Source organism: Micromonospora sp. DT229, from assembly GCF_049844505.1.
GTDB lineage: Bacteria > Actinomycetota > Actinomycetes > Mycobacteriales > Micromonosporaceae > Micromonospora.
In genome coordinates this window covers 111336-224517 of the sequence record NZ_JBNCLD010000001.1, presented here as the reverse complement: position 1 = coordinate 224517, position 113182 = coordinate 111336, and the positions used below count along the sequence as shown (strand labels likewise).

At 70.8% G+C, this 113182-nt stretch carries 111 protein-coding genes, 1 pseudogene and 1 riboswitch (2 of these 113 only partly in view); of the genes and pseudogenes, 53 read left to right on the top strand and 59 right to left on the bottom strand.

What is annotated here, in order from left to right:
* On the top strand, positions 1 to 824 hold the 3' portion of the coding sequence (locus ACLQ2T_RS01110; protein ID WP_425764103.1) for a carbohydrate-binding domain-containing protein. Its footprint begins 508 nt before the window's first position; the window shows 824 of its 1332 coding nt (coding positions 509-1332); its start codon lies beyond the left edge, outside the window; it ends in the stop codon at positions 822 to 824.
* Positions 825 to 847: 23 nt separating this feature from the next.
* Here ACLQ2T_RS01110 and ACLQ2T_RS01105 read toward each other — a convergent pair whose 3' ends face one another.
* Positions 848 to 1633 carry a TetR family transcriptional regulator gene (locus ACLQ2T_RS01105; protein WP_425764102.1) on the bottom strand — a complete coding sequence of 262 codons (786 nt, stop codon included), beginning with the start codon at positions 1631 to 1633 and terminating at the stop codon, positions 848 to 850.
* Between the two features lie 104 nt (positions 1634 to 1737).
* Here ACLQ2T_RS01105 and ACLQ2T_RS01100 point away from each other — a divergent pair, with 104 nt between their 5' ends.
* From ACLQ2T_RS01100 to ACLQ2T_RS01085, 4 genes are all read left to right on the top strand, one after another.
* Positions 1738 to 2646 (top strand): ATP-binding cassette domain-containing protein, encoded by a 909-nt coding sequence (locus ACLQ2T_RS01100; RefSeq protein WP_425764101.1) that lies wholly within the window; start codon positions 1738 to 1740, stop codon positions 2644 to 2646.
* Complete coding sequence (locus ACLQ2T_RS01095; RefSeq protein WP_425764100.1) at positions 2643 to 4268, top strand: ABC transporter permease; 1626 nt, start codon at positions 2643 to 2645, stop codon at positions 4266 to 4268. The genes ACLQ2T_RS01100 and ACLQ2T_RS01095 overlap by 4 nt, the downstream gene beginning before the upstream one ends.
* 194 nt (positions 4269 to 4462) lie before the next feature.
* Positions 4463 to 6580, top strand: a complete 2118-nt coding sequence (locus tag ACLQ2T_RS01090; protein WP_425764099.1) for a BTAD domain-containing putative transcriptional regulator — start codon at positions 4463 to 4465, stop codon at positions 6578 to 6580.
* A gap of 140 nt (positions 6581 to 6720) precedes the next feature.
* Positions 6721 to 7236, top strand: coding sequence for a hypothetical protein (locus ACLQ2T_RS01085; protein ID WP_425764098.1), 516 nt, complete (start codon positions 6721 to 6723; stop codon positions 7234 to 7236).
* Between the two features lie 18 nt (positions 7237 to 7254).
* Here the strand turns inward: ACLQ2T_RS01085 and ACLQ2T_RS01080 are convergent, their stop codons facing one another.
* The 3 genes from ACLQ2T_RS01080 to ACLQ2T_RS01070 are packed head-to-tail and all read right to left on the bottom strand — an operon-like array spanning position 7255 to position 9660.
* Positions 7255 to 7986: an amino acid ABC transporter ATP-binding protein gene (locus ACLQ2T_RS01080; RefSeq protein WP_425764097.1), complete on the bottom strand. Its 732-nt coding sequence runs from the start codon at positions 7984 to 7986 to the stop codon at positions 7255 to 7257.
* Positions 7983 to 8765 (bottom strand): amino acid ABC transporter permease, encoded by a 783-nt coding sequence (locus ACLQ2T_RS01075; protein WP_425764096.1) that lies wholly within the window; start codon positions 8763 to 8765, stop codon positions 7983 to 7985. The genes ACLQ2T_RS01080 and ACLQ2T_RS01075 overlap by 4 nt, the downstream gene beginning before the upstream one ends.
* 34 nt (positions 8766 to 8799) lie before the next feature.
* The gene (locus ACLQ2T_RS01070; RefSeq protein WP_425764095.1) at positions 8800 to 9660 is read right to left on the bottom strand and encodes an ABC transporter substrate-binding protein; all 861 of its coding nucleotides are present in this window, start codon (positions 9658 to 9660) and stop codon (positions 8800 to 8802) included.
* 283 nt (positions 9661 to 9943) lie between these two features.
* A riboswitch (SAM riboswitch) is annotated at positions 9944 to 10055 on the bottom strand.
* 404 nt (positions 10056 to 10459) lie between these two features.
* On the opposite strand from ACLQ2T_RS01070, the gene ACLQ2T_RS01065 reads away from it, so the two are divergent.
* From ACLQ2T_RS01065 to ACLQ2T_RS01025, 9 genes are all read left to right on the top strand, one after another.
* Positions 10460 to 10762 (top strand): urease subunit gamma, encoded by a 303-nt coding sequence (locus ACLQ2T_RS01065; RefSeq protein ID WP_013734263.1) that lies wholly within the window; start codon positions 10460 to 10462, stop codon positions 10760 to 10762.
* Positions 10759 to 11088, top strand: a complete 330-nt coding sequence (locus ACLQ2T_RS01060) for an urease subunit beta (protein WP_425764094.1) — start codon at positions 10759 to 10761, stop codon at positions 11086 to 11088. Before ACLQ2T_RS01065 ends, ACLQ2T_RS01060 begins: the two co-directional genes overlap by 4 nt.
* Positions 11089 to 11164: 76 nt before the next feature.
* The gene (locus ACLQ2T_RS01055; RefSeq protein WP_425764093.1) at positions 11165 to 12868 is read left to right on the top strand and encodes an urease subunit alpha; all 1704 of its coding nucleotides are present in this window, start codon (positions 11165 to 11167) and stop codon (positions 12866 to 12868) included.
* Positions 12868 to 13569, top strand: coding sequence for an urease accessory protein UreF (locus ACLQ2T_RS01050; RefSeq protein WP_425764092.1), 702 nt, complete (start codon positions 12868 to 12870; stop codon positions 13567 to 13569). The genes ACLQ2T_RS01055 and ACLQ2T_RS01050 overlap by 1 nt, the downstream gene beginning before the upstream one ends.
* Complete coding sequence (ureG, locus tag ACLQ2T_RS01045) at positions 13559 to 14317, top strand: urease accessory protein UreG (protein ID WP_425764091.1); 759 nt, start codon at positions 13559 to 13561, stop codon at positions 14315 to 14317. Before ACLQ2T_RS01050 ends, ureG begins: the two co-directional genes overlap by 11 nt.
* Positions 14317 to 15114: an urease accessory protein UreD gene (locus tag ACLQ2T_RS01040; RefSeq protein ID WP_425764090.1), complete on the top strand. Its 798-nt coding sequence runs from the start codon at positions 14317 to 14319 to the stop codon at positions 15112 to 15114. Before ureG ends, ACLQ2T_RS01040 begins: the two co-directional genes overlap by 1 nt.
* A complete protein-coding gene (locus tag ACLQ2T_RS01035) occupies positions 15098 to 15460 on the top strand; it encodes a DUF6968 family protein (RefSeq protein WP_425764089.1) in 363 nt (120 codons plus the stop codon). The genes ACLQ2T_RS01040 and ACLQ2T_RS01035 overlap by 17 nt, the downstream gene beginning before the upstream one ends.
* 60 nt (positions 15461 to 15520) lie before the next feature.
* Positions 15521 to 16267, top strand: a complete 747-nt coding sequence (locus ACLQ2T_RS01030) for an SAM-dependent methyltransferase (RefSeq protein WP_425764088.1) — start codon at positions 15521 to 15523, stop codon at positions 16265 to 16267.
* An 87-nt stretch (positions 16268 to 16354) separates the two neighbouring features.
* Entirely contained in the window at positions 16355 to 17377 is a 1023-nt protein-coding gene (locus ACLQ2T_RS01025) for a serine hydrolase (RefSeq protein WP_425764087.1), read from the top strand.
* Positions 17378 to 17573: 196 nt separating this feature from the next.
* Here the strand turns inward: ACLQ2T_RS01025 and ACLQ2T_RS01020 are convergent, their stop codons facing one another.
* Positions 17574 to 18017, bottom strand: coding sequence for a MarR family winged helix-turn-helix transcriptional regulator (locus ACLQ2T_RS01020; protein ID WP_425764086.1), 444 nt, complete (start codon positions 18015 to 18017; stop codon positions 17574 to 17576).
* A 96-nt stretch (positions 18018 to 18113) separates the two neighbouring features.
* Between ACLQ2T_RS01020 and ACLQ2T_RS01015 the strand changes: the two genes are divergently transcribed.
* The 7 genes from ACLQ2T_RS01015 (at position 18114) to ACLQ2T_RS00985 (ending at position 26742) form a co-directional block, all read left to right on the top strand.
* On the top strand, positions 18114 to 19238 hold the full coding sequence (locus ACLQ2T_RS01015; protein ID WP_425764085.1) for a substrate-binding domain-containing protein: 1125 nt from the start codon (positions 18114 to 18116) through the stop codon (positions 19236 to 19238).
* Positions 19239 to 19714: 476 nt separating this feature from the next.
* Complete coding sequence (gene urtA, locus ACLQ2T_RS01010; protein WP_425764084.1) at positions 19715 to 20959, top strand: urea ABC transporter substrate-binding protein; 1245 nt, start codon at positions 19715 to 19717, stop codon at positions 20957 to 20959.
* Positions 20960 to 21069: 110 nt separating this feature from the next.
* Positions 21070 to 21957: an urea ABC transporter permease subunit UrtB gene (gene urtB, locus ACLQ2T_RS01005; protein WP_425764083.1), complete on the top strand. Its 888-nt coding sequence runs from the start codon at positions 21070 to 21072 to the stop codon at positions 21955 to 21957.
* Positions 21954 to 23117, top strand: a complete 1164-nt coding sequence (gene urtC / locus ACLQ2T_RS01000; protein WP_425764082.1) for an urea ABC transporter permease subunit UrtC — start codon at positions 21954 to 21956, stop codon at positions 23115 to 23117. Before urtB ends, urtC begins: the two co-directional genes overlap by 4 nt.
* Entirely contained in the window at positions 23114 to 23881 is a 768-nt protein-coding gene (gene urtD, locus ACLQ2T_RS00995) for an urea ABC transporter ATP-binding protein UrtD (protein ID WP_425764081.1), read from the top strand. The genes urtC and urtD overlap by 4 nt, the downstream gene beginning before the upstream one ends.
* The gene (urtE, locus tag ACLQ2T_RS00990; RefSeq protein ID WP_425764080.1) at positions 23881 to 24573 is read left to right on the top strand and encodes an urea ABC transporter ATP-binding subunit UrtE; all 693 of its coding nucleotides are present in this window, start codon (positions 23881 to 23883) and stop codon (positions 24571 to 24573) included. Before urtD ends, urtE begins: the two co-directional genes overlap by 1 nt.
* Positions 24574 to 24765: 192 nt before the next feature.
* Positions 24766 to 26742 carry a cellulase family glycosylhydrolase gene (locus tag ACLQ2T_RS00985; protein WP_425764079.1) on the top strand — a complete coding sequence of 659 codons (1977 nt, stop codon included), beginning with the start codon at positions 24766 to 24768 and terminating at the stop codon, positions 26740 to 26742.
* A 111-nt stretch (positions 26743 to 26853) separates the two neighbouring features.
* Here ACLQ2T_RS00985 and ACLQ2T_RS00980 read toward each other — a convergent pair whose 3' ends face one another.
* The 6 genes from ACLQ2T_RS00980 to ACLQ2T_RS00955 form a co-directional block, all read right to left on the bottom strand.
* On the bottom strand, positions 26854 to 27348 hold the full coding sequence (locus tag ACLQ2T_RS00980) for a Rieske (2Fe-2S) protein (protein ID WP_425764078.1): 495 nt from the start codon (positions 27346 to 27348) through the stop codon (positions 26854 to 26856).
* A gap of 16 nt (positions 27349 to 27364) precedes the next feature.
* The gene (locus ACLQ2T_RS00975) at positions 27365 to 27877 is read right to left on the bottom strand and encodes a DUF6529 family protein (protein ID WP_425764404.1); all 513 of its coding nucleotides are present in this window, start codon (positions 27875 to 27877) and stop codon (positions 27365 to 27367) included.
* Positions 27878 to 27993: 116 nt separating this feature from the next.
* Positions 27994 to 28767 carry a hypothetical protein gene (locus tag ACLQ2T_RS00970; protein ID WP_425764077.1) on the bottom strand — a complete coding sequence of 258 codons (774 nt, stop codon included), beginning with the start codon at positions 28765 to 28767 and terminating at the stop codon, positions 27994 to 27996.
* A 105-nt stretch (positions 28768 to 28872) separates the two neighbouring features.
* Positions 28873 to 29529 (bottom strand): STAS domain-containing protein, encoded by a 657-nt coding sequence (locus ACLQ2T_RS00965; RefSeq protein ID WP_425764076.1) that lies wholly within the window; start codon positions 29527 to 29529, stop codon positions 28873 to 28875.
* An 83-nt stretch (positions 29530 to 29612) separates the two neighbouring features.
* Positions 29613 to 29882 (bottom strand): GlsB/YeaQ/YmgE family stress response membrane protein, encoded by a 270-nt coding sequence (locus ACLQ2T_RS00960; RefSeq protein WP_425764075.1) that lies wholly within the window; start codon positions 29880 to 29882, stop codon positions 29613 to 29615.
* 37 nt (positions 29883 to 29919) lie between these two features.
* Positions 29920 to 30345 carry an STAS domain-containing protein gene (locus tag ACLQ2T_RS00955; RefSeq protein ID WP_425764074.1) on the bottom strand — a complete coding sequence of 142 codons (426 nt, stop codon included), beginning with the start codon at positions 30343 to 30345 and terminating at the stop codon, positions 29920 to 29922.
* Positions 30346 to 30498: 153 nt separating this feature from the next.
* Here ACLQ2T_RS00955 and ACLQ2T_RS00950 point away from each other — a divergent pair, with 153 nt between their 5' ends.
* The 5 genes from ACLQ2T_RS00950 (at position 30499) to htpG (ending at position 35562) form a co-directional block, all read left to right on the top strand.
* Positions 30499 to 31182, top strand: a complete 684-nt coding sequence (locus ACLQ2T_RS00950; protein ID WP_425764073.1) for a response regulator transcription factor — start codon at positions 30499 to 30501, stop codon at positions 31180 to 31182.
* Positions 31179 to 32534: a sensor histidine kinase gene (locus ACLQ2T_RS00945; protein WP_425764072.1), complete on the top strand. Its 1356-nt coding sequence runs from the start codon at positions 31179 to 31181 to the stop codon at positions 32532 to 32534. The genes ACLQ2T_RS00950 and ACLQ2T_RS00945 overlap by 4 nt, the downstream gene beginning before the upstream one ends.
* Positions 32531 to 33106, top strand: coding sequence for a GerMN domain-containing protein (locus ACLQ2T_RS00940; RefSeq protein ID WP_425764071.1), 576 nt, complete (start codon positions 32531 to 32533; stop codon positions 33104 to 33106). Before ACLQ2T_RS00945 ends, ACLQ2T_RS00940 begins: the two co-directional genes overlap by 4 nt.
* Before the next feature lie 137 nt (positions 33107 to 33243).
* The gene (locus tag ACLQ2T_RS00935; protein ID WP_425764070.1) at positions 33244 to 33510 is read left to right on the top strand and encodes a GlsB/YeaQ/YmgE family stress response membrane protein; all 267 of its coding nucleotides are present in this window, start codon (positions 33244 to 33246) and stop codon (positions 33508 to 33510) included.
* Between the two features lie 135 nt (positions 33511 to 33645).
* Positions 33646 to 35562 (top strand): molecular chaperone HtpG, encoded by a 1917-nt coding sequence (gene htpG / locus ACLQ2T_RS00930; protein ID WP_425764069.1) that lies wholly within the window; start codon positions 33646 to 33648, stop codon positions 35560 to 35562.
* 66 nt (positions 35563 to 35628) lie between these two features.
* Here htpG and ACLQ2T_RS00925 read toward each other — a convergent pair whose 3' ends face one another.
* A complete protein-coding gene (locus ACLQ2T_RS00925; RefSeq protein WP_425764068.1) occupies positions 35629 to 36249 on the bottom strand; it encodes a hypothetical protein in 621 nt (206 codons plus the stop codon).
* Between the two features lie 205 nt (positions 36250 to 36454).
* Here ACLQ2T_RS00925 and ACLQ2T_RS00920 point away from each other — a divergent pair, with 205 nt between their 5' ends.
* Positions 36455 to 37255, top strand: coding sequence for an SAM-dependent methyltransferase (locus ACLQ2T_RS00920; RefSeq protein WP_425764067.1), 801 nt, complete (start codon positions 36455 to 36457; stop codon positions 37253 to 37255).
* A gap of 16 nt (positions 37256 to 37271) precedes the next feature.
* On the opposite strand, the gene ACLQ2T_RS00915 is transcribed toward ACLQ2T_RS00920, so the two are convergent.
* From ACLQ2T_RS00915 to ACLQ2T_RS00905, 3 genes are all read right to left on the bottom strand, one after another.
* Positions 37272 to 38480, bottom strand: coding sequence for an MFS transporter (locus tag ACLQ2T_RS00915; protein WP_425764066.1), 1209 nt, complete (start codon positions 38478 to 38480; stop codon positions 37272 to 37274).
* Positions 38481 to 38555: 75 nt separating this feature from the next.
* The gene (locus ACLQ2T_RS00910) at positions 38556 to 39035 is read right to left on the bottom strand and encodes a hypothetical protein (RefSeq protein WP_425764065.1); all 480 of its coding nucleotides are present in this window, start codon (positions 39033 to 39035) and stop codon (positions 38556 to 38558) included.
* A gap of 155 nt (positions 39036 to 39190) precedes the next feature.
* The gene (locus ACLQ2T_RS00905) at positions 39191 to 39460 is read right to left on the bottom strand and encodes a hypothetical protein (RefSeq protein WP_425764064.1); all 270 of its coding nucleotides are present in this window, start codon (positions 39458 to 39460) and stop codon (positions 39191 to 39193) included.
* Positions 39461 to 39831: 371 nt separating this feature from the next.
* Here ACLQ2T_RS00905 and ACLQ2T_RS00900 point away from each other — a divergent pair, with 371 nt between their 5' ends.
* The 3 genes from ACLQ2T_RS00900 (at position 39832) to pdxY (ending at position 44238) form a co-directional block, all read left to right on the top strand.
* Positions 39832 to 42588 carry a M14 family metallopeptidase gene (locus tag ACLQ2T_RS00900; RefSeq protein ID WP_425764063.1) on the top strand — a complete coding sequence of 919 codons (2757 nt, stop codon included), beginning with the start codon at positions 39832 to 39834 and terminating at the stop codon, positions 42586 to 42588.
* A 25-nt stretch (positions 42589 to 42613) separates the two neighbouring features.
* The gene (locus ACLQ2T_RS00895; RefSeq protein WP_425764062.1) at positions 42614 to 43246 is read left to right on the top strand and encodes a hypothetical protein; all 633 of its coding nucleotides are present in this window, start codon (positions 42614 to 42616) and stop codon (positions 43244 to 43246) included.
* A gap of 140 nt (positions 43247 to 43386) precedes the next feature.
* On the top strand, positions 43387 to 44238 hold the full coding sequence (pdxY, locus tag ACLQ2T_RS00890) for a pyridoxal kinase PdxY (protein ID WP_425764061.1): 852 nt from the start codon (positions 43387 to 43389) through the stop codon (positions 44236 to 44238).
* Positions 44239 to 44381: 143 nt separating this feature from the next.
* On the opposite strand, the gene ACLQ2T_RS00885 is transcribed toward pdxY, so the two are convergent.
* The 7 genes from ACLQ2T_RS00885 to ACLQ2T_RS00855 form a co-directional block, all read right to left on the bottom strand.
* Positions 44382 to 46766: a VPS10 domain-containing protein gene (locus ACLQ2T_RS00885; protein WP_425764060.1), complete on the bottom strand. Its 2385-nt coding sequence runs from the start codon at positions 46764 to 46766 to the stop codon at positions 44382 to 44384.
* A 122-nt stretch (positions 46767 to 46888) separates the two neighbouring features.
* Positions 46889 to 47356 (bottom strand): hypothetical protein, encoded by a 468-nt coding sequence (locus tag ACLQ2T_RS00880; RefSeq protein ID WP_425764059.1) that lies wholly within the window; start codon positions 47354 to 47356, stop codon positions 46889 to 46891.
* Between the two features lie 17 nt (positions 47357 to 47373).
* Positions 47374 to 48249: a carbohydrate ABC transporter permease gene (locus ACLQ2T_RS00875; protein WP_425764058.1), complete on the bottom strand. Its 876-nt coding sequence runs from the start codon at positions 48247 to 48249 to the stop codon at positions 47374 to 47376.
* Positions 48246 to 49244 carry an ABC transporter ATP-binding protein gene (locus ACLQ2T_RS00870; protein WP_425764057.1) on the bottom strand — a complete coding sequence of 333 codons (999 nt, stop codon included), beginning with the start codon at positions 49242 to 49244 and terminating at the stop codon, positions 48246 to 48248. Before ACLQ2T_RS00870 ends, ACLQ2T_RS00875 begins: the two co-directional genes overlap by 4 nt.
* The gene (locus tag ACLQ2T_RS00865; protein WP_425764056.1) at positions 49241 to 50521 is read right to left on the bottom strand and encodes an ABC transporter substrate-binding protein; all 1281 of its coding nucleotides are present in this window, start codon (positions 50519 to 50521) and stop codon (positions 49241 to 49243) included. Before ACLQ2T_RS00865 ends, ACLQ2T_RS00870 begins: the two co-directional genes overlap by 4 nt.
* Positions 50518 to 51351 carry a carbohydrate ABC transporter permease gene (locus ACLQ2T_RS00860; protein ID WP_425764055.1) on the bottom strand — a complete coding sequence of 278 codons (834 nt, stop codon included), beginning with the start codon at positions 51349 to 51351 and terminating at the stop codon, positions 50518 to 50520. The genes ACLQ2T_RS00865 and ACLQ2T_RS00860 overlap by 4 nt, the downstream gene beginning before the upstream one ends.
* A gap of 112 nt (positions 51352 to 51463) precedes the next feature.
* Complete coding sequence (locus tag ACLQ2T_RS00855) at positions 51464 to 52708, bottom strand: PucR family transcriptional regulator (protein ID WP_425764054.1); 1245 nt, start codon at positions 52706 to 52708, stop codon at positions 51464 to 51466.
* A gap of 150 nt (positions 52709 to 52858) precedes the next feature.
* Between ACLQ2T_RS00855 and ACLQ2T_RS00850 the strand changes: the two genes are divergently transcribed.
* The 3 genes from ACLQ2T_RS00850 (at position 52859) to ACLQ2T_RS00840 (ending at position 54628) form a co-directional block, all read left to right on the top strand.
* A complete protein-coding gene (locus ACLQ2T_RS00850; protein WP_425764053.1) occupies positions 52859 to 53290 on the top strand; it encodes a helix-turn-helix transcriptional regulator in 432 nt (143 codons plus the stop codon).
* A 41-nt stretch (positions 53291 to 53331) separates the two neighbouring features.
* Positions 53332 to 53763 (top strand): VOC family protein, encoded by a 432-nt coding sequence (locus ACLQ2T_RS00845; protein ID WP_425764052.1) that lies wholly within the window; start codon positions 53332 to 53334, stop codon positions 53761 to 53763.
* A 127-nt stretch (positions 53764 to 53890) separates the two neighbouring features.
* Complete coding sequence (locus tag ACLQ2T_RS00840) at positions 53891 to 54628, top strand: maleylpyruvate isomerase family mycothiol-dependent enzyme (protein ID WP_425764051.1); 738 nt, start codon at positions 53891 to 53893, stop codon at positions 54626 to 54628.
* A 43-nt stretch (positions 54629 to 54671) separates the two neighbouring features.
* On the opposite strand, the gene ACLQ2T_RS00835 is transcribed toward ACLQ2T_RS00840, so the two are convergent.
* From ACLQ2T_RS00835 to ACLQ2T_RS00825, 3 genes are all read right to left on the bottom strand, one after another.
* On the bottom strand, positions 54672 to 55220 hold the full coding sequence (locus ACLQ2T_RS00835; RefSeq protein WP_425764050.1) for a carboxymuconolactone decarboxylase family protein: 549 nt from the start codon (positions 55218 to 55220) through the stop codon (positions 54672 to 54674).
* Between the two features lie 52 nt (positions 55221 to 55272).
* Complete coding sequence (locus ACLQ2T_RS00830; RefSeq protein ID WP_425764049.1) at positions 55273 to 55827, bottom strand: carboxymuconolactone decarboxylase family protein; 555 nt, start codon at positions 55825 to 55827, stop codon at positions 55273 to 55275.
* A 66-nt stretch (positions 55828 to 55893) separates the two neighbouring features.
* Positions 55894 to 56442, bottom strand: a complete 549-nt coding sequence (locus ACLQ2T_RS00825; RefSeq protein WP_425764403.1) for a carboxymuconolactone decarboxylase family protein — start codon at positions 56440 to 56442, stop codon at positions 55894 to 55896.
* A gap of 473 nt (positions 56443 to 56915) precedes the next feature.
* Here ACLQ2T_RS00825 and ACLQ2T_RS00820 point away from each other — a divergent pair, with 473 nt between their 5' ends.
* Positions 56916 to 59744 carry a BTAD domain-containing putative transcriptional regulator gene (locus ACLQ2T_RS00820; protein WP_425764048.1) on the top strand — a complete coding sequence of 943 codons (2829 nt, stop codon included), beginning with the start codon at positions 56916 to 56918 and terminating at the stop codon, positions 59742 to 59744.
* On the opposite strand, the gene ACLQ2T_RS00815 is transcribed toward ACLQ2T_RS00820, so the two are convergent.
* Positions 59741 to 60697, bottom strand: coding sequence for a LysR family transcriptional regulator (locus tag ACLQ2T_RS00815; RefSeq protein ID WP_425764047.1), 957 nt, complete (start codon positions 60695 to 60697; stop codon positions 59741 to 59743). The two genes, ACLQ2T_RS00820 and ACLQ2T_RS00815, sit on opposite strands and share 4 nt — an antisense overlap.
* 70 nt (positions 60698 to 60767) lie before the next feature.
* Here ACLQ2T_RS00815 and ACLQ2T_RS00810 point away from each other — a divergent pair, with 70 nt between their 5' ends.
* Positions 60768 to 61790 (top strand): YeiH family protein, encoded by a 1023-nt coding sequence (locus tag ACLQ2T_RS00810; RefSeq protein WP_425764046.1) that lies wholly within the window; start codon positions 60768 to 60770, stop codon positions 61788 to 61790.
* A 26-nt stretch (positions 61791 to 61816) separates the two neighbouring features.
* Here the strand turns inward: ACLQ2T_RS00810 and ACLQ2T_RS00805 are convergent, their stop codons facing one another.
* Positions 61817 to 62236 carry a DUF4259 domain-containing protein gene (locus tag ACLQ2T_RS00805; protein WP_425764045.1) on the bottom strand — a complete coding sequence of 140 codons (420 nt, stop codon included), beginning with the start codon at positions 62234 to 62236 and terminating at the stop codon, positions 61817 to 61819.
* Between the two features lie 114 nt (positions 62237 to 62350).
* Positions 62351 to 64302, bottom strand: a pseudogene (locus tag ACLQ2T_RS00800) (ABC transporter ATP-binding protein).
* A 222-nt stretch (positions 64303 to 64524) separates the two neighbouring features.
* On the opposite strand from ACLQ2T_RS00800, the gene ACLQ2T_RS00795 reads away from it, so the two are divergent.
* The 7 genes from ACLQ2T_RS00795 (at position 64525) to ACLQ2T_RS00765 (ending at position 70432) form a co-directional block, all read left to right on the top strand.
* On the top strand, positions 64525 to 64998 hold the full coding sequence (locus tag ACLQ2T_RS00795) for a hypothetical protein (protein WP_425764044.1): 474 nt from the start codon (positions 64525 to 64527) through the stop codon (positions 64996 to 64998).
* 144 nt (positions 64999 to 65142) lie between these two features.
* On the top strand, positions 65143 to 65793 hold the full coding sequence (locus tag ACLQ2T_RS00790) for a DUF4241 domain-containing protein (protein ID WP_425764043.1): 651 nt from the start codon (positions 65143 to 65145) through the stop codon (positions 65791 to 65793).
* 27 nt (positions 65794 to 65820) lie between these two features.
* Positions 65821 to 66237: a hypothetical protein gene (locus ACLQ2T_RS00785; protein WP_425764042.1), complete on the top strand. Its 417-nt coding sequence runs from the start codon at positions 65821 to 65823 to the stop codon at positions 66235 to 66237.
* Between the two features lie 117 nt (positions 66238 to 66354).
* Positions 66355 to 67932, top strand: a complete 1578-nt coding sequence (locus tag ACLQ2T_RS00780) for a phenylacetate--CoA ligase family protein (RefSeq protein ID WP_425764041.1) — start codon at positions 66355 to 66357, stop codon at positions 67930 to 67932.
* Positions 67933 to 67934: 2 nt separating this feature from the next.
* The gene (locus tag ACLQ2T_RS00775) at positions 67935 to 68375 is read left to right on the top strand and encodes a DUF4188 domain-containing protein (RefSeq protein WP_357531818.1); all 441 of its coding nucleotides are present in this window, start codon (positions 67935 to 67937) and stop codon (positions 68373 to 68375) included.
* Positions 68372 to 69463 carry a GNAT family N-acetyltransferase gene (locus ACLQ2T_RS00770; protein WP_425764040.1) on the top strand — a complete coding sequence of 364 codons (1092 nt, stop codon included), beginning with the start codon at positions 68372 to 68374 and terminating at the stop codon, positions 69461 to 69463. Before ACLQ2T_RS00775 ends, ACLQ2T_RS00770 begins: the two co-directional genes overlap by 4 nt.
* On the top strand, positions 69464 to 70432 hold the full coding sequence (locus tag ACLQ2T_RS00765; protein ID WP_425764039.1) for a nitroreductase: 969 nt from the start codon (positions 69464 to 69466) through the stop codon (positions 70430 to 70432). It begins immediately after the preceding gene.
* Between the two features lie 16 nt (positions 70433 to 70448).
* On the opposite strand, the gene ACLQ2T_RS00760 is transcribed toward ACLQ2T_RS00765, so the two are convergent.
* Together ACLQ2T_RS00760 and ACLQ2T_RS00755 are read right to left on the bottom strand one after the other, a co-directional pair.
* Positions 70449 to 70676, bottom strand: coding sequence for a hypothetical protein (locus ACLQ2T_RS00760; protein WP_425764038.1), 228 nt, complete (start codon positions 70674 to 70676; stop codon positions 70449 to 70451).
* A 127-nt stretch (positions 70677 to 70803) separates the two neighbouring features.
* The gene (locus ACLQ2T_RS00755; protein ID WP_425764037.1) at positions 70804 to 71607 is read right to left on the bottom strand and encodes a maleylpyruvate isomerase N-terminal domain-containing protein; all 804 of its coding nucleotides are present in this window, start codon (positions 71605 to 71607) and stop codon (positions 70804 to 70806) included.
* Positions 71608 to 71863: 256 nt separating this feature from the next.
* On the opposite strand from ACLQ2T_RS00755, the gene ACLQ2T_RS00750 reads away from it, so the two are divergent.
* A complete protein-coding gene (locus ACLQ2T_RS00750) occupies positions 71864 to 73120 on the top strand; it encodes a PP2C family protein-serine/threonine phosphatase (RefSeq protein ID WP_425764036.1) in 1257 nt (418 codons plus the stop codon).
* Here the strand turns inward: ACLQ2T_RS00750 and ACLQ2T_RS00745 are convergent, their stop codons facing one another.
* On the bottom strand, positions 73121 to 73486 hold the full coding sequence (locus ACLQ2T_RS00745; RefSeq protein WP_425764035.1) for an STAS domain-containing protein: 366 nt from the start codon (positions 73484 to 73486) through the stop codon (positions 73121 to 73123).
* A 194-nt stretch (positions 73487 to 73680) separates the two neighbouring features.
* Here ACLQ2T_RS00745 and ACLQ2T_RS00740 point away from each other — a divergent pair, with 194 nt between their 5' ends.
* On the top strand, positions 73681 to 74103 hold the full coding sequence (locus ACLQ2T_RS00740) for an ATP-binding protein (protein WP_425764034.1): 423 nt from the start codon (positions 73681 to 73683) through the stop codon (positions 74101 to 74103).
* A gap of 91 nt (positions 74104 to 74194) precedes the next feature.
* Here the strand turns inward: ACLQ2T_RS00740 and ACLQ2T_RS00735 are convergent, their stop codons facing one another.
* Positions 74195 to 75517: an ATP-binding protein gene (locus tag ACLQ2T_RS00735; RefSeq protein ID WP_425764033.1), complete on the bottom strand. Its 1323-nt coding sequence runs from the start codon at positions 75515 to 75517 to the stop codon at positions 74195 to 74197.
* 259 nt (positions 75518 to 75776) lie between these two features.
* On the bottom strand, positions 75777 to 78788 hold the full coding sequence (locus ACLQ2T_RS00730; protein WP_425764032.1) for a BTAD domain-containing putative transcriptional regulator: 3012 nt from the start codon (positions 78786 to 78788) through the stop codon (positions 75777 to 75779).
* A gap of 349 nt (positions 78789 to 79137) precedes the next feature.
* Between ACLQ2T_RS00730 and ACLQ2T_RS00725 the strand changes: the two genes are divergently transcribed.
* Positions 79138 to 79521 (top strand): nuclear transport factor 2 family protein, encoded by a 384-nt coding sequence (locus ACLQ2T_RS00725; RefSeq protein ID WP_425764031.1) that lies wholly within the window; start codon positions 79138 to 79140, stop codon positions 79519 to 79521.
* A 70-nt stretch (positions 79522 to 79591) separates the two neighbouring features.
* Here ACLQ2T_RS00725 and ACLQ2T_RS00720 read toward each other — a convergent pair whose 3' ends face one another.
* The 13 genes from ACLQ2T_RS00720 to ACLQ2T_RS00660 form a co-directional block, all read right to left on the bottom strand.
* Complete coding sequence (locus ACLQ2T_RS00720; RefSeq protein ID WP_425764030.1) at positions 79592 to 81613, bottom strand: flotillin family protein; 2022 nt, start codon at positions 81611 to 81613, stop codon at positions 79592 to 79594.
* A 161-nt stretch (positions 81614 to 81774) separates the two neighbouring features.
* A complete protein-coding gene (locus ACLQ2T_RS00715) occupies positions 81775 to 82407 on the bottom strand; it encodes a hypothetical protein (RefSeq protein WP_425764029.1) in 633 nt (210 codons plus the stop codon).
* A 113-nt stretch (positions 82408 to 82520) separates the two neighbouring features.
* On the bottom strand, positions 82521 to 83138 hold the full coding sequence (locus ACLQ2T_RS00710; protein ID WP_425764028.1) for a hypothetical protein: 618 nt from the start codon (positions 83136 to 83138) through the stop codon (positions 82521 to 82523).
* Entirely contained in the window at positions 83135 to 83641 is a 507-nt protein-coding gene (locus ACLQ2T_RS00705) for a SigE family RNA polymerase sigma factor (protein WP_425764027.1), read from the bottom strand. Before ACLQ2T_RS00705 ends, ACLQ2T_RS00710 begins: the two co-directional genes overlap by 4 nt.
* A 95-nt stretch (positions 83642 to 83736) precedes the next feature.
* Positions 83737 to 84291 carry a hypothetical protein gene (locus tag ACLQ2T_RS00700; protein WP_425764026.1) on the bottom strand — a complete coding sequence of 185 codons (555 nt, stop codon included), beginning with the start codon at positions 84289 to 84291 and terminating at the stop codon, positions 83737 to 83739.
* 18 nt (positions 84292 to 84309) lie between these two features.
* Positions 84310 to 84498 (bottom strand): hypothetical protein, encoded by a 189-nt coding sequence (locus tag ACLQ2T_RS00695; RefSeq protein ID WP_425764025.1) that lies wholly within the window; start codon positions 84496 to 84498, stop codon positions 84310 to 84312.
* 2 nt (positions 84499 to 84500) lie between these two features.
* Positions 84501 to 85055 (bottom strand): hypothetical protein, encoded by a 555-nt coding sequence (locus ACLQ2T_RS00690; RefSeq protein ID WP_425764024.1) that lies wholly within the window; start codon positions 85053 to 85055, stop codon positions 84501 to 84503.
* Entirely contained in the window at positions 85046 to 85564 is a 519-nt protein-coding gene (locus tag ACLQ2T_RS00685; protein ID WP_425764023.1) for a hypothetical protein, read from the bottom strand. The genes ACLQ2T_RS00690 and ACLQ2T_RS00685 overlap by 10 nt, the downstream gene beginning before the upstream one ends.
* Positions 85564 to 86277, bottom strand: coding sequence for a hypothetical protein (locus ACLQ2T_RS00680; protein WP_425764022.1), 714 nt, complete (start codon positions 86275 to 86277; stop codon positions 85564 to 85566). Before ACLQ2T_RS00680 ends, ACLQ2T_RS00685 begins: the two co-directional genes overlap by 1 nt.
* 307 nt (positions 86278 to 86584) lie before the next feature.
* Positions 86585 to 87142 carry a MauE/DoxX family redox-associated membrane protein gene (locus ACLQ2T_RS00675; protein WP_425764021.1) on the bottom strand — a complete coding sequence of 186 codons (558 nt, stop codon included), beginning with the start codon at positions 87140 to 87142 and terminating at the stop codon, positions 86585 to 86587.
* Positions 87143 to 87218: 76 nt separating this feature from the next.
* The gene (gene purD / locus ACLQ2T_RS00670) at positions 87219 to 88466 is read right to left on the bottom strand and encodes a phosphoribosylamine--glycine ligase (protein ID WP_425764020.1); all 1248 of its coding nucleotides are present in this window, start codon (positions 88464 to 88466) and stop codon (positions 87219 to 87221) included.
* A 139-nt stretch (positions 88467 to 88605) separates the two neighbouring features.
* The gene (locus ACLQ2T_RS00665; protein WP_425764019.1) at positions 88606 to 89526 is read right to left on the bottom strand and encodes a type IV toxin-antitoxin system AbiEi family antitoxin domain-containing protein; all 921 of its coding nucleotides are present in this window, start codon (positions 89524 to 89526) and stop codon (positions 88606 to 88608) included.
* 208 nt (positions 89527 to 89734) lie between these two features.
* Positions 89735 to 91024, bottom strand: coding sequence for an adenylosuccinate synthase (locus tag ACLQ2T_RS00660; protein ID WP_425764018.1), 1290 nt, complete (start codon positions 91022 to 91024; stop codon positions 89735 to 89737).
* 122 nt (positions 91025 to 91146) lie between these two features.
* Here ACLQ2T_RS00660 and ACLQ2T_RS00655 point away from each other — a divergent pair, with 122 nt between their 5' ends.
* Together ACLQ2T_RS00655 and ACLQ2T_RS00650 are read left to right on the top strand one after the other, a co-directional pair.
* Positions 91147 to 92148 (top strand): hypothetical protein, encoded by a 1002-nt coding sequence (locus ACLQ2T_RS00655; RefSeq protein WP_425764017.1) that lies wholly within the window; start codon positions 91147 to 91149, stop codon positions 92146 to 92148.
* Positions 92149 to 92423: 275 nt separating this feature from the next.
* Positions 92424 to 94505, top strand: coding sequence for a chromosome partitioning protein (locus ACLQ2T_RS00650; protein ID WP_425764402.1), 2082 nt, complete (start codon positions 92424 to 92426; stop codon positions 94503 to 94505).
* A gap of 128 nt (positions 94506 to 94633) precedes the next feature.
* Here the strand turns inward: ACLQ2T_RS00650 and ACLQ2T_RS00645 are convergent, their stop codons facing one another.
* Positions 94634 to 95062, bottom strand: a complete 429-nt coding sequence (locus ACLQ2T_RS00645) for a DUF3151 domain-containing protein (RefSeq protein ID WP_425764016.1) — start codon at positions 95060 to 95062, stop codon at positions 94634 to 94636.
* Positions 95063 to 95222: 160 nt separating this feature from the next.
* On the opposite strand from ACLQ2T_RS00645, the gene ACLQ2T_RS00640 reads away from it, so the two are divergent.
* Positions 95223 to 96470: an LOG family protein gene (locus ACLQ2T_RS00640; protein ID WP_425764015.1), complete on the top strand. Its 1248-nt coding sequence runs from the start codon at positions 95223 to 95225 to the stop codon at positions 96468 to 96470.
* A gap of 64 nt (positions 96471 to 96534) precedes the next feature.
* Here ACLQ2T_RS00640 and fbaA read toward each other — a convergent pair whose 3' ends face one another.
* Positions 96535 to 97560: a class II fructose-bisphosphate aldolase gene (fbaA, locus tag ACLQ2T_RS00635; protein ID WP_013730834.1), complete on the bottom strand. Its 1026-nt coding sequence runs from the start codon at positions 97558 to 97560 to the stop codon at positions 96535 to 96537.
* Positions 97561 to 97725: 165 nt separating this feature from the next.
* Positions 97726 to 98109, bottom strand: coding sequence for a phage holin family protein (locus ACLQ2T_RS00630; RefSeq protein ID WP_425764014.1), 384 nt, complete (start codon positions 98107 to 98109; stop codon positions 97726 to 97728).
* A gap of 162 nt (positions 98110 to 98271) precedes the next feature.
* Here ACLQ2T_RS00630 and ACLQ2T_RS00625 point away from each other — a divergent pair, with 162 nt between their 5' ends.
* The 4 genes from ACLQ2T_RS00625 to ACLQ2T_RS00610 all read left to right on the top strand — a co-directional run bounded on the left by ACLQ2T_RS00625 (position 98272) and on the right by ACLQ2T_RS00610 (position 103511).
* A complete protein-coding gene (locus tag ACLQ2T_RS00625) occupies positions 98272 to 98484 on the top strand; it encodes a hypothetical protein (RefSeq protein WP_425764013.1) in 213 nt (70 codons plus the stop codon).
* A 48-nt stretch (positions 98485 to 98532) separates the two neighbouring features.
* Positions 98533 to 99963, top strand: a complete 1431-nt coding sequence (locus tag ACLQ2T_RS00620; RefSeq protein WP_425764012.1) for a 3' terminal RNA ribose 2'-O-methyltransferase Hen1 — start codon at positions 98533 to 98535, stop codon at positions 99961 to 99963.
* The gene (locus tag ACLQ2T_RS00615) at positions 99956 to 102481 is read left to right on the top strand and encodes a polynucleotide kinase-phosphatase (RefSeq protein WP_425764011.1); all 2526 of its coding nucleotides are present in this window, start codon (positions 99956 to 99958) and stop codon (positions 102479 to 102481) included. The genes ACLQ2T_RS00620 and ACLQ2T_RS00615 overlap by 8 nt, the downstream gene beginning before the upstream one ends.
* Before the next feature lie 94 nt (positions 102482 to 102575).
* Positions 102576 to 103511, top strand: a complete 936-nt coding sequence (locus ACLQ2T_RS00610; protein WP_425764010.1) for a DUF368 domain-containing protein — start codon at positions 102576 to 102578, stop codon at positions 103509 to 103511.
* Positions 103512 to 103559: 48 nt separating this feature from the next.
* Here the strand turns inward: ACLQ2T_RS00610 and ACLQ2T_RS00605 are convergent, their stop codons facing one another.
* The 9 genes from ACLQ2T_RS00605 to ACLQ2T_RS00565 all read right to left on the bottom strand — a co-directional run bounded on the left by ACLQ2T_RS00605 (position 103560) and on the right by ACLQ2T_RS00565 (position 112273).
* The gene (locus tag ACLQ2T_RS00605) at positions 103560 to 103937 is read right to left on the bottom strand and encodes an ArsR/SmtB family transcription factor (protein WP_007454255.1); all 378 of its coding nucleotides are present in this window, start codon (positions 103935 to 103937) and stop codon (positions 103560 to 103562) included.
* Positions 103938 to 103994: 57 nt separating this feature from the next.
* Positions 103995 to 104525, bottom strand: coding sequence for an orotate phosphoribosyltransferase (locus ACLQ2T_RS00600; protein ID WP_327023401.1), 531 nt, complete (start codon positions 104523 to 104525; stop codon positions 103995 to 103997).
* Positions 104526 to 104684: 159 nt separating this feature from the next.
* Positions 104685 to 105509 carry an SDR family NAD(P)-dependent oxidoreductase gene (locus tag ACLQ2T_RS00595; RefSeq protein WP_425764009.1) on the bottom strand — a complete coding sequence of 275 codons (825 nt, stop codon included), beginning with the start codon at positions 105507 to 105509 and terminating at the stop codon, positions 104685 to 104687.
* Positions 105510 to 105517: 8 nt separating this feature from the next.
* Positions 105518 to 106165, bottom strand: a complete 648-nt coding sequence (locus tag ACLQ2T_RS00590; protein ID WP_425764008.1) for a hypothetical protein — start codon at positions 106163 to 106165, stop codon at positions 105518 to 105520.
* A 117-nt stretch (positions 106166 to 106282) separates the two neighbouring features.
* Entirely contained in the window at positions 106283 to 107152 is an 870-nt protein-coding gene (locus ACLQ2T_RS00585) for a hypothetical protein (RefSeq protein ID WP_425764007.1), read from the bottom strand.
* 144 nt (positions 107153 to 107296) lie between these two features.
* A complete protein-coding gene (locus ACLQ2T_RS00580; protein ID WP_425764401.1) occupies positions 107297 to 107866 on the bottom strand; it encodes a DUF4178 domain-containing protein in 570 nt (189 codons plus the stop codon).
* Between the two features lie 61 nt (positions 107867 to 107927).
* Positions 107928 to 108305 (bottom strand): hypothetical protein, encoded by a 378-nt coding sequence (locus tag ACLQ2T_RS00575; protein WP_425764006.1) that lies wholly within the window; start codon positions 108303 to 108305, stop codon positions 107928 to 107930.
* A 159-nt stretch (positions 108306 to 108464) separates the two neighbouring features.
* The gene (clpB, locus tag ACLQ2T_RS00570; RefSeq protein WP_425764005.1) at positions 108465 to 111056 is read right to left on the bottom strand and encodes an ATP-dependent chaperone ClpB; all 2592 of its coding nucleotides are present in this window, start codon (positions 111054 to 111056) and stop codon (positions 108465 to 108467) included.
* 98 nt (positions 111057 to 111154) lie between these two features.
* Entirely contained in the window at positions 111155 to 112273 is a 1119-nt protein-coding gene (locus ACLQ2T_RS00565; protein ID WP_425764004.1) for a hypothetical protein, read from the bottom strand.
* A 264-nt stretch (positions 112274 to 112537) separates the two neighbouring features.
* Here ACLQ2T_RS00565 and ACLQ2T_RS00560 point away from each other — a divergent pair, with 264 nt between their 5' ends.
* Entirely contained in the window at positions 112538 to 112966 is a 429-nt protein-coding gene (locus ACLQ2T_RS00560) for a hypothetical protein (protein ID WP_425764003.1), read from the top strand.
* Positions 112967 to 113080: 114 nt separating this feature from the next.
* On the opposite strand, the gene ACLQ2T_RS00555 is transcribed toward ACLQ2T_RS00560, so the two are convergent.
* On the bottom strand, positions 113081 to 113182 hold the end of the coding sequence (locus ACLQ2T_RS00555; protein ID WP_425764002.1) for a hypothetical protein. It continues 168 nt past the right edge of the window; only the last 102 of its 270 coding nucleotides appear in the window; its start codon lies beyond the right edge, outside the window; it ends in the stop codon at positions 113081 to 113083.

Below are 113182 nucleotides of genomic sequence, written 5' to 3'. Positions count from 1 at the left end.
TGAGCGCCGCGGACACCCGGTTCGCGCAACGGGTGAACTGGCTGCTGGCCCAGCGCCAGGCCCTCGACCTGCGATTCGTCACCCACTCCGGGGACGTGGTCAACTACGACACCCCGGATCACATCCAGTACGAGCGGGCGAGCGCGGCACTGCGTCCCCTGGAGCAGGCCGGGGTGCCGTACACCCTGGCCATCGGCAACCACGACGGCCAGATCTTCGGCCCGGACGGCAAGCCGCGCAGCCCGGCCGGGACCCTGCTGCGCGACACCGCGGTGTTCAACCGGTACTTCACCGCCGATCGCTTCGGTCAGGTGCAGGGCCGGTTCGAGGCGGGCAAGGTCGACAACATGTACGCCACCTACCAGGCCGGGGGAGTGCGCTGGCTGGTGCTGATCCTGGAGCCGTGGCCCCGGCGGGCCGCGGTCACCTGGGCGCAGGGTGTGGTGGCCGCCCATCCGCAGCACAACGTCATCGTGGTGACCCACCACTACCTGGAGAGCGACGCGACCATCGGGCAGGGGGCCGGGTCCGGTTCCACGAGCCCGCAGTACCTCTTCGACAACCTGGTGCGGCGCTACGCCAACATCCGGTTCGTCTTCTCCGGGCACACCGGCACGGCGGCGTCCCGGGTGGACACCGGCGTGAACGGCAACCGGGTCTACTCGTTCCTTCAGACCTTCCACTCCAGGTCGACCAACCCGGTCCGGCTGGTCGAGATCGACACGGCGGCGGACACCCTACGGACCTGGATCCACGCCCCGCACACCAACGAGAACTTCCCGGCGCACGACCGCAGGTACACCGGTCTGGGCCTGGTGCGCTGAGCCCGGCGACCTGTGTCGCAAAACTATCCCGATACTGTCTCGTTATTGTCCGGCGAATTGAGATGCCGGTAGAGGGTCGCCCGGGACACCCCGCAGGCGGCGGCGATCTCGTCGATGGAATGGGTGCCGGCGGCGTACATCCGCCGGGCCGTCAGCACCTGCTCCGGGCCCATCGACCGGGGTCTGCCCGGCCGCCGTCGCCCGACCCGCCCCCCGCCGACCGCCGAGTCGGTGTCGGTGTCGGTGTCGGTGTCCTCGGTGGTCGGCGGGTCGGCCAGCAGGCGGCGCACCCCGTCGAGCATGTCCGCGCGCAGCACCGGCTCCGGCACCTCCATCAGGAACACCACCGGGTCGCTGCACATCGCGATCGCCTGCACCGCCCGGACCCGGTCGCGTCGGCTCGGATCCGGGCCGGCGAGGATCTGGTTGGCCCGCATCGCGATGCCGACCAGCCGGTGGTAGGTGCTGCCCCGATCGACGAGCGCGAGGTCGTGCAGGAGCATGCCGAGCGGCCCACGATGCTTGAGCATGGTGTCCACCCAGCCCTCCAGCAGGGTCCACCGGGCCTGCCCGGCCGGCAGTGACCCGGCGGTGTCCACAAGCTTCTCCAGGTCCCCGACCATCGGTTCGGCCAGGGCGGCGAGCAGGTGTCCCTTGCTGGGGAAGTGATAGAGGATCGCGGCCTTGGTCAGCCCGAGTCGCTCGGCGATCTGGCGCAGCGAGGTGCGCTGGTAGCCGTGCGCGGTGAACAGCTCGAACGCGGCGCGCAGGATCCTCTCGCGGGTGCCGTCGGTCTGCGCCCAGGTCATGCCGTCGAGGGTAGCCGCCACTGACCAGCGGTCGGACAGACTCGCCTCGAAGGCTTACCATCGGTCAGTACAGTGCGTCGCACCGGTACGGCGGGAGGCCCCCCATGTCCGTGATCGCCATCGACAACCTGGTCAAGACCTTCGGCAGGGTACGCGCGCTCGACGGGCTGGACCTGCGGGTGGAACCGGGGGAGGTGCACGGCTTCCTCGGTCCCAACGGCTCCGGCAAGTCCACCACCATCCGGATCCTGCTCGGCCTGCTGCGCCGCGACTCCGGGCAGGTACGGATCCTCGGCGGTGACCCCTGGCGCGACGCGGTGGCCCTGCACCGGCGGCTGGCGTACGTGCCCGGGGATGTCAACCTCTGGCCCAACCTCTCCGGCGGAGAGGCCATCGACCTGTTCGGCGCCCTGCGCGGGGGACTCGACGAACGTCGCCGTGACGACCTGCTGCGCCGCTTCGAACTGGACCCCACGAAGAAGTGCCGCACCTACTCCAAGGGCAACCGGCAGAAGGTCGCCATCGTCGCCGCCTTTGCCTCCGACGTGGAGCTGTACGTCCTGGACGAACCCACCTCCGGGCTGGACCCGTTGATGGAGGCGGTGTTCCAGGAGGAGGTCCGCCAGCTGACCCGGGCCGGTGCCAGCGTCCTGCTCTCCAGTCACATCCTGGCCGAGGTCGAGGCGCTCTGCGACCGGGTCAGCATCATCCGGGAGGGGCGGATCGTGGAGTCCGGCACCCTCACCGAACTGCGCCATCTGGCCCGCACCACGGTCACCGTCGAGACGGTACGCCCGCTGACCGGGGTGACGGAACTGCCCGGGGTGCACGAGGTCCGCACGGTCGACGGCCGGGTCCGGCTGGAGGTCGAACCCGCACACCTCGACACCCTGCTGGCTCACCTGGTCCGCTTCCAGGTTCGGGCCCTGACCAGCACCCCGCCCACCCTGGAGGAACTGTTCCTGCGGCACTACGGCGACACCGTCACCACCTCCGACGGCGGTGCCCGATGAGCACCCTGACCGGCACCGGTCGGCTGGCCCGGCTAGCCGTCCGCCGCGACCGGGTCCGGCTGGGCATCTGGGTGCTCGGCACCCCCCTGATCGGGTACGCCCTGGCCGAGAGCGTCGCCGGGCTCTACCCCGATCAGCAGACCCGCCTCGGCTACGCCGAGACCGCGATCACCAGCGTGGTCGCCCGGGCCTTCAACGGCCCGATCGCCGGCACCGACCTGGGCGCCGTGGTGGTAGCCGAGTCGTACCTGACCCTGGCCCTGCTCGCCGCCCTGCTCAGCACCTTCGCCGTGATCCGGCACACCCGACAGAACGAGGAGACCGGGCGGGCGGAACTGCTCGGCGCCGCCCCGGTCGGCCGGTACGCCCTGCTCACCGCCGCCCTGGTCGTGGTGGTGGGGGCCAACGTGCTGGCCGCCGGGCTGCTGGCCCTGGCGCTGGCGGCCACCGGACTGCCGGTCGCCGGATCGGTGGCCGCCGCTGCGGTGGTCGGCGGGGTGGGCGCCGCCTTCACCGCTGTGGCCGCCGTCACCGCCCAGCTCACGGTCACCTCCCGGGGTGCCAACGCCCTCGCCGCCGCCACGGTCGGGGTCGCCTTCCTGCTGCGCGCCGCCGGTGACGTCCTCGGCGAGCGGGCCCCCGGGGCCACCCGCCTGGACAGCGCCTGGCCGGTCTGGCTGTCGCCGCTGGGCTGGGGCACCCAGATCCGGGCCTTCGGGGCGGAACGTTGGTGGGTGCTCGCCCTACCGGCCGCCCTACTCCTCGCCGGGACTGCCCTGGCCTACCTGCTGGCCGAGCGCCGGGACCTCGGCGCCGGTCTGGTGGCCGCGCGGCGGGGACCCGCCCGGGCCGCCGCCGGGCTGCTCAGTCCGGCCGGGTTGACCTGGCGGCTACACCGTGGAGTGTTGGTCGGCTGGGCGGTCGCGGTGGCGGTGCTGGGGCTGGCCATGGGGGTGGCCGGGCACGAGGTCGACACCATGATCGCGGAGAACCCGCAGGCGGCCGAGGTGATCGCCCAGCTCGGCGGCGGTGCCGAACTGGTCGACGCCTACCTGGCCGCGATGCTCGGGATCTTCGCGCTGACCATCGGCGCGTACGTGGTGCAGGCCCTGCTACGCACCCGCACCGACGAGTCCGCCGGCATCCTGGAGGCCCTGCTCGCCACGGCGGTCAGCCGCACCCGGTGGCTCGGCACCCAGGTCCTCGGCGCGGTCCTCGGCGCGGCGGTGCTGGTGCTGCTGGCCGGGCTCACCACCGGCCTCGGGTACGGCGTGGCCGCCGGTGATCCGGTCGGCTGGGCGGTCGAGTTGGCCGGGGCGGCGCTGCTGCGGCTGCCCGCCCTGCTGGTGGTCGCCGGGGTGGTGACCGCGCTGTTCGGCGCGCTGCCTCGCCTGTCGGTCGCGCTGAGCTGGGCGGCGCTGATCGCCTTCCTGCTGCTCGGCCAGCTCGGTTCGGTGCTCGACCTGCCGCAGGCCGCCCTCAACCTGTCGCCCTACACGCACGTGCCCTCCGTGCCCGCCGCCGACCCGACAGCCCTGCCGCTGCTCGCCCTCACCGCCGTGGCGGTGGTGCTGCTGGCCGTCGGACTGGCCGCCTTCCGCCACCGGGACACCCCGCGCTGAACGGTCCCACTCGATCCGGTCGCCGACCGCGCGTCGGCAAACCCGTGCGGTGAAGCTCATTAGACTCGGACAGGTGGGACGAGGACGCTCAGACCACGACCGTGAACGTGCCGATCGGCCAGCAGGGGGTAGCCGTCTGCGCCCGATGTGCTCGACCGTCTCACGTCCTGCCCACCGGCATGGGCGGTGTGGACATGCGTGACCTGCTCACCCCGATCGAGACGGCCGTCCACCAGGGACACCAGGACGAGGCCCTGCGCCGGTTGGCAGCCGTCCCGGCGGACCTGCCGCTACCGGCAGGGCTGGCCTGGCGGCTCGGTGTGCTGCTGCACCAGCAGGGTCGGTTCGACGCGGCCGACGCCTGCTATCGCCGCGTCGACCTCGACCTCGCCGACGAGCGCCCGTCGGCGCTGGCCGACCACGCCCAGGTCCTCGCCGGCTGGGCCGCGACCCGCTGGGCCCAGGGCGACCAGGCGCGTACCCGGCAGTTGGCGACGGACGCGATCCGGGTCGCCGAACGCAGCGGCGACGACGCGGCGGTGGCGGCGGCCTATCTGGCGCAGGCGTTGGCCGCGTTCGGCGACGGCGACCGCGCGGGAAACGAACACGCGTACGCCCAGGCCCTGGCGGCGGCCGAACGCGCCGGTGACTTCGGGCAGCAACTGCGGATCCGGTGCAATGTCGGGTCGCGGCTCGTCGAGGAGGGCCACTACCGGCCGGCCATCGAGGAACTCGACGAGGCGGTCCGGCTCGGCGAGTTGCTCGGGCAGCAGATGCTGCTCGCGTTGGCGCTGCACAACCGGGCGGAGGCGTGGCTGGGCCTGGGTGACCTGCATCGTGCCCGCAGCGACGCGGACAAGGCGCTGGCCCGGTGGCAGCGGGCCGGTTCGCCGCTGGCCGCCTTCGGGTTGACGTTGGCCGCCCGGGTGCACCGGGTGCGGGGGGCGACCCACCAGGCGGTGGCCGCTTATCGGGCGGCGCTGGCCATGGGGGAGCCGGACGGCAACGCGCAGGTGCTGGTGGAGGCGTGCGCGGGGCTCGCCCGGCTCAGCTACGCCGACGACCCGCAGACGGCGGCCCGCCACGCCGAGCGGGCCCTGTCGCTGCCCAGCTCCGCGGGCCCCACCGTCGCCGAGTTGGCCGCCGGCTGGGTCGCCCTCTGCTGCGGAGACCCGCACACCGCCCTGCGGTACGGCGAACAGGTCCGCGCCGAGGCCGGTCGCCGCCGGGACACGGCCGGCCTGGCCGAGGCCATGGAACTCGTCACCCTCGCCGCCCACCGCGCCAACCCCGAGGCGACCTCGCCCCGGACCGTACGCCGGCTGCTCGCCGACCTGGTCGAGGCGGCGGCGATCTGGGCCGAGCTCGGCAACGAGTTCGCGCTCGCCACCAACGCCCTGCTCCAGGCCCGGCTCACCGGTGACCTGGTCGCGGAGCAGATCGCGTACGAGCGGCTGCGCCGCATCGGCGTACAGGAAGGTGGCTGGCATGTCGCCGGACCGTTGGCGGCGATCGGGCCGGCACCGGTTCCCGAGGTGGAGGTGCAGATCCTGGGCCAGTTCGCGGTGCGGCTGGCCGGCGCGGCGGTGCCGGTCGGCAGCTGGCAGTCCCGCAAGGCGCGGGATCTGCTCCACCTGGTGGCCGCGCAACTCGGCCGACCGGTGGCCCGCGACGCCCTGGCCGCCGCGCTGTGGCCGCAGGCCCGCGCCGAGGTGGCGCTGCGCCGCCTGTCGGTGCTGATCTCGACCGTGCGGGGTGTGCTCGACCCGGGTCGGCGACATCCGGCGGACCGCTACCTGATCATCGATTCGGCGACCGTGCAGCTCAGTACGGCACATGTGGTGGTGGACGCGTTGCGCTTCCACGACGCGGCCCGAGCGGCCGTCGCGGCCGACACCGCGAGCCTGCCGCCGTCCGGCACCGCCGCCGACGACCGGTTGCTGAGCCAGCTGGAGACGGTGGTGGCCATGTACGCCGGCGATCTCTGTGCCGACGACGAGGTCGTCGGCGCGACGGTCCAGCGGCCCCGGGCGCTGCTGTCCGCGCTGCACCGCGAGGTGACCCACCGGCTGGCGAGACGGCATCTGCACCTGGACCGGGCCGACGCGGCGATCGGTTGGTACCTGCGGCTGGTCGGCGAGGACGGTTACGACGAGCCGGCCCACCTCGGGCTGATCGGCGCGTTGTCGGCCGCCGGGCGGCACGGTGAGGCCAACCGGCGCTATCAGGAGTACGTCGCGCGGATGGCCGAGATCGGTGTCCAACCTGCCGCGTCCGCGCTGCCGGAGCGGGCCCGCCTGAACAATTCCTGAACCGCCCCCGAAGACTGTCCATCAGACTGCTCACTGTCCAGAGACGGTCGCTGTGGACGCCGAGGTGGCGGGTGCCGTGACCGCGATGGCGCCGGCGGCAGACGGGGGCGGTCAGCGTGTTCAGGTCGAGGGAGAAGACGATGCTACGGATTCGAGGGCTGCTTGTCGTGCTCGCGGCCGGGCTCATGCTGACCGGCTGTGGTGGCGGGCCGGACGGTGCCGCCTCGGGCGGGGCCGACACGTCGGGCGCGACGACTCGGGCCGATGGTGGGGAGGCACCCGACCAGGGCAGCGGCGGGAAGAACACCGGGTCGGGTGACGGGGACCGCTGGTGCGACGCGGTGCAGTCGTTCACCGTCGCGATGGACCCGCTGTTCACCGAGAGCGCGGGCAAGGCCGAGGTGGCGCAGGCCCGTACCCAGCTGAAGGAGCTGAAGGCGGCAGCGCCGGCCGAGATCAAGTCCGACGTGGCGACGTTGAGCGAGTTCTACGCCGCCGCCATCGAGGCCTCGGGCAAGAGCATGCCCCAGGATCCCGCGGCGTACGCCCGCCTCGGTCAGACCCTGGAGGGGCTCAAGACGGCGATGCCGCCGGTGTCGGACTACACCATGAAGCGTTGCCCTGAGTTCGACGGGCAACTGCCGACCGGACAGTGACGACAGTCCCGGGTCTGCTCAGAGCACCTGGGAGAGGAAGCGGCGCAGGCGGGGATGCTGCGCCGCTTCGAAGATCGCGGCCGGTTCACCGGCCTCCAGCACCACCCCGGCGTCCATGAAGGCGACCGTGTCGGCGACCTCCCGGGCGAAACCCATCTCGTGGGTCACCACGACCATGGTCATGCCCTGCGCCGACAGGTCCGCCATCAACGCCAGGACACCCTTGACCAACTCCGGGTCCAGCGCCGAGGTGGCCTCGTCGAAGAGCATCACCTGCGGCTGCATGGCCAGGGCGCGGGCGATGGCGACCCGCTGTTGCTGCCCACCGGACAGGTGCGCCGGACGGGCGTCGGCCTTGGCGGCCAGCCCCACCCGGTCCAGGTGTTCGCGGGCCACCGCCGCCGCCTCGTCCTCGCCGAGTTTGCGGATCCGGCGCAGGGCCAGGGTGATGTTGCGCAGCACGCTCATGTGCGGGAACAGGTTGAACTGCTGGAAGACCATGCCCACCCGCTGGCGCAGGACATCCGGGTCGTCGCGCAGCACGCTGCGTCCGTCCAGCAGCACATCGCCGCGATCCGGTTCCAACAACCGGTTGACCGTACGCAGCAGGGTCGACTTGCCCGACCCGGAGGGGCCGATCACGCAGGCCGTCGCGCCCCGGGCCACGTCCAGGTCCACCCCGCGCAGCACCTGGTGACGCCCGAAGGCCAGGTGCACATCACGCAGGCTCAGACTGACCGAGTCGCTCATCGTTGGTTTCCTCCCGCCGCGCCGGGCAGCGCCAGGTCGAGGTCGTCGGGGTCCTCGTCGGCCGGGCCGGTGGCCGGCCTACCGTGCCGTAGCCGCCGGTCGATCCAGTTGACGAAGTGGGTCAGCGGCACCGTCAGCACCAGGTAGAAGAGCCCGGCCAGCAGCAACGCCGACTGGTTGCCGGTGTTGGCGGCGTAGTCCTGCCCGATCCGGAACAGTTCCCGCTGACTGGCCAGCAGCCCCAGGAAGTAGACCAGGCTGGAGTCCTTGATCAGGGCGATCAGCTGGTTCACCCAGGCCGGCAGGACCCGCCGGATGCCCTGCGGGATGATCACCCGGCGCATCGCCTCCCCCCAGGAGAAGCCCAACGCGCGGGCCGCCTCCAACTGGGTGGCCTCGACCGACTGGATGCCGGAGCGGAAGATCTCCCCGATGTACGCCGAGGCGATCAGCGACAGCGCCAGGATGCCCAGGGGGTACGGGTTGGGTCCCCACACCTGCATACCGAGCGGGGCCAGCCCGACCCCGATCAGCAGGATGGTCGCCGCCGCCGGCAGGCCACGGAACACGTCCGTGTAGACCCGGGCCGGCCAGCGCAGCCAGCGGGTCCGCGAGCTGCCCGCGACGGCCAGCAGGATGCCCAGCGCCGAGCCGAGCAGGGCGGCGGTGACCGCCAGGATCAGCGTGTTCGGCAACCCGACAGTGATCATCTCGGGTAGCGCCTCGCGCATGGACTCCCAGTCGAAGAACGTCTCCCACAGGGTGCGCAACGGATCCACGGTCAACCTCCGCCCTGCTAGCTGGTCGTACCGGTCAGGAAGCGGCCGAGGGGGCCACCGACGGGGCGGTCACGTTGCCGCTGCCCGGGGTGAAGTCGGCCGGGATGGCCCGACCCGGGTAGTACTGCGCGCTGAGCCGGGTCCAGGTGCCGTCGGCGATGACCTCGTCGAGGGCCTTGTTCAGCGCCTCGCGCAGCGCGTCGTTGCCCTTGGCGAAGGCGTACGCCGTCGGGGCCGGGCTGAGTTCCTTCGCCGCCACCGTGATCTTGCCGCCGCTGTCCGCGGCGGTCTTCTCACCGATCTCGGCCGGGGAGATCCAGGCATCCGCGGTGCCCGCCTTGAGCTGGTTGAGCGCGCCGTTGTAGTCGGGCACCCGTACCGGGTCCAGGCCCTTGGTGGTGGCGTAGTCGTCCTGGACGGTGCCCTGCACGACGACCACCCGCTTGCCGGGCAGCTCGTCGAAGCTGCTCAGGGTCGAACCGGCGGGCACGTTGAGGCCGAGGTAACCGAAGTCGTAGCCGTTGCCGAAGTCGACGGTCTTCTTCCGCGCCTCCGTGATGGTGATCGAGGAGCTGCCGACGTCGAACTTGCGGTTGTTGACCTGGGCCAGCAGGCCGGAGAAGTCGGTGCCGACGAACTCGACCCGCAGCCCCAGCTTGTCGGCGGCGGCGACCAGCAGGTCGTTGTCGAACCCGGTGAACTTGCCGTCCTTGAGGTACACGTTCGGCGGCGCGTCGGTGAGCGTGCCGGCCCGCAGCACTCCGGGCTGGAGCAGGTTGTACGGGTTGTCGGCCTCGCCGGCCGAGTCCGAGCCGCAGGCGGTGAGGGTGACGGCGGCGAGGACTGCGGCGGCGCCGACGGCGGCGGCCCGGGTCAGGGCAGGAAGGATTCGCACAGGTGTCTCCTGGATGAACGACGGCGGGCACGGACGTGCCGCACCGACGGTCCGTCGTACGACGGACCGTGGGGATGAACCGATGACAAGAGGGGGAGTGGGCTGGCCACCGTCCGCCCGAAGGCGCGGTGACCGGCGGCGACGCGGTCAGCTACACGCGGCGCTGCAGACCCGCATCATGTCGACGTGCCGACGCTGGGTCAGGTCCAGGCAGGTCGCCACGGGAGCGGATCGACTGCGGTACGACATGGGTCTCCCTCGAGGTCGTGATGACCTGGAAACCAGGCCACGCTTGCACCGGAGCCACTCCGATGCCTGGTCCTCACCCGGGGCACCCCTGCGCGGACGAGGGTTGCCGGCCAGCAAGCCGGGGCTTCACGCTGGCACTCATGACCTGCGGCTGAGGCTAGCAGCAGGTGACGGGTCAGCGTCCACCCGATATGACGGCCCTCACGCCCACGTCATTGCGGTGGTGCGGCAGGTAGCACCCGGTGACCCGGAGTCCGCCGGTGGGGCGAGGGCTGACGCGCGGGCTAGGGCCCGTCGACACGAGCAGCCGGAGGTCGCGATGTGGGCCGCCCATTGCCACCGTTCGCGTGATCCCTTACGGTCGGCTCAGCGGTGGGCGGTGCGGTCCGCATCCGAGAAGACACCGTCGGTGCCTCGCCATGAGGGCCGGGAGGGTGGCACTCCCGAGGCCCGCACACCTGGCGGGACCGGCGGGCGAGCCCCTGGACCGGGCAGCGGCGCGTCGAGGCGTCGAGCCCGCGGGGGCGCGGACACCCACCGGGAGCCACAGTTGTATCTCACTCCCCACGAGCAGGATCGTCTGCTCGTCCACGTGGCGGCGGATGTCGCCCGGCGCCGCCGCGAACGCGGCCTGCGCCTGAACTATCCCGAGGCCGTCGCGGTGATCACCGCCTTCCTGCTCGAAGGTGCCCGCGACGGGCGCTCCGTGGTTGACCTGATGTCCGCCGGTCGCACCGTGCTGACCCGCGAGGACGTGCAGGACGGCATCCCCGAGTTGCTGGGGGAGGTGCAGGTGGAGGCGACCTTCCCGGACGGCACCAAGTTGGTGACGGTGCACCACCCGATCCCGTGATTCCGGGGGAGATCCTGCCGGCGGCCGATCCGGTGGAGATCAACGTCGGGCGACCGGTGACCACCCTGCTGGTGGTCAACACCGGCGACCGGCCGGTGCAGGTCGGCTCGCACTACCACTTCGCCGAGGCCAACCCGGCGTTGGACTTCGACCGGGACATCGCCTGGGGGCAGCGGCTGGCCGTACCGGCCGGCACGTCGGTGCGCTTCGAGTCGGGGGTGAGCCGCAGTGTCGACCTGGTGCCGTTGGCCGGTGCTCGGATCGTGCCCGGCCTGCGGGGCGAGTGCGGCGGGGCACTGGACGCCGGGCCGGAGGCAGCGGCATGAGCGAGCGCAGCGAGCGAATCAGCAAGCTCAGTGCGGCCGTGCCTCATGGCGGCACGCAGCGAAGCGGAGAGCCGTCATGAGCATCGTCGAGCGAAACCGTTACGTCGCCCTGTACGGGCCGACCACGGGTGACCGGATCCGGTTGGCCGACACCAACCTGCTCATCGAGGTCGAGCACGACCACTGTGTCGGCGGCGACGAGGCGGTCTTCGGTGGCGGCAAGGTGATCCGCGAGTCGATGGGCCAGTCCCGGGCCACCCGGGCCGAGGGCGCCCTGGACACCGTCATCACCGGGGCGGTGGTGCTGGACCACTGGGGGGTGGTCAAGGCCGACGTGGGGCTGCGGGACGGGCGGATCGTGGCCCTGGGCCGGGCCGGCAACCCGGACACCATGGACGGGGTGCACCCGGATCTGGTGATCGGCCCGGCGACCGAGGTGATCGCCGGCAACGGTCGCATCCTGACCGCCGGGGCGGTGGACACCCATGTGCACTTCATCTGCCCGCAGATCGTCACCGAGGCCCTTGCCGGCGGGGTCACCACCCTGGTCGGCGGCGGCACCGGGCCGGCCGAGGGCACCCGGGCCACCACGGTCACCCCGAACGCCTGGCACCTGGCCCGGATGCACGAGGCCCTCGACACCTTCCCGGTGAACGTGCTGCTGCTCGGCAAGGGCAACACGGTCTCCACCGAGGCGCTGTGGGAGCAACTCCGGGCCGGGGCCGGCGGCTTCAAGCTGCACGAGGACTGGGGCACCACCCCGGCGGCGATCGACGCCTGCCTGCGGGTGGCCGACGCCTCCGGGGTGCAGGTCTCCATCCACACCGACACCCTCAACGAGGCCGGGTTCGTCGCGGACACCCTGCGGGCGATCGGCGGCCGGGCCATCCACTCGTACCACACCGAGGGAGCCGGAGGCGGACACGCACCGGACATCATCACGGTCGCCGGGGAACCCAACGTGCTGCCCTCGTCGACCAACCCGACCCGCCCGTACACCCGCAACACCCTCGCCGAGCACCTGGACATGCTGATGGTCTGCCACCATCTGAACCCGGCGGTGCCGGAGGACCTGGCCTTCGCCGAGAGCCGGATCAGGCCGTCCACCATGGCCGCCGAGGATCTGCTGCACGACCTCGGGGCGATCTCCATCATCGGCTCGGACTCCCAGGCCATGGGCCGGGTCGGGGAGGTCGTGCTGCGTACCTGGCAGAGCGCACACGTGATGAAGGCCCGGGTGGGGGCGCTGCCGGGTGACGGCGCCGCCGACAACCACCGGGCCCGGCGGTACGTGGCGAAATACACCATCTGCGCGGCCATGGCCAACGGCCTCGACCACGAGATCGGTTCGGTGGAGCCGGGCAAGCTCGCTGACCTGGTGCTCTGGGAGCCGGCCTTCTTCGGCGTACGCCCACACCTGGTCATCAAGGGCGGCATGATCGCGTACGCCCAGATGGGGGATGCGAACGCCTCGATCCCGACCCCCCAGCCGATGCTGCCCCGGCCGATGTTCGGCGCCTACGGCGGTGCGGCGGCGGCCACCAGCCTGGCGTTCGTCGCCCCGGCGGCGCTGGAGGCCGGGCTGCGTCTGGACGTGCGTCGGCGGGTGGTGCCGGTGGCCGATGTGCGCTCGCGCGGCAAGGCGGACCTGCCGCAGAACAACGCCCTGCCGCGCATCGAGGTCGACCCGGACACCTTCACCGTGCGCATCGACGGGGAGGTGGTCGAACCCGACCCGGTCACCGAACTGCCCATGGCCCAGCGGTACTTCCTGTTCTGATGGCCGTACCGACGATTGTGCTGCTGGTGGCCGACGGGCGGTTCCCGGCCGGTGCGCACGCCCACTCCTGCGGCCTGGAGGCGGCCGTGGCGGCCGGACGGGTGACCGACCTGACCACCCTGGGGGAGTACCTGCGCGGTCGGCTGGCCACCGCCGGACTGGTCGCGGCGGCCTTCGCGGCGGCGGCCCGGTCCGTGGCCGGTCCGCTGGGGTCGGACGGGGTCCACGGTCGACGGCTGGCGCTCGCCCGGCTCGACGCCGAACTGGACGCGCGTACCGCCTCTCCGGCACAGCGGGCGGTGTCCCGGCGGCAGGGCCGGGCCCTGCTGCGGGCCGGTCGGGAGATCTGGCCCGCCGCCGCCTTCGACGACCTGCCCGCCACCCCGGGTGGCCCGCACCAACCGCTCGTCCTCGGGCTGGTCGGGGCCGCCGCCGGCCTCGACCCGGCGCAGGTCGCCACGGTAGCCGTGCACGCGACGGTGACCGGGGCGGCCAGCGCCGCCGTACGCCTGCTGGGTCTCGACCCGTACCAGGTGCAGGCCCTGCTGGTGCGACTCGCCGAGGCCTGCGACACCACCGCTGCCCGCGCGGCGCTGGCCGCCGCCCAACCACCGTGGCGGCTGCCCGCCGCCGCGGCCCCACTTGCCGACATCCACGCCGAAGCTCATGCCACCTGGGAGGTGCGTCTCTTTGCGTCCTGACCTTGCCCACGACGAGTCCGTTCCCCACACCCACCCCGAACCGGGGGTGGATCCACACGCCCCGCTGCCCACGGAAGTGCGGGCGTTGCGGGTCGGCATCGGCGGCCCGGTCGGCTCCGGCAAGACCGCTCTGGTCGCCGCGCTGTGCCGGGCCTTCGCCGACGAACTGCGGCTGGCCGTGGTGACCAACGACATCTACACCACCGAGGACGCCGACTTCCTCAAGCGGGCCGGAGTGCTCGACCCGGCCCGGATCCGGGCGGTGGAGACCGGCTGCTGCCCGCACACCGCCATCCGCGACGACATCGGCGCGAACCTCGACGCGATCGACGAACTGGCCGAGGCGCTGGGCCCGCTGGACCTGGTGCTCGTCGAGAGCGGCGGGGACAACCTGACCGCCACCTTCAGCCGGGGCCTGGTCGACCGGCAGATCTTCGTGGTCGACGTGGCCGGCGGGGACAAGGTGCCGCGCAAGGGTGGGCCGGGGGTGACCGCCGCCGACCTCCTGGTGATCAACAAGACGGATCTGGCGCTGATGGTCGGCGCGGACCTGTCCGTGATGGACCGCGACGCCCGGGCCCGGCGGGGCACCCTGCCCACGGTGTTCCAGTCCATCACCGAGGACCCCCTGGCTTCCCGGGTAGCCGAGTGGATCCGGCACGAACTGGCCCACCACCGCGCCACCGGCCTCGATTCCGGATCCAGCGACGCCGGTACCCGGGCGGCGGTTCCCGCCGGCCAGGCCTGATGCGGGCCACCGCCCGGCTGGTGGCCCGTGCCGACCGGCACGGCCGCACCACCCTGGCCGAGCTGCGCGGCGAGAGCCCACTGCTGCTGCGCCAGGTCCCCGGACCGGGCGGTGGCGTCACGGTGTACGTCGTCGGCGGTGCGGCCGGTCCGCTCGCCGGCGACGACCTGCGGTTGGACGTCGAGGTCGGCCCGGGTGCGGTGGTACGCGTGCAGACGGTCGCCGCCTCCATAGCGCTGCCGGGCCGCCCCGGGGCGGTCTCCCGGATGCTGGTACGGGCCACCGTCGCGGCGGAGGCCGTCCTGCACTGGCTGCCGGAGCAACTGGTCGCCGCGGCCGGCTGCGCGCACATCGCCGACGCCCAGGTGGAGGTCGCCGAGGGCGGCACCCTGCACTGGCGGGACGAGTTGATCTGCGGCCGGCACCGCGAACAACCCGGTCACGCCGAGATCAACACCTGGGTCGACCTGGCGGGTCGGCCGCTGTTGCGCCAGTCGTTGACGGTCGGACCCCAGGCACCCGGCTGGGCCGGCCCGGCGGTCCTCGACGGTGCACCGGCCACCGGTTCGCTGCTGGTTCTCGACCCCACCCGACCCCCCGATCCACCGGCGGTACGGGGCACCCTGGCCCGGCTGCCGCTGGCCGGCGGACCGGCGACCCTGTGGACCGCGACGGCTCCCGACGCACACACCCTGCGGTCGTACCTCGGACCCGACGATCTTCCGGATAGCATCGCTGCTTCGATCGGGAGAGGTTCGTTCGGGGGAGAGGAGCAGGAGGTTGTCCGAACTGGATGAGGTCGTCGCCGAGCGGCGCATCGCGGTCACCGACCCGGATGGTGCCACCTCGGAGCTGGTGGTCCGCCTCGGGAAGCCGCATCCGGATCCGTCGTCGCGCAACGGTGACTGGTGCTGCCCGTTCCAGGTCGAGGGAGTGGGCGAGGATTCGGTGCAGACCGCGTTCGGAGTGGACTCCCTCCAGGCGCTGCTGCTGGCCGCGTACCGGGTCCGGCTGCTGCTGGCCGAACATGCCGAGCAGACCTCGGCCCGGCTGGACTGGCTGGGACAGCCGGACTTCGGCCTGCGTGTCGACCCGGGCCCGGCCGCGCCACCCGCCGGCTCGCCGGCCGCCGGCCTGGGTTGACCGGCCGGTCCCTGGTAATCCGGTTGGCCCCGATGGCGCGGGTGGTTAACGTGCCGGTGCATGGACCTGCCGCGACAGTTCGTCATCCGCGAGGGTGACCTGCGCATCCTCAACCCGTTCGACGCGGAGAAGCTGGCCACCCTGGGGCGGGCGCTGAAACTCGCCCCGGGCGCCACCATCCTCGACCTGTGCAGCGGCAAGGGTGAGTTGCTCTGCACCTGGGCCCGCGACCACGGGGTGGTCGGCACCGGCGTGGACATCAGCACCGCCTTCACCGTCGCAGCCCGGCAGCGGGCGGTCGAACTGGGGGTGGCGGATCAGGTCAGCTTCGTGCACGGGGACGCCGCCACGTACGACTGCGAGGAACCGGTCGACGTGGCGGCCTGTGTCGGGGCCACCTGGATCGGCAACGGTGTTCCCGGCACCCTGGAGATCCTGGCCCGGCGGCTGCGTCCGGGCGGCATAGCCCTGGTCGGTGAGCCGTACTGGCGCATCGAGCCACCCGACCAGGCGACCGTCGAGGGCTGCGACACCACCCACCGGGACGACTTCCACGACCTGCCCGGCCTGGTCGGTCTCTTCGGTGAGCAGGGCTGGGACCTGGTCGAGATGGTGCTGGCCGACCAGGACAGCTGGGATCGCTACGCGGCGGCACACTGGCTCAACCTGCGCCGCTGGCTGGACGACAACCCGGACGATCCGCTCGCCCCCGAGCTGCGACAGGAACTGACCGAGGACCCTCTGCGCCACGTGCGCTACCGCCGCGACCACCTGGGTTGGGGAGTCTTCGCCCTGATCCGCCGCTGACCGGGACTGCGCTGGATCAGGTGATATGGCACCGTGTGTCCGGTGCCGGCACCCGCCGGGTTGGAGCACTGGGCGAAGGAGTGGCGAATGGCTGAGCAGATGAGTCGTCGGGCCGCCATCGGGATCGGGGCGGCGACGGCGGCGTTGGTCGCAACGCCAGGCAGAGCCGTGGCGGCACCGGGCCCCGACGCGGGTCCGTCGATCGGCACCTTACCGGCGCCGAAGGTGATCCGGCGTGCGTACCGGAAGCAGAAGGCGCTGGCGGGGGGTTCGTGGCACACGCATGTCGCGATGGTCGGTGCCGCCGGTGGGCTGAGTGTCGTTGTGGACGACGATGCCGACCGGGTGACGCACGGCTACAGCGTGCAGAAGCTCGCCGTCGCGGTCGCCGTCATGGACAAGATCGACCGTGGCGAGCTGGCCCTCGGCCAGCGCCTGGACCTCACCGGAGACATCATCCTCGGCGGCAGCGGGATCTACTTCCTGCACACGGTCTGGGGCGACGAGATCACCGTGGCGAACTTCCTCACCGCGCTGCTGCTCGTCTCCGACAACACCGCCGTACGAATGTGTGGCCGGGTGGTGCCGGCCCTGGAGATCAACCAGATCCTCGCGGCCAAGGGCTTCACCCACACCCGGGTCGAGCCGGTGGCCAACCCGAACCGGTTCTTCCTCGGCGTGACCACCCCACGCGAGACCCACGATCTGCTGTGGCGGCTGGTCAACAAGACCCTGCTGTCCCCCCGGTCCAGCGACTTCCTGCTCGGGATCCTGCGCTGGATCAACGGCTACCACGACGGGATTCGCCGTGACATGTCCTCGGCCGAGCGCAGCCGGGTGGCCACCAAGTACGGCGCGGACTACGACTCGCGGGGTGCCGCCCGACACGAGGTAGGCGTCATGTTCGACCCCACCGGCGCACCCACCCTGACCTACGCCTTCTTCGCCGACTCCCTCGGCGACCTGGACAACTACGGCGGCACCCACCCGGCCGTACGCGCCCACGCGGTCCTCGGCCGCACCATGTTCGACGCCATCTCCCCGATCACCAACCGCACCGCACCCGCCCGCCACCGCGTCCCACGCTTCCACCCCAACAACGGCGGCTAACACCCCACTCGCCCTCGCCCTCGCCCTCGCCCCGCCCCTCGCCCCTGGCCCGTCGATCTTGCACTTTCTGTCGGGGCATAACGTCTCAAAAGCCGCGAATCAGCGACCAAAAGTGCAAGATCGGCGAGGCGAGACGAGACGAGACGAGCTGGGCCGGGTGGGGCCGGGTGGGGTGGGGCAGGGATGAGTGGGGTGGTTAGGCGGGGGTGGGGTGGTGGTGGGGGGTCAGGCGGGTGATCAGGGCGGTCAGGTGGGTGGCTAGGGTGATGTCGTCCACTGCGCTGAGGGCGGCCAGGTCGGCCTGGATCAGGGTGGAGAGGCGTTCGTGCTCGGCACGGCCACGGGCGGTCAGGTAGGCCCGGATGCGACGGCGGTCGATCGGGTCGACCCGGCGGAAGACCAGATTGCGGTCGACGAGTTGGTCGACCAGCTTGGTCAGGGTGCCCGGGGGCAGGGAGGCCTCCGCGGCCACCTCACTCATCGGATGGCCCAGCCCGTCGGCGAGCAGACCGAGCACCCGCCACGCCTCGATGCTGAGCCCTTCGTCGGCCAGCAGGGCACCGACCCGGCGGGAGAGTAGTCGTTCGGCGCGGGTGAGCAGGGGCAGCAGGTCGGCTGCGGAGCCGGGAAACTCTGACATGTCACTCCCGCCTTGCGGTTGCCGGTCATCGTACCGAGACGTCCCGCCCAATGGGGAGAACTGGTCACCGGGATCGGCGGCGGCCACGATGTGTTCATGTCCGGTCCGGCATCGGGGAACGGGAGTCCATCGGCGACGTCGAGTGTCGCCGCCGGGACGTCCTGGCTCACGGTCGACCGGGGTGTGGTCAGCATCGGGTTGGTGTATCCGATGCGGGGGCCCGCCGGGATGTTCGGCCCGAGTTGCGAGCTGTGCGCGCAACTCGCCGTCGAGGAGGTCAACAACCGGGGCGGGGTGCTCGGTCGCCAACTGCGGCTGATCCCGGTCGACGGCGGGGCGCCTCCGGCCGAGGTGGCCGCCGAGGTGGAGGCCCTGGTGTCGGTCGGGGCGGTGCAGGGGGTCACCGGTTGGCACATCTCCTCGGTCCGTCAGGCGGTGGCGCCACGGATCGCCCACCGGGTGCCGTACGTCTACACCGCCCTGTACGAGGGTGGTGAGCGTACCGAGGGGGTCTTCCTGACCAGCGAGACCCCGGATGCCCAGCTCCGGCCGGCGATGCGGGTGTTGGCCGACCTGGGGGTGCGGCGCTGGTTCGTGGTGGGCAACGACTACGTCTGGCCCCGCCGGACCACGCAGGCCGCCTACCGGTACGCCCGGGGCGGTGGCGGTCGGGTGGTCGGGCACCATTTTCTGCCGCTGGAGACCCACGACTACGCCGAGGTGCTGCGGCGGATCGAGCACAGTGACGCCGACGCGGTGCTGATGCTGCTGGTCGGGGCGGACGCGGTGCGGTTCAACCGGGCCTTCGCCCGCTCCGGGCTGGATCAGCGGTGTCTGCGGTTGAGCACCCTGATGGACGAGAACATGCTGCTGGCCAGTGGTGCGGCCAACACGGCGCGGCTGTTCAGCACGGCCGGCTTCTTCGCCGGCCTGGTCACTCCGGAGAATCTGGACTTCCACGGCGCCTTCGCCCGCCGGTTCGGGCTGGAGGCGCCCCCGTTGGGCAGTCTCGGTGAGTCCTGCTACGAGGGGGTCATGTTGCTGGCCGCCCTCATCGCCAAGGCCGGCACGTTGGACGTCCGGGCGGTGGAGGCATCCGCCGAGGTGGTGTCGTACGACGGGCCGCGCGGGGAGTTGCGGCTGCGTCGGCGGCATGTGCGTCAGCGCATCTACCTGGCCGAGGCCGACGGCCTGGATTTCACAGTCGTCGCCGAACTCTGATCCGACCGCAGGGCACCGATCCAAGGGCGTGATGCGACCGTGCCTTGACAGGCCCGGAGATCGGCCACATAAGATACTTCCTGCGTGAAGTATCCGGTGTGGAACCGGATCTCGCCCACCGTTGGACGACAGTCGCCAATGCACTGTCGCCGCCGGTCGATAATCGTATGCCGGTAGCCCTTGAGCCGATTTCTTTTCGGTGGGTACCGGCATTTTCTGCGTCCGCTGGATCTCTGTTACCTGACAGCGGAAACAGTCTATTGAGGATTGGGAAACATCCGCGCAACGAAACCGATCGAAGCTTTCCCTGCCCGATATCCGAATCGGCGCCCGGTCGGCGTCCACCCGCCCACCGGGCACCGCGATTGCTCCACCGGACCGCACCGCAGAACCGCAGCTCGACACCCTCGACCCGGGACCGGCGCTCGTTCCCGGGCAACTGACTCCACGCCTCAGGTGCGATGCAGGGAGATTTGATGACACTGTTGCAGGGACGACGCATCCTGGCGGGTGCCATGACCCTGGTCGCCGCGGCCACGCTGGCCGCGTGCGGCAGTAAAACGACCGACGAGAAGGTCTCCTCCGGCGTCACCGCCGACGTTTCCGGCGACACCGTCAAGGTGGGCCTGCTCAATTCCCTGTCCGGCACGATGGCCATCAGTGAGGTGACCGTCCGCGATTCGATCATGTTGGCGATCGAGGAGATCAACGCCGCCGGTGGGGTGCTCGGTAAGAAGATCCAACCGGTCGGTGAGGACGGTGCCTCGGACTGGCCGACCTTTGCCGAGAAGGCCGAGAAACTGATCCGCGAGGACCGGGTGGCGGCCGTGTTCGGTTGCTGGACCTCGGCCAGCCGCAAGGCCGTGAAGCCGGTGTTCGAGAAGAACAAGTCGCTGCTGTTCTACCCGGTGCAGTACGAGGGACTGGAGCAGTCGCCGTACATCTTCTACACCGGAGCGACGACCAACCAGCAGATCGTGCCCGGCCTGGAGTACCTCAAGGCGCAGGGCACCAAGTCGATCTACCTGGTCGGTTCGGACTACGTCTTCCCGCGTACCGCCAACAAGATCATCAAGGCGTACGCCGAGGCCAACGGCATGAGCGTGCTGGGGGAGGACTACGCCCCCCTGGGCTCCACCGAGTTCGGCACGATCACCAACAAGGTGAAGTCCTCCGGGGCGGACGCGGTCTTCAACACTCTCAACGGTGACAGCAATGTCGCCTTCTTCAAGGAGTACAAGTCCGCCGGGCTGACCGCGGCGAGTATGCCGGTGGTGTCGGTGTCGATCGCCGAGGAGGAGGTCAAGAGCATCGGCACCCAGTACCTGGAGGGCCAGCTGACCGCCTGGAACTACTACCAGACCACCCCGGGGGCGGCGAACGAGAAGTTCGTCGCCGCGTACAAGGCCAAGTACGGGGCGGACAAGCCGACCAGCGACCCGATGGAGGCCGCCTACGTCTCGGTCTACCTGTGGAAGGCGATGGTCGAGAAGGCCGGCACCTTCGAGGTGGAGCAGGTCCGCAAGGCCTCCGACGGCATCACCTTCGAGGCACCCGAGGGCCTGGTCACCGTGGACGGGGCCACCCAGCACATCGCCAAGACCGCCCGGGTGGGCAAGGTCGGCCCGGACGGCCTGATCACTGAGGTGTGGAACTCCGGCACGCCGATCACCCCGGACCCGTACCTCAAGAGCTACCCCTGGGCCGGCGGCCTGAGCTGACCGGTCCTGGTCCGGTCGGCCCACGACAGGCGCCGACCGGACCAACCCCACCCGGGCCGCCGGCAGGCCCGGCCCGGGTGGGCTCCCATCAGCAGTACGGAGTACCCACCGTGACAGTTCTCATCGGCCAACTCTTCACCGGCGTCAGCATCGGAGCGGTGCTGCTGCTCATCGCCCTTGGCCTGGCCCTCACCTTCGGCCAGATGGGGGTGATCAACATGGCGCACGGCGAGTTCATCATGGCCGGCGCGTACACCACCTATGTTCTGCAACAGGTCATCACGGCGGCCGGCTGGTCCCTGCTGATCGCCCTGCCGGTGGCCTTCGTGGTGGCCGGGGCGATGGGGGTGCTGCTGGAGTTCCTGCTGATCCGCCGCCTCTACGCCCGCCCGCTGGACACCCTGCTGGTCACCTGGGGTGTCTCACTGATCCTGCAACAGTTGGCCCGGGACGTCTTCGGCAGCCCCAACGTGCAGACCCGCGCTCCGCAGCTGCTCACCGGCAACATCGCCCTGCCCGGCGGGATCACGGTGGCCAACAACCGGCTGTTCATCCTGGCCCTGGCCGCCGCCGCGGTGGCCGCCCTGACCGTCGGGCTGCGGGTGACCCCGCTGGGCCGCCGGATCCGGGCCGTGGTGCAGAACCGCGACCTGGCCGCGGTCTCCGGCATCCCCACCGCCCGGGTGGACCGGATGACCTTCTTCATCGGCTCCGGCCTGGCCGGGGTCGCCGGGGTAGCGCTGACCCTGCTGGGTCCGATCGGTCCCACCATGGGCACCAACCTGATCATCGACGCCTTCCTGGTGGTCGTGGTCGGCGGGATCGGTCAGCTCAAGGGCACCGTGATCGTCGCCTTCGCCCTGGGCGTGCTCCAGGCCACCGGCGAGTACCTGACCACCCTCAGTGTCGCCAAGGTGATGGTCTTCGTCGCCATCGTCGCCTTCCTCCAGTGGCGGCCCCAGGGCATGTTCACCCTGCGAACCCGGAGCCTGGCATGACCACCGTCGCCCGTGATTCCCGTACCGTCGTCGACCCCACACCGCCACCGGCCAAGCCGGCGGCCGGTCCCTCCCGGCACCGCTTCCGGGCCGCCGCCGGTTTCGCCCTCGGTGCCGCGGTGCTGTTCGCCGTGGCACCGCTGGTGCTGTCGGACTTCCGGCTCTCCCTGCTGGCCAAGTATCTCTGCGTGGCCATGGTCGCGGTCGGGATCGGCCTGGCCTGGGGGCGTGGCGGAATGTTGGCCCTCGGCCAGGGGGTCTTCTTCGGCCTCGGTGGCTACGCGATGGCCATGCATCTCAAGCTCGCCGACGCGGGACCGGGCAACATGCCCGACTTCATGCTGTTGTACGGGCAACTCGACGAGTTGCCGCTGTGGTGGCGGCCCTTCGCCAGTCCCTGGTTCGCCCTGCCCGCCACGGTGCTGTTGCCGATGGCGGTGGCCTTCGTACTCGGTTCGCTGGTGTTCCGGCGTCGGGTCCGCGGCGCCTACTTCGCCATCCTCAGCCAGGCCCTCGCCGCCGCCATGGTGATCCTGCTGATCGGCCAGCAGGGCACCACCGGCGGCACCAACGGTCTCACCGACATCCAGGGCTTCTTCGGCTACGACCTGGACGACCCGGTCAACCAGCGGATGGTCTACTTCATCATCGCCGGCACCCTGCTGGCGCTGCTGGCCCTGGCCCGGCACCTGATGCAGTGCCGCTACGGCGAACTGCTGGTGGCCGTACGCGACGGCGAGGAACGGGTCCGTTTCCTCGGGTACGACCCGGCGGTGGTCAAGCTCGTCGCGTACGTGGTGGCCGCCGGCATGGCCGGGCTGGCCGGGGCGTTGTTCGTGCCCGCGGTCGGCATCATCTCCCCGGCCATGATCGGGATCGTCCCGTCGATCGAGTTCGTCATCGGGGTGGCCGTCGGTGGGCGGGCCACCCTGCTCGGACCGGTGCTCGGCGCGGTGGCGGTGGCCTGGGCCCGTACCGCCCTGTCGGAACGGTTTCCGGGCACCTGGACGTACCTTCAGGGGTTGCTGTTCGTGGTGGTGGTGGCGTTCCTGCCCGGCGGCCTGGCCTCGCTGATCGGCCTGCTCCGGCGGGACGAGGGCAAACGGCGGTTCGGCCGGCTGCGCCGGACCCGCCGCCCGGAAGGGCAGGTGTCGTCATGACCGAGCAACTGCACGGGCTCTACGTGCGAGACCTGCGGGTCAGCTTCGACGGCTTCACCGCGGTCGACGGGGTGAGCCTGGAGGTGGCGCCGGGGGACCTCCGGTTCCTGATCGGCCCCAACGGTGCCGGCAAGACCACCCTGGTCGACGCGGTGACCGGGCTGGTCAAGGCCACCGGCTCGGTACGCTTCGGCGACCGGGAACTGCTCGGCCGCCCGGTGCACCGGATCAGTCGCCTCGGGGTGGGGCGCACCTTCCAGACCTCGACGGTGTTCGAGGAACTGACCGTGTTGCAGAACCTGGACATCGCGGTGGGGGCCCGGCGTGGCTGGGCCACCCTGCTGCGCCGCCGACACGGCATCCCCGACGAGGTGGCCGAGGCCCTGGAGGTGATCGGCCTGGCCGGTCGGGCCGATCAGCTCGCCGGCACTTTGGCCCACGGCCAGAAGCAGTGGCTGGAGATCGGGATGCTGCTCGTGCAGGACGCCCGACTGCTGCTGCTCGACGAGCCGGTGGCCGGGATGAGCCACGAGGAACGCGACGCCACCGGAGTGCTGCTGGAGCGGGTCAGCCAGGACCGGACGGTGGTGGTGATCGAACATGACATGGACTTCCTGCGCCGGTTCGCCCGGACGGTCACCGTGCTGCACGCCGGGCGGGTGCTCAGTGAGGGCACGGTCGCCCAGGTGCAGGCCGACCCTCGGGTGCAGGAGGTCTATCTCGGCCACCCGGTCGAGGACGGCCCGACCCCTGTGGAGGCATGATGTTCAGTCTGCGTGGGGTGCACGCCGGCTACGGTCGCAGCCGGGTGCTGCACGGCGTCGACGTCAGCGTGCCCGACGACGGGGTGGCCACCGTGCTCGGTCACAACGGCGCCGGCAAGTCCACCCTGCTGCGGGTCGCCGCCGGACTGCTGCGCCCCAGCGCCGGGCGGGTCGAGTTCGACGGTGAGGACATCACCCGGCTCGCCCCCCACCAGCGGGTCGCCCGGGGTCTGGCGTACGTGCCGCAGGGCCAGCAGTGTTTCCCCCATCTGACGGCGGCGGAGAACCTGCGCCTGGTCGCCGACCGCCGTCGCGACGGTGCGACGGCCACCGCCGAGGTGCTGGACCTGTTCCCGGCGCTGCAACCGCTGCTGCGTCGCCGGGCCGGGTTGCTCTCCGGCGGGCAACGTCAACAACTGGCCATCGCCCGGGCGTTGATCACCCGACCCCGGTTGCTGATGCTCGACGAGCCCACCGAGGGCATCCAACCCTCCGTGGTGGCCGAGATCCAGGACCGGATCGTGGCGTTGATCGCGCAGACCGGGTTCAGTGTGCTGCTGGTCGAGCAGCACCTGGGGTTCGCGCTGAAGGTGGCCGACCGCTACCACGTGCTGGAGTCCGGCCGGGTCACCTCCGCGGGCGAGGGGGGCGGCGAGGCGGAGCACGATGTCCGGGCGGCGCTCGCCGTGTGACGGCTGATCGACTCCGTTTCGCCGCAATGGCGGTGTCCGGTCGGGGGTGTCACCGCCATCGCGCCGAAACGGCGGACATCCACTTCCGCTGCCGACCACGACCGCATAAGGTGTCCGTGGAAGCGCTCCCACGGTCTGTCGGGCAGGGCCGTTGTGTCGACGTTCCTCGTCACCCACCACAGAGGAAGTCGCATGTCCGCACGGAGAAAACTCCAGGCCCTCGCCACCACGGCCGTGGTGCTGCTGGGCCTGGCCGCCGCCACGCCCGCCGCCTCGGCGGCCCCCACGGCCGGCACCGCGAGCGCCGCCGCCCCGACCAACGACTGGCTGCGTACCGACGGCAACAAGATCGTCGATGAGGACGGCAACCAGGTCTGGCTGACCGGGGCCAACTGGTTCGGCTTCAACGCCACCGAACGGGTCTTCCACGGCCTGTGGTCGGCCAACATCGAGAACATCACCCGCCAGATGGCCCAGCGTGGCATCAACATCGTCCGGGTGCCCATCTCCACCCAGTTGCTGCTGGAGTGGAAGGCCGGCCAGGCGATCCGGCCGAACGTCAACACCTACGTCAACCCGGAGCTGGAGGGCATGAACAACCTCCAGGTCTTCGACTACTGGCTGCAACTGTGCGAGAAGTACGGCCTGAAGGTCATGCTCGACGTGCACAGCGCCGAGGCCGACAACTCCGGGCACACCTACCCGGTGTGGTGGAAGGGCACCATCACCTCGGAGCTGTTCTACCAGGGCTGGGAATGGGTGACGACCCGCTACCGCACCAACGACACCATCGTCGCGATGGACATCAAGAACGAGCCGCACGGCACCCCCAACGACCCGCAGCGGGCCAAGTGGGACTCCAGCACCGACCAGGACAACTTCAAGTACGCCTGCGAGACGGCCGGCAAGCGGATCCTGGCCATCAACCCGAACCTGCTGATCCTCTGCGAGGGCATCGAGGTCTACCCGCGTGACGGGGCCACCTGGAACTCGCCGAACACCAACCCGGACCGCAGCCCCAACTACTTCTACAACTGGTGGGGCGGCAACCTGCGCGGGGTCGCCGAGCACCCGGTCGACCTGGGTGCCCACCAGGACCAGCTGGTCTACTCCCCGCACGACTACGGACCGCTGGTGTTCGAGCAGCCCTGGTTCGCCGGTGACTTCGACCGGGAGTCGCTGACCAACGACGTGTGGCGGCCGAACTGGTTCTACATCCACGAGCAGAACATCGCCCCGCTGCTGATCGGGGAGTGGGGCGGGCGGCTGGGCCAGGACGCCCGGCAGGACCGCTGGATGGCCGCGCTGCGCGACCTGATGATCGACAACGGCATCCACCACACCTTCTGGTGCCTCAATCCCAACTCCGGTGACACCGGGGGTCTGCTGCTCGACGACTGGAACAGCTGGGACGAGACGAAGTACAACCAGATGCTCAAGCCGGCACTGTGGCAGCACAACGGCAAGTTCGTCGGCCTCGATCACCAGGTGCGCCTCGGTGGCGCCGGTTCCACCACCGGCATCAGCCTCGCCGAGCGGTACGCGGACGGTCCCGACCCGGCGGACACCACCGCGCCGACCGCGCCGGGCCAGCCCACGGCCACCGAGGTGACCGCCACCGCCGCCACGCTGAGCTGGGCCGCCTCCACCGACAACGTGGGCGTCACCTCGTACGAGGTGCTGCGGACCACCAGCGGCTCCGGTGGGGCCGGCGTGGTCACGGTCTCCGGCACCAGCTACCGCGCCACCAACCTGACCGCCTCGACCAGCTACACCTTCACGGTGCGGGCCCGGGACGCGGCCGGTAACGTCTCGGCGGCCTCGCCCCCGCTGACCCTGACCACACCGGCCGACAACGGCGGTGGTGGTGACCAGGGCTGCGCCGCGACCTACCGGGTGGTCAACTCCTGGCAGGGCGGCTATCAGGCGGAGGTGACCGTACGCAACCCCGGCACCACGGCGATCGGTGGCTGGACGGTCGGCTGGACCGCCCCGGCCGGCACCACCATCTCCTCGCTGTGGAACGGCCGGTTGACCACCTCCGGCACCTCGGTGACGGTGCGCAACGAGCCCTACAACGGCCAACTGGCCGCCTCGGCCAGCACCACCTTCGGGCTGACCGGCAGCGGATCGGACGTGCCGGGCGCACTCACCTGCGCGGCGTCCTGACCCGGTGAGCCGGGACCTCTGCCCCACCCGCCCCCGGGTGGGGCAGAGGCCGTCCGGAAACAGTGGTCCTCCCGGACGGCCCCGCGCGGCCCGGGCCTGGGTGGGCCGCGTCTAGGCCAGCCGGATGGCGTCACCGTCGACGGTGACGTTCGCGGCCGGCAGTGGTGCCCGGGCCGGTCCACTGCGTACGGAGCCGTCGGCGATGTCGAACACGCTGTTGTGACAGGCGCAGGTTATGACGCCGCCGTCGACCGAGGTGACCGTGCAGCCCTGGTGGGTGCAGGTGGCCGAGAAGGCCTTGATGTCGCCCTCGGTGGGCTGGGTGACCACCACCCCGGCCGAGGCGAAGATCGCACCCCCGCCGACCGGAATGTCGGCGAGGGTGGCCAACGCCGGTGGACCCGGGCTGTCGTCCGGGGCACCGGATCCGGAAGGGTCGGCGCTGCCTCCGGGAGCGGTGCTGCCGCCGGGTGCGGCGGCCGGTGGTGGTGCCGCCGCCGGCTGGCCGTACGTCGCGCAGCCGGTCAGTGCGGCCACTCCCGCCGCGCCGGTGCCGGCCAACAACGCCCGTCGCGACCGGCAACAGCCGGCCTGCTCGTGGTTCATCTCTGCCTTTCGAAGATCAGAACTGGATGCCGAAGGTGGTGAAGTACCACACCGACGAGGTCAGGAAGATGCCGATCAGGGCGACGAAGACCACCCCGCCGACCACCGGCAGCACCCAACCGGCCAGGCCGCGTTTGGGCAGGGTGAGCATCTTGGTGGCGAACGCACCGAAGAAGAAGCAACCCAGCAGGGAATGCATCAGCGTACGGGTGTCGTAGCCGTCGAAGCCGAGCGCGTACAGGCAGTGCACCGCGACCGGTACGGTCAGCAGGAAGGCGATCCGCCCCGACCAGCGGTGGGCGGCGCCGGCCCAGGACGGGGAGAACACGCCGAGCCGGCCCCACATGGACAACGCGGACAGCAGTTGGACCACCGCGAAGAACGCCGCACCGGTACCCAGCCACACCTTCACCGTCAGGGGTGAGGAGAAGCCGGCCACGTTGACCGCGATGCCGGTCGGGGTGTGGGTACGGCCGTAGACCCCCAGGGCCACCGCCACCCCCGCCCCGACCACCAACGGCACCACCATGGAGGGACGTCGTCGGGACTCGCTCGGCGGCGGGCCGAACTCGCGGATCACCTCGACGTCGGGCGCCGGCGGGCGACGGGGCACCGTACGCACATTGCCCTGACGGTGCTGGGACATCACGGCCCTCCGGGGATTACCGGCTCGGCGACGATGGTGACGTCGTTGACCACCGTGCTGAAGAAGGCCGGGTCCAGCGGCGGCGCCGGGATCGGCTTGCCGTTCCAGGTGACGATGCCGATCTGGGTACCGTCCGGCAGCATGATCCAGCCGCCGTCGATGCCGGCCTTGCGGACCTCCTCGGACGCGCGGTAGATCGCCGGGGCGGTGCCCCCGCCGGACTTGACGACCGGCTCGTCGGCCTTCTTGTCGTCCGGCCGGGCGGTGAACTTCCAGCGCCGGACGCCGACGATCATCTCGCCGCTGGCGCTGTCACCGCGGATGATGCCGGTCAGCTTGGCGTCCTTACCGGTCAACTCGATCTTGCCGTCGCGGACCGTGCCGGACAACCACAGCTCCATGCTCCGGCCGTCACACACGTACGCCTCGGCCTTGCCGCCCTTGACCGTGATGGCGATCGTGGCGCCGTTCTCCAGCTGGCCGATCCAGTTCTGCTCGACCGAGGGGGCCTCGGTGCCGTCCGGCGGCTCCTCCGACCCGTCGTCCGGCGGGACATCGGCCGGGCTGCTGTTGTCCGGGTCGGGTTGCTCCTCGTCCACCGGGGCCTCGTCATCGACGTCCACCTCGTCCTGCGGTGGCGCGGCGACAGCCGACGGGGCGCTGTCTGCGCTCGGTTGGGTGCGCGGCGGTGATGCCTGCGCACTCATCGTGAACAGCACGGCAGCCGTCACCGCCCCCGACAGGAGGGTGAGCAACGGGGTCAGGCGCTTCATGGGCCACTCCCTTCGCCATCAGGTACGGCAACGGAAGTGGATCGGTTCAACACCGGCCGGGAAAGGTTCGCACCGGTGACCGGGCGCCGTGGCCCGCCGGAGTGCTCAGACGGTGATCCGGGTGACCGGGCGGCGGGCGGGGGCTTTGCGGGGCCCGGCGGAGCGGGCCCGCACGGCCTCGGCCGGGGTCACGTCGACCCGTACGACCTCACCCGCGGCGGAATCCTGGGCGCGGAGTTGGGCCAGGGCCTCGTCCAGGCTGGCGAAGATCGGGAAGACCCCGTCGAGCTTCATCGTGTGCAGCACCGTACGGATGAAGCGGGACGGGGCGGCCAGGCAGAGGTGCTGGCTCCGCTCGCGTACCTCCCGGTGGGCGCGGACCAGCAGGCCCAGCCCGACCGAGTCGATGACCTGCACCCGGGCCAGATCCACCACGACCGTCCCGGCCAGGCCGACGGCCGCACGGAGCGCGGCACGCAGTTCCTCGGCGGCCTCGGCGCTCAGGGCGGCCGTGCCGGTGAGCACCGCCACCTCCGCACCGTTGCCGGCACCGGACTCATCGGTCCCGCCACCCGGTGGCAGGGTGCTGCACCGTGGGCAGCGGTGCGGACCGGTGGCGAACGGGGAGCCGCTCCAACCGTGATCGGAGACCAGGGTCCAGACGACCTCGGCATCGGGCAGCACGGCGGCCATGCCGGTGGTGGTGTCGCCGCACATGTCGCAGATCAGGGTCATCAGGTTGTCGTCCGGTACGACGGTCATCCTGTTTCCTCTCCGGTACTGGCGGTGCGAGGGGACGGGACAGGGATCTCGTGCCTTGGCGGTGGGATGGATCCGGTGCGCGCTCAGCGGGAGTCTGAGTGTTCCTTGCCGGCGGTGGCCAGCACGATCACCACGCCGGCCGTGGCCAGACCGGCCTGGCCGATCAGGCCCAGCACGGTGAGCCCACGGAACCCGAGGAGCCAGGCGCTGATGGCGCCGAGCAGCGCGGCGGCGGCCCCGATGGTCATGGTGAGCCAGATCGGGACGTTGGACCGGCCGGGAACGATGAATCGGCCGAGCACACCGGCGGTGAGGCCGACGGCGACGGCTACGACGATCCCGGGGATGTTCATGCTGCTCCTCGTCCTGGCAGTGGTGGGGTCCGCCGGCTCAGTTCCGCGCGGTGACGGCCGCCCGGCCGTACACCCTCGGATGGCCGGTGGCACCCCCGGCCGGGTCACCGGACGCGGCCCCAGGGTCGGCGGTCACGGCGGAGGCTGCCCCGTCGCCGGTGTGCACCGACAGGATCTGGTCCAGCCGGGCGGTCTGCAGGATGCGGGTGATGCGGGGGTTGGGATCGCGAATCGACAGCACCCCACCGGTGCGGACCAGTCGGCGGTGTACGTCGAGCAGCAACCCGATGCCGGCCGCGTCGATGTGTCGACAGCCGGAGAAGTCGACGATCACCTGCTGGGGTTGCAGGGCCAGCAGTCGGTCGAACACCGCGCCGGTCTCCGGCAGGCAGGCCAGGTCGAACTCGGTGATGGCCACCTCCACCAGCGGCACGGTGCACTCGGGGCGTCGTGGCGTGGTCACGTCGCTGCCCCCTCTCCGGCGCTCCCCAGGTTGGTCTCACCCTGCCCAGCGGGGTTGGCGGGCATTGCGCGGACGTATGACAGTTGCGTGACAAAACACCCTTGCGGCGGTGGTGGTTGGTCGGTCGGCGAGGGCTTGGGGATGATTCCCGGTATGACAGCGGTACTGGTGATCGAGGACGACGACCGCATCCGGCTGGCCCTGCTGCTCGCTTTAGAGGACGAGGGCTACCAGGCGCAGGGTGCGGCCACCGCCGAGGAGGGGCTGCGGGTGCAGCGCCGGACCCCGGCCGACTACGTCCTGGTCGACCTGATGCTGCCCGGAATCGACGGCTTCGAGTGCATCCGTCAGCTGCGGCGCGACGACGACGTGCCGATCGTGGTGGTCAGCGCCCGGGACGACACCCACGACATCGTCGCCGCCCTCGAGGCCGGCGCCGACGACTACGTGGTCAAACCGGTGGCGATCAAGGAGTTGACGGCCCGGCTGCGGGCCCTGCGGCGGCGGGCCCGCACGGTGAGCCCGGTGGAGGAGCCGGTGCCGGTGCTGGTCTTCGGTGAGCTGGAGGTCAGCCCCGAGGCCGGGGAGGTACGCCGGGCGGGTGAGCCGGTGGCGGTCACCCGCACCGAGTTCCGGCTGCTCTGCGAGCTGGCCGAGCACGCCGGGCGGGTGCTGTCCCGGCAGCAGCTGCTCAGCCGGGTCTGGGGGTACGACAGCGGGGACGAGCGGCTGGTCGACGTGCACGTCGGCCGACTGCGCCAGAAGATCGAAGCCGATCCGGCCAACCCCAAACACCTGGTCACCCTGCGCGGGCTCGGCTACAAGCTGCAACGATGAGACGTCTAGGACTGCGCGCCCGGGTCACCACGGCCTTCGCCGTCGGTGCCCTGCTGCTGTCGGCCTCGATGGCTCTGGTCTCCTACGAGCTGACCCGCCGTACCCTGCTCGATGAGCGGGAACGCGCTGTGCTGCGGGCGGCCTACTACGACGCCGCCGTGGTCCGGGCCGGACTCGACACCGACAACCCGGATGCCGGAGAGGCCCTGCGAACCCTGGACACCGGCACCAGCCGGCGGGCGGTGCTGCATCTCAACGGCGACTGGTACGGCCGGGCCGCCGACAACGGCCTGACCGCCGCGATCCCCGGGCGAATGCGGGAACTGGTCAGCGCGGGGGAGCCGGCCGTGCAGCGCATCCGCGTCGACGACCAGCCGGTTCTGCTGGTCGGGGTGCCGCTGTCGGAGTCGGCATCGTTCTACGAGATCGCCTCCCTGCGGGAGCTGGAGCAGACCTTCCAGGTCCTGGCGTTGGCGCTGACCGCCGTGGCGATCATGGTGGCCGGTTCTGGAGCGGCCCTGGGTTGGTACGCCACCCGGCACGGCCTGCGTCCCCTCACCGCGGTCGCCAACGCCGCCGAGCGGATCGCCGCCGGTGACTTCACCACCCGCCTGGCACCGGACACCGATCCGGACCTGAACCGGCTGTCGACCTCCTTCAACCGGATGGTCGACGAACTGGCCCAGCGCATCGACCGGGACCGGCGCTTCGCCGCCGACGTCAGCCACGAGCTGCGTTCCCCGTTGCAGACCCTGGCCGCGGCGGCCAGCGTGCTGTCCCGGCGTCGGGACAACCAGGACGAGCGGACCGCCACCGCGGCCCGGCTGGTGGCCGACGAGATCGACCGGTTCCAGCAACTGGTCAACGATCTGCTGGATCTGGCCCGCAGCGACCAGTCGGTGCACCGGCAGCCCGTGGACGTGGCCGAAGTCGCCCGCCAGGTCTGCCGGGACCGGGGCCTGCCGGAGACGATCGTGCAGGTGGCGGCGGACACCCCGGCGACCTGGCGGGTCGACCAGCGCCGGGTGGCGCAGGTGCTGACCAACCTGCTCGACAACGCCGAACGCCACGGCGCCGGTGCCGTGGGGGTGCAGTTGTCGCGGACGGGCGACACCGGCATCGTCGAGGTCGACGACGAGGGACCGGGGGTGCCGGTGGAGGACCGGGAAGCCATCTTCGACCGCTTCGTCCGGGGCCGGGCGGCCAACTACCGGGGCGACGGTGACGGCACCGGCCTGGGGCTGGCGCTGGTCGCCCAGCACGCCGCCGCCCACGGCGGCGGGGCCTCGGTCGGGGACCGCCCGGAGGGTGGCGCCCGGTTCCGGGTCACCCTGCCCGGGAGTGTGTCATGACCGGAAACCGGGCCGGAGTCGCCGTGGCGGCCGTGCTGCTAGCCCTGGTCGCCGCCTGCGGTGTGCCCGGTGAGGATCGGCCTCGTGTGGTGACCCCGCCCCCCGGCCCGCTGCCGCCCACCGCCACCGCCGCCCCGACCACGGCGGAGACCGGCGCGGTGACCGAGGTGCTCTACTTCTCCCGCGACGACCGGTTGGTGCCGGTGACCCGCCGCATCGACGAGGTGCCCGCGGTCGAGGTGCAGTTGCGGGACCTGCTGGCCGGGCCCACCCAGGCGGAGCGCGACGACGGCCTGACCAACGCGCTGACCGGCGCGTTGAGCAACGCCGAGGTGGAGCTCGTCGACCGGCAGGCCCGGGTCACGGTCACCGCCACGGTCGCCGAGACCGGGAGCACCCACGAGATGCTGGCCTACGGGCAGATCGTCTGTACGCTGACCGCCCGCGCCGACGTCGACACGGTGGTCTTCCTGCGTGACGGCGCCCCGTTGAGCGTCCCCCGGGGGGACCACTCACTGTCACCCGATCCCCTCACCGGCGCCGACTACGCGCTCCTGATCACCCCACGGTGAGGATTCCATGACGGGTTCACCGCGAGACCATGACGGTTGCGACACAAACGGACGGTGAGAGGTCTCCGGCGTTTGCCCTGCGGGCACGCTGGGGCACCACTCTCGCCAGAGGTAACCGTCGGGAAGGACAGGCTCTCGTGGAAATCACCGGCTTCTTCACCGCCATCATCATCGGTCTGATCATCGGTGCCCTCGGTCGACTCGTCGTGCCGGGACGGCAGCGCATCCCCATCCTGCTGACCCTGGCGATCGGTGTCGTCGCCGCGCTCCTCGGCACCCTCGTCGCCGGCCTGCTCGGCGTGGACGACACCCGCGGCATCGACTGGATCGAACTGTTCATCCAGATCGCCTTCGCCGCGGTCGGTGTCTCCGTGCTCGCCGGCACGTACGGCCGGGGTCGCTGACCCTTCGTCCACCGGCCCGTCCCCGGCTGTCCCGGGGGCGTGCCGGCGGGGTGGGCCGGTGCCGCACGCGGACAGCGACGACTCGTATCCTTTCCGCGAGCCGTCGTGGCTGACGAGCAGAGAAAGGAACAAGGTGTGAACGATCAGGCCGAGACGTTGGAGTTCCAGGCCGAGGCCCGTCAGCTGCTGCAGCTGATGGTCCACTCGATCTACTCGAACAAGGACGTGTTCCTCCGCGAACTGATCTCGAACGCCTCCGACGCGCTGGACAAGCTGCGCCTGGCGGCGTTGCGCGACAAGGACCTCGCCGTCGACACCGATGACCTGCACATCACCATCGAGGTCGACCGGGAGGCCCGCACCCTCACCGTGCGGGACAACGGCATCGGGATGACCCGCGAGGAGGTCGTCTCCGTCATCGGGACGATCGCCAAGTCCGGCACCGCCGAGCTGCTGCGCCAATTGCGCGAGGCCCAGGACGCGGGGGCCTCCCAGGAGCTGATCGGGCAGTTCGGGGTCGGCTTCTACGCGGCGTTCATGGTCGCCGACTCCGTCGAGCTGACCACCCGCCGGGCCGGCGAGAGCGGTGGTACCCGGTGGGAGTCCACCGGGGAGGGCACCTACACCATCGCCGCCCTCGACACCGCGCCGCAGGGTACGGCGGTGACCCTGCACCTCAAGCCGGCCGACGCCGAGGACAACCTGCACGACTACACCGCGGAGTGGACGATCCGGGAGATCGTCAAGCGGTACTCCGACTTCATCGCCCACCCGATCCGGATGGCCGTCGAGCGTCCGGGCACCGACGGGGCCGAGGCCACCACCGAGACGGTCACCCTGAACTCGATGAAGGCGCTGTGGGCGCGCCCTCGGGGTGAGGTGGAGCCGGCGGAATACCACGAGTTCTACAAGCACATCGGCCATGACTGGGCCGACCCGCTGGAAACCATCCACATGCGGGGTGAGGGCACCTTCGAGTACGAGGCGCTGCTGTTCATCCCGTCGCACGCGCCGATCGACCTGTTCTCCCCGCAGGGCCGCCGGGGTGTGCAGTTGTACGTCAAGCGCGTCTTCATCATGGACGACTGCGACGCCCTGATGCCCAACTACCTGCGCTTCGTCAAGGGTGTCGTGGACGCCCACGACCTGTCGCTGAACATCTCCCGGGAGATCCTCCAGCAGGACCGGCAGATCCGGGCCGTACGCCGTCGGCTGGTCAAGAAGGTCCTGGCCACCGTCAAGGACCTCAAGACCGGGCAGCCCGAGCGGTACCGCACCTTCTGGAGCGAGTTCGGTGCCGCCGTCAAGGAAGGGCTGATCGACGACACCGACAACCGGGACACCCTGCTGGAGATCCTGTCGGTGGCCTCCACCCAGGACCCGGCGGAGCTGACCGACCTGGCCGGCTACGTCAGCCGGATGAAGGAGGGTCAGAGCGACATCTACTACGCCACCGGCGAGAACCGGGCCACCATCGAGAACTCCCCGCACATGGAGGCCTTCCGGGCCAAGGGCTACGAGGTGCTGCTGCTCACCGACCCGGTCGACGAGGTCTGGGTGGAGCGGGTCGGCAGCTACGACGGCAAAACGCTGCGGTCGATCGCCAAGGGCGAGGTGGACCTGGACACCGAGCAGGAGCGCACCGAGGCCGAGGCGGAGCGGGAGCGCCAGCGCACCGAGTACGCCGACCTGCTCACCTGGATGGGCGGGGTGCTGGCCGATTCGGTCCGGGAGGTACGCCTGTCGTCGCGGTTGACCACCTCCCCGGCTTGCGTGGTCGGTGACGCCCACGACCTGACTCCGACGCTGGAGAAGATGTACCGGGCGATGGGTCAGGAGCTGCCGAAGGTCAAGCGGATCCTGGAGATCAACCCGGGTCACCCGCTGGTGACCGGGCTGCGCAAGGCGTACGAGCAGGATGGCGCCAACGACTCCCTGGCGGAGACCGCCGAGCTGCTGTACGGTACGGCGTTGCTGGCCGAGGGCGGTGACCTGACGGACCCGTCGCGGTTCGCCCGGATCCTCGCCGACCGCCTGGCCCGCACCCTGTAGCTGCTGGGAGGGTCCGATCCGGGGCCGGGTGGCCGGCGCCCCCCGGCCCCGGATCGGCGCCTCGGCTCAGCTCTCCACGAGCTGTTGTGCCTGGGTCTGCGTCTCGACGGGGTAAGGCGGGTCGGCGTCCAGGATGCGGTGGGCGATGCCGGTCCGCAGCGCGGCCACCCTGATGCCGCCGGTGCCGTCCGCCACGACGTGGTCGGGGTCGACCTCGGCCAGGGCGGCCAAGGCGATCGGGTAGATCTCCCGCACGGCGTCGGGTGGCGGGGACTGCAGCAATATCATCGCCTCCCCGGAGGCGCTCCGGCTGCGCAGCCGGGTGTCCCAGAGGTGGACGAAGTACGCGATGTCGGCGACCAGGACCAGGTCACCGAGCTGCCGAGCCTCGGCGGTGACCACGGCCAGCCAGCGCCAGGGCCGGTCGAAGCCGAGGTCGCCGGTCTCGTAGATCCGGCTGACGTTGCGCACCAGTTCTTCGATACCGGTGACGCCCCCGCCGGCCTGGACCACCGCCGCCGCGGCCGTACTCATCCGATCGTCGTCGCCGAGGCTGGCGAGGAAGGCCCGGACCACCTGCTGCGCGACCGCCAGGTCGCCCGGTGCCAGAGTGGGTGGTGGTGGCGGGTATGGCGGTAGCTCCGGTATTTGCTCCGGCACCTGCCTACGCCGTCTGAAGATGCCCATGGGTGACCACTCCGTCTCGTCTGCGGCCTGCCGCCCATTCGTGGTGGGAGCAGAGGTCGGTTTCAGGAAGTCTGACGGTGGGTGTCCACCCGGACACCCGCCGTTCTGCCGATTGTCGGTGGATCATCGGTTGCTCCGCAGTCGATCTGTGAGTGCTACCGTCCCACATGGACGAAGCCGTGCCAGCGCACATCGGAGAGCCCAGGTGACCGACGCATTCCCGCTCAGCGCCGCCATCCAGAGCGACATTCCACACTCCGCTCGACTGTGGAATTACCTGCTCGGCGGCAAGGACAACTTCGCCGCCGACCGGGAGGCCGCCCAGCAGGTACTGGCCTACATGCCGGAGCTGGTGCAGTCGGCCCGGTTCAACCGTGAGTTCCTCGGCCGGGCGGTGCGACACCTCGTCGGGGAGGCCGGCGTACGGCAGTTCCTCGACATCGGCACCGGCCTGCCCACCGCGAACAACACCCACGAGGTGGCCCAGTCGGTCGCCCCGGAAACGCGGGTCGTCTACGTCGACAACGACCCGATGGTGCTGGTGCACGCGCGTGCCCTGCTCACCAGCGACCCCCAGGGCGCGACCGACTACATCGACGCCGACGTGCGCCAGCCCGACCACATCCTCGCCGAGGCCCGGCGCACCCTGGACTTCACCCAGCCGGTGGCGGTCATGCTGCTCGGCATCCTGAACTTCGTGGTCGACGACGCCGAGGCCACCCGGATCGTGCGACGTCTGGTCGAGGCGTTGCCCGTCGGCGGGTACCTGGTCATCTCCCACCCCACCCGCGAGGTCAACCCCGAGGCGGTGGATCGGGCGATGGACTCGTGGCGGGCCGGCGGCGGTGCGGCGATGGCTGTGCGTACCCCGGCGGAGATCGCCGCCTTCGTCGACGGTCTGGAGATCCTCGAACCCGGCCTGGTCACCTGCTCCCAGTGGCGGCCGGACGGCAACGACACCACCCCCGTCTCCGAGTACGCCGTGGTCGCCCGCAAGACCAACTGAAGCCGGCCGCGCCGGCTCAGGCTCCGGTCGGTGCCGGCCGCGGTGACCGCGTGCCGGCCCGGCCGGATCGGGGCCGGTCGGGCCGGGAGAGCCGGCCGGTGGCCACGGCGGCGGTCAGGCAGACGGCGGCGGCCAGGACGAGTGGTGGCCGGGCGCCCAGCAGTACGGCGGCGGCACCGAGCGGCGTGGCCAGTGCGATCGGCCCGAACATGATCGTGTTGGCGGTCGCGGCGGCGCGGCCGAGCAGTTCGTCGGGGCTGTGCGTCTGAACCGCGGTGACGGCCGCGACGAGCGTCCAGGGCAGCCCGACACCGGCCACCACCGAGGCGGCGAGCACGGCCGGCCACCACGGTACGCAGCGACCCAGGCAGCTCGCCGCGAACAGGGCTGTGCCGACGACGGCCACGGTGGTCGGGTTGAACCGGGTGATCAGCCGGCCGACGACCAGCCCGCCGGCGACCGAGCCGGCACCCTGCGCGCTGAGCAGCACACCGAGGAAGGTCGCCGGTAGGCCCAGTTCGACGGTGACGATCTCGTACCCGGCGGCGGTGGTGAGGGCCTGCATGCCGATCGCGGTCGCGGCGAGGCCCACCGGAAGACGGATCGACGCCGAACCGAACAGGACGGCGAGACCGGCGCGGGCGGCACCACGTCGCCTCACGCTGGCCGACTCGGTCGGGGTCAGGCGTAACGCGGCGTACCCGACGGCCACCAGCAGCGGCAGGACGGCGGCGAGCAGCGCGACGAGGTGCCCGCCCCGCCAGGCGTACAGGCCGGCCCCGGCCAGCGGGGCGACGAGTTTGACCCCTTCCTGGGCGCTGGACCGCCAACCGTTGACGTGCCCGAGTTCGGCGGGGGAGAGCGCGGCCGGCAGGATGGCGCTCTCCCCGGCGTCGACGACGACGTACCCGACGCCGTACACCGCGCAGACGGTGAACAGCAGCCACAGCTGTGCAGGACCGTGCACCGCCAACAGGGTGGGCAGCACGGCGGCCAGGGTCAGGTTCGTAGCGATCAGCAGCCCTCGGCGGGGCAGCCGGTCGACCAGGGCGCCCAGCCACGGTCCGGCGAGGGTGGGGGCGTACACGCAGAGCCCGGCGAGCGCGGCGAGCCCGCTGGACCCGGTCAGGTCGAGAATCCAGATGCCGGCGACCAGGGCCATCGCGCTGCCGCCGAAGCCGGACAACACGGAGATGGTCACGAACAGGGCCGCGTTACGCCGCACCACGCCTCCCGATTGAGTCGACCTGACTCACAGCCTCGATCCTGAGTCGTATGGAGGCAAGACTGATTCGCCCTGTCAATCAAGCATTGACAGGGCGGCGTGCAGTTCGGCGGTGCTGATGCGGACCGGTCCGGGCAGGCCGTGGCCGGCGGCGGTGAGGTCGGCGGCGACGTGCCGGGCCAGATCGTGGAGGGCGCCCGGTTCGGCGTCCAGAGCGAGCAGGACGGTCTGCCGGGTCAGGTCGGCGCCGGGAAACCTGCCGTCCCACCGGCGGTCCGCCTCGATCCAGCGGTGCAGCCCGGTGAGCGTGGCGCGTAACCCGGCGACCTCGCCCGGCCAGCGGCGATCGGCCGCCACGCGGCGGGCCCGGCGGCCGGCGGCCAGCCGCTGACGCCGCTGCTCGGCAGCCTGGCGGCTACTCAGACCGAGCGCCCCGGCTACCTGGTGCCAGGTTGCTCCGGCCTGCCGGGCCTGGTCGATGAGATCCAGTTCGGCCTCGTCCAGGCGGTCGCGGGCCGCCGGTATCCCGGCGAGACGGTCCAGCGGGTCAGGCACCCGTCAACGTTACATTGACAAGCACCGGACCCCTGCACATGCCCTGTTCCCGACGCCGCGACAACCAGCCGCTGTCCGCGGCGCCGCTCCCGTCAGCGGCGCTGTCTGCGATGCGGCGCCGCCCCCGTGAGCGGCGCGTCCGGGGTCGAGGAGGCTCAGGCGGCGGCGGAGTCGCCGCGTGACTGCTCACCCTGCCAGCCCGGCAGCGTGAACGGTGCGGGGTAGGTGGTCCGCTGCTCGGTGGTCCGGGTCTGCTGCGTCGAGCCGCCGCCCTGTGCCAGGTTGAGCGCCCGCTGCGCCTGCTCCCAGGGTCGGCAGGGCCACTCCTGTCCGGCGCAGAGCAGGTGAGCGCAGCCGCCGTCCTCCGCCGGAGCGTGCGCCTCGGCGACGTCCAGGGCGAGCCGCCACAGCAGTGGATCTGTCACCTGCTCCGGGCGTTCATGGGTATGGCTGGGCCGATTGCCGGCATTGTCGGACACGGGTGGTCCCCCCTTGCACTCAAGCTTCCTTGCTCTTGCCTCTCCAGTGTGCACGCAGGTCAAACACTTGACCCTGGACGGTTGGCCGAGGTGGGGGTGATCACCCGCCCATACTTCGGGACGATTGACAGATGACCTTCAGCGAGTGAAAGTTGTCCGCGACCTGATCACTCCTGACCATCCGATGTGTGACGCTGCGTAGTCGGTGATGCGGGCAGCGTCTACATCGGATGCCTCGCCGCGCTGCCCGCACGGTCGAGCGCGGCCGAGGCGCATGCCTAACCCCCACCGCACACCGAGAAGGGGCTACGAGCCTCATGTCCGAATCCCGTACCAGTACCCGGTGGCGACGCCGGGTACCCCTGGCGGCCACGCTGGCGGCCGGCACCGCGGTGCTGCTGCTGGTCAACCCGGCGGCCGCCGTCGTGTCGCAGACCGCCACCACCCCGGTCAGCGAGGTCCCGGCGGACCTCGGCCGGTTGGCCGACGAGCAGGCCAACGTGGTCGAGGTGCTGCTGGCCGACAAGGACGAGTTGGACGCGCTGGTGGCCACCGGCGTCGACCTCGACCATCACGTCCACCAGAGCGAGGACGGCATCGTCGTCCACGCGGTGGTGACCGGCAACGAGGTGGCGACCCTGACCGCCGCCGGATTCACCTTCGGCGAGGTGCTGCACACCCCGGCCGACTCCGCAGCGCGGATCGCCGAGCGGGAGGCGACCATCGCCGCCCACCTGGCCGAGAACCAGGAGTTCATGGAGGGCGCCGGGTTTGCCGCTCGCGCCGCCGCCTCCGACGTCAAGATCATCCGTGCTGACTACTACACCAACGGCACCAGCCAGGTGCTGTCGGTGGAGGCGAAGTGGGCGCAGGGGCAGAACGCCAACAACGCCCTCACCGTCGCGCGGGACAGCGGGCCGGGCACCGAGATGGGCTCCGGCGGGACGCAGAACATCACCCGCTTCGTCGACGCCGGGGTCTACATGTACCACCGGGGCGCGTCGAACGTGACCAGCAAGCCGGAGTACGTGCAGATCACCAGCCCCACCGGTGACGTCGCCGTGGCCAAGGTCAAGGAGTGGCTGCCGATCTCCGGTGACGCCCCCGAGGGCCCGGGCTACCAGAAGGACTTCGTCAACAGCTACCTGACCCCGACGGAGCTGTACGACCGGATCCACACCCTGGCCGCGCAGTACCCGGCCATCTCCGAGATCGTCGAGCTGCCGCACAAGACCAACGGCTACCGGCGTAAGGCCCAGGCCGTACTCGGTGGCGGCAACGCCAACCGGGTCGGCATCGACTCGCTGGCCTGGGGCCACGAGGGTGGCAACGACATCTCGGTCGAACTGGTCGACCCCGCCGCCGCCGACTCGGCGCTGACGGTGACCGTCACCGGCAACGACGTGCGGGTCAGCCTGGCCACCGACGCCTCCGGCGCGGTCACCAGCACCGCCGCGCAGGTGGCCGCCGCGCTCAACGCGGAGGCGGGCACGCTGCTCAAGGCGTACACCTATCGGGGTAACGAGGGCGCCGGTGTGGTCGCGCCGGCCGCGCCGACCAAGCTGTCGGACGGCCTCTCCGCGCCGGAGTCGGTCTCCCGCGAGCCGCACTCCGTCTACGCCATCCGGATCGGCAAGCACCGCGACGGCTCCAAGCTCGGCGTCCTGGCCTACGCCCAGGAACACGCCCGGGAGTGGGTGCCGCCGCTGGTGACCATCGAGACCGCCGAGCGGCTGCTGCGCAACTACGAGAACGACGCGAACACCCGCGACCTGATCGACAACCTGGACATCTGGATCGCTCCGTCGGTCAACCCGGACGGCGGTCACTTCTCGTTCTACGACTTCGCCTCGCAGCGCAAGAGCATGACCAACCACTGCACGCCGGAGACGAACGGGGACTTCCTCGGCCGTACCTCCTGGGGTGTGGACAACAACCGCAACTACACCGAGTACAGCCTCTTCGACGGCTACTCGGGCGCCTCGCACGTCTGCACCAACGGCTCGTACGCCGGGCCGAGCGAGCTGTCCGAGCCGGAGAACAAGAACGTCGACTGGCTGGCCTCCCGGGGCAACATCAAGTTCTCGATGAACCTGCACTCCTCGGGCAACTACTTCATGTGGTCGCCGGGCTCGTACGCGACCCCGGGCCGGATCTCGGCGCCGCGGCCGACTCTGGCCGAGGAGTCGCTGTTCTGGGGTGCCTCGTCGCGGATCCTCACCGCCATCAAGCGGCACCGCAACCTGGCCGTCACCCCGGCGCGGACCGGTCCGATCGCCGACGTGCTCTACTCGGCGGCCGGCAACTCCGGTGACATGCTCTGGTACAAGTACGGCATCTACGCCTGGAACTTCGAGGTCGGCACGTCCTTCCAGCCGCCGTGGGCATCGGCCAAGGAAGAGACCATGGAGTTCTCCAACGGTCTGGTCGAGATGCTGCGGGTGGCCCGCGACTACGACACCGACACGGCGGCCCCGACCAGCACGATCACCGTCGAGCCGAGCGCCACGCCCGGCATGGTCGACGTCACCTTCGACACCAGCGAGCCGGCGGCGGTCTTCTACACCGTCGACGGCAGCCGGCCCACCTTGGAGTCGACCCTCTACGGCTCGGCCGGCGTCCGGGAGGGTGGGGAGACCCTGACCCTGCCGAACGGCACCACCGTGAACTGGTTCTCGGTGGACTCGAAGGGCAACGTCGAGAACGGCTACGTGCCCGACGGCACCGGCACCAACCACAACACGACGAAGGCCTGGGACCCGGAGGCGCTGCGGGTCACGGTGACCACCCAGGTGCGGTGTGTGGCCGGCAAGGCGTACGTCGCGGTGCAGGCGCACAACCACAACGACGCGGCCGTCAGCATCTCCCTGGAGAGCACCTACGGCACGAAGGCCGCCGTCAACGTCGCGCCGGGGGCGAGCACCTTCCAGCAGTTCAACACCCGGGCCGGCACGGTCTCGGCGGGCTCCGCCTCGGCGCACGCCACCGGTGCCCTCGGCGGCGAGACGGTGACGACCACGGTCACCGGGGAGTACGCGGCCGTCAACTGCGCCGACCCTCGGCCAGCCCAGTAACTGACAAGCGACGACGGAGAAGTTGATGAACACATGGAGCCGTAAGCGGCTGCTGGCCGCCGGTGCGTCCGGTGCCCTGCTGGCCGGGGTGGTGGCGGTGGGTTCGCCCGCCTTCGCCGAGCCGGGTGACGAGGCCGGGGTGGAGGTGACCGTCGAGATCGAGGAGATCCGGCAGCCGGGTGTGCTGGCGATGTCGGTCGCCGCCGACTCGGTGACCCTGACCGAGGACGGGTCGACGCTGCTGGTCCGCCAGTTCACCGGCAACCTGCCGACCGTGACGGTCACCGACACCCGTACGCCGGACGAGGTGCCCGAGGGTGCCGCGTGGGCGGTGCTGGGTAGCGCTACCGATTTCGTCGGTGACGCCGACCAGGACCCGATCGGTGCCGGGCACCTGGGCTGGAAGCCGAAGCTGATCGACGGTGGGGACACCGGTCTGGTCAGCGAGGGTGAAGAGGTCGTCACGGTGTTGGACGAGCCGACTCAGCCGGGTAACAACGTGGGTCTGGTGGACCAGGAACTGCTGGTCTCGACCTTCGACTCCGGTGCGGTGACCCCTGGCGAGTACACCGTCGACGCGGATCTGTTCCTGCGTACTCCGGCGGATGTCGCCGCGGGTGCGTACACCTCGACCCTGACCCTGTCCCTGTTCGAGTAGGAAACCGACGGTGAGGGCCGCCCGCCCTGGGCGGTCCTCACCCGGTACGGCGACACCCGCCCGCCTGCAGCGGCCGACATTCTGGCCGTTGCCGGCGGGCCCCGGCGCGGCCCGCAACCGGTGCCCGCCATGATGGGACCGTGAAAATCCTGTCCATCCAGTCCTCGGTCGCCTACGGCTACGTCGGCAACTCGGCCGCCGTGTTCCCGCTGCAACGGCTCGGGCACGAGGTCTGGCCGGTGCTGACGGTGCACTTCTCCAACCACACCGGGTACGGCGCGTGGCGTGGGCCGCTGTTGGCCCCGGCCGACGTCGCCGAGGTGATCGCCGGCATCGCCGACCGTGGTGTCCTGGGCGACGCCGACGCGGTCCTCTCCGGCTACCTGGGCGACCCGGCGATGGGGGCGGTGATCCTCGACGCGGTGACCCTGGTCAAGACCGCCAACCCGGACGCCGTCTACTGCTGCGACCCGGTGATGGGGGACGTCGGCCGGGGCATGTTCGTCCGGCCGGGCATCCCGGAGTACCTGCGCGACGTGGTGGTGCCCCGAGCCGACATCGTCACCCCGAACCACTTCGAGTTGGAGTTCCTCGCCGGTCGCCGGACCGACTCGGTGGAGGAACTGCTGGCAGCGGTCGACGTGGTCCGGGCGACCGGACCACGGCACGTCCTGGTGACCAGCGTGCTGCACAGTGCCGTACCGGAGGGGTCGCTGGAGGTGGTGGCGGTCTCCGACGAGGGCGCCTGGGCGGTGACCACCCCGCTGCTGCCGATCTATCCCAACGGCGGTGGTGACGTCACCGCCGCGCTGTACCTGGCGCATCTGCGGACCAGCGGCTCACCGGCCATCGCGCTGGAGCGGACCACCGCCTCGATCTTCGCCGTGCTGGAGGCGACTATGGCCGCCGGCACCCGGGAACTCCAGCTGATCGCCGCCCAGGAGGCGATCGCCCACCCGCCGAACCGGTTCCCGGCCCGCCGCCTGCGCTAGCGAGGCCGCCTGCTCAGGCCGGAGGCCACCGCCCCGCCGATGGGGAGGTGGCCTCCGGATTGTTCGAGCGGTCCGACCGCCACCGCCCCGACCAGCCGAATGGTGATCACCACGGCGAGCCGGTGCGGTGGCGGCCGATCAGGCTAGCGGCAGGAGTTCAGCACGCCCACCACGCCGACACCCGGGTTCTTCAGCGGCAGCTTGGTCGACGAGGCCGGGCAACGCGGCACGGTCACGTCGTAGATGCCGCGGCCGAAGGTGGCGGCGGTCAGCTGCCGGCTCGGCTCGTGGTAACGCAGGTACATCACCGGAGCCTGCGGCAGGTTCTTGCCGAGGTTGGCCCACTCGCCGCCGTTCCAGGCGGAGAGGAAGACACCGACGTCGGTGCCGACCACCAGCAGACCGTCGGCGGTCGGGACGATCGAGTTGACCGGAGCGTCGGGCAGGCCCTGCCCGATGTTGCTCCAGGTCTGCCCACCGTCGCGGGTCATCAGCACGTGCGCCCGGCTGCTGCCCGAACGGAAGCCGGAGAAGGTCGCGTACGCGATCTTGGCGTCCTTCGGGTTCACCGCGATCCGGGTGACCCAGGTGCCCGGCAGCTTGGCCTGGTCGACCTCGTTCCAGTTGGCGCCGAGGTCACGGGTCCACCAGACCTTGCCGTCGTCGGTGCCCACGTACAGGGTGTTGCTGTCGCTGGGGGCGACGGCGACAGTGGTGATCGTGCCCCACGGGTAGCCGGACGGGTCGTTCGGGCCACCGTTGGTCAGGTCAGGGCTGATCGGGGTCCAGGTACGACCGTTGTCCGTCGACCGGTTGAGGATGTTGCCGGCGTAGTACATGACGTTCGGGTCGTTCGGGTCGAACAGCAGCGGGGTCAGCCAGTTACGCCGCTGCGAGGTGGTCTGACCGGTACCGATGGTCTGCCGCGGGGTGCCACCGGCGTTCTCCGACCGGTAGCAGGAACCGTACTGGCTGCACCCGAAGACGATGTTCGAGTTCTCCGGGTGGATGATGGTCTGCAGACCGTCACCACAGCCGATGGCCTCCCACGGGCCGAGGCGGCCGTTGTAGCCGCGGTTGCAGCCGTTGTCCTGGGCGCCGGCGACCTTCAGGCTCGGGTCGGTCTCGGCCACGTCGACCGTGTAGAACTGGGTGTACCGCTCGTCGGTGGCCTTCACCCAGCCGCCCGCGCCGTTCTGCTCCGAGCGGTAGACGCCGCCGTCGTTGCCGAGGTAGACCCGGCCCGGCACCTTCGGGTCCCAGCGCATGACGTGCTGGTCGGCGTGCGGACCGCGCACCGAGGAGAAGCTCTGCGCGCCGTTGGTGGAGCGCATCAGGTTGACACCCATCAGGAACAGGTGGTCGGCGTCGGCCGGGTCGACCCAGATCTTGCCGAACCACCAGCTGAAGGTCGACTGCGAGGCCTGGTTCGCGTTGATCGGCATCTGCGTCCAGCTGTCACCGCCGTTGTCCGAGCGGTAGAACGCCCGGAACGGGCCGATGGCGGTGCCCACGTACGCGTAGAGGCGCTGCGGGTTGTTCGGCGCGACGGCCAGGCCCCAGCGGCCCTGGTCGGCGTCGGTGGGCAGGCCGTTGGTCATCCGCTGCCAGGTCTCACCGCCGTCGTTCGAGCGCCAGAGGCTGGAACCGGCGCCACCGTAGGTGCGCTGGTGCGGCTCCCGCAGGTGGTCCCACATCGCCGCGTACACCCGGTTGGGGTTGCTCGGGTCGATGATCACCTCGGTGGCGCCGGTGGTGTCGTTCAGCGGGGCGAGCACCCGACGCCAGTTGTCACCGCCGTCCTCGCTGAGGTAGACGCCGCGCTCACCGCCGGGGATGAACAGGTTGCCGCTGGCCGCCGCGAAGATCCGCTTCTCGTTGGTCGGGTCGATGGCGAGCCGGCCGATGGCGTGGCTGTCGGTCAGACCGACCCGCTCCCAGGAGCCCCCGCGGTCGGTGGAGCGGTAGATGCCGTCACCACCGAAGGTGATGGAACCACCGCCCGGCTGGGCCTCACCGGTGCCGGCGAACAGAATGCCGTCGCTGGTCATGGCCAGCGCACCGATGGGCTGGGACCAGTCGTCCGGCCAGGCCGGGGTGAAGGTGTCACCGGCGTCGCTGGACTTCCACACGCCACCGGAGGCGGCGGCGATGAACAGCTGGTCCGGCACCTGCGGGTCGATCACGAGGTCGGGAACCCGGCCACCGATGTTCAGCGGCCCGAAGAAGTCCCACTGCTGCTCACCGAGCTTGCGGTAGTTGTTCTTGGTGCGGACGGCGAGCTGCTTGGCCTGGCCCCGGGCGTTGGCGTACTTGGTGACCGACAGGTTGGTGCTGCCGTCACTCATCCGCTGGGCGGTCATCCACTCGTCCGGCATCTCCATCGGGCCGGTGGGCAGGTTGGTGGCCAGCGACGGTTCAGCAGCGGGGGGTGGGCTGGACGACGCGGCCAACGCGACCGTGGCGAGCAGCCCGACCACAGCTGTCGCCGCCAGTCCGCGATAGTGCCTCGCGAACGTAAGTTTCATGGGGGTCTCTCCTGATCCGGACACGAACGGTCCTTGCTGCGCACGCTAGATCGCCTGTCGGTGCACGTCACCGAGCATCTGTCGGGAGAACCCCCGGTCCGGTTAGGACATCTGTCGAGACGTCACCCGCCGCTGCGGAACTCGGGCAGACCGGCGTCCTCGGAATCGGGTCCCACCACGACCGTCAGGCTGGAGCCGTCGGCACACAGCGCCGAGGCACGCAGGTACATCCGTCGCGCCTGGGTCCGGGCCAACACCTCGGTCTCGAAGATCTCGTCCTCCACGCGCAGCACATCGATGTCCGTGCGTTGCTCGTAGTGTGCGCGAACGTCCAGTGGAGACATTCGGAGAGTGGCCTCCACGGTGGTCAGCACGCCCTGCTGCACGACGGCGGTGACCCGGGAACCCTCGGGCAGGGCCAGACCTGGCACCTCGGCCTCGACCTCCGGATCATCCATCGGCACCCGGTCACAACTGGGCAGATTCGCCAACAGGTCGCGTCCACCGCCGGTGGACGCCGCCGAGCCGTCACCACAGGCGGCCAGCAGGGGAAGGACGACGACGGTGGCGGCCAGTACCCGCAATCTCATCGCAGCAGGATGCCAGCTCATCGCAGCACCCGCCAGCGTCGTACGGCCAGCAGCAGCACGATGATGATCACGGCAGTGATCAGCATCAACAGGATGGTGACCAGGGAGCCGTACGCGAAACCGGAGAACTCGAAGACCTGGTCGAAGATGTACACCGGCAGGTACAGGGTGGCGTTGGCGGGCCGCCCGTCGGTGAGCACGTACGCCGGTACGAAGTTGACCTGGAGGGTGAGGATGATGTCCCGCACCGCCAGCAGCACCAGCACCGGGGCGAGCAGGGGCAGGGTGAGCCGGCGCAACTGTCCGAAGGGGCCGCAGCCCTCCAGGGTGGCCGCCTCGTACAGTCGGCCGTCGAGCAGCCGGCGGGCGGCGAGCACCACCACGAACCCCTCACCGATCGGAAAGGCCAACATCAACACCACCCCGACGCGGGCCGTGGTCGGGTCGGCCAGCCAGTTGTATCCCTGGTGACCGAAGAGCCCCAGAAGTTGGTTCAGCGGCCCGTACAGCGGGTTGAGCACCCACAGGAACAGCACCGCCAGGGCCACGTCGGGGATGACGGTGGGCAGGTAGACCGCGGTGCGGAACCAGCGGCCCCCCGGACGGGGGGCGGCGAGCAGCAGGCCGAGTCCCACCGCGGCGACGAACCGCACCGGTACGGCCAGCGCCACATGGAACAGGGAGGCTTCCAGACTATCGAGCAGGAACCGGTCGTCGAACATCCGGCGGATGTTGTCCAGCCCGATGAACTGGGGGTCCCGGGTCAGGCCGGTGTGGTCGGTGAAGGCGTACCCGAAATTGAGCAGCGCCGGCACCGCGACCAGCAGCGCCACCGCGATGGCGTACGGGGCGAGGAAGGCCCAGCCGGTCAGGGGTCGGCGGGGACGGGTCATCGCCGTCGGCCGGTGGTCGCGTCGAACCGGTGCAGCCGATCGGCGCGCAGCCGCACCTCGTCGCCGGGGGCCACGCCGGGGCGAGGGCCGGTGCGCACGATCAGCCGGGTGCCGTCCGGGCAGCGGGTCGACAGGTTGGCCTCGCTGCCCAGCGACTCCACCGCCTCGACCGTGGCGGTGATCGGTCCGGTGTCGTCGAGGGTCAGGTCCTCCGGCCGTACGCCGATGGTCAGGGTGTCCTCCCCGCCGAGCACCCCGCCGCCGGGTACCAGGTTCATCGGTGGACTGCCGAGGAACCCGGCGACGAAGGTGTCGGCGGGCTCGTCGTACACCTGCTGGGGTGGACCGACCTGGCGGATCCGCCCCTCGGCCAGCACCACCACCCGGTCGCCGAGGGTCATCGCCTCATGCTGGTCATGGGTGACATGGATGGTGGTGGTGCGCAGTTCCCGGTGCAGGGCCAGCAGGTCGGTGCGGGTGGCGAAGCGCAGCGGCCCGTCCAGGCTGGCCAGTGGTTCGTCCAGCAGGTAGACACTGGGGTCGCGCAGCAGCGCCCGGGCCAGGGCGACCCGCTGACGCTGGCCGCCGGACATCTGATCGGGGTAGCGGTCCAGCAGGTCACCGATGCCGAGCCGCTGCGCGGCGACCTCGGCCCGCTGGACCGCCTCGGCCCGGCGCACCTTGCGCACCCGCAGCCCGAAGATGAGGTTGTCCAGCACGCTCAGGTGCGGAAACAGCGCGTAGTCCTGGAAGACCATGGCCACCGCGCGCCGGGGCGGCGGGATGGTGGCCACGTCGGTGCCGTCGACCAGGATCCGGCCGCCGTCGGGCCGGTCCAGTCCGGCGATCAGTCGCAGGATCGTCGACTTGCCCGATCCGGAGGGGCCGACCAGGGTGATCAACTCCCCGGCCACCACCTCCAGGTCCACCCCGTCGACCGCCGGCTTTCCGCCGTACGAGCGGGTCAGGGCCTCCAGTCGGATGACGCCCTTCACTTGCCCACCGAGAACAGCGGACGGACCCGATCCTCCAGTTGACGCAGCCCCGCTTCGCGGTCGATCCGGCCGTAGAAGACCTCGGCCAGCAGGCTGTTGCCCTCCTTCTCCACCCGCGACCAGCTGCCGGTGCGGGGGGTGGCCCGCAGGTGCGGCGCCGCGTCGAGGTACACCTGCGAGGAGCGGGGCGGCTTGGCCGGGTCCAGGAAGACGGGGGAGTTGGCCACCTCCAGGCGGGACGGCACGGTACGGCCCGACTCGGCCAGGGTGTGCTGCCCGGCGTCGCCCATCGCGTACTCGATGAACCGCCAGGCCGGCCGGTGATCGGCCAGACCGGCACTCATGCAGTACGCGTCGCTGTGCAGGATGGACGCCGGCTTGCCGCCCGGGGCCACCGGCAGCGGCGCGACATCCCAGGTGAAGTCCGTGATGGTGCGCAGGGTGGGCACGGCCACCCGGCTGTTGAGGTACATGCCGAGGGTGCCGCGCAGGAACCGGGCCTCGCTGGACTCGCTCTGCTCCTCGGCGTCCGGCGGCACCACGCCGTGGCGCAGTTGCAGGTCGAGGAACCAGTCGACGGCCGCCCGGGAGGACGGGTTGTCGGTGAGGGTCAGTCGGTTGGGTCGCTCGGAGTCGTCGACCAGTTCACCCCCGTTGGACCAGACGAAGGGGGCCAGCCGGGGCAGCGAGGGGTCGACCCCGACGCCGTACCGGCCGTCCCGGGTCAGGGCCTTCGCCGCGGCCAGGAAGTCGTCCCAGGTCCAGTCCGCCTTCGGGGCGGGCACCCCGGCGGCGGTGAACAGGTCGGCGTTGTAGTAGACCACCAGGGAGGACAGGTTCTGCGGCAGGCAGGTCAGCTCCCGACCGTCGAACCGGAAGGCGTCCAGGGCCTGCGGACTGAAGTCGCTTTCCTTGATCGCCTCACTGGAGTCCAGGTAGGACTGCACCGGCTCGATCACCCCCTGCGCGGCGAACTGCCCGTACCGGCGGTAGTTGAGCAGGAACACGTCCGGCGGCTGGCCCCCGGCGAAGGAGGTGGTCAACCGCGCCATCAGCTCGTCCTGAGTGGCCACCGGCGACAGGGTGACCGGTACGTCGGGGTTGGCCGCGGTGAAGTCGGCGACCAGGGTCCGATAGCCGGCGATCTCCTCGGCGTCACCGAACAGCACGACGGTGATGCCGGAGTCGTCGGCCTTGTCGCCACCGGAGGAGCATCCGGTGACGACCAGCGCCATCGCCAGCAGGGTGGCGCAGGTGCGCCGCCAGAGGGAGGTCATCGTCTTCCTTTCGAGCGAAGCGCCGCCAGGGGATCGTCGGCCAGCAGGACCCGTTGGGCGAGCAGGAACATCAGGACGCACGGGGCGGTGGCGATCACGCTGCCGGCCATCAGCAGCGGCCAGTCCGTCGGGTTGAGCAACAGCAGGAACCGCAGCCCCAGGGGCCAGGTGTAACGGTCGCCGCTGGTCAGATAGAGCAGGGGATCGATGAAGTTGGACCAGTGGAAGGTGAAGGCGAGCACCGCCACCGCCAGGGTCGCCGGTTTGACCTGCGGCAGCGCCAGCCGCCGGAAGATGGTCAGCCAGCCGGCACCCTCCAGCCGGGCGGCCTGCAACTGGCTGTCCGGGATGCCGCCGAAGCTCCAGGCGTACAGCAGGATCAGAAAAGGACTGACGGCCAACGCCGCCGGGGCCAGCAGCGGCAGGTAGCTGTCGACCGCCCCGAAGAGGCGGAACACCTCGAACCGGGTGGCCCACACGGCGGTGACCGGCACCAGCAACACGATCAGCAGGGCCAGCAGGGCCCGGCGGCGCGCGGCCCCGGACAGCAGCCGCAGCCCGAAACCGGTAAGCGCGGCCACCAGCACGGTCAACGGTACGGCCATCGCCACCACCAACGCCGAGTTGGCCAGATACCGCGCCAGCGGCACCAGTTCCGGCAGCCGGGTGTACGCGGCCGTGGTGGGATCGGCCGGCCACAGTTCCAGGGTGCGCGGCGGCGGGGAACCGGCCGGCCGCAGCGACCCGACCACCATGAACCACAGTGGCGCTACGAAGATCACCGCGAAGATGGCGGGCACGACGAACCGCCCGAGCCAACGCCCGACCACCGCGCCACCCCCCTTTACTGCCCCTGGCCGAACCTAGAGATCAACTCACCGTCGGTCATCGGGCACCTGTCGGAGATCCCCGCGCCGGGATGCTACGTGTGTCGCAGGCACCTCACTCCTCGGGTCGGTGCTGCCCGGTCAACCGGGCCAGCTTGAGTCCCAGGTGCAGACACAGCCGCTCGTCGCCGTCCTTGAGGTCGGTGTCGGCCAGTTCCTCGATGCGTTGCAGTCGGTAGTAGAGGGTGGTGCGGTGCAGCCGCAACCGGGCGGCCGTGGCATGGGCGTTGCCGGCCTGGTCCAGGTACCACTCCAGGGTGGTCAGCAGGACCTGGCTGCCCGGGGTGGCCAGCAGCCGGGCCAGCCCGGGATGCACGTCGGCCACCGTGAGCTGCCGGTCGCTGAGTCGGGCCAGGGCCCGGTAGCTGCCCAGGGCGGACCAGAAGACCACCCGGCCCAGCGCGGGAAGTTGCGCACCGACCCGGGCCGCGTGCAGGGCCTCGACGTACGACTCGGCGGCGTCGGCCAACCGTGGTCGGATCTGCCCGACGCCGACCACCGTACGCTCCACCGAGCCGAGCGACCGGGTGACGTGCTGAAGGTCCTCGTCGAGTTGGCGGGCGGCGGTCTCCGGAGCGGGCCGCCCCGCGACCGGCTCGGCCGGCAGCAGCAGCACCCCGTGGTCGTGCCGGATCAGGTGCAGGGCCTCCCTGATCCCGGCGCGTCGGCGGGCGGCCACCAGGGCCTGCTCCAGGGCGATGCGGGCCAACTCGTCCGGCTGCCGGTGCGCGGGGGCGACCAGCCGGGCCACCAACGCCGTCCGGGGGCCGTCCGCGGCGATCATCCCCGCCTCCAGCAGGGCCCGGGCCGCCTGGTCGCGGGTCTCCGGGCTGTCAGCGAGCAGGGTACGGGCCGCCTCGGTCTCCCGTTGCGCGGCCAGTTCACCGAGCAGATTCTCCCGGTACAGGGCCAGGGAGAGTTCCTTGAGCAGGCCGGTGGCGGTCAGGTCGACGTCGGTCATGGTGCCGTCGGGATCGATGAACCAGACGTAGCCGAGCAGCAGTTCGTGGTGCCGCACCGGCACGCACAGCCGGGGCAACATGCCCAGGTCCGGCCGGGCCGGAGTGCGTATCGGCCCGCGTGCGTCGGCCAGCCCGAGGTCGCGTACCCAGGCGACGACCTCCGGGCTGCTCTGCCGGCGCAGGATCGAGGCCCGGCGGACCTCGTCGGTCAGCCCGTTCTGCTCGCTGTACACGACGACCCGTTGCCGACGGTCCTCGATCAGTGCGGGACGTCCGGCGTGGGCGGCGACGGCGTCGACGATGCGTTGCAGTTCGCCCCGCACCAGCCCCCCTCTCACGTTGTGGATCCCTGGCGGGCGGCAGAACCGCCCCGCGCACCGCCGCCATGATCAGAATCCTGTCTACACCCGGGATAGGCGTACGACCAGGCTGCTTCGTTACAGTTATGCGTATCATTCTCACGTTGACTGTCACATAGGCTTGCCGTGATGAGCCGACCGCCGAGCCGTGCTCCCGGTGACCTTCGGGTTCACCTGCGACGGGCACGCGACCACATGGACCGCCACTACACCGAGACGCTGGACCTCGCCGCCGTCGCGGCCGTCGCCGGCATCAGCAAATATCACTTCCATCGATTGTTCACCATCACGTACGGGCTCTCGCCGGCCGCGTACCTGTCGCAACGGCGCATCGAGCGGGCCCAGGACCTGTTGCGAGCCACCAACCTCACCGTGACCGAGGTCTGCTACGCGGTCGGCTTCGCCAGCCTCGGCTCGTTCAGCAGCCGGTTCCGGGAACTCGTCGGCGAGTCACCCCGCGAGTTCCAGCGCCGCTGGGCGCAGGCCGGCACCCCGCACATCCCGGGCTGTTTCGTGTTCATGTGGGGGTTCGCCGAGCGGCGCGGTGACGCCGCAAGCTAGGAGAAGCCGCCACGGCGCCGACGCGGCCTAGCCTGGCTCGCATGATTACGAACGTCTCGCTGACCACCGTTTTCGTCAAGGACATCGACGCCGCCAAGACCTTCTACACCGAGGTGCTCGGGTTCGTCGAGCGCACCGACATCACCATCGGCGACGGCTCCTACCGCTGGTGCACCGTCGGTCACCCCAGCCAGCCGGAGTTGGAGGTGCACCTGCAACTCCCCGGCCCGCCGCTGTCGCCGGAGGTGGCCGAGATGTTCACCCGGGCGCGGGACGAGGGCAGTCTGTTCGCCCTCGGACTGGCCGTCGACGACTGTCGCAAGACCTACGACGACCTACGGGCCGAGGGCGTGGAGTTCCTCCAGGAGCCGGCGGACCGCCCGTACGGGGTGGAGGCCGTGGCCCGCGACAACTCCGGCAACTGGCTGGTCCTGGTCGAGCACAAGGAGTTCAGCCCGGCCGACTTCGACTGACCGCACGTCGCGGTCCGCATCGCTCCTCGCCCGGCGATCCACCCGGTCGGGCGGGGGCGTTCCGCCGCGGGCCAGCACGGCACGCGGGCGGATGCGGACGAGCATCGTCATCGATACCCTGGTCGCCATGCGGGTGTTCGACATGCTCGTCGACGAGCGGCGGCGGGCAGCCGACCTTCTGGAGGGGCTGGCGGCCGAGCAACTCCGCCAGCCGAGCCTCTGCGCGGGCTGGAGGGTGCACGACGTGGCCGCCCACCTCACCACCTACCTGCGCTTCGGTCAACTGAAGATCTACGCCGCGATCGTCACCACCGGCGCCGACTTCGACCGGTTCAACCTCCTGCTGACCCGCCGGGCCGCCCGCCTGCCGATCGAGCGGATCGTGGCAACGCTGCGGCGGTACGCGACCTCCCGCACCACCATTCCGCGCTCCGGGTACGACCCCGTCCTGACCGACGTGCTGCTGCACGACCTGGACATCCGGGTGCCCCTGAACATCGCCCGGCACACCCCGGAGGAGCGGCTCCGGGTGGCCTTCCGGCACCTGACCGACCGGCCGTCGCCCGGGTACGCGATGGGTGACCGGTTGCATGGCCTGCGGTTGGAGGCGACCGACACCGGATGGGCGCACGGCAGTGGGCCCGTGGTCCGCGGCTCCGCCGAGGTCCTGCTGCTCGGCATCGGCGGTCGACCGTGGGCCTTCGACCACCTGGACGGCGACGGGTTGACCCTGCTGCGGTCACGGGTGCTGAACCGGACCCGGCCGGGCGTGGTCGGGCGCTTGATGGCACCGCTGCGGGTGCTGGCCAGTCCGCCACCGCCCGCCCGCCGCTCCCGGGAGGCCGGGGCGCCCGAACTGCCCTGAGTAGCGTCGTCGGCGCCCACCGCAGCGCGGTCGCCGGGTGCGCTCAGACCGTGTTGCGGTAGCCGACGCTGAGGACCCGCCGGGCTGTCTCCTCGTAGAACTTCGGATCGCTCGGGGCGAACGTGCCGAGGCCGTCGACATACCGGTTGACCATGCAGAAGGCCGCCGCGATGAGGACCGTGTCGTGGATCTCCTCATCGGTGGCACCCTCGGTGCGGGCCGTCTCGACCAGTTCAGGGGTGACCTGGCGGCCACCGCGCTGCACCGCCCCGGCGATGTGGAGCAGGGTACGCAGCTTGGCGCTGACCGGCGCGTTGTCCAGATCGGTGCGTACCTGCTCGACCAGGGGCATGCCCTCATCGAGCAGTGCGGCGGCGAACGCCGAGTGCGCCGCGCAGCAGTAGGTGCACTCGTTCAGGCCGGAGACGTACGCGGCGATCAACTCGCGGTCGGCGGTGGGCAGGCTGAGCGGCCCGCGCAACAGGGTCTCGGCCAGTTCCAACATCGGCTTGCCGGTCACCGGCCGGTACTTCAACGGGCCCCGGACCCCGGGGAACTCGTTCTCGTCCACGCCCAGGTCGATGTGTGCCATGACCTCACATTCCCATTCGGTCAACCGGTGAGATTCTGATGATCGACACGGGTCAGCGCTCCAGCACCGGCAGGTAGCCGCGGGTGGCCACCCGTCCGGCCGGACCCATGTACCACTCCTGGTCGTCAGGGACGAGCGTGCCGAGGCCGTCGACGTACCGGTTGAACATGCAGTACGCCGCAGCGATGAGGACGGTGTCGTGGATCTCCAGGTCGGTGGCGCCTTCGGTGCGGGCGGCCTCGACGAGTTCGGTGGTGACCTCGCGTCCGCTGACCTGCACGGCGGCGGCGATGCGCAGCAGGGCCCGCAGCTTCGCCGAGATCGGCGCGCTGTCGAGGTCGGCGTGCACCTGTTCGACCAGGGGCATGCCCTCGTCGAGTTGCACGGCGGCGAACGCCGAGTGCGCGCCCCGGCAGAACCGGCATTCGTTGCGGCCGGAGACGTACGCGGCGATCAGCTCGCGTTCCCCCGCGGAGAGCGGGTGCGGTCCGCGCAGCAACGCCTCGTTCAGCGCCAGCAGGGGGCGGCCGGTCTCCGGCCGGTAACGGATCAGGCCATGGATGCCCAGGTAGACCTGCTCATCCTGGCCGAGGTCGATATGCGCCATGTCTGGGGTGCTCCGAGTCTGCCGGTAGGCGGGCGGGTTCGGTCCAGCGGCGTCGGCAGGCCGTCCTCAGACGACCTGTCGGTAGCCGGTGCGGACGATTCGCTCGGAGGCCTGCACGTACCACTGCGGGTCGGCCGCCGGTACGGTGCCGAGGCCGTCGACGTACCGGTTGAACATGCAGAAGGCCGCCGCGATGAGGACGGTGTCGTGGATCTCCAGGTCGGTGGCGCCTTCGGTGCGGGCGGCCTCGACGAGTTCGGTGGTGACCTCGCGTCCGCTGACCTGCACGGCGGCGGCGATGCGCAGCAGGGCCCGCAGCTTCGCCGAGATCGGCGCGCTGTCCGGGTCGGCGCGCACCTGTTCGACCAGGGACATGCCCTCATCGAGCTGGGCCGCCGCATACGCCGAGTGTGCCGAGCAGCAATAGGTGCATTCGTTGCGACCGGAGACGTACGCGGCGATCAGCTCGCGTTCCCCCGCGGAGAGTGGGTGCGGTCCGCGCAGCAGCACCTCGACCAGCTCAAGCAACGGTTGGCCGGTCTCCGGTCGGAAGCGCAACGGGCCACGGATGCCGGGGAACTCGGCCTCGGGCACCCCTAGATCGATGTGAGCGATGAGTCACTCTCCTGGATCTCGAAGTCGGTCGTTCTCGCCGATGGCGATTGAATCTAGTGAATAGGTCGCGGCATCTCAAGGGTGCCCGGTGGGCTACCCGGCAGCCCCACGCGAGAGGGTCGGGCCGCGCGACCGCAGTCGCCGTCCAGGGTTCCTCAGCCGCCAGGCACAGCCCGACGCGCAGGGCCCCCGGTGCCCTGGACCGGGCCGTCGGTCATCCCGTTGCCGACGGGCCGGTCCAGGACGCCGGGGACCAACCCCCGCTGCCGGGTGGCCCCGGATCACCCGTCCGGCGGACCCTAGGCGTGGGTACCGCCTCGGGCCGGGACGGCGGGTGCGGCAAAACCCCTCGCAGGCCGGTCTCACCTGCTCGTCCGGTGCAGATGATCGCCTCGGCGGCGATGGTACGGTGACCGGCGTACAAGGCGCGCACAATCGACGTACAACTGGCCGGCCTCAGGCTGAGGTGAATGATGCCGCTCCGCTTCGACCTGCTCGGCCCGTTGTCGGTGGTCCGCGATGGTCGGACGGTCGATCTCGGCTCGATGAAGCAACGGCTGGTGTTGGCCTGTCTGCTGTTCCGGCCGTGCGAAGCGGTCTCCGCGGAGAGACTGGTAGCCGCCCTCTGGGGCGACCAGCCACCGGCCTCCGCCAACGCCAACATCCGCACCTACATCCGCGGGTTGCGGCGGGCCCTCCACGATGGAGCCGACGACGAGCCGCGGATCGTGACCACCCACGGTGGATACCTGCTACGAGTCGAACCGGACGAGCGCGACCTGGACCGCTTCGACGCTGCGGCCGCTCGGGGACGGGCAGCCCTGACCAACGGCGACCCCGAGCGCGCCGAGGCCGCGTTGGCCGCGGCATTGGCCCTGTGGCGCGGCCAGGCGCTGGCCGAGCTGCCGCTCGCCCCGCAGCTGTCCCGCTGGGTCGAGCAGTTGGCGGAGCGCCGGCTGCTGGCCGAGGAGGATCATGCCGAGGCGAAACTGGCCCTCGGTGCCCCTGCGGAGGCGATCCCCCGGTTGCGGGCCCTGCTCGACCGGTACCCGCTGCGGCAGCGCGCCTGGATGCACCTCATGTCAGCGCTCTACGCCAGCGGTGACGTGGCCGGCGCGCTGGCGGCCTTCCGGCAGGTCCGACGAGTACTGGCCGAGGAGACCGGGATGGATCCCGGACCCGAGCTGACCCGCCTGCACGACGACATCCTGCACCACCGGCGGCACCCGAACGGATGGTCGGTCACCGACGACCGCGGGGTCAGGGCCGTAGCCCGGGTCCGCCCGGCCCAACTGCCCTTCGGCCCACCCGGGTTCGTCGGCCGGGAACTCGAGCTGACCCGCCTCGACGCGGCCGTCGACGACCGGGCCGATGGGCCGACCACTGTGGTCATCTCCGCGATCTGCGGCATGGCCGGCATCGGCAAGTCCGCACTGGCGCTGCACTGGGCGCATCGGGTGGCCGACCGGTTCCCCGACGGACAACTCCATGTCAACCTACGCGGGTACGACGGTGGGGAAGTCGTCGCGCCCGCCGATGCCCTGCTCGGCTTCCTGGAGGCGCTCGGCGTACCACTGGCCCGGATACCGAGCAGTCTGGACGCGCGGATCGGCCTCTACCGCAGCCTGCTCGCCTCCCGCGAGATGCTCATCGTGCTCGACAACGCGCGCGACGCCGAGCAGGTGCGACCGCTGTTGCCCGGTACCGGCCGCAGCGTCGTCATCGTGACCAGTCGGGAGCAGTTGCACAGCCTGGTAACCGCCGAGGGCGCCCGACTGTTGGCCCTTGACGTACTGACCGCCACGGAGTCGACGCACCTGCTGCGCAGCCGGATCGGTGGGGATCGGCTGGACGTCGAACCGGACGCCGTAGCCGACATGATCGAGGCCTCCGGACGGCTGCCCCTCGCCCTGTCGATCGTGGCGGCCCGGGTGGCGACCCGACCCACCTTCACGCTGGAGGCGATCGCTGCGGAACTGCGTCCACCCGAGGCGCGGTTGGAGGTCCTGGCCGACGGCGACGTACGTCGGGTGTTCTCCTGGTCGTACCGGGCCCTGAGTCCCGTCGCCGCCCGCCTGTTCCGCCTGATCGGACTGCATCCGGGACCCGAGCTGACCAGTGCCGCCGCGGCCGCGTTGCTGGGCTGTCCCACACCGGCGGTCGGCCCGGTGCTCAAGGAACTGACCCGGCTGCACCTACTGACCGAGCACCTGATCGACCGATACGCCTGCCACGACCTGCTGCGCTCGTACGCCGCCGAGCTGACCCAGGGAGCCGACCAGAGCGCCGAGCGGCACGACGCCCGTCACCGCCTGTACGACCACTACCTGCACAGCGCCTATCCGGCAGCCCGGCTGGTCCAGCCGCAATGGACACCCATCACCCCCGTGCCGGCCCTGCCCGACGTCATCCACCTGCCGATGGCCGACCAGGACGCCGCCCTGGACTGGTTCTCCACCGAACGCGGTGTGCTCCTGCGGGTGATCCGGCAGGCCGCCACCACGGGCTTCGAGGCGTACGCCTGGCAGTTGGCCTGGGCGTTGACCACCTTCCTCGCGCCCCGTGGGCTCTGGCACGACCAGTTGGCGGCCCAGCAGACCGCCCTGGCGGCGGCGGAATGCCTCGGCGACCTGAACGCCCAGGCCACCGCCAGTCGATTGCTGGGCCGGGCCGCCGCGCGACTGGGCCAGCACGACACCGCCGGCGACCACCTTCAGCGGGCGATCAAGTTGTACGAGCGGCTCGACGACGAGGACGGACTGGCGCAGACCCTGCACAACTACACCGAGCACTGTTTCGTGCTCGGCCGGGTGGACGAGGCGCTGATCCATGGTCACGAGGCCCTGCGCCTGTACCGGCGGACCGGCAACCGGGCCGGGGAAGGTCGGGCCCTCAATGCGGTCGGGTACATCCACGCCGTTCGCGGTGACCACCTACAGGCGATCGTCGACTGCACGGCGGCGTTGAACCAGCAGCGGCTCATCGACGACCGCAACGGTCAGGCGGCGACGCTGGACAGCCTGGGTTTCGCCTACCAGGGACTCGGCGATCAAGCCCGCGCGGTGTCCTGCTACGAGCAGTCCGTCGAGCTGTTCCGCGCCTCCGCCGACCGCTATCACCAGGCGGAGACCCTCGTTCGGCTGGGCGAGGCCCAGGCCGCGATGGGCCAGGCCGAGGCTGCCGCGCACGCCTGGCGGCTGGCCGCTGCCATCTATGACGACCTGGGTGATCCCACTGTCGATGAGGCGCGCCGCAGACTCGCGGAACTCGGCCAGGCCGCTGCCGGCCGGAAGTCGACCTAGCTCCGACCCGGCGGGTTCCGGTTCTCGGTGATCCCTGTGGGCCGGGCCGGAGGCGTCGCGGGGGAGTTGTCGATCGCCTGGAGCAGCGCGGTGGCCGAGCCGGTGAGCCGCCGACCGCGCGGCCACACCGCGCGCAGGTCACGGCGCAGGGGCAGGTTCTCCACCGGCACGATCACCAGGTGGCCGGTGGCCAGTTCCGTCTCCACGGCGTGCCGGCTGAGTACTGCCGGCGCCGTACCGGTCATCGCCGCGCCCTTGACGGCGGCGTTCGACCCCAGGGACAGGTGCGGCGGGGCGGGGTCCAGGTCGCGCAGGGCCACCTCCAGAGTCTCCCGGGTGCCCGATCCCTGCTCCCTGACCACCAGCCGGGTACGCGCCAACTCCGTCCTACGCAGCGGGCGACGAAGGCGGGCCCAGCGGTGCTGCGGCGCCACGACGACGACCAGGTGATCGTGTCCGACGATCCGCTGATCCAGTCCCTCGGGCACGCTCGGTCCCTCGATGAACCCGATGTCGACGCTGTCGTCCGTGACCAGCATCCGGGCGACCTCCGTGGAGTTGACCACGGTCAGGCCCACCTGCACATCGGGTTCGCGCTGCGCGAGGCTGTGCAACCAGCGGGGGAGCAGGGCCTCGGCGACCGTCATGCTCGCCGCCACCCGCAGCCGCGCCGCCCGCGCGTGACGCATGGCGGTGAGGCTGTTGTGGAATTCGTCGGCGACGGTCAGCAGGCGCAGCGCCCAGGTGACCACGACCTGCCCGTCGTCGGTCAGCATCGAACCGCGCGGGGTGCGGGTCAGCAGCGGCAGCCGTACCTGCCGTTCCAGTGCGGCCAGGCGCTTGCTGGCCGACGGCTGGGACATGCCCATGGTGCGCGCGGCCCGGCCGACGCTGCCCAGCTCCGCCACCCGGGCCAGCAGGCGCAACGACACCAGGTCAGGAAGCACACTCATAGCCCCAGGCTATGACCTGCACCCCGATGGACGGCTACTGGAGGGGGCCAGATCACGTGAAGCTGTCCCTATGACGATCAAGGAGGCGACCAGCGTCGTTCCCGCCGCCGGCCGGGGAGGCGCCCGCCTGCTGCCGGGACTGCTCGTCGCCGCCGGTGCCGCCGCCGTCGGATATCTGGTGAATCACCGGTTCGGTGCCGCCAGCCCGCTGGTGGTGGCGATCGTGCTCGGTATCGTGCTGACCGCCTGCGGCGGCAACCGCCCGTGGTTGCAGCCCGGCCTGCGGTTCGCCGCCACCACCCTGCTGCGGATCGGCATCGTGCTGCTCGGCCTGCAACTGGTCCTGGCCGATGTCGTCGACCTGGGCGTCGGGCCGATACTCGTCGTGATGCTGGGGGTCGCCGCCAGCTTCCTCACCACCCGCTGGGCGGGCCGACGCCTCGGCCTCACCACCGACCGCTCGCTGCTGGTGGCGACCGGGGTAGCCATCTGCGGCGCCTCCGCCGTGGCCGCGATGAACCAGGTCGGTGACGGTGAGGAGGAGGATGTCGTCACCGCGGTCGCGGTCGTTACCGTGCTCGGCACGCTGTCCATGATCGCCCTGCCCGCCCTCGGTGTGCTGTTCGGCCTGGACGAGGTGCTGCTCGGCCTGTGGGTGGGGGCTAGCGTGCACGAGGTGGGCCAGGTCGTCGCGGTCGGCGGCGCGGTCGGCGCCACCGCCCTGTCGGCGGCCGTCGTCGTCAAGCTGTTCCGGGTGCTGCTGCTCGCCCCACTCGTCACCCTGGTGGCCCTGGGACGCCGATCCGGCACCAGTACCACCGACGGGGTACGCAGGCCTCCGCTGCTGCCGTGGTTCGTGGTCGGCTTCGTCGCGGCGGCGCTGCTGCGGACCACCGGCTGGCTGCCGACCGGCCTGGTCGACCTGGGATCGCTGGCCGGCACGGTGCTGCTGGCCGCCGCCATGTTCGCCCTGGGCGCCGCGGTCGACCTGCGCGCGGTGGCCCGGGGTGGCCGGCAGGCGATGACCGCCGGCACGGTCGGCACCCTCGTCCTGTCCGGCATCACCCTGGCGGGCCTGACCCTGACCACCTGAGGCCGGCTGGGCGGGTACGTACCCGGCTACCGGGCTGTCAGGACTCCGCGCAGGTCGTGGACGCTGTCGAAGGCCGGATTGCTGGGTCCTGCGGCGTCCTGCCACAGAAAGTGCCACTCCGAGTCGGCGGCCATGATCCGATCTAGGGCCCGCGCCGCGAGTGGGGCCAGGTCGTCGGGCAGATCGAGCCGACCACCGTCGAGCAGGAAATCCGGCGCGTACGAGGAGGTGATCGCCGGCCCGCCGGGCTGCTGTGCGGCCACGATCGCGGCTGCGGCGATCGCCGCGCAGGCGACATCGCCGTCGAGGTAGCCCTCCTCGTCGGCGGCCCGGCTCAGCGCCTCGCGGACCAGCATCGGGCGCTTGGCCATGTCGGCGTCGTTGACTTCACCACACCAGTCGGCGGCGGTGTCGTTGTCGAATGGCCCGCTGTCCCACGTCCCCATGCCATCTCCCAAGATCGGTTGTACGGCATTCTCACATCGACCACCGACAAGATTCCCCGAACAGGGCGGTGGCCGTCGTGCAGCGCGGAGGTGCACCCGGCCGGATGCGGTTCGTCAGGCGGAGGCGGTGGGCTGGCGGGGCAGTGACGGGGCAGTGGCGCGGTAGCCGGCGGACTGGAGGGTGAACAGTTCGGCGTACCGGCCGCCTGCGGTCATCAGCTGGTCGTGGGTGCCGGTCTCCACGAGACGGCCGTGGTGCATGACGTAGATGCAGTCGGCGTGCCGGACATTGGCCAGCCGGTGGGTGATCAGGATGGTGGTGCCGTGTCCCTGCCGGTCGCGGATGGCCTGGAACAGGGCGTCCTCGGCGCGGGGGTCGAGGGCGGATGAGGGTTCGTCCATGATGAGCAGGTCGGCGTCGCGTAGGAAACCCCGGGCGGCGGTGATGCGTTGCCACTGCCCGCCGGAGAGATCCTGGCCACCGGCGAAGGTGCGGTCGAGCAGGGTCTCGTAGCCGTACGGCAGATCGGTGATCATGTCGTGGGCGACCGCGCGGCCGGCGGCGGTCTCGATGCGGTCCTGTTCCGGGACGGTGGTGATGTCGCCGATGGCGATGTTCGTGGCGGCGGTGAAGGGCCACTTGTGGTACTCCTGGGTGACGACCGCGATCCGGGCTCGCAGGGCGTCGGTGTCCCAGTCGGCCGCCGGGCGGCCGTTGTAGCGGATGGTGCCCCGGTCGGGGTACGCAGGTTGGCGATCATGGTGGCCAGGGTCGACTTGCCGGAGCCGTTCTCACCGACGAAGGCCACCGTCTGCCCGGCCCGGATGCCCAGGCTGACCCGGTCGACGGCAGCGGTCTCCCGGTCGGGGTAGCACAGGCTGACCTCGTCCACCACGATCTCCCGCAGCCGGTCCGGCGCCGGTGCCTGCGGGGCGGTGGGCGGGGGCAGGTAGTCGGCGGCGCGGGTCATGAAGCCGGTGTAGTCCCGGAAGTGCTGCCCCTCGGTGTAGACCCGGTCGGTCTGGAAGGTGACCACGGACAGGGATCGCTGCGCGGACTGGATGGCGATCACGCAGGTCGCGGCGGCGGCCAGGGGGATCTGCCCGTCGATGAGCAGCAGACCGAGCAGGACGTACACCACGGCGGTCGCGATCCCGCCGATCATCGCCCCGACGGTGGTGGTCGTGGTCACCCGCCGGGCCAGGGCCAGTTGGATGTCGGTCTCGACCCCCATGACCCGGTCGTACTGGTCGAGCAGGAAACCCCGCAGGCCGTAGGAGCGCAGTTCGGGGGCCGAGTCACGCTCGGCCATCAGGCGGTGCAGCAGCCACATCCGTCGCCGCCGCACCGACCCGGCGGCGTAGGTCCGGTAGCGCAGATGCCCGGCCCGCAGCGAGGCCCACCCGTTCGGCACGGTGGCCATCAGCAGGGCCGGCAGCAGCAGGGGATGGATCACCACGACGGCGATCGCGACGGCGAGCACCCCGGCCAGACCGGCCAGCAGGTTCATCGACGCCTGCACCAGGTCGGTGGTGGAGGCCGAGCCTCGGGTGGCCCGTTCCATGTCGTCGGCGAAGGCGTCCGCGTCGAAGGCCTCCAGCCGCACCGCCGTGGTCATCTCGAACAGCCCTCGTTCGACCTCCCGGTCGACCTTGGGGGTGAGGCCGTTCTGCGCGTACCCCATCGCGGTCGCCATGCCCGCCCGCAGGACGGTCACCGCCGCCAGGGCGATCAGGGCCGGTAGCGCCGCGATCACCTTGTCGGCGGTCGGCCCCCCGGCGAACAGTTCCACGAGCACCCGTTGCGCCGCGAGCAGCCCGAAGGCCGACATCACCCCGGCGCCGACGGTGGTTACCGCCACGATCGAGGTACGCAGTCGGTCGGCCCGCCAGCTGACCACGATGGCGGCCCAGACCAGGCGGGGCAACTCGGAGAAGACCGCGAACAGGCTGGCCTGGGCCCGCGCCCGCACCCCGGTCTCCCACCACAGCTCCCGCAACTCCGGCAGTACGGAATCCTGCCGTGACGACTCCGGCCTGCGGACACCATGCTCTGTGGTGGACATGGAACTACCTCCCGGGGTCTGCGGCAGGTGACCGCTGCGGTGTCGTGCAGATCGGTTGTCGCGGCACTGGGTAGCAGTCCGCTCTCGCAGAGTAGTGTCCTGCTGTTTCGGCCAGCGCCATGCAACACCGTCCCGACACCGGATCTCCGGTCCGAGCCGGGTGGCACCGCTGCGGGCGGGTGAGCGGGCCGGGACAAAGCCTTGCGCGTACGGTGTGCCTCGGTGGCCGTCGTCTTCATCGCGCTTGTGCTGCTGTCGCTGGCGTGGCCGGCGGTGGCGGTTGGTGCCGCTGTGCTCGTGGTCCTTGCCGGGCTGGCCCTGAGGGCCGACCGGCGGGTGGGGAACGGGTGGACGCGGGCGGGATGGTTGCTGGCCGTCGGGGCGGCGTTGACGGGGCTCGCCGCCTATGGACATGGGTTGGCGACGACCACCTTCGGGTTGCTCACCGACGCCGACGACCGGTGCGCGCTGCGGCGAGTGGAGGGCTACGACCCCCGTCATGGAGCCCCGAGCGGGGGTACGCAGAGCATGTGGCCGCTGCACGACACCACCTGCGGTCCCGACCTGGTACCCGACTACGTCAACCCCCTGGTGGTGGGGTCGGCGATGCTGTTCCTGGTGCTCGCGGTGACCCTGACCTGCATGAAGGTCACCTTTCGTCAGGCCAGGTACCGGCGCGCAGGCTCGACGACATGAGGGGCGATCGGTGTGGCGAACTGGCCTCGACCGGGCGGCCTGGTCGCGGTCAGCGGAGGCCGACCTCGACATGGTGTGCCGCCAGTTCGCTCCGCCGGTCGTCGACTGACGTCCTGCCGGTTCTTGCCGGTGGGTCGTTCTGCCATGCTGCGCACCATGCCGTACGTGCCCGACCTCGATCTGCTGTTGACTCCCGGATATCGCGTGGAACGTGATGGGAGCGCGTACCAGGTACAGCCGTGCGAACTGGGATCAGTGGTGTTGCCGTCCGGCAAGGTGGTCGGCTGTGACCCGTTGGCGGCGCACACCACACCGTTTGTCGACGAGGTGACGCCGGGCCGCTATCCGCTGCGGGCGTGGGCGGCGATGGTCGACGGCGATCACGGCCAGGGGCATCGGCGGATCGCCGCGTTGCAGCTGGTGGTGGCCGACGAGCCGGTGTCGTCGTGGAGTATGGCGCTGCTCCCGGGGCAGGACGTCTCCGCCCTCGGCGACGACGACTTCTTCGGGTATCAGGTCGACGCGGGCACCGGGACGTTGGCCGACAAGGTGGCGATGGAGGCATTGGCCGGCTGGGATTTCGATCGGATCGAGGACGTGTTCATCCCGGCGCAGATTCCCGACGATCCGGTCGACGCCGTCATCGCCGCGGTGGTGGAGGAGCGGAGCGGGGCCAATGTGCACGTGGTCGGTTCCGGTTGGGGCGACGGCGTGTTCGCGACCTACGTGGGCCGCACCGCCGAAGGAGACATCGCCGGCTTCGTCACCGATTTCCGTGTCGTGCCGCTCGAATAGCCGGAGGACGGGTGCGAGGATCTTGGGGTGAACAGTGGGCCGGGATGGCTTATCGGCAGCTGGTCGGCGGTGGTCGAGCGTCCGGAGCTGGTCGACGCCGTCCTCGACCGGGACGACCCGTACGCGGGGGTGGCTCTGCTCGCCTTGACGCTGCACCATGAGGCATCCGAGGTGATCCTGCCGCGGGTCAAGCGAGGGCTGAGGTCCGCCAGCGCGCAGACCCGCGCCAACGCCTTGCAGTCGCTGGGCCATCACGCGCGCCTGCACGGCACGGTCGACGCCGAGTGCGTCCATCTGCTGCGGATAGCGTTGCGTGACCGGACGCTGCTGGGTGGGTGCACCCTTCGCGGGTACGCCGACAATGCCGCCAGCGACGTGGGGATGTTCGTACCCCGGGCCGCACTGCCCCGATGGCTACGCCGTCGGTTCGCCGGTCCGCGCTGACCGGGCCTGCCGGCCCACGGCACATCTCGTGGTCACCGTCGACTGAGTAGGGATGCTCAGTGCGGTCACCGTCTGCGGTCTCAGGTGTCGGCCCGTCGGCATCGCGAGGATCATGCCATGGCCGATCTGCCGCACCGACACATCGCTCTGCGTACCGCTGACTCGCCGTTGCCGGCTCTGGCCGCGCGTGGCCGGCAGGCCGTGCTGGCCCCCCTCGGCCGCACGGTCGCCGCGCTGAGTCGGCTCGTCAGCCGGCACCCCGCCGGATGGCGGTGGGTGGCGCGGCGGCACCACCCGGCCCTGGACAGTCTGGCCGCGGCGAACGCCCAGTCCGTCTGCGTACGGGCCGCCCGGCAGGTGCCTGCCTACCGGGCCTTCCTGCGCGCCCGCCCGGCCGGTGCCCGCCACCGGCTGACGGACTTCCCGGAGACTGAGAAGCTCGGCTACGTGGTGGCCCACGACGCGGCCGACCGCTGCTGGGACGGACGGTTGCCGACCCGTGGGGTGGTGGTCGACGAGTCGGCCGGTTCGTCCGGGCGGCCGTTCAACTGGCCCCGAGGGGACCGGGAGCTGCGGGCGGTGCACCGGGACATCGTCGGCTACACCAAGCTGGTCTTCCCGATGCGCCGACCGTTCGTGATCAACGCGTATTCGATGGGGGCCTGGGCGACCGGGACCACGACCGGTGCGGCGATGGCCCGGATCGCGGTGGTGAAGAACACCGGCCCGGACCTCGGGAAGATCGTCGACACGCTGCGCGAGTTCGGCCCCGACTTCGACTATCTGGTGACGGCGTACCCACCGTTTCTGAAGCATCTGCGCGACCGCCTGGACGCCGAGGAGTTTCCCTGGTCGCGGTACCGCATCTTCGCCAGTTGCGGCGGTGAGGGGATGACCGAGGCGCTGCGCGACTACCTGGAGCAGCGGTTCGCGCTGGTCCGGTCGGCGTACGGGGCCTCGGATCTGACCATCGGCATCGGCGCGGAGACCCGGTTCACGGTGTGGCTGCGGCGGCGGTTGCAGAACGACCGGGCGCTGCGGGCCGAGTTGCTCGGCGTCGACGAGCAGCGGCTGCCGATGGTGTTCCAGTACAACCCCTTCGCCACCTACCTGGAGACCAACGAGCATCGGGAGTTGATCTGCACGGTCACCACCGAGGTGCTGCAACCCCGGCTGCGGTACAACATCGGCGACGAGGCGCTGCTCGTGCCCTACCAGCGGATCGTCGAGCTGGCCCACCTCGACCCGGTACGCCGGGCCGAGTTCCGCACGGCCGTCTCCGCCGAGCGGATGACCCTGCCGGTGTTGCTGCTGTTCGGTCGGCGCGACTCCACGGTCTCCTACCTGGGGGCCAACCTCTACCCCCAGGACGTGGAGTACGGCCTCTACACCAGCAATCCGTACGCCGCCGAGATCAACCGCTTCTGCCTGACCCTGGTCGAGGACGCGGCCCTGGAGACCCGACCGGTCATCCACATCGAACTGCGCCGTGCCCTGACGGCCGCGCAACGCGAAGCCCTCGCCACCGCCTGCCGCACCGGGGTACGCCGACACCTCACCTCGGTATCCCGGGACTTCGCCCAGTCCCTGATGGAGGACCCGACCGCCGGGGACCTGCGGGTGGAACTGCACGAACCCGGCAGCGGCCCGTTCGCCGGCGAGCAGAAGATCAAGAACGTCTACCTGGTGAGGTGACCATGCGTACCCGTGACTTCTCCCGCGCCCCGGCGCAGGCCCGCGCCGGCGCGATGTTCATCGGCGCCACCCGCTACTCCAACCCCCTGGTCCTGCTGCGGCTGGCACCGGCCTGGATCCGGATGGTCCGGGACATGCGTCGGATGTCCGGCTACTGCTGGCACACCGTCTACTGGCAGTTCCCGCTGACCCTCGGCACGATCGCCTTCTTCACCGACCGGGAGGCGATGCTGCGCTTCGCCCGCACCCGCGAGCACCGCCGGTTGATGGTCTGGCTGACCGACGGCACCCGCAACGCGACCGCCGGCTTCATCCGGCTCTACACGGCTGCACCGGACGGATACTCCAACGGCACCTGGCGCGCCGAAGGCCCGCAGATGGGTCACATCGCCACCTTCACCCCCATCGGGGCGGAGACCACCGGGCCGGCGGTCCTCCGGTGACCGCGGCCACCCACCGGTTCGAGCGGGTACGCAGCCGCCGAACCCTGCGGGAGTTCCTCGCCCTCACCGACCGGCTGTACGCCGATGAGCCCCGGTACGTACCCACTCCACGGCAGCAGATCCGGCGGTGGTGGCGCGACGGGGTCCCCCTGTACGTGCTGCGTGATGCCACTGGCAGGGTGGTCGGCCGCACCACCCTGCACACCGATGCGGCCTTCGACACCAAACTCGGCCGCCGGTGCCAACTCTTCGGGCTCACCGAGTTCACCGAACCGGCCGCCCGGCCGCTGTTCGACGCGATCACCACGCACGCCGAACCCGACCGGGACCTGCTGTTCGGCCCGGTGGCGTTGCTACCCAACCAGGCCGGTGGGGTGATCACCTCCGGGTACGCCGAGCGGGGCTTCGTCGACAGCGCCTGGAACCCGCCGCACTACGTGACCGCCTACCAGGCGTACGGATTCCACCGCCGTTTCGAGGCCGACACCTGGATCTGCCCGGTGCCCCTACCTGCGCAACCGAAGCCACCGGTGCCCACCGAGCCGGACGGTGGACGCCTGGAACTGCACCGAGGTGACCTGCGGCGTCTCGACGACCAACTCGACCTGCTGCGCGAGATGCTCAACGCCTCCTTCGCCCAACTCGGCTACTACACCCCGATCTCCGAGCGCCAACTGCGACGGCAGACCGACGGGCTGGGATACCTGCTGGACGAATCGCTGCTGCTCTACCTGACCCGCGACGGCATCCCGGTGGCCTTCGTGCTCTGCGTACCGGACATCAGTGAGTTCCTGGTCGACGTCCGCGGCAACCTGCACGTGGTCAACCAACTGCGGCTGCTGACCTCCGGCCGCCGCCGCTACCGCCGGGAAGCAGTGCTGATCATCAAGGGGGTCCTCCCGCAGTACCAGGGGCGTGGCTACCAGCGGCTGCTCTCCACCCACCTGCACCACAACCTGCACGCCGCCGGCTACACCACCCTGCGCAGCACCTATGTCGAACGGGACAACGTGGCATCGGCCGCCCAGTACCGGCGGCTCGGCGGTCGTCCACTGCACGGCTACACCTTCTACGCCAAGGAGCGATAGGTGGACCTAGAAACGTTCCGCGCCCTCGAACCGCTGTGCTGGCGGGCCCCGAGCGCGCACAACACCCAACCCTGGCGGCTACGCTACGAGCCCGCAGGGATTCGGGTCGGATGGGATCCGGCCCGCGAACTGCCGGCCGGTGATCCCACCGGCCGCGACCTACGACTGTCCCTCGGCGCCTTCGTCGAGACCTGCCTGATCGTCGCGGCCGACGCAGACCTGCCCCTGAAGTACGTCGCCGATCCCGAGGACCAGTGGGTGGGTTGGCTACGACCGGCCGAGGGCCCCTACCCGACCCCCTTCCGCACCACCGACGTGTGGGAACGCCGTACCGACCGGGGTCGGTTCTCCGCCGGTCCGGACCCGGAGGCGCTCGCGGCGGTGGACCGGGAGGCCCGGCAGGCCGGCGGCGAGGTACGGGTGGTGCCGCAGGCCGACCGCCTGGGTGCCCTCCTGCGCACGGCCGACCAGCACCTGTACGCGGACCCGGCGATCACCGCCGAGCTGCGCCGTTGGCTTCGGCTCGATCCGACACATCCGAACTACCGCATCGACGGGCTGACCGACCGCTGTCTGGCCCTGTCCCGACCCGCTGCGGTAGGACTACGGGTGGGACTGGCCGCGTACCCCCTGCTGCGTCCGCTGGGTCTGCCCCGGCTGCTCGCCGCCGCCGACGATCCACTGGCCCGTGGTGGCACCGTGCTGGCCCTGATCGCCCCCGAGGGCCTGGACCAGGCCGGGCAGGTCGAGTTCGGCCGGCTACTCCTGCGCTGCTGGTTGACCCTGCACACCGCCGGGCTGGCAGCACACCCGTTGAGTCAGCTGATCGACGTCGCGGCCACCCGTACGGTCCTGGGCACCCTGCTGGAGGTGGCACCGGAGCGGCTGGTGCATGTAACCCGGGTAGGCCGACCCACCCGGCCCGCGCCCCGGTCGGCGCGCAGGATCCCCAGCGACGAACCCACCTGACCCGTCAGCGCGGGTGCTATCGACCCCGGTTGCGGGGATGCTGCTTGGCCGCCCGCTCGTTGCCGTGCTTGTAGTGGCCGGTGATGCGGGCCATCAACTCCTGAGGGTCGTCGTTGTCCACATCGGTCAGGAACCGGGCCGCAGCGGTACCACGCAGCACGACGGCCGGGCGGCCATGATGCCGCACTTCCACGTCGCCGTTCTTACGGGCGCGATAGGTGAACCCCTCAGGTGTGCCGGACACGGCGGCATCATCGCTGGCGGAGAGCCCCGTACGCCAGCTAGTTACGCCGCCGCCGGGGTCGTCGCGCTCCAGGGCAGGCGCGCGTCTCCGCCGGCGCGGCGGCCATCAGGCGTCGGGGAGGTCGTTGTCACCGGGACGGGTCCCAGGCGATGAGCTGATCGAAGATGCGGCGGTCGCCTTCGAGCTTCAGGGAATCCAGCGGTATGCGGCCGTAGAACATCAAGACGAGGTCACTGGCCGTGCCCTGGGCGGAGGCGTCGGCCGTGTCCGGGGCCTCGTCGGCAGCGGGATCGCCGAGGCGGGTGCCCCGTGCCCCTTCGTCGGACAGCCGGAGGCGCCAGGAGCACCCCTCGGTGGCGTGGTAATCGACGACGGCGGGCTGGTGTGGCCAGGCGACCGTCGTTGCGCAGAGGGTGAACTGGCAGTCGTCGAAACCGTCGAGGGCGACCTCGTCTGGTAGCGGCTGCGGGGCACCGACGGTGAGCTGGGCGTCGTACGTGTACACCGCGATCTCGGGGACCTGACGTCGCGCCCATGCGCCGGAGGTCTGTGGTGACGGCGAGTCGTCCCACCACGTCCAACAACCGCGATCCGGGCCAGCCTCGCGCAGCGTGCTCGTCAGCTGCTCGATGGACTCGGTCCACCAGGCCAGCAGCGCCTCGCGTTCCCGAGGCGCACCCGTGCCGTCGTCCCAAGCCGATCTTTCCGGAGGCGCGTCTGCAGGCCCGGCGGCGACGACGGCGGCTGATTTGCGGCGGGCCATGCCCACGTGTTGCACGAGCTCGCACAGCGTCCGCCCGGCAGAGGCATGTGGATCGCTGGTCAGAACCGGCACGTCGAGGCTGGGCGCTGCGGCGACCGCAGCGCGGAAGGCGGTCGACCGTTCGTCAATGAGTCGCAGATGATCAGAGAACGTCAGAATCTTCTGCACTCCGGCTTTCTACCAGTGCCCTCCGACAATCGGACAGCGATTTTCGCAGCCGACGCGGCGGGCGCCGTGGCACTGGCACGCCCGGGTCCCACCTGCCGTGATCTGCACCGTCACGATGAAGACGGCTCACCGAATTTGCGCATGCCAGTCGAGTGAGTTGCTTTCCTGACGTTGACGGGCCCGATCTCGGACCTCGCTGGTGCTGCCATGATCCTTGTGTGCGGCGATGACTGGTCGGGTCTCGTAGGCTCGGACAGTGGAGAGCAGTCGAGGGCGGGTCATGGCCGATGTGTTGGATGCGGCGGAGAACGCTTCGCCGGTCGAGGCGGTTGAGGCGGTCACCCGGGAACTCGGTGTGGCGTTAGGGGCACGTAGTGTCGGTTTCTTGATCGCGGACCTCAGTGGTCGGGCGCTGGTCCGGTTGGCTCATGTGCCGATCGGCGGCGCTGGTGAGGGACGCCGAGACGGTGACGAGGTCGCCACGATGCTGCCCTTCGACGGCGGCCCCGGCGAACAGGCGCTACGCAGCCAGACGGTGCAAGTCGTCGCCCAGCCCGACACATGGATGGTGTTGGCGCCGGTGACCGATCGCGGTGAGACGCTCGGCCTGCTGGAGATGATCCTGCCGGACGAGCCCGCTCCGCAGGTGCTGGACGAGATCGCCCGCACGGCACACCTGTTGGCGTACGTGGTGATCGCCAACCGGCGGTACACCGACCTCTTCGAGTGGGGGCAACGCACGACTCCGTTCACCCTGTCTGCGGAGATCCAGCGCCGCCTGCTGCCCGCCTCCTTCACGTGTGAGGCCAGTGCGTTCACCGTGTCCGGCTGGCTCGAACCTGCCGCGAGCATCGGTGGGGACACCTTCGACTACAGCCTCGCCCGCGATGTGTTGCACTTCAGCGTCACCGACGCGATGGGCCACGGAGTGGCCAGCGCCTTGACGGCCACCCTGGGCGTGGGCAGCCTGCGTAACAGTCGCCGCCGTGCGGCCGGTCTGGTGGAGCAGGCCGACACCGCGAATGCCGCCATAGCCCAACACACTGCCGTGCCCGGCAGTTACATCACCGCGCTGCTCGGCCGTCTCGACCTGCGCACCGGGGCGTGCGCGCTGCTCAACGCCGGCCACCTGCCGCCGATACTGGTGCGCGACGGGGACGTTCAGGCGCTTCCGTTACCGGGCAACTTCCCACTGGGAATGTTCGCCGAGGCCGATTACCGCGCCGGCGAGATCGCGATGCGACCTGGCGACCGTCTGGTGATGGTCACCGACGGCGTGCGGGAGCGCAACGCCGCCAGCCTGGATCTACCGACTCTGTTCCGGTCGATCGCCGGTCTGCACCCGCGCGAGGCCGTCCGGGCGTTGGCCGACGCCGTGCTCGAGGTCAGCGGACCGACCCTGGCCGATGACGCCACCCTGCTGATCCTCGACTGGCACGGTGGGCACGGCGAGGAACGGCGTACCAGCGCCGGCGCTGACCAGGCGCGTGCCAGCAATGTGCTGCCCGACTGACTACCGCCCGGCCGCGCCGTCCGTGGACGGGACATCCGCTTCAGCCGCACCCACAGTGTCGTACGTGTGGATCACCCGATCCACCGACGTGACCGTCAGGACGTTGCGCACGGCGGGCTGCACCGCGGCCAGGCACATCCGACCGTCGATGTCACGCAACGCCTTGAACATCACCACCAGCGCGCCCAATCCACTGGAGTCCATGAATCCCACCCCGGCCAGATCGACCACCACCTGCCGGTCACCGGCGTCAATCAACCGTTGCAGACCCTCGCGCAACTGCGGTGACGTCGCCATGTCCAGCTCGCCGTGCACCTCGACCACGGTGCAACCCCGGCCCGGCCGGACCGACAACTGCAGATCCACACCAACCTCCCCACGCCGATGACCCCCGACTCACCCTATGCGGCCGGCAGCCGAACCGCCGCCGGTAGCGCACGTCGAGCCGACACCCGGATCGTTTCACCGCACCAACCGGGGGTAGTGCTGATCGCCAGAGCACCGTGCCATTGTGAGGTGGCGATCCGGCGAGCCGCCCCGGCTCGGGAGGAGCAAGAACAATGCGGGTGACCATGACGTTGTCGCTCCCGCGGCAGCCTTCCTCGGTGACCCGCGCCCGCCATGTACTCACCACCCTGCTGAGCCTCACCGACGCCGACGAGGACACCCGGGGCCAGTTTGCCGTACTGATCAGCGAGGCATGCGCCAACGCGGTGATGCACGCCGATCCCGACAGCACCGTCGACCTCACCATCGTCATCGACGACCACACCTGCCTGCTTGAAGTCAGCAACCGCGGCAGCGTCCCCGACAGTGTCCGACTCGACACCGAACTCCCCGCCCCGCTCACCGTCGGTGGCCGTGGACTGCCCTTGATCGCCGCACTTGCCGACACCGCCGCCTTCGTCCCCGGACCCCCCGATCGCGTGCTGCTACGCATCACCAGACACCTCACCGAGGTACCGACAACACCGATCCGATGACCGGAGGCGCCACGCCGGCTCCTCGTGCAGGTCGCGGGGCGGGGAGCCGGGAGCACGCCGGAGGGTGTGCCGCCGCGGTCGGACCGCACGGTCAGACCCGGACGTCCAGAGCGCAGAGCTGGGCCGCGCGTACCAGGTGCAGGATCCGGAACCGGGACTGCCCGGCGGTGTACGTGGGGCGTACCAGGCCACGCAGCACCAGGGAGCGAACGGCCCGGCCGCTGTCGGGCAGGCTCTGGCCGGTCAGGGTCATCACCTCGGCCAGGTCGAAGGTCTCTCCCCGTACGCAGAGGGCGTCGAGCAGTTCGCGTTCGGCGGTGGGCAGGGTGGCCAGCCGGCGATCCAGGGCGTCGCGCAGGTTGATGCCGCCGTCGGGGCCGGCGAGGTGGTGCAGCAGTCCGGCCGGACCGTCGTGCAGGCACTGGTGCAGGGTCGCGATGTCGTAGACGACGAGCCAGGACGCGGCGGCGTGGATGGCCTGGGGTATCCCGTCCAGTTGCCGGCAGATGTCCGCGATCAACGCGGCCTCCCGGATGTCGGGGTTGACGTCGGGACGGAACCGGCGGGCGCGTTCCTTGAAGATCCGGACCGCGGGGACCTCCGCGTCGAATGATTCGCCTTCCTCGGGTACGGCCAGCGGATTGAGCAGGAAGTGTCGTTCGCCGGGTGCCCCGAGGGGGAATGCGGCGGTGACCAGGATCCGTAGGCCCGGACAGTCACGCAGCAACTGCCCGATGCGGTGGGCATGGGCGGCCTCGGTCACCCCGTCCAGCACCAGCAGCGGCGGCCGGTCGGCGACGATCTCCATGAATGCGGCTGTCTCGTCCGTCCCGTTCGCCGAGGGCGCCGTACCCCCGGTGCCGAGCAGTTGATCTGCGGTGGCGCGGACCAGGGTGGAGAGGCGGTCACCGCCGGTCGGGCCGGTGACGGAGCACCAGAGCACCGGGGTGCGCTCGGCGGTGTGCAACCGGGTAGCCACCTCAAGGGCCAGCCGGGTGCGGCCCACTCCGTCTATCCCGACGATGGTCACCAGCCGTTCGGCGCCGGTGCCGAGTTCGTCGACGATGACAGCGGTCTCGGCCTCCCGCCCGAGTTGTACGTCCACGGCCAGGGGTGGGGCCGGCGGGTCGGCCTCGTAGCCGGCCTTCACCGCCCAACTGGTCCGGCCTTCCCCGGCGGCGGACTCCAGATCGGCGCGGGCCCGTACTCCGAGTCGCAGGCCGTCGGCGATCAGCCGTACGGTGTCCTGCCGTGGTCGGCGGGCCCGGCCCTGTTCGAGGTCGCGGATCGCCCGGACGCTGACGGTGGACAGGTCCGCCAGTTCCCGCTGGGTCAGCCCGATGCGGGTGCGATGCCGGCGGACCAGCGACCCGAACAGCGGTACGTTATCGGCGATCGACACATCGATGCTCATCTGTCGTCCCACTCCCTATCACGATGTCATGGCGACGGGGGGTAGCGCGTCAGGAAGCGCCGCCCGGCGCCGATCTCGACACCGGGACAACCGTCGTCACAACCCATCGTCCCGATCTCACTATCGGCCGACCATCACGCCGCCAATCGACAGCGTCGTCGCAGTTCAGGGCGGACTCTCCAAGGTCGGCAGGCGGTTGGCGCGGGTGTGGGCGGCGGTGGCGCCGGGTCACCGCACAGCGCGGTGATAGCGGCGGAGGTCAGGAGGCGGCGAGCTCCTGCGCCAGCCGCTCCGCCTCCCGCAGTTCGGGGCGCATACCCCGGGCCCGGAAGGTCTCCGTGGCCTGCTCCAGCAGGCTGCCGGCCTCGACGAACTGACCATCGTGGAACGCCAGTCGGGCCAGGTCGAGGCGCACCACCGCCGCACCCCCGAGGTCGATGATCTTCTCGCGTACGGTCAGGGCCTGGGTGTAGGCCTCTCGGGCCTGGTCGTGGCGTCCGCTGGCCTCGTGGACCTCGCCGAGGTTGCGCAGCAGGTGGCCCTCGCCGATGATGTCGCGGCCCCGACGGACCAACTCCAGCACCTTCGACAGCACCTGTTCGGCCTGGGCGTGCTCACCACGGCACAGCAGCACCTGCCCCGCGCGGCGCAGGGCGTGCGCCTCTCCGTGGGCGTACCCGACGGAACGGAACACCGCCAGGGCCTCGTCGAGCTGCTCCTGGGCCCTGGCGGTGTGGCCGCGCCGCATCCACACGTACGCGCTCTGGGTCAGCACGGTGGCCCGTCCGATCACGTCCCCGACCTGATCGAAGTCCCGGGCCGCCTGCTCGTAGCGCACGAGCGCCCGGTCATCCTCCCCGCTCTGCCGGTCCAGCAGGGCGAGATCCCGACGGCACAGGGCCAGGCCGTGCAGATCCTGAAGTTCGTCGAAGATCTCCAGGGCGGCGTCGAGGGACTGCCGGGCCTGGTCCGGTTGCTGTCGGCTCAGGTGCATGGTGCCCAGCGAGGCGAGCACGGCCGCCGTACCCCGGCGGTTGCCGGCCTCCCGGACGGCCTCCAGGGCCCGTCGGTGGGTCCGTTCCCACTGGTCGAAGTAGCCGCGCGCCTCGAACAGGGTGACCAGGGTGGTCGCCAGGTTCCAGCAGAGTTCGTGCAGACCCATGCGGGCGGCCTGCTCGACGGCCAGGCAGAGGTTCGGCTGCTCGTTGTCCAGCCATTCGAGCGGCTCGGTCAGCAGGTTCTCGACGTAACCGGCCGGCGGATGCCAGCGCATGCCGTCACCGTGCAGCAGGGTGTAGGCGCCGCCGTAGATGCGGGCGTGGGCCTGCTCGGCGATCGACAGCCAGCCGCCGATCATCCGCTCGGTCGCGGCCAGCTGGACGGCCTCCCCGTCGTGCAGGGTGAGCTGTTCGCGGGCGAACAGGCGGATCACCTCGTGGAACCGGTAGCGGAACTCCCCGTTGCGCTCGATCGCGACCGCGTCCAGCATCTGCACGTCCACCAGGGGTTCCAGCAGGTCGGACGGGAACGGGCGGTCGTCGTCGAGCAGGGCGCCCGCGATCCACCCCGGCACCGTCGGCCCCTCCGCCAGGCTGAACAGCCGCAGCAGCCGCCGGTCGGGGCGGTGCAGGCCGTCGTGGGTCAGGGACAGGCTGGCCCGCATGGTCATCTCGCCGTGGGCCAGTTCGTCGAGCCGGTGCCGCTCGTTGGCCAGCCGGTGCACCATCGAGGCGAGATTCCAGTGCGGTCGGGCGGCCAGCCGCGCGGCCACGATCCGCAACGCCAGCGGAAGGCCGCCGACGGTGCGTACCAACGCAATGGCGGCCTCCGGTTCCTGGCTCACCCGATCGGCGCTGATCACCCGGCTCAACAGTTGCAGGGCCTGCGCCTGGTCGAGTACGTCCAGCTCGACCAGTTGGGCACCGGGCAGGGCGGTCAGCCGCGACCGACTGGTGACCAGGACCGCGCAGCTGTTGCTGCCGGGCAGCAGCGGCATGATCTGGGCCTCGTTGGCGGCATCGTCCAGGACGACGAGCATCCGGCGCGCGGCCAGCAGCGTCCGGTACATCTCGGCGCGCTCGTCGGTGGAGTCCGGGATCACCGGGCCGGGAATGCCGAGCGCCCGCAGGAACCGGCCGAGGGCGTCCTTCGCGCTGACCGTGTCGGCGCCGACCCCACGCAGGTCGCAGTAGAGCTGACCGCCGGGGAACCGCTGGGCACCGAGGCGGTGTGCCACATGGGTGGCCAGCGCGCTCTTGCCGATGCCGGGCTTACCGGCGATGACCACGAGCCCCAGTGACCGCTGCCCGTCGCCGCCGACCAGCGCGGCCTCGATCGTGCGCAGGATCGGCTCGTTGACGACGAAGTCCGCCGTGTCGGCGGGCAGTTGGTGCGGCTGCTCCTCGCCGTACGCCGACGGCGGCGCGGTGGGAACCTCGGGGACGCGCGGCGACGCCGTCACCGGGGCCGGCGAGGCCGGCAGGTGCAGGGTGGGGTCCCTGGTGAGGATGGCGGTCTCCAACTGGCGCAGCTCCTCACCCGGCTCCAGCCCCAGCTCGTCGTTGAGAAGTTGCCGGCCGGCACGGTAGACGTCGAGTGCCTCCGCCTGCCGGCCGGCGCGGTGCAGCGTCAGCATCAGTTGCCCGCGCAGCCGCTCGCGCAGCGGATGTTCGTGCAGCAGTTGGTTGATCTCGCCGACCAGTTCGTGGCTGCGCCCGAGGCTCAGTTCCAGCCCGAGGTACGTCTCGATCGCCGTCAACCGCTCCTCGTCCAGCCGCAGCCCACGGGTGCGCAGTGTGTCGCTGGGTACCCCGCTGAGACAGGGGCCCCGCCACAGTGCCACGGCGGCGCGCAGGGTCTCGGCCGCCTCGGCCAGCCTGCCCTCCTTGACCAGCACCCGCGAGGCCATCACCTGCCGGTTGAAGACCTGAAGGTCCACCGCGTCGTCGTCGGCCTGAAGCAGGTAGCCGGGGGCCCGGGAGACCACCGAGGCGTTGACCCCGGCTTCGGTGAAGCTCTTGCGCAGGCGGGACACGCAGATCTGGATCTGGGTGCGGGCGGTGTCCGGCGCCTCGTCCGGCCAGACGAGGTCGAGTAACCGGTCACTGTCGACGAGCCGACCTGCCTCCATGAGCAGGCAGGCGAGGATGATCTCCTGACGCCCCGGTGGGATCCGAACTGCCCGGGTCGGCCCTTCCACTTGTAGGGGACCGAGGATTCGGAAGACGATTCCAGCCTCGGCGACCGGGCTGGTGAGGGTCAGGTTGCGCATAGTACTCCCGGGCCGACACGTTTCTGTCGAAACAGTCCACTGCATTGAGGACGTATTTGTCCAGCAGGGGAAACGAATGCGGGGTGCTTCTATGGCTATCGATAGATATTGCCGGTTTCCGGTCGTATCTCGGTATCTGTGCAGGCTGGTGGCCTCGGGTGGGGGACGGAAAGTCACGCCCGGCAGTGCCACCGTCACGTATCCGGGAATGGCCCGACCGGCCACCCGTACGTATCGAGCGGTGCCAGGAAAGCGCCGTGATAGGCGGAAGTTGTCCGTCTGGTGGAGATTACGTTCAGCGGCCGCACACGGGTGGGGGCCAGCCAGACAGACAAGAGGAGACCACCGGATGACCAGCCATGGGGGTTCACTGAAGTACAGTGCCGCCACCGCGGCCGGGGTCGACCACGTTCGACTGTCCTACCACTACCTGAACATCGGCGACATCGACGGGTTCGGCTCCCTGCTCGACGAGAATGTGCAGGTCCTGCGGCCGGACATGGTGCACGGCAACGGGCGCGACGAGGTGCTGCGTACCCATGCCCGGCTTGCCGGACCGCCGAGTCACCACCAGATCTACAAGGTGATAGCGGACGGCGACGGTGTCGCCGTCACTGGCCGCTACACCGACCTGCCGGACCGGACCGCGCTGGACTTCGTCGACGTGTTCACCCTGACCGACGAGGGGATGCTGCTGGGCTACCGGCGCTTCTACTATGTCGCGCCGGCCTGACAGTGCAGCGGGGGGGGGGGGGGGGGGGGGGGGGGGCCGGCGCCCCCCCCCCCCACCACCGGCGATCGGCTCACTCACCGGCGCGCTGCCGCGAGCCAGTCAGGGCGGCGACCGGAGTCTCCGCCACGCCCAGGCGCTGTGCGGCCTTCAGCAGTTCCTGGAGCTTGCCCTTGTCTGCGCCACCGGCGCCCATCTGCTGCATCAGGAAGGCTGACAGGGTGAGGTTCTGCACGTCGGCGCTGTTGAGCGAGCCGACCATCCGGGTCAGGTCGTCGGTGAAGCTGGCGCTGCCGTCCAACCACGGCTTGGTCAGGTTCTTCGCCACATCCGAGTGGGCCACGAAACCGTCCACACTCTTACCGAACGAGATCGAGCTGAGCAGCCGGTCGAAGAAGACACTGTCCCCACCGACGATGTCGATGTTCGCCTTCTCCAGGCCGATGGAGACCAGCTTGGCCTGCGCCTCGGCGACCTGCCGCTGGGTGTCCAGCCCGGCGAGGCGGACCTCCTTCTCCAACTCCAGACGCAGCCGGTACTCCTCGTGCTCCCGGGTGGCGTCGTCCAGCGCGGCCATCGCGGCGGCCTTCTCGGTGAGACCCTCGGCCTCGCCCTTCAGCTTCTCCCGTACCGCGTCGGCGGCGGCCAGCAGCTTCTCCCGCTCCACCGCGACCTCCGCGCGGCCGACCTTCTCGATCGCCTCGGCGCTGCGCTCCTGGACCTGCACCTCGGCCAGGCCGGCCGCGGCGGTCTCGGCCTGGATGCCCTCGGCCAGCCGGATCTTCGCTCGGGTGTCCAGCTCGGCGGCCTGCTGCCGGGCCTCGGCCAGCACCAGTTCCTCGCGGGCCTTGTGCTTGGCGGCCGCCTCGGCTGCCTCCGCCGCCTTGATGTCCTTGACCAGGCTCTCCTGCGCCTCGGCCTCGGCCTGGATGATCACTGCCTGGCGGGTCCGCTCGGCCTCCTCGACCACCCGCAGCCGCTTGATGTTCTCCTCCTGCTCGGCCACGGTCTTCTCCACCGCGATCCGCTCCCGGATCACCTCGGCGATGGCCCGCTTCTCGCCCTCGACCTCCTTGTTCTTGGCGATCGTGCTCAGCTCGGTCTCGCGGTCCCGGCTGATGACCTCCAGCATGCGGTCCTTCTCGATCCGCTCGGTCTCGATGGCGATGACCCGCTCGCGGTTCTTCTCGGCCACCGCGATCTCGCGGGCCCGGTTCTCGTGCTGGATGCCCAACTGCTCGTCGGTACGGATGTTCGCGGTCTCGGCGCGCAACCGCTCCTCGGCACGTACCCGGGTGGTCTCCGCCTGCTCGCGAGCCCGTACGGTCTCGATCTCGCGCTGCTGCTTGGCCTCCGCGTCCGCCTGCCGCCGCTCAAGCTCAAGGATCGCTTCCTTGGCGTCGACGTTCTGGCGGGTGATCTCCTTCTCCTCGGTACGCCGGAACTCGTTGGTCCGGACGTTCTCCTGGGTGGTCAGCTCGGTGATCTTCCGGATGCCCTGGGCGTCCAGGATGTTCGCCGGGTCGAGCTGCGACATCGGCGTCTGCTCCAGGAAGTCGATCGCCGCGTCCTCCAGGCTGTAGCCGTTGAGGTCGGTGCCGATCACCCGGATGATCTGGTCGCGGAACTCGTCACGCTTGGTGTAGAGGTCGACGAAGTCGAGCTGCTTGCCGACCGTCTTGAGCGCCTCGGAGAACTTTGCGTTGAACAGCTCCTGCAAGGTCTCCCGGTCGCTGGCCCGCGCGGTACCGATCGCCTGCGCCACCTTGATCACGTCTTCGACGGTCTTGTTGACCCGGACGAAGAAGGTGATCCGGATGTCGGCCCGGATGTTGTCGCGGCAGATCAGGCCCTCGTTGCCGGTCCGTTCGATGTCGATCGTCTTGACCGAGATGTCCATGATCTCGGCCTTGTGCAGGACGGGCATCACGACCGCGCCGGTGAAGGTCACATCGACCCGCCGGACCTTGGAGACGATCAGCGCCTTGCCCTGCTCGACCTTACGGAACAACCGACTGACCATGAACACCACGCCGAGCGCGACGAGCAGGACGACGGCGAGGAGTACACCGATTCCAGTGGTGATGACTTCCATGGTTGGGCGCGCGGGCGGTTGGCGACCCGGCGGCAGCGGCCGGGCGGACGCCCGCGCATCCTCCTTTCGAGACGTCTCAGGGGCAGCGTGGGACAGGCCGGCGATTAGGGCGGCTGCCCCAGTCGTGGTGATCCGCAGGCAGGGCGGCTACACCGGGGCGGCTACGGGGCGGAATGTCTGAGTGGATCGAAGGCGGGACCGGCGGGCATGACCCAGAAGAACTCGCCCTCGGTGTCGTAGTCGTAGATCAGGGCGGAACTGCCCGCCGGCATCTTCTCCTCGCCCGGCTGCCGGACCTGCACCACCGCCGAGGAGCCGTCGGCCGCGGTCACCTCGGCCTGACCGAAGTCGGCCGTGACCGTGCCGGTACGCACGACACACAGGCTGCCGACGAAGGCGTGCCGGGTGGCGTCCGACTCGGTCGGGAAGAGTCGCTCCAGGGGTATGGCGACCAACCGGGTCACCAGCCACGCGCAGAACGCGGCGGCCAGCAGGACACCGATCGAGACCAGGATCCGGGTGCCGGAGCCGAAGCCCAGGCCGCCGAGGAGGGCGGTGCCGGCCAGGCTGACGAACCAGGCGACGGCGACGAGCAGGGAGAAGATGATGGCACTGGGCACACCCCCCAGACCGAGGCCGGCGAGGAAGGCACCCGCCCCGCCGTCGACGTCCAGGTCGTCGCCCAGGTCCAGCACGCCGGTCAACACCAGCAGCCAGTAGCCGACCACCACCACCAGCAGGAAGCTGAACAGTACGGTGGGAAAGCTGAGTGCCGCGCCGAGAAAACCGGTCACCGCGTCCTCCTCCCCGTGGTCGGCGGCTCGGACCGACCACGATGATCGTGACACGGTATGTCAATCCGCAGGGCGGCCGATCGACCCAATGCCACCGGCCGGATCGGGCAATATCAGCCGAGATTGGCCTGAATCAGTGCGTCGATCGTTGCGGACCGGACCTCGACCTGATCTGCGGTCACGGCCAGGAACAACGAGCTGCCATCCGGCCGCCAGGCCGTCAGGTACGCCGTCGAGGTCGCCGAGTCGTCCGTGGTCAGCACCTGAGCCCCGCTCGGGGCACTCACCTCCCGTGCCGTTCCGGGCAGCCCGGTCGGCGCGGTGAAGTCGTACACCACGATCACCCGGGTCACCGGACCCCTGCCCTCGTACGCTGCCCGGATCCCGGTCGGCACCAGCTGAGGTCGGGCCGACCGCAGCACCGCCTCGGTGGCATCCACCCGATCCAGATAGGGCGGCAGTCCCCACAGATCGGGTGCGAACGGGCTGGCGGAATCGGTCGGGCTGGCGGAGGCCGGCCCGGTCGGCGGGGCCTCGCTGCGCTCAGCCAGCATGACCCCGAAGGTGCCGATGCCGACCACTGCGGACAGGGCCAGCCCCGCTCCCGCCGTCTGCACCCGTCGACGTCGCCGCAGCCGGGCGCGTACCCCCGGCAGGGGGTCCGAGCCGGTCGGATAGTGGTCGGGGTCGGAGTCCCAGACCGCACGGAGGGCTTCCCGCACATCGCTCATCCCGCGACCTCCCGATCAGCGCCGACATGGGTGGGCAGCTCGGCGCGAATCGCGCCCAGGGCTCGATGACGCAGCGAACGGACCGTGGCCGGTCGTCGTCCGACGGCCTCGGCGATCGCCTCGTCACTCAGGTCATCCAGGTACGACAACACGAGCACCACCCGCTGCAAGGGAGGAAGGTCGGCCAGCATCCGACGGAGCTGGTCATGGTCGTCGACCCGACCCAGTCCCCCGTCGGCGACCAGCGGGCGGGCCGGTGGGGTCAGCCGGGCCCGGCGAACCAGGGTCCGCATCCAACTGATGTGCAGTCGGACCATTGTGGTCTTCGCGTACCCGAGTGGGTTGCCTTCGACCAGCAGGCGGTGCCACGCGCCGGCCATCCGCACGTAGGTCTCCTGGAGGAGGTCCTCGGCCTGGTCCGGGTCAGCGGCCACCGCACGCGCGTACCGGCGCAGCGCCGGCGTGGACTGGCGGACGAACATCTCGAACTCGTCGGCTTCCATCCCACCTCCCTCGCCACTAGTACGCCACCGGCACGGCGTTCTGTTGCACACCGATCCGGTCGGCCGATCGGAGACCGATCGGCCGACCGGAGTGCTCACGGCAGCAGCGACGAGATCAGCACCGCCAAGGCGGCCAGGTAGGCGAGCAGCAGGGCCCGCTTGACCGCCGTCGACCGGTAGTCCCACTCCAGGTTCCAGCCCCCGGAGTCGTCGAAGTGCAGGGCCGACATGGTCATCAGGGACCGGCCCAGGCCGAAACCGACACCGGCGGCGAGGGCCGTCACCGGAGTGGCGAAGAGCAACAGCAGCACCGCGGTCAGATAGGCCAGCCCGCTGGGCAGGTACGTCCGAACCCCGGTGCCCATCTCCAGACCGAACTGGAACGGCCCGGCGAACCGTCCCAGCCGGAAGACGCTCTCCGGCACCAGTCGCTGGTTCTCCGGCAGCGCGAAGCGCAGCACACCGAGTTCACGCAGGGTCACCAGCAGGGCGGCGACCAGCACGATCCCGACCCGCACCGGCACCGGCAGGGGTGCCCGCAGCAGGGAACCGACCAGCAGCAGGACCGCCGCGATGACGATCCCCCCGGCGACCAACCCGAGGCAGAAGCAGAAAGCAGGGAAACCTCGCCAGACCGGCGAGCTCAGCACGGCGGCTGAGTTCTTGCTTCAAGTGGAGCCGCTGGTGGCGAACCCGGCCGTCAGGGCCAGGCCCGCCACCAGCGGCGTGGTGACCCACCACCCGGCGTACTCCAGCCCGACTGCGGCCACGACCAGGGTCAACCCGATCACCCACGCCATGCCGGTGAACGGATGCCAGAACCGCCGCCGCAGCACGGCACTTCTGCGTTCGAGCATGGTCAGTACCGGCAGATGGTGAAGTAGGTGTTGCTGGTGCCACCGGCCGAGACCGTGGTGTTCCCGTCCGAGCACCGCCACCAGACCCCGTCGGGGGTGGTCCACCGCCACGCGTTCTTCTTCGTGGTCGTACCGCAGGCGTTCGACACCGGCTTGTAGTTGTAGACGACCGGGGCGTCCCGCACCGTGCCGGAGCGGTGCCAACCCGAGGCGCAGTAGGTGCTGCCCCGGTACGCGCCACCGAAGCAGGCACCCGCCCGGGAGGTGTACGCCCCGACGTTGTCCTTCTGCTCCGAGTAGCCGTTGGGGTACGCGTCCTTGCAGTCGTTGCGGTCCCAACCGGTCAGGCCGCCGGGCCCGGTCTCGGCATGGGCCGGAGAGGCGAACCGGGCGGTGGTGGAGGCCACGAACCCGCCCACCGCGAACGCACTGAAGGCGATGCCGCGCAGCACCGTACGGCGCTGCGGCTTCACCCGCAGTCCGGTCAGGGCCCGGCTGCGCGGCGCGTTGGGCGGGGCTGCGGACAGGTCTGGAATCTGGTCGAGCGTCAACGCCATGACGAACTCCCCTCGCTGTGCACGATCTTCTTTCGCAACATGTCGAACTGCCGCTCCGCCGACCCGACATCGACCGGCAGGGCGAGATCGACAACCTGGCCGTCGGCTCGGACGGCCATCAACACCGGCGGACTCAGATGGGCGATCTTCTGCCACTCGTCCCGGTCGGACACGACATCGAACTCCTGCCTGATCGGCGCCGGCCACTGCTCGACCTCCTCGTAGGTGAGCAGAACCGGGCGGACACCCGCTGCGGCGGACAGTTCGGCGAGCCGTGCCGTCACCGCGCCGCACAGCGGGCAGCCGGTGTCCGAGGCGACGACGATGCGATCCGAACCGCCCGTCACGGTGGCACCCATCACCACGTCCGGCCCGGCGGAGGAATAGCTGACCTCGCGGACCACCAGCGCCCGGAGCATCCTGATCTCCCGCAGGAGGGCCCCGACCGCCAGGAACAGAATCAGGATGGCGGCCCAGCTCAGGATGGTCAGCGCCACCGACGGTGACATCAGCCGGCCGCCCAGGAGACGTTGATCTGCTCCAACCAGCTCAGCTTGTCGGCGTCGGTCGCCTTGTCGTCGCCGTCGGCGAAGACCACCTCCGCCATGGCGGACGGAAAACCGAGGGTGTACGTGTAGTCGGTCAACTGGGCGGCCGAGGTTACGCCGGGCAGGGGCGACCGCCACACCTCACCGAACTGCGTCCGGGCACCCTGATGGCGCGGCTGGTGACCGGCGGCGTGGCCGGGCCCCGGGATCGACAGCGAGCCCAGCCCCTCGGCGAAGATCGCGATGTGCTCGCTCATCGTGCCCAGCAGGGTCTCCCGCCTGGGACGCAGCACCATCCCACGAACCTGGTCGGCGATCTCCAAGGTGGAGAACAGCTCGACCAGCTTCTCCCGGCGCGGGGCCGGACCACCGAACACCGTCATCAGCTCGTGGTAGTCACCGATCAGGGTGGCCACCGAGGTGTGCTTGTCCAGCGACTCCGACACGACCACCTCGCGGCCGTGAACGACCAGGCGGTCGACCGGGTTCGCGGCCACCATGTAGGTGCACGCGAATTCGTGGTAACCGCGAGGTCCTATCTGGAATCCGCGACCGTACGCCCCACTGGCGAAACGGACATGGGCCGCGACGCTGGTGACCCGGGGATATTCGGCCAACTCGACATTTACCACCGCAGCGCTCGGTGCCACCAACTCAAGACTTTGAACGGGCACTTGATCTCCCTTCATGGTGGTCAGACGGTAGCAACGGCACCAGGGAAAGCAACGTCCTGCACGGCATTTGGGGCAATGTCCTTATGCGACCAAATCTTGGCCTGCCACGGCTTCGGGCCTTACGCCCCGGACCAATCCAAATCGCCGATCAGGACGCCGATTCTCAGTAGGTAAATCCCTTCGAAGCGGCTCAACCTGATCTAGGAGTTCTGTGCGGCTTTGCCGCCTTCGGGTGAGACGAAGGCTACAGTGGAGCGACCGGTGCCCGCCCCGCCGCAGGCCCTGCCCTACCCGCTGAGCCCAGCCGTCACGATCCGGGAAGTCCAGACCTGTCCGCGACTGTGCCGATGAACAGTTCCGGCACCAGCCATCCGGCGGTGGCCATCACGCCAGCGGCCAGCCACACTTCGAGACCGGGCACCGTATCGGCTTGGGTAGCCGCTGCCGCCAGGCCGAACGACCCGGCTGCGGCGGCTGCCGCCGCGAAGATCAGCGCGCGGATCACCACCGGGAGCCCGGTGGATCGGCCACCCGCCAGGCAGCCGCAGGGGGTACCGGGTCGACGCCGTCGGAGCACCTCGGCGTAGCCCGCCAAGACCAGGTAGGCGCCCGCCAGCAGGGCGTAGCCGGCCGCGGACAGGTGCGGGGCGAGCAGCACGACACCAACGACCACGAGGGCCAGACCCACCTCGATGGCACCCAGCAGCCGGCCGGCCCAGGCTTGCATCGCGGAGGGCAGCAGAGCCTGCCGGGCCAGCAGGGCCCGGACCCGCTGCGGGTGCACGGCATGACCGACCCCGGCCACGAGCAACAGCAGGGCCCCACCCAGGGCCAGCACGGTCACCAGTGTGGAGAACCCACTCACCCTGCCTCCTCGGCCCGGTCGGACAGCACCACCGCCCGGACGACATCGCCACCGCCCGTGGTGGCACCGGCGGCGGTCAGTGGGGGACGACGATCCCGCCCTCGATCGCGACAGCGGCGATGTCGGAGCGGTGATGCGAGCCGTTCAGCGTCACCTCGCGTACCAACTGGTAGGCCGCATCGCGCGCGGCGGCCAGGTTCTCGCCGGTGGCCGTACCGCAGAGCACCCGGCCGCCGGCGGAGACCAGGGCGCCGTCGGCGGTCTGGCGGGTGCCGGCGTGGATGATCCCGGGGCGGTCCGCCCCGGTGATCACATCACCGGTACGCGGCTGGGCCGGGTAACCCTCGGCAGCGACCACCACGGTCACGGCGGCACCGGGACGCCAGCGCAGCGGCGGGTGCTCGGCCAGGGTGCCGGTGGCGGCGGCGTGCAACAGCCCGGCCAGCGGCGTCTCCAGCAGAGCCAGCACCACCTGGGTCTCCGGGTCACCGAAGCGGGCGTTGAACTCGATCACCCGGGGGCCGGCGGCGGTGATCGCCAACCCGACGTAGAGCAGACCGGAGAACGGGGTGCCCCGGCGGCGCATCTCGCTCAGGGTCGGGTACACCACGTCGCGCATGACCTCGTCGACCAGACCGGCCGGGGCCCAGGGCAGCGGAGCGTACGCCCCCATGCCGCCGGTGTTCGGGCCGGTGTCGCCGTCGCCGACCCGCTTGAAGTCCTGAGCCGGCAGCAGCGGCACGGCCGCTTCCCCGTCGGTCACCACGAACAGCGACACCTCGGGTCCGGCGAGGTACTCCTCGATCACCACCCGACCGCACTGCCGGGCGTGCTCCAGCGCCACCGATCGGTCCTCGGTGACGACGACCCCCTTGCCGGCCGCGAGCCCGTCGTTCTTCACCACGTACGGCGGGCCGAACTCGTCGAGCGCCCGGCCGACGCTCTCCTCCTCGGTGCAGGTGTAGGCCCGCGCGGTGGGGACTCCGGCAGCGGTCATCACGTCCTTGGCGAAGGTCTTCGACCCCTCCAGCCGGGCCGCCTCGCCGCTCGGGCCGAAGACCGGGATGCCCTTGGCGCGTACCGCGTCGGCGACCCCGGCGACCAGCGGCGCTTCCGGCCCGATCACCACCAGGTCCGCGGCCACCTCGACGGCGAGCGCCGTGACGGCACCCGGGTCGACGATGTCCACCGACCGCGGTTGCGCGACCTGCGCGATCCCGGGATTACCCGGCGCACAGATCAACTCGGAAACGGACGCATCCTCGGCAAGCCGCAGCGCGAGCGCATGCTCCCGCCCGCCACCACCCAGCAACAAAACCCGCACGACCCGGAATCCTACCCACCCCCACCCCAGCCCCTGTTGATCAAGAAGTTTGCGTCTCAGATCCGGGCTACGGCGACCAAAAGCTCTTGATCAACTCTGCGAGTGGTGGGCGTGGGGGGCGGGGGGATGGGTTGGGGTTTTAGGGGTTGCGGAGGGCTTGGCGGACGGTTTGGGGGATGTAGTCGGGGCGGAGAGTGTCGGCCCAGGTGAAGCGGAGGATGCGCCAACCGGCGTTGACGAGCCGGTTCTGTCTGAGTCGATCCTCGTAGAGCGCCTGGGGTGTGCGGTGCGGGCTGCGGCCGTCCGCCTCGGCGATCAGCCGGGCGGTACGCCAACCCAGATCACCCACCCCCAGCAGATAGCCGTCCGGATCGCGTACCTCCAGTTGCAGCACCTCCGGCGGGACGCCCCCGTCGACACACCGCAGCCGGGACCGCGTCTCCAACGGTGACTGCGCCCGGCCGTCCGCCTGGGCCAGCCAGGTCCGCGCCGCGACCGCACCACGCCGCCCCCTGATCAGGGCGGGGATCGCCGCAAGATCGTCCTCGGTCAACAGCTGCCGGTTGAGTGCGGAGTCGAGAAGGCAGATGGCCGGGTAGCGGGGGACCCGAAGAATGACATCCGCGACGGTACGGATCGCGGTCGTGACCGGAACCCCGGCGACCGTGCCGACCTCGGCTGGATCGAGGGTGAGCTGGTGCACCACAAGATCGGGGTCGCTGGTGCGCTGCGGGCGCGGTCGGTCCACCGGCACCGACACGTGGATCTGGGAGGTGGCCCGCAGGCCGGCGATGGTGTGCAGCTCGGCAGCGGTGTCCAGGACCGCGACCGCCCCGGGCCCCAGGCTGTCCACGGCCGCACGGATCCTGCCCCGCCGAAGTCCGAGCACATCCCGCTCGACATTCGGCACGAAGCGCCCCCGGGCCACCCTGATCCAGCGCCCCGATCGGACGAAATGCCGAACCTGATCCCTGGTGTACCCGACCGACAGCGCCTGCGCCGCCGTCACCACCCCGTCGCGGCCAGCACCCAGCTGGCACAACCGCTCGAATTCACCCACCCACTCAACCTGCCGTACCCCCACCCCACCCCGCCGCCCCTGTGGATAACCCCACCCACCCTGTGGATAACCCCCGAGGCAGCGCCCCGAGGCAGCGCCCCGAGGCAGAGTTGATCAAGAGGTTTGCGTCTAGCCAGCGGCGATTTCAGACGCAAACCTCTTGATCAACACGGGAAGGGAGGGGGAGACCGAGAGGTCCCGGGAGGGGTTAGGGGAGGAGGGGGTGGCGGGTCACGTTTTCTTCGCGGCCGGGGCCTACGCCTACCACCGAGACCCTGGTGTTGCAGAGTTGCTCGATGCGGGCGATGTAGCGCCGGGCGTTCTCCGGGAGGTCTTCCTCGGTTCGCGCCTTGGTGATGTCTTCCTGCCAGCCGTCGTGCTCCTCGTAGATCGGGGTGGCGTGGTGGAAGTCGGTCTGGGTCATCGGCATGTCGTCGACACGCTTGCCGTTGATCTCGTACCCGACGCAGATGGGGACCGTGGCCAGACCGGTCAGCACGTCCAGCTTGGTGATCACCAGATCGGTGACGCCGTTCAGGCGGCAGGCGTAGCGGGCGACCACGGCGTCGAACCAGCCGCAGCGGCGTTCCCGGCCGGTGGTGGTGCCGTACTCGTGGCCGACCTTGCGCAGGTGGGCGCCGTTGTCGTCGAACAGTTCGGTCGGGAAGGGGCCCGAGCCGACCCGGGTGGTGTACGCCTTGCTCACCGCGATCACCTTCGTGATCGCGGTCGGCGGGATGCCCGCGCCCACACACGCCCCGCCGGCCGTCGGGTTCGACGAGGTGACGAAGGGGTAGGTGCCGTGGTCCATGTCGAGCATGGTGGCCTGGGCACCCTCCAGCAGGACGGTGTCACCCCGGTCCAGGGCGTCCCAGAGCATCGACCGGGTCTCCGCGATGTACGGCCGCAGCCGCTCCGCGTACTCCAGGTACTCCTCGATGGTGGCGTCGAGGTCGATGGCCTTGCGGTTGTAGACCTTGAACATCACCTGGTTCTTCTCGCGCAGCGCGAGTTCCAGCTTCTTGCGCAGGATGCCCGGGTCGAGCAGGTCCTGCACCCGGATGCCCATCCGGGCGACCTTGTCGCCGTACGCGGGGCCGATGCCCCGGCCGGTGGTGCCGATGCGGGAGCTGCCCAGGTAGCGCTCCACCACCCGGTCCAGCGCCCGGTGGTGCGGCATGATCAGGTGCGCGTCGCCGGAGATCCGGAGCCGGGAGACGTCGACGCCCCGCTCGGCCAGCCCGTCGATCTCGCTGAGCAGCACCTTGGGGTCGACCACCACGCCGTTGCCGATGACGATCACGGCGTTCGGGGACAACGCTCCCGAGGGCATGAGGTGCAGGGCGTACTTCTGGCCGTCCGGGGTGATCACCGTGTGGCCGGCGTTGTTGCCGCCCGAGTAACGGACGACGTAGTCGACCCGCTCACCCAGCTGGTCGGTAACCTTGCCCTTGCCCTCGTCGCCCCACTGAGCGCCGAGGAGCACGATCGCTGGCATCTTCTCGCCTCCAGAAGGCTCGGGTGCCAGATGGCGACCGGTCAGCGAGCCCGGGGTGTCAGGTTAACAAGTAGTGACGGCACGACCGGCAGGGGTCGCGCGATAAGCAGGAGGAGCTACCCGTGTACGACGTGGTGCTGCTCACACTGGGCTCGGAGCGGGACGCTCCCGGGGCTGGGTGCGGCAGCGGCGAAGCCTGCTGTGGCGGTGAGGTGGCGGCGGCTGCCAAGGACCGCGAGGAACGTTGCGAGACCCCCCGCGTACCCGTGTTGGCCTGCGCCGACGCGCTGACCGCCCGGGGTGCCCGGGTCGAGACGGTGACGGCCCGTTCGGACGCGGAGATCGACGAGGTGCTGGCCCGGCTCGACGGGCCGGCCCGGCCCGACGGCCTCACCTGGCCGGATCCGGACTCCAAGACCCGCCTGGTGGTGGCCGTCGCCGGTGACGCACAGTTGCGCGCCGTGCTGCGCCGACTGGTCCGGCGGTACGCCCCACCACCCAGCCGCCGCCCGGCGGACCTGGCTGGCAACCGGACCGTGCCGGACCTGCCGCCGATCGGGGTACTGCCGCTGGACCCGGCCCGCAGCACCACTCACCGCGACCTGGCCGCGCAGCTCGGCCTGCCGCGCGATCCGGCGGCGGTGGCCGCCGCGGTACTCGACGGCACCCCCCGGCGGCTCGATCTGCTGCGCAACGACGGCGGTTCGGTCACCCTGGACGGCGCTCTGCTCGGCGCCGCGAGCGAGGACGGGCGACCCCTGCACTGGCGCGGCCGGGTCGAGGTCGACGACGCCGTGCTGTCCAACGGTGACGATCCCCTGCTGGCCTGCGTGATCGGCAACGCGGGGGGCTACGCCCGGCTCGACGAGGTCATCCTGCTGGCCGACCCGGATCCGACCGACGGACTGGTCGAGGTGGCGGTGGCCGTACCGGTGGTCACCCGGTCGCGGCTGGGCCGTCGGCGGGTACGCCTGGAGGTACGCCGGGCACGTGGCCGGGCCGCCTCCGTGCTGCCCCGCGACGATGCCGCACTGCCCTACCTGGACGACGGTGTGCAGGCTGAGTTGACCCGTAAGCGGTCCTGGTGGACCGAGCCGGGGGCCTGGGCGGTCTGGACCGCCTGACCGCGTCCGCACCGGCGGCCGAGATCGGCCGGTGGGCCTATCCTCGGCTGGAGGAATGGGGAGGAACCGTGGTGGACGAGAACGCCGACCGGGTGCCCGCGCCCGGCCAGCATGGGGTGCCGGAACGGGACATCGAACCACTCTGGCCACCGGACCAGATCGACGGCTTCGGCGCGTCCGGGTGGGATCCACCGCCGCCCGCCGCCACACCACCCGGTGTTCATCCGACCACACCGCCCGGTGTCCGTCCGGTCACGCCACCCGGCGTACACCCGGTGCCCTCGACCACCCATCCGGGGGTGCCGGGCGGGTACCCGAACGCCGTACCTCCCTCGCCGGCCGACTACCCCTCGCTGACCGGCGGGCCGGTTGCCGGCGGTTGGGCACCGGCCACGGCCAACCAACCGGATCCGGGTGTGTCCGCCGGTCCGGAATCCGCCGCTTCGGGCAGTGCCTGGGGACCGGGCACGGACAGCGCCGGGACCGCCGCCGGGTCGGGCGGCGCATGGGGTCCAGGGGCGGACAGCGCCGCATCGGGCAGCGCTTGGGGACCTGGGGCGGACAGCGCCGGGACCGCCGCCGCGTCGGGGCGGGCCGTGGTGCCCGTCGGGCCTCAACCGGAGGCAGGTCAGGTCGATCTGGATTTGCCGTTCACCCTCGACCCGTCGACCGCCCTGAGCCCGAACCGGGCCGGTGCGCCGGCCACGGCCGGCGACAACGCGGACCCGGCTCACCCGGACTCCGGGACGGAGAGCGCTCCGGACGGCGGCGACAGGACACCGGCCCGACCGACGGCGGAGTCCCCCTGGGCGCAACCACCGCAGCGGTCCGGTGTCGCCGCGCCACCGGAGACCGGCGAGCGTGCAGTGGCCTCCGCCGTCACACCACGCCCCACCTGGGCCGGACCGGCCCAGCCGCTGCCGCCGATACCCACCGCCCCCTTCTCCGACGCCGCGATACCCGCACAGCCCGGCCCGCATCAGCCGCTCACCCCGGCACACCCGCACGGCGACCCGTCGGCCCACCAGAGCGGGTACCCCGTGGCACCGCAGCACGGTGAGCAGGGACGGCACGCGGCGTCGGCGCAGCACGGCATCCCGGGCGATCCGGAGGCCGTCGAGTCGCCCGTACCCCAGCCGGGGCCGCCTCCAGCGGCCACGGCCCAGGTGCCGCCCTTCACGGCCGCGGCGCAGGTACCGCCGCCCTCGGCCGAGGGCCGGACACCCGTCGCACCCCCTCCCGGGCCGGCCGCACCCCAGGTCGGGCCGGCGTACGCCACCCCGCCCGGCCCCTTCCCGCCGCAGCCGGCCTGGCAACCGGCGCCCTGGCAGCAGGGCCCGCCGGCCGCCACTGCGCCGTATCAGCCGGTGGAGACCGCCTCCCGGACCCCTCCCGGGTACGCCGACCAGGGTTGGACCCAGGAGACCGGCGGGGCACCCACCGCGGAGGACTTCGCCCGGCGGCGGCAGGTACGCCCCACCGAACCGGTGGCGACCATCGGGCTCCGCGCCGTGGTCAACAAGACCGGCCTGGTGAAGTTGCCACCGGGGCGGCACGAGTTGGAACTCAAGCGCGACATCGAGATGGTGCGGCGCAACTTCGGTGGGCTGCGCCAGGTCACCGTGGTCAACCCCAAGGGCGGTGCCGGCAAGACGGTGGCCATCCTGCTGCTCGCCATGACCTTCGGACAGAAGCGTGGCGGTTACGTGCTGGCCTGGGACAACAACGAGACCCAGGGCACCCTGGGGATGCGGGCGCAGCAGGACTTCCACTCCCGTACGGTGCGGGACCTGCTGCGTGATCTGGGGCAGTTCCACGGCGCGCACGGCCGGGTCGGGGACCTGTCGCAGTACGTCCGCTCGCAGGGCGAGGGCATGTTCGACGTACTGGCCTCGGACGAGTCCGCGACCGGTGGCGAGATGCTCACCGCCGCGGCCTTCGGCGAGATCCGCGAGGTGGTCAGCCGGTTCTACAAGCTGATCTTCGTGGACACCGGCAACAACGTCCGGGCGCAGAACTGGCAGGCGGCGATGGACGCCACCGATCAACTGCTGGTCACCATGTCGGCCCGTAACGACTCGGCCGAGACCGCCGCCCGGATGCTCGACCACTTGGAGCAGAGCGGACGGCAACGGCTGGTCCGGCAGGCGGTCACGGTGGTCTCGATGCCGCCCTCGCGCAAGGAGATCGACCTACCCGCCATCCAGGAGCACTTCGCCGCGCGTACCCGGGCGGTGCTGCTGGCCCCGTACGAGCGGCTCATCGACACCGGCGAGCCCATCCGGTACGCCGGACTGTCCGCGGCCACCCGGGACGCCTGGCTCAAGATCGCGGCAGCGGTCGCCGAGGGCCTGTAAGCCCGGGCGGGGACCGGCGCGCTCGATCCGGGATCGAGTGGCTTCCAGAGCGAGGGAGACCACTCGATCCGGGATCGAGCGCGATCATGCTGGTCGGCGGCGTCACGGCCGCAGCGCGGCCAGGTGGGTCAGTTGCTGGCCAGGGCGTCGGCGGCGGCCGGGTCACAGTCGCGGAGGAACTGGGCGCAGCGGGCCGCCTCGTCGGCCTCGCCGATCTCGTCGGCGGCCCGGGACAGCACGTACAGACACCGCAGGAAGCCCCGGTTCGGCCGGTGCGACCAGGGCACCGGACCGTGCCCCTTCCAGCCGTTGCGGCGCAGCTGGTCCAGGCCACGGTGGTAGCCGGTGCGGGCGTACGCGTACGCCGTGACGGCCTGGTCCTGGGCGAAGGCCCGGGTGGCCAGGGCCGCCCAGGCGGCGCTGTGGTTCGGGAACCGGCCCGCCGCGGCGGTGTACGCCTCGTCGCTGCCGGCCTGCTCTGCCGCGGCCAGGGCGGCGTCGGCCTCCTCGTGGGCGGGCAGGAGGGTGGCGGGTGGCTCAGGTAGGAGGTTCTGCATCGCCCCATTCAACCCGCTTCGCGCGAGGGTATGCGAGCGGGTCCGGCAGGCGCGCCGACCGACCGGCCCGGAGGCCCCGGTCAGGCCGCTGGGATCCGGTCCACCGTGGCGGGCCCGGGGCCGCTCGGCGAGGGTTGAACCGGCCGGGCAGGATGACCGGGTGCCGACCCCACCCCCCGCGGACGTCATCGAGCCGCACACCTGGACGAACGAGATTCAGACCCGGGCCGAATTCGATCGGCGGCTGGCCGGCGGAAGCCTGGTCGGCCTGACCATTCAAGGGCTTCGGCTGGATCTGGCGCCGATCCCCGACCTCACCTCCGTCGAGGTGGCCGGGACCCTCTTCGTCGGTTGCCGCTTCGCCTCCCGACAGGTCGGCGCCGACCTGGTCCGGCGCGGCGCGAACGTGGTGCCGCCCTTCTCCGGGCTGCCCTACCCGACCCAGCCGCCGCACCTCTACACCCCGGAGGATCTGGCCGCCGGCTTCGCCGAGGGCGGCTACCAGGCGATGTACGACAACCGGGTGTACGCGCACTTCCGGGACCACGGCGGGGCCCTGCCCGACGTGCGGGAGGCGCTGAGCCAACGGCTGCACGACCACGGGGTGGACAACGCCCTCGCCGACGCCACCCGCGCCTGGCTGACCGCCCACGGGCCGCAGTCGGTGGTGGGGGTGATGGGCGGACACGCGGTACGCCGGGGCAGCCGGTCGTACCGGATGGCCGCGGTGCTCGGCCGGGAACTGGCGCGGGCTCAACGGCTGGTGGTCACCGGTGGCGGGCCGGGGGTGATGGAGGCCGCCAATCTGGGCGCCTACCTGTCGACCCGCCCGGCCGAGGACCTGACCGCCGCCATCGACCTGCTGGCCACCGCCCCCGACTACACCGACCACGACCGGTACACCGCAGCGGCGCTTCGGGTCCGGGAACTGTTCGGCCGGTCCGTCACCCCACCGCCGGAGGGCACCGAGCCGCTGACGGCGTACCGGGCCGACTCGACCGAGCTGGCAACCGGTGATCTGGACTGGGCCCACTGCGGCGGGCTGGCCGTTCCCACCTGGCTCTACGGCCACGAACCGGCGAACCTGTTCGCCGGGCGGATCGCCAAGTACTTCTCGAACGCCATCCGGGAGGACACCATCCTGCGGCTGGCCCGAGGCGGAATCGTCTTCGCCCCCGGCCGGGCCGGCACGGTGCAGGAGGTGTTCCAGGCGGCCACCAAGACCTACTACGGCACCGACGGGGCCAGAGGGGCGTACGTGTTCCTGGACCGCTCCTACTGGACGGAGGAACTGCCGGTGGAGTCGCTGCTGCGCCCGCTGCTGGCCAGCTCCCCGTTCGGGGACCTGGCCGGCACGGTGCATTTGACCGACGACGCCCACGAGGCCGTTCGGCTCCTCCTGGGTTGACGAAAACGACTGCGGTCAGGCTCCGCGAGGGAGTCTGACCGCAGTCGGTTGCGACGTCAGTGCGTCACTTGGTCATCGTGGTGCCGGTCGAGCGCAGGTGCTCGCAGGCCTCCGCCACGCGGGCGGCCATGCCGGCCTCGGCGGCCTTGCCCCACACCCGCGGGTCGTACAGCTTCTTGTTGCCGACCTCGCCGTCGACCTTGAGTACGCCGTCGTAGTTGCGGAACATGTGGTCCGCGACCGGGCGGGAGAAGGTGTACTGGGTGTCGGTGTCGATGTTCATCTTCACCACGCCGTAGTCCAGTGCCTCGCGGATCTCCGACAGCAGCGAGCCGGAGCCACCGTGGAAGACCAGGCTCAGCGGCTTCTCCTTGCCGTACTTGGCGCCGACCGCCTCCTGGATGTGCTTGAGCACCTCGGGGCGGAGCTTGACGTTGCCCGGCTTGTAGACCCCGTGCACGTTGCCGAAGGTCAGCGCCGCCATGTAGCGGCCCTTCTCGCCCAGGCCGAGGGCCTCGACCATGGCCAGGCCATCCTCGACGGTGGTGTAGAGCTTGTCGTTGATGGCGTTCTCGACGCCGTCCTCCTCGCCACCGACGACGCCGACCTCGATCTCCAGGACGATCTTGCCCTTGGCGGCCTCGGCGAGCAGCTGCTCGGCGATCTCCAGGTTCTCCGCCACCGGCACGGCCGAGCCGTCCCACATGTGCGACTGGAACAGCGGCTCCTGGCCGGCCTTCACCCGCTCCTGGGAGATGGCCATCAGCGGCCGGACGAACTTGTCCAGCTTGTCCTTCGGGCAGTGGTCGGTGTGCAGGGCGATGTTGACCGGGTACTTCTTGGCCACCTCGTGGGCGTACGCGGCGAACGCCACCGCGCCGGTGACCATGTCCTTGATCGAGGGGCCGGAGAGGTACTCGGCGCCACCGGTGGAGACCTGAATGATGCCGTCGCTCTCCGCGTCGGCGAAGCCCTTGAGCGCCGCGTTGAGCGTCTGCGACGACGTCACGTTGATCGCCGGGTACGCGTACCGGCCCGCCTTGGCGCGGTCCAGCATCTCGGCGTAAGCCTCGGGGGAAGCGATGGGCATGTCGAACGCTCCTTACTTGCCGCTGTCGGCCGTACGGCCGCTGTTCTCCTTGCGTGCCGGTTTACGGCGCCTGAATCCAATGGGCACGCCGGACCGCGCTGTCCTCCGCGGGAAGTATCCCGTAGCTCACACAGCCGGGCACAACCGGGCCAGCGCGCCGGGGGTTCACCGCCGATCCATCGAGTCGGGCACGACGACACTGATCAGCCAGGTGACCACGGCCATCACGATGGCGCCCCAGAAGGCCGCCCAGAAGCCCCGCACATGGAACGGCAGATCCAAGGACCCCGCTATCCAGTCGGTCAGCAGGAACAGCAGAGCGTTGACCACCAGGGCGAACAGGCCGAGAGTCACCAGGTAGAAGACACAGCCCACCACCTTGATGACCGGCTTGAGCACCGCGTTGATCACCCCGAAGATCAACGCCACGATGAGCAGGGTGAAGGCGGTGTCGGAGAACCTGCGTCCGGTCACCTCGACCCCGGGCACGATCAACGTGGTGACCCACAGTGCGATCGCGGTCGTCGCCAGTCGGATGAGGAAGCCCACCACAACATCCTGGCACCGGGTAGCCGCCGGCGGGCCGGTTCGGCCCGACTGACCTGCTGGTACGGCGTACCCTCACGCGCCCGGCAGGTCGCTTCCCAGCAACGTGCCGACTCAGCCCGTACCGTGGGTGGGAACCGTCCACCGATTACCCGGAGGCATCGAATGGGTCAGCCCGAAGAGGACTTCGCCCCCGGCGACAACCTCGGCCCGGAGGAGCGCGATCTGGAGGCTGAGCCGGCCGACGCCATCGAGCAGGCCGCCGTCATCGACCCCGCGCACGGTGAAGAGGAACCGCGCCGTGGCTTCGAGGTCGACGACTGGGACGCGATGGAGCAGGCCCGGGTGGTCGCCGCCGACGAGGACGACTACCGCTGACCCGAAATCGGGGCGACGCAAGATCGATCGAGCTGACACCATGGGCGGGTGCTGCTGACCCTGACCACCACGCACCGGCCGGCGACCGACCTCGGTCACCTGCTGGTCAAGCATCCCGGTCGTACGCACGCCTTCGACCTGCCGGCCGGTACCGCGCACGTGTTCTATCCGCAGGCCGAGGACGCACGCTGCACGGCCGCGCTCCTGCTTGAGGTCGACCCCACGAAGCTGGCCGCCGCGCGGGGCCGGGGTCGTGGGCGGCAGTCGACCACGGCCCCGGCGGACTTCACCCTCGGGCGGTACGTCAACGACCGGCCGTACGCCGCGTCCAGCCTGCTCGCCTCGGCGCTGTCGCGGGTGTACCGGTCGGCCCTGCGGGGCGACTCCAGGGAGCGCCCGGAGTTGGCCGCCACCCCCATTCCGCTGGAAGTCCGGGTGCCCGTGCTGCGCTGCCGGGGTGGTGCCGAGGTGGCCACCCGGCTGTTCACTCCGCTCGGCTGGCGGGTCACGGCCACCCCCATCGCCCTCGACGAGGGGTACCCGCAGTGGGGTGAGAGCCCGTACCTCGATCTCACCCTCACCGGCACTCTCCGGGTGGCCGAGGCGCTGCACCACCTGTACGTCATGTTGCCCGTGCTGGACGACGCGAAGCACTACTGGGTGACCCCGGACGAGGTGGACAAGCTGCTGCGGGTCGGTGCCGGTTGGCTGGCCGACCACCCGGAGCGCGCTCTGATCGTGCGCCGCTACCTGGCCCACCGGCGGGCGCTGGCCGCCCACGCCCTGGAACGACTGGCCGCACAGTGCCCCACGGACGAACCGGGCACCGAGGAGGAGACGACCGACCAGCCGACCCCCCGGGCCTCCCTGGCCGCGCAGCGACGCGAGGCGGTGCACGCCGCGCTGGTCGAGGCAGGTGCCCAGCGGGTACTGGATCTGGGGTGTGGTTCCGGTGCGCTGCTGGCCACCCTGATCGGGGACCGCCGGTTCACCGAGATCGTCGGCACGGACGTCTCGACCCGGGCCCTCGACCTGGCCGCTCGCCGGCTGCGCCTGGACCGGCTCCCCGAGCGGCAACGCAACCGGGTCACCCTGCACCAGTCCGCCCTGACCTACCGGGACGAGCGGCTACGCGGGTACGACGCCGCCGTACTGATGGAGGTCGTCGAGCACCTCGATCCGCCCCGGTTGCCGGCGTTGGAGGACACCGTCTTCGGTCACGCCCGACCGACCACGGTCGTGGTGACCACCCCCAACGTCGAGTACAACGTCCGGTACGAGGGCCTGTCCCCGGGTGCCTTCCGGCACGGCGACCACCGCTTCGAGTGGACCCGTGCCGAGTTCGCCGGGTGGGTGGACCGGGTCTGCACGACCTACGGCTACTCGGCGGTCGTACGGGGGATCGGCGATGCCGACCCCGGGCTCGGGGCGCCGACTCAACTGGCCGTGTTCACCTTTTCAAGGAGGGGCGATGGCTGAACTGGATGTACCTGAGCTGTCGCTGGTGGCGCTGGTCGGCGTCTCCGGGTCCGGCAAGTCCACCTTCGCCCGTCGGCACTTCGCGCCCAGCCAGGTGCTCTCCTCCGACGCCTTCCGGGCGATGGTCGCCGACGACGAGAACGACCAGTCCGCGTCGGCGGACGCCTTCGACGCGCTGTACTACGTGGCGGGCAAGCGACTGCGGGCCGGTCGGCTGACGGTCGTCGACGCCACGAATCTCCAGCCGCACGCCCGGGCCGCCCTGGTCCGGGCGGCCCGGGAACACGACGTCCTGCCGGTGGCGATCGTGCTGGACGTACCGGAGGGGTTGGCCTGGGCGCGTACCGAGGCGCGAGCCGACCGCACCTTCGATCGGCAGGTGCTGGCCCGGATGTCCCGCGACCTGCGCCGGACGTACTCCCAGTTGGCTCGGGAGGGGTTCCGCAAGGTGCACGTGTTGCGGGGGGTCGAGGAGATCGAGGCCGCCCAGATCCGCATCGAGCGGCTGTTCAACGACCGGCGGGAGCTGACCGGGCCGTTCGACATCGTCGGTGACGTGCACGGCTGCCGCGCCGAGTTGGAGCGGCTGCTCGACCGGCTGGGTTGGCAGGTGCACCGCGACGAGGCCGGTCGGCCGGTCGACGCCACCCACCCGGCGGGGCGTACCGCGGTGTTCGTGGGGGACCTGGTGGACCGGGGCCCGGACTCCCCGGGAGTGCTCCGCCTGGTGATGGGCATGGTCGCGGCCGGGCACGCCCTCTGCGTGCCGGGCAACCACGAGCAGAAGCTGCTGCGCAAGTTGCGCGGGCGCAGCGTGAAGGTGGCCCACGGCCTGGCGGAGACCCTGGACCAGTTGGCCGCCGAGCCGACAGAGTTCAGCACTGAGGTGGCCGCGTTCGTCGACGGCCTGGTCAGCCACTACGTGCTCGACGGCGGCCGGTTGGTGGTGGCGCACGCCGGGCTCAAGGAGGAATACCAGGGCCGGGCCTCGGGGCGGGTGCGCGCCTTCGCCCTGTACGGCGAGACCACCGGGGAGACCGACGAGTACGGCCTACCGGTGCGCTACCCCTGGGCCCGGGAGTACCGGGGCTCGGCCACGGTGGTCTACGGCCACACCCCCACTCCGGAGCCGGAATGGGTCAACAACACCATCTGCATCGACACCGGCTGCGTGTTCGGTGGCCGGCTGACCGCGCTGCGCTACCCGGAACGGGAGCTGGTGGGGGTACCGGCGGAGCGTGAGTGGTACGCCCCGGTCCGCCCGCTGACCGCCGCACCGGCCCGACCGGACGAGGTGCTGGAACTGACCGATGTGGTCGGCCGCCGACACATCGAGCACCCGTACGGCTCGCTGACCGTGCCGGCGGAGAACAACGCCGCCGCGTTGGAGGTGATGAGCCGCTTCGCGGTCGATCCCCGCTGGCTGGTGTGGTTGCCGCCGACCATGGCGCCCTGCTCGACCTCGAAGCTCGACGGTTACCTGGAGCATCCGGCGGAGGCCTTCGCCGACTACCGGGCGGCCGGGGTGGACCGGGTGATCTGCGAGGAGAAGCACATGGGCTCCCGGGCGGTCGTGCTGGTCTGCCGGGAGGACGAGGGCGGCCCGTTCTCCCCGGGTAGCGGGGTGGTGCACACCCGCACCGGCAGACCCTTCTTCCCCGCCGGGTTGGAGGCCGATCTGCTGACCCGGGTCCGGGCCGCAGTGTCCGCCGCCGGGCTGTGGGAGGAGTTGGACACCGACTGGCTGCTGCTGGACTGTGAGGTGTTGCCCTGGTCGGCCAAGGCCGAGGGACTGATCCGTGAGCAGTACGCGAGCGTCGGCGCCGCTGGTCGGGCGGCCCTGCCGGCCGCCTTGGCGGCGCTGGACGCGGCGGCCGACCGAGGGCTGGAGGTGGGGGCCCTACGCGAGCGGATGGCCGGGCGACGCGAGGACCTGCTGGCCTACACGGCGGCCTACCGGGCGTACGTGCGTCCGACGGAGGGCCTGCGGGGCGTGACCCTGGCACCCTTCGTGGTGCTGGCGGGTCGGAAGGCCAGCTACGCCGACCGGGATCACAGTTGGCACCTGGCCCTGGCCGACCGGCTCTGCGCGGCGGACCCGGAGTTGTTCACCCCCACCCGTCGTCAGGTCGTCGACCTCTCCGACACCGAGGCGGTACGCGCCGCCACCCAGTGGTGGTCGACCTTGACCGCCGAGGGCGGTGAGGGCATGGTCGTCAAGCCGTACGCCGGCCCGGCGGCCCGCAACGCCAGGGGTGCCCTGCTCCAGCCGGGCATCAAGTGTCGAGGACGGGAGTATCTGCGGCTCATCTACGGCCCGAGTTATCTCGATCCGGGGCAGTTGGCCACCCTGCGGGGCCGGTCCCTGGGCCGCAAGCGGGGCCTGGCCCTGCGCGAGCACGCCCTGGGGCTGGCCGCGCTGGACGCCCTGGCCGAGGGGGCACCGCTGTGGCGCCGACACGAGTTCGTCTTCGCGATCCTGGCCTGTGAGTCCGAGCCGGTCGACCCTCGGCTGTGACCGCGCCGGGCGGACGGATCATCAACCGGTAGCCTGGGTGACCCCGTCGGAGGCCGTCCGGGTGACCTCCGGCGATCGACGGAACGGACTATTCATGGCTTTGGGCGAACGGTTGGGGCACGGTCTACGCGGAGCTGCCATCGGTGTGGCCGAGGCGGTACCCGGGATCAGCGGCGGGACGATCGCCCTGGTCACCGGCGTGTACGAGCGGGTCATCGCGTCCGCCGGACATGTCGTGAGTGCCGCCCGGTACGCCGCGGCGGATCTGCCGCGCAGGCGCGGCGGGACCCGCGCCAAGCAGCAACTCCGCCAGGTGCACTGGGAGGTGGTCATCCCGCTGCTGATCGGCATGGTGCCCGGTCTGCTGATCGCCGCCAAGACCCTGGAACCGCTGCTCACCGACTATCCGGAGCAGACCCGAGGGCTCTTCCTGGGGCTGGTGCTCGCCTCGGTGCTGGTACCGGTCTCGATGGTCGGCGCACCCTGGCGGTGGAAGGAGATCACCGGCCTGGTCCTCGCCGCGGTGGGCGCGTTCGCCTTGACCGGCCTGCCGCAGGCCACCCTGGATCCGCATCCGCTGATCGTGTTGGTGGCCGCGGCCGTGGCGGTCTGCGCCCTGGTGATGCCCGGGGTGTCCGGGTCGTTCCTGCTGCTGACCGTGGGCCTGTACGAGCCGACGATCACCGCCTTGAACGACCGCGACTTCGGCTACCTGGCGATCTTCGCGACCGGCATGGTGATCGGCCTGTCGCTCTTCGTCAAGCTGCTTCAATGGCTGCTGGAACAGCACCGTCGGATGACCCTCGCGGTGATGTCCGGTGCGTTGCTGGGCAGCCTGCGGGCACTGTGGCCATGGCAGTCCGACGAGCGGAACCTGCACGCCCCGGGCGACAACATCCTGCCCATCGTCGCGCTGTTCCTGGTCGGGGTCGCCGTGGTCGCGGCGATGGTCATCGCCGAGCGTCGACGGCTTCGCCGCGCCGCGCAGGACCTCACCGAGGAGGCGTACGAAACCCCTCAGCTGCGCTGACCTCGCCGCCTGGTGGCTGCCCACGGGTAGCCACCAGGCGGCGGCGAGTCAGCGAGCCTTCTTGGTGGCCCGCTTACGCGGCGGGGTCAGCAGGTCGGCGATCGTGGCGATCGCGCTCGGGACCAGTCGGTAGTAGGCCCACACACCGCGCTTCTCCCGCTCCAGCAAGCCGGCCTCGGTGAGGATCCGCAGGTGGTGGCTGACCGTCGGCTGGGAGAGGCCGAGCGGTGCGGTCAGATCGCACACGCACGCCTCGCCCTCTGGCGCCGACTGGATCAGGCTGAGCAGCCGCAACCGGGCGGGGTCGGCAAGGGCCTTGAGGACCCCGGCCAGCCGCTCGGCATCGGCACGTTCGATCGGCTCACCGGCAAGCGGCGAGATCTGAGGCATAGTCATTTCGGCCAACGCAGTTCCCACGTATTCCATCCTTCCACCAGCAGCATCGATCCGCCTGCATATCAGCAGATCCGAATCGGCAAACTTTTACGCCACAAGGCCGAGGTCAGCCAACGTATAGGCCGCCCGATAGGACAATCCGGCGGCTCGCACCGCATCGCCGGCACCACGGTCAACGATAACGGCGACCCCCACGACATCGGCCCCGGCCTCGCGAAGTGCTTCGACAGCGGTCAACACACTTCCACCGGTAGTGGAGGTGTCCTCCACCGCCAACACCCGACGACCGGCCACCTCAGGACCCTCGATCCTCCGCTGTAGCCCGTGCGCCTTGCCCGCCTTGCGCACCACGAAAGCGTCCAACGGACGCCCGGGAGCGTGCAGCATCGACAGAGCGATCGGATCAGCGCCCAGAGTCAGACCACCGACTGCGTCGTAAGACCAGTCGGCGGTCAGTTCCCGCATCACCCGGCCGACCAACGGTGCCGCCCGGTGATGGAGTGTGACGCGCCTGAGGTCGACGTACCAGTCGGCCTCCTGCCCTGAGGAGAGCACCACCCGGCCGTGGACCACAGCCAGGTCAGAGATGAATTTACGCAGGTCGTCGTGGTCCCCCATGGGGGTAGAGGGTACTGCGCATACCTGTACGCCGCGTGCGCGGGCTACCTGCGGCAACTCTTCCGGGCGACCGATGAATGACGATGCCCGTTACAGTGGGTCACCCACTGACGCGGATCCGGTGATCCACTCCGGAATCGCGCGCTCCCGCCCAGCCGGTCAGCCTCGATCCCGACCGATGCGGCCCCGGGTGTCCCGGGCCACCAGTTCGAGCAGTCGACGGGGTGCGTGTCGCAAGCCGACCACCGCCAGCTTGTACTTCCACGACGGGACACTGATGAACTTGCCTTTTCCCAGGTCACGCAAGGCATCGTCGACCACGGCCGGGGCGCTGAGCCACATCCATTCCGGGGTTTTCGACATGTCGATGCCGGCCCGTTGGTGAAACTCCGTGCGCGTGTAGCCGGGGCAGAGGGCCATCACCCGTACCCCGAAGGGACGCGCGGCCTGGCCCACCGACTCGCTGAAATTGATGACCCAGGCCTTGCTGGCCGAGTACGTCGATCCGGGCATGAGGGCGCCGAATCCGGCCACGGAGGAGACATTAATCACTGCCCCACTGCGCCGCTCGGTCATCATCTTCAGCGCGGCCAGGGTCAGTCGCATGACCGCGTGCACGTTGAGCTGGAGCAAACGGGTCTCGTCCGCCACGGAGGACCGCAGGAAGGAAGTGTTCAGGCTGATTCCGGCATTGTTGACCAGCAACTCGACCGACGGGTCGGCGGCCAGTCGTTCCTCCACCAGCTCGCAGCCGTCGTCCGTGGACAGATCGGCGGTCAGGACCTCGGTCTGCACGCCGTACCGACCGGTCAACTCGGCGGCCTGAGCCGCCAGCCGGGTGCGGTCACGGGCGACCAGCACCAGGTGCCACCCGTCGGTGGCCAGTCGCTGCGCGAAGGCCGCTCCGATGCCTGCGGTCGCCCCGGTGATCAGTGCCCAGCGCCCGACGTCCGAAGGATCGGAGGGGACTGGCTCGGGCGTCACGGAACTGCTCACCTCGGCGGATCGGGATACGGCGGATAGTGGTGCGGGGCGGATGGTCCCGTCGGGGGTGGAGCAGGCGTCCGCACCGGCGGGACGGGACGACGGAACGAGGCACCGACCGAGGGCAACGCCAGCAGTATGGCTACCACAAGGTAACCGAGCACCTGGCCGACCGAAAGGGTCACGGTGAGCGGAATCCACCAGGAGGGGTAGGCGTCCCCGGTCAGTCCGAAGAGTTCGGCGGTGGCCTGGTCGTTGCCGAGATCTATCGGGGTGACCCGCTGGAGGAGTTGCACCACGAGGCCGCAGCAACCGAACAGCATCCCGAACCCGGCCACCACCCAGGTGCCCACCCGGGCGCCCTGCCGACCTGCCGCCACGCCGAGGGCCAGACCGGCGAGGAGGAGCCCGGCCAGCCCACTGACCATCACCGACACCAGGATCGAGGTCCGCACCAGGGTGGCCATCATGTCCACCTCGCTGGCGCTCACCTGGGCACCGACGGCCGCCTCCCGCAGCCGATCTCCGACCCCACCGAAGATGAGCAGGCCGGCCAGGGCGTACCCGAGGGCCCCGATCGCCATCACCGCCAGCAGTGCCACGGCCAGCCAGAGCACCCTGGGCCGACGAACCGGCGCCTGTGCGGGGTACGACACGACGAGTCCCTCCGGTAGGCGTTCGGGAAGCAACCTACTCGGAGGGACTGTCACCGTCGTGACCTTCGGGCGTGTCGAGGCTCCGGAAGCGGGCCGGACCGTGCCGTCAGCCCTCGATCAGCTGGGGTTGCCGCCGGGCGGCTGAGAACCCGGTTGTCCCGGCGGATTCGGTCCACCCTGGTCGCCGGGCTGACCGGAGGAGGGCTGGCCGGGAATCGGCGGGTAACCGGGCTCGCCGGACTGCTGCCCAGGCTGACCGGGCGGGGGCGGGTAGCCGGGTTCACCCGACTGGCCGGGGTAGCCGCCCGGCTGGCCGGGGTGAGCGCCCGGCTGACCGGGGTAACCACCTGGCTGGCCGGGGTGCGCGCCCGGCTGACCGGGGTAGCCGCCCGGAGCCGGGGGGTAGCCCGGGTACCCCGGCGCGCCGGGGTAGGTGGCGCCGGGAGTCGGTGGCTCCCACTGGGGGGTCGGCTTGCGGAAGAACTCGTTGGCCTTCGGTAGGGCCAGCAGGATCAGCGCCGCCAGCAGCGAGATCAGGCTGATCACCCCGAGCAGCACGGTGACCGGGGTGACCCAGGAGGGCAGGGCCTCCTCGACCCGACGCTGGAGTTCCTCAGGGCTCGGCATGTCTCCGCTGGTGTCGGCCGGAGTGGTGAGGCCCCCGCCCAGGCCGCTGAGGAGGCTGAACCCGTTGCAGCAGAACAGGATGCCGCCCACGATCCAGGTGGCGATGCGCGAGCCGTTCTTACCTCGCAGGTTCACCAGGCCCAGACCGGCCACGGCCAGCGCCAACGCCAAGGTGAGCAGGGCGCTGCCGACACCGACGGCGACCGTCAGGTCCGCGATCCCCTCCAGCCCTTCGCTCCCGCTGTCCCGTAGCGCGTCCTCCATCGCGTCGCGTACGTCGCCGATGGTGGCCAAGGTGATGATTGCGCTGATCAGCTGGCAAACTGCGAACAGCAACAGCAAATACGTGGAAATGCTCACCACACCCGGACGTGACCGGGTTGGGGTGCTCTGAGGATCGGCCATCTCTCTCCTTCCTTGCAACGCGCATCACCGTATCGGCACCCGACCAGTTCGGCACGGCACAGGTGACGTGCCGTACCGCGCGTCACCTGTGGTGACGCATCATCGGCTCTGGGGATGGACGATCACCTCCGCGCGATCCAACCGCTCGCCCCGGGCCACCTGCCAACCGGATTCGCCGTACGCCTCGAAGGTGAGCCGGGCGCCGCCGGGCGCGCGGTAGTCGTGGTAGCGCATGATCCCGCTGGGGGCCAGCCCGGTGCCGCCGGTGGCGGTGTAGCGGGCCTCGCCGGACTCGCGCCAGCTGAACCGTCGGCCGGCGAACTCGATCACAGGGGCCCCGGCCGTGCCGGCGTCCCCGGATTCGGACCACCAGAGCACCAGTTCGAACTCGGGGCTCTCCGCCACGGACAGTCGGCGGCGGCCGTCGGGATCGTCGAGCAGATGCTCGGCCCAGGTCCACTCGCCCTCGACCAGGCGGATCGAGCCGCGTACCGGATAGGTCAGGTCGCCGATCTCGACGATGTCCCCGACCTCGATCCGGCGAGGATCGACCCGCGGGCCGGGCGACCGCCCGATGGTGGGTCCCCGCCGACCGAGCAGCATGGCCACCAGGGTCAACCCGAGCAGGCATCCCAGCGCCGTCAACAGGTACAGCATCGGCTTTTCCAGCTGGTCACCTCCGAGATCGGTCCAGGCGGGCCCGAGGTGCGCGGTGCGGGCCGGACAGGGTTCAGGATTCGGCGAGTCGGTTCGCGGCGTACGCCCCGACCGTGGTGGTGTCCAGGACGCAGCCGGTGGCGGTCTGCAGCGGCGCCGGGTCGGCGCGCAGGCGCTCCCAGGCCACCTGCCCGGCCTGCGGGTCGAGCCGTTCCAGGAGGGTGGCCGCGTACACCCGGGCGGCCGGTGAACCCGCCGACAGCAGCCGTTCGAGCTGTCCGCGTACCTCCTCGGGGCGGTCGGCCGCCGCCTGCTCGATGTGCTGGTACGCCTCGGTCTCCGGCAACATCGTCCCGGCCAGTCCCACCCCGCCGAAGGTGAGGGTCTCGGCCTCGGCCAGGGCCGCCATCGCCGCCGCCAACTCGTCGTGCTGTCGTCCCATCCCGAACATGTCTCCATCCTGACCCGACCTGGCGGGCGGCGCACCCCGTCCGACGCCGCCCGGCCCGCAACGACCCGGGGGGCCCGTAGCGACTCCGGGCCCCCGTAACCACTCGGGGCCCGCAGCGCGACTGGACGCGATGCGGGCCCCGCTGGGTGGATGCGACCGTCAGGCGGCCGTCACCGAGAGACCGTCCTTGCTGTCGGCCAGGTCGACCCGCACCGGGTCACCGTCGCGGATCGTGCCGGCGAGCAGGGCCTTGGCGAGCTGGTCACCGATCGCGGACTGGACCAGCCGACGCAGCGGCCGGGCGCCGTAGATCGGGTCGTACCCGTGCTCGGCCAGCCAGGTGCGCGCGGCGTCGGTGACCTCGAGGGTCAACCTACGGTCGGCGAGCCGACGCCGCAGCCGGGAGATCTGGATGTCCACGATGGCCCGCAGGTCCTCGCCCTGGAGTGCGGCGAAGACCACGATGTCGTCCAGCCGGTTGAGGAACTCCGGCTTGAAGTGCGACCGGACCACCGCCAGCACCCCTTCGCGGCGCTGCTCCTCAGGCAGGGTCAGGTCACTGATCACCGCCGATCCCAGGTTGGAGGTGAGGATCAGGATCGCGTTGCGGAAGTCGACCGTACGGCCCTGGCCGTCGGTGAGCCGACCGTCGTCGAGCACCTGGAGCAGGATGTCGAAGACGTCCGGGTGGGCCTTCTCCACCTCGTCCAGCAGGATCACCGAGTAGGGCCGGCGACGTACCGCCTCGGTGAGCTGGCCGCCCTCCTCGTACCCGACGTACCCGGGTGGGGCACCGACCAGCCGGGCCACGGAGTGCTTCTCGCCGTACTCGCTCATGTCGATGCGGACCATGGCCCGCTCGTCGTCGAAGAGGAACTCGGCGAGCGCCTTGGCAAGCTCGGTCTTGCCGACGCCGGTGGGACCGAGGAACAGGAAGCTGCCGGTCGGGCGGTCCGGGTCGGCGACCCCCGCCCGAGCCCGGCGCACCGCGTCGGAGACCGCGCCGACCGCCTCGGCCTGGCCGACCACCCGCTCCCGCAGGGATTCCTCCATCCGCAGCAGCTTGGCGGTCTCGCCCTCCAGCAGCCGACCGGCGGGAATGCCGGTCCAGGAGGCGACCACGGCGGCGATGTCGTCGGCGCCGACCTCCTCCTTGAGCATCGCGCCGTCGGCCTGGAGCCGGGCCAGTTCCTCCGCCGCCTGCTTCAGCTCGTTGTTCAGCGCCGGGATGCGGCCGTACCGCAGCTCGGCGGCGCGTTCCAACTCCCCGTCCCGCTCGGCCCGCTCGGCCTCACCGCCCAGGCGTTCCAACTCCTCCTTGGCGGTGGAGAGCTTGGTGATGTGGGCCTTCTCCAGCTTCCACCGCTCGGACAGGGCGGTGAGCTGTTCGCGCTTGTCGGCCAACTCCTTGCGCAACCGGTCCAGGCGCTCGGCGGAGGCCGGGTCCGACTCCTTGGCCAGAGCCATCTCCTCGATTTCGAGCCGGCGAACCGCCCGCTCGATCTCGTCCACCTCTACCGGCCGGGAGTCGATCTCCATCCGGAGTCGGGAGGCCGACTCGTCCACCAGGTCGATCGCCTTGTCCGGCAGGAACCGGTCGGTGATGTACCGGTCGGACAGCGCGGCGGCGGCGACCAGGGCAGCGTCGGTGATGCGTACGCCGTGGTGCACCTCGTAGCGCTCCTTGAGCCCGCGCAGGATGCCGATGGTGTCCTCGACGGTGGGCTCCCCGACCAGCACCGGCTGGAAGCGGCGTTCCAGGGCCGGGTCCTTCTCGATGTGCTCGCGGTACTCGTCCAGGGTGGTCGCACCGACCATGCGCAGCTCACCACGGGCCAGCATCGGCTTGAGCATGTTGCCGGCGTCCATCGAGCCCTCGCCCTTGCCGGCGCCGACGACGGTGTGCAGCTCGTCGAGGAAGGTGATGACCTGCCCGTCGGAGTTCTTGATCTCCTCCAGGACGGACTTGAGCCGCTCCTCGAACTGCCCCCGGTAGGAGGCGCCGGCGACCATCGCCCCCAGGTCGAGCGAGACCAGCTTCTTGTCGCGCAGCGACTCCGGCACGTCACCGGCGACGATGCGCTGGGCCAGGCCCTCCACGATGGCGGTCTTGCCCACGCCGGGCTCGCCGATCAGCACCGGGTTGTTCTTGGTACGCCGGGACAGCACCTGGATCACCCGACGGATCTCGGAGTCCCGGCCGATCACCGGGTCGATCTTGCCGTCCCGAGCACTCGCGGTCAGGTCCACCCCGTACTTGGCCAGGGCCTGGTAGGTCTGCTCCGGGTCGGCGCTGGTTACCCGGCGGTCCCCGCCCCGTACGGTCGGGAAGGCGGCCACCAGGGTCTCCTCGGTGGCCCCGGCGGCCTTCAGCGCCCCGGAGACCGCGCCACCCACCCGGGCCAGCCCGGCCAGCAGGTGTTCGGTGGAGGTGTACTCGTCGCCCAGCGGGCGGGCGATCTGCTCGGCCGCACCGATGGCGTTGACGAACTCCCGGGCCAGGGTCGGCTCGGCGATGCTGGAACCCCGGGCGGCGGGCAACGCGTCGAGGGCCCGCTGGGCGGCGCGGCGCAGCTCGGCGGGGTCGGCCCCGACAGCGCGCAGCAGGCCGGCAGCGGTCGAGCCCTCGGTGTCCAGCAGCGAGAGCAGCAGGTGCCACGGTTCCACGGTGGCGTGCCCGCGCTGGTTGGCCAGGGTGACGGCACCGGTGATGGTTTCGCGGCTGCGGGTGGTGAGGCGTTCGGTGTTCATGGGCTCCCCTGGTTCGGCGTGTCCACTGGTACCGACAGAACCAGAGTTGAGTCTATTCCGCTCAACCCTAGGGGTGTGAGCTACCCCACAGCGACACCTCAGCCCCGCTCCAGCACCACCTGCACCCAGGTGCGGTCGCCGAGCTGACCCAGGCCTAGCAGGATGCTGTCCGAGGTGCCGGCGAAGAGGGTGTCGTCGGGCAGTCGCCGCAGGTGATGCCGGTCGGTCACCGGCCAGGACAGGTCGAGGTACCGGCCGCCGAGCAGGGCCCCCGCACCGCGCGAGCTGACCACCGCCACGATTCCGGAGCCCAACGGAACGACCCGTCCGGCGCCCGGCTGCCCCTCGGCGCGCACCCCTCGCCAGGTGTCGCCCTCCAGGTGCCACAGCGCCGGGAAGTCGACCCGGTTCTCCGCCTCCCCGACCAGCCAGAGTTCCCCGGCCACCGCCTCTGCCCGGACCATCCACACCGCGCCGTCGTGGGCGGGCAGCGAGGTCGACTGCCAGCGCCGCCCCTCGTCCCAGGAGATCGCGGCGTACGGCCTACCGTCCTCGCCCGCCCCGGCCGCCACCAGCGGCCCACGGTACTCCTTACCGTCGCGGACCATCCACCCCTCGCCCAGCGCCACCGAGTCCAGCCTGGGCAGCGGCGGCTGGGTGGCCAGGGGACGCAACCTCTTGCCGGTCCACCGGCCGACCTTGCCGGTCTCCTCGATGATCTGGAACCTGCCCTGGCTGGCCTGCCACTGCTGCGGCGCGGCCTCACCCGGGCTGTGCTGGAAGGTCCGACCCTCGTCGGTGGAGGTCCACCAGCCGTGCGGTTCGGCCCACAGGGCCAACATCCCCGGCACGGCGTACAACTGCTGGTTGTCGGCGACCGGCTTGGGATGCCGGAGGCCCTGCCAGGACCGGCCGCCGTCCCCGGTGGTGAAGATCAGGGCGGGGCAGTCCGGTCCGGGGGGCCGGCCCTCGCAGGAGCCGAACAGGGCGTAGCCCCGCGCGGCGTCGACGAACTCGACATGCGGCTCGTCGTAGCGCTGCGGTACGGCGAGTCGGCTGGCCCGGATCTCCGCGATCCGGGTCGGGGCCGGACTCGACGGCGTCGATGTCGAGGGCACCGGGGTGGGCGGGGGCCGACGGATGTCCCCGATCGAGCAACCCGCCAGCACCGGCACCACGGCCAGCAGCGCCATCCCACGTCTTGATCGGGTGATCATCCAGTCTCCGTCACCTGAGCTGGTCTTCGTGCCGGTCAGGCTAGCGTCACCAGCCTGAGAGGTTCACCACGACCTGATGACGGAACTGCGGCCCCGCCCCGCGTGAGATCGGTCGTACGGAGGATCCGACCCGTCCAACGGACGGTGAAGATGCTTCGGGCAGGGGCTACCCGTACCCGTCGGTACCGCGTTACCGTGTCGCCCCAGCAGCCAGGGTTCGCGGCAGGCGGACGACGCCCCGCGGGTAGAGCGGAAGGTTGGCCGGTGAGCGTGCAGGAGTCAACGTTCCGCGGCTTCGCCAACCCCGTGGACCCCAGCCCGACGGAACTGCGGACCTGGGCGTACAACCCCGACTCGGTGCCGTTGACCTCCATGCCCCCGGACTGGGATCTGCTGGTCTCCGGTGACCGGCTGGTGATGACCCTGTTCGAGCTGGCCATGGATCCGGGCTGTCCGGCCCGCCGGTTCGCCCTGCACTGCCTCTACATCTACGCGGCCGACGGCATCCGGACGAACTTCCGGGCACATCCTCGGCGACGCTTCCGCAAGCTGGTGGACCAGGCCGAGCGCAACGGCGACGAACTGATGCGTACCTGGGCACACAACAGCCGGGTACTGCTGGCCCGTCCGGAGTTGTTCGTCTACCGGGAATGGTGTGAGGGCGGGCTGGTCCGGGAGGACCGCCGGCTGTAGCTCCGCCGGCTGTAGCTCCGCCTGCTGCGGGTCCGTCCCCCGTGCTCAGGTGACCGGCTGGCCGCAGTCACCGCGCGAACGGGCCGGGACCCCCCGTGGCTCCCGGCCCGCACGTCAACGCGATCCGCCCCCGGCGCGGCGGTGCTGGTCGGTGCGTACCTGACCGGCGCCGTGTCCGCCCCGGCCACCTGGCACCGGCCGTACCCGGCGGTCGCC

Excerpts from the sequence above, each read along its gene's own strand:
- ACLQ2T_RS00830 (WP_425764049.1), bottom strand. The coding sequence starts at position 55,827 with ATGGCGCATATCGACCTCGGCCAGGATGAGCAGGTCTACCTGGGCATC.
- clpB (WP_425764005.1), bottom strand. The coding sequence starts at position 111,056 with ATGAACACCGAACGCCTCACCACCCGCAGCCGCGAAACCATCACCGGT.
- ACLQ2T_RS00685 (WP_425764023.1), bottom strand. The coding sequence starts at position 85,564 with ATGTCACCGTCGGTGGCGCTGACCATCCTGAGCTGGGCCGCCATCCTG.
- ACLQ2T_RS00615 (WP_425764011.1), top strand. The coding sequence starts at position 99,956 with ATGGCTGAACTGGATGTACCTGAGCTGTCGCTGGTGGCGCTGGTCGGC.
- ACLQ2T_RS00605 (WP_007454255.1), bottom strand. The coding sequence starts at position 103,937 with ATGGAATACGTGGGAACTGCGTTGGCCGAAATGACTATGCCTCAGATC.
- ACLQ2T_RS00970 (WP_425764077.1), bottom strand. The coding sequence starts at position 28,767 with ATGAAGCGCCTGACCCCGTTGCTCACCCTCCTGTCGGGGGCGGTGACG.
- ACLQ2T_RS00875 (WP_425764058.1), bottom strand. The coding sequence starts at position 48,249 with ATGACCCGTCCCCGCCGACCCCTGACCGGCTGGGCCTTCCTCGCCCCG.
- urtE (WP_425764080.1), top strand. The coding sequence starts at position 23,881 with ATGTTCAGTCTGCGTGGGGTGCACGCCGGCTACGGTCGCAGCCGGGTG.
- ACLQ2T_RS00850 (WP_425764053.1), top strand. The coding sequence starts at position 52,859 with ATGAGCCGACCGCCGAGCCGTGCTCCCGGTGACCTTCGGGTTCACCTG.
- ACLQ2T_RS01015 (WP_425764085.1), top strand. The coding sequence starts at position 18,114 with ATGTCCGGTCCGGCATCGGGGAACGGGAGTCCATCGGCGACGTCGAGT.
- ACLQ2T_RS00600 (WP_327023401.1), bottom strand. The coding sequence starts at position 104,525 with ATGGGGGACCACGACGACCTGCGTAAATTCATCTCTGACCTGGCTGTG.
- ACLQ2T_RS00610 (WP_425764010.1), top strand. The coding sequence starts at position 102,576 with ATGGCTTTGGGCGAACGGTTGGGGCACGGTCTACGCGGAGCTGCCATC.
- ACLQ2T_RS00945 (WP_425764072.1), top strand. The coding sequence starts at position 31,179 with ATGAGACGTCTAGGACTGCGCGCCCGGGTCACCACGGCCTTCGCCGTC.
- ACLQ2T_RS01020 (WP_425764086.1), bottom strand. The coding sequence starts at position 18,017 with ATGTCAGAGTTTCCCGGCTCCGCAGCCGACCTGCTGCCCCTGCTCACC.
- ACLQ2T_RS00790 (WP_425764043.1), top strand. The coding sequence starts at position 65,143 with ATGCTGCGCACCATGCCGTACGTGCCCGACCTCGATCTGCTGTTGACT.
- ACLQ2T_RS00880 (WP_425764059.1), bottom strand. The coding sequence starts at position 47,356 with ATGAGATTGCGGGTACTGGCCGCCACCGTCGTCGTCCTTCCCCTGCTG.
- ACLQ2T_RS01100 (WP_425764101.1), top strand. The coding sequence starts at position 1,738 with ATGTCCGTGATCGCCATCGACAACCTGGTCAAGACCTTCGGCAGGGTA.
- urtA (WP_425764084.1), top strand. The coding sequence starts at position 19,715 with ATGACACTGTTGCAGGGACGACGCATCCTGGCGGGTGCCATGACCCTG.
- ACLQ2T_RS00865 (WP_425764056.1), bottom strand. The coding sequence starts at position 50,521 with ATGACCTCCCTCTGGCGGCGCACCTGCGCCACCCTGCTGGCGATGGCG.
- ACLQ2T_RS01030 (WP_425764088.1), top strand. The coding sequence starts at position 15,521 with ATGGACCTGCCGCGACAGTTCGTCATCCGCGAGGGTGACCTGCGCATC.
- ACLQ2T_RS00980 (WP_425764078.1), bottom strand. The coding sequence starts at position 27,348 with ATGAACCACGAGCAGGCCGGCTGTTGCCGGTCGCGACGGGCGTTGTTG.
- ACLQ2T_RS00895 (WP_425764062.1), top strand. The coding sequence starts at position 42,614 with ATGAACACATGGAGCCGTAAGCGGCTGCTGGCCGCCGGTGCGTCCGGT.
- ACLQ2T_RS00695 (WP_425764025.1), bottom strand. The coding sequence starts at position 84,498 with ATGCTCGAACGCAGAAGTGCCGTGCTGCGGCGGCGGTTCTGGCATCCG.
- ACLQ2T_RS00565 (WP_425764004.1), bottom strand. The coding sequence starts at position 112,273 with ATGATCACCCGATCAAGACGTGGGATGGCGCTGCTGGCCGTGGTGCCG.
- ACLQ2T_RS00925 (WP_425764068.1), bottom strand. The coding sequence starts at position 36,249 with ATGGGCATCTTCAGACGGCGTAGGCAGGTGCCGGAGCAAATACCGGAG.
- ACLQ2T_RS00725 (WP_425764031.1), top strand. The coding sequence starts at position 79,138 with ATGACCAGCCATGGGGGTTCACTGAAGTACAGTGCCGCCACCGCGGCC.
- ACLQ2T_RS00820 (WP_425764048.1), top strand. The coding sequence starts at position 56,916 with ATGCCGCTCCGCTTCGACCTGCTCGGCCCGTTGTCGGTGGTCCGCGAT.
- ACLQ2T_RS01040 (WP_425764090.1), top strand. The coding sequence starts at position 14,317 with ATGCGGGCCACCGCCCGGCTGGTGGCCCGTGCCGACCGGCACGGCCGC.
- ACLQ2T_RS01105 (WP_425764102.1), bottom strand. The coding sequence starts at position 1,633 with ATGACCTGGGCGCAGACCGACGGCACCCGCGAGAGGATCCTGCGCGCC.
- ACLQ2T_RS01025 (WP_425764087.1), top strand. The coding sequence starts at position 16,355 with ATGGCTGAGCAGATGAGTCGTCGGGCCGCCATCGGGATCGGGGCGGCG.
- fbaA (WP_013730834.1), bottom strand. The coding sequence starts at position 97,560 with ATGCCCATCGCTTCCCCCGAGGCTTACGCCGAGATGCTGGACCGCGCC.
- urtD (WP_425764081.1), top strand. The coding sequence starts at position 23,114 with ATGACCGAGCAACTGCACGGGCTCTACGTGCGAGACCTGCGGGTCAGC.
- ACLQ2T_RS00950 (WP_425764073.1), top strand. The coding sequence starts at position 30,499 with ATGACAGCGGTACTGGTGATCGAGGACGACGACCGCATCCGGCTGGCC.
- ACLQ2T_RS00705 (WP_425764027.1), bottom strand. The coding sequence starts at position 83,641 with ATGGAAGCCGACGAGTTCGAGATGTTCGTCCGCCAGTCCACGCCGGCG.
- ACLQ2T_RS00575 (WP_425764006.1), bottom strand. The coding sequence starts at position 108,305 with ATGTTCGGGATGGGACGACAGCACGACGAGTTGGCGGCGGCGATGGCG.
- ACLQ2T_RS00710 (WP_425764028.1), bottom strand. The coding sequence starts at position 83,138 with ATGAGCGATGTGCGGGAAGCCCTCCGTGCGGTCTGGGACTCCGACCCC.
- ACLQ2T_RS00735 (WP_425764033.1), bottom strand. The coding sequence starts at position 75,517 with ATGAGCATCGATGTGTCGATCGCCGATAACGTACCGCTGTTCGGGTCG.
- ACLQ2T_RS00805 (WP_425764045.1), bottom strand. The coding sequence starts at position 62,236 with ATGGGGACGTGGGACAGCGGGCCATTCGACAACGACACCGCCGCCGAC.
- ACLQ2T_RS00625 (WP_425764013.1), top strand. The coding sequence starts at position 98,272 with ATGGGTCAGCCCGAAGAGGACTTCGCCCCCGGCGACAACCTCGGCCCG.
- ACLQ2T_RS00775 (WP_357531818.1), top strand. The coding sequence starts at position 67,935 with ATGCGTACCCGTGACTTCTCCCGCGCCCCGGCGCAGGCCCGCGCCGGC.
- ACLQ2T_RS00690 (WP_425764024.1), bottom strand. The coding sequence starts at position 85,055 with ATGGCGTTGACGCTCGACCAGATTCCAGACCTGTCCGCAGCCCCGCCC.
- ACLQ2T_RS00660 (WP_425764018.1), bottom strand. The coding sequence starts at position 91,024 with ATGCCAGCGATCGTGCTCCTCGGCGCTCAGTGGGGCGACGAGGGCAAG.
- ACLQ2T_RS01080 (WP_425764097.1), bottom strand. The coding sequence starts at position 7,986 with ATGAGCGACTCGGTCAGTCTGAGCCTGCGTGATGTGCACCTGGCCTTC.
- ACLQ2T_RS00965 (WP_425764076.1), bottom strand. The coding sequence starts at position 29,529 with ATGACCGTCGTACCGGACGACAACCTGATGACCCTGATCTGCGACATG.
- ACLQ2T_RS00885 (WP_425764060.1), bottom strand. The coding sequence starts at position 46,766 with ATGAAACTTACGTTCGCGAGGCACTATCGCGGACTGGCGGCGACAGCT.
- ACLQ2T_RS00720 (WP_425764030.1), bottom strand. The coding sequence starts at position 81,613 with ATGGAAGTCATCACCACTGGAATCGGTGTACTCCTCGCCGTCGTCCTG.
- ACLQ2T_RS00940 (WP_425764071.1), top strand. The coding sequence starts at position 32,531 with ATGACCGGAAACCGGGCCGGAGTCGCCGTGGCGGCCGTGCTGCTAGCC.
- ACLQ2T_RS01055 (WP_425764093.1), top strand. The coding sequence starts at position 11,165 with ATGAGCATCGTCGAGCGAAACCGTTACGTCGCCCTGTACGGGCCGACC.
- ACLQ2T_RS00840 (WP_425764051.1), top strand. The coding sequence starts at position 53,891 with ATGCGGGTGTTCGACATGCTCGTCGACGAGCGGCGGCGGGCAGCCGAC.
- ACLQ2T_RS00900 (WP_425764063.1), top strand. The coding sequence starts at position 39,832 with ATGTCCGAATCCCGTACCAGTACCCGGTGGCGACGCCGGGTACCCCTG.
- ACLQ2T_RS00780 (WP_425764041.1), top strand. The coding sequence starts at position 66,355 with ATGGCCGATCTGCCGCACCGACACATCGCTCTGCGTACCGCTGACTCG.
- ACLQ2T_RS00845 (WP_425764052.1), top strand. The coding sequence starts at position 53,332 with ATGATTACGAACGTCTCGCTGACCACCGTTTTCGTCAAGGACATCGAC.
- ACLQ2T_RS01085 (WP_425764098.1), top strand. The coding sequence starts at position 6,721 with ATGCTACGGATTCGAGGGCTGCTTGTCGTGCTCGCGGCCGGGCTCATG.
- ACLQ2T_RS00975 (WP_425764404.1), bottom strand. The coding sequence starts at position 27,877 with ATGGTGGTGCCGTTGGTGGTCGGGGCGGGGGTGGCGGTGGCCCTGGGG.
- ACLQ2T_RS00815 (WP_425764047.1), bottom strand. The coding sequence starts at position 60,697 with ATGAGTGTGCTTCCTGACCTGGTGTCGTTGCGCCTGCTGGCCCGGGTG.
- ACLQ2T_RS00810 (WP_425764046.1), top strand. The coding sequence starts at position 60,768 with ATGACGATCAAGGAGGCGACCAGCGTCGTTCCCGCCGCCGGCCGGGGA.
- ACLQ2T_RS00835 (WP_425764050.1), bottom strand. The coding sequence starts at position 55,220 with ATGGCACACATCGACCTGGGCGTGGACGAGAACGAGTTCCCCGGGGTC.
- urtC (WP_425764082.1), top strand. The coding sequence starts at position 21,954 with ATGACCACCGTCGCCCGTGATTCCCGTACCGTCGTCGACCCCACACCG.
- ACLQ2T_RS00960 (WP_425764075.1), bottom strand. The coding sequence starts at position 29,882 with ATGAACATCCCCGGGATCGTCGTAGCCGTCGCCGTCGGCCTCACCGCC.
- ACLQ2T_RS00740 (WP_425764034.1), top strand. The coding sequence starts at position 73,681 with ATGCGGGTGACCATGACGTTGTCGCTCCCGCGGCAGCCTTCCTCGGTG.
- ACLQ2T_RS01050 (WP_425764092.1), top strand. The coding sequence starts at position 12,868 with ATGGCCGTACCGACGATTGTGCTGCTGGTGGCCGACGGGCGGTTCCCG.
- ACLQ2T_RS00985 (WP_425764079.1), top strand. The coding sequence starts at position 24,766 with ATGTCCGCACGGAGAAAACTCCAGGCCCTCGCCACCACGGCCGTGGTG.
- ACLQ2T_RS01095 (WP_425764100.1), top strand. The coding sequence starts at position 2,643 with ATGAGCACCCTGACCGGCACCGGTCGGCTGGCCCGGCTAGCCGTCCGC.
- ACLQ2T_RS00730 (WP_425764032.1), bottom strand. The coding sequence starts at position 78,788 with ATGCGCAACCTGACCCTCACCAGCCCGGTCGCCGAGGCTGGAATCGTC.
- ACLQ2T_RS01090 (WP_425764099.1), top strand. The coding sequence starts at position 4,463 with ATGCGTGACCTGCTCACCCCGATCGAGACGGCCGTCCACCAGGGACAC.
- ACLQ2T_RS00645 (WP_425764016.1), bottom strand. The coding sequence starts at position 95,062 with ATGCAGAACCTCCTACCTGAGCCACCCGCCACCCTCCTGCCCGCCCAC.